At 45.9% G+C, this 100,812-nt stretch carries 79 protein-coding genes (1 of these 79 cut by a window edge); 30 read left to right on the forward strand and 49 right to left on the reverse strand.

Annotation, left to right across the window (positions count from 1 at the left end):
- From HQM11_08205 to HQM11_08230, 6 genes are all read left to right on the forward strand, one after another.
- Positions 1-1,054, forward strand: partial view of an LPS-assembly protein LptD gene (locus tag HQM11_08205; GenBank protein MBF0351001.1) — the final stretch only. It extends 1,637 nt beyond the left edge of the window; the window shows 1,054 of its 2,691 coding nt (coding positions 1,638-2,691); its start codon lies off the left edge, out of view; it ends in the stop codon at positions 1,052-1,054.
- A gap of 7 nt (positions 1,055-1,061) precedes the next feature.
- A complete protein-coding gene (locus tag HQM11_08210; protein ID MBF0351002.1) occupies positions 1,062-1,781 on the forward strand; it encodes a hypothetical protein in 720 nt (239 codons plus the stop codon).
- Between the two features lie 217 nt (positions 1,782-1,998).
- Complete coding sequence (locus tag HQM11_08215; GenBank protein MBF0351003.1) at positions 1,999-2,646, forward strand: TetR/AcrR family transcriptional regulator; 648 nt, start codon at positions 1,999-2,001, stop codon at positions 2,644-2,646.
- A 39-nt stretch (positions 2,647-2,685) separates the two neighbouring features.
- The gene (locus tag HQM11_08220; GenBank protein ID MBF0351004.1) at positions 2,686-4,263 is read left to right on the forward strand and encodes a GMC family oxidoreductase; all 1,578 of its coding nucleotides are present in this window, start codon (positions 2,686-2,688) and stop codon (positions 4,261-4,263) included.
- Between the two features lie 304 nt (positions 4,264-4,567).
- The gene (locus tag HQM11_08225) at positions 4,568-6,118 is read left to right on the forward strand and encodes a long-chain fatty acid--CoA ligase (protein MBF0351005.1); all 1,551 of its coding nucleotides are present in this window, start codon (positions 4,568-4,570) and stop codon (positions 6,116-6,118) included.
- Positions 6,119-6,147: 29 nt separating this feature from the next.
- The gene (locus HQM11_08230; GenBank protein MBF0351006.1) at positions 6,148-6,729 is read left to right on the forward strand and encodes a YceI family protein; all 582 of its coding nucleotides are present in this window, start codon (positions 6,148-6,150) and stop codon (positions 6,727-6,729) included.
- Between the two features lie 40 nt (positions 6,730-6,769).
- Here the strand turns inward: HQM11_08230 and HQM11_08235 are convergent, their stop codons facing one another.
- Positions 6,770-7,675: a response regulator gene (locus HQM11_08235; GenBank protein MBF0351007.1), complete on the reverse strand. Its 906-nt coding sequence runs from the start codon at positions 7,673-7,675 to the stop codon at positions 6,770-6,772.
- 15 nt (positions 7,676-7,690) lie between these two features.
- Positions 7,691-9,025 (reverse strand): cyclic nucleotide-binding domain-containing protein, encoded by a 1,335-nt coding sequence (locus HQM11_08240; GenBank protein MBF0351008.1) that lies wholly within the window; start codon positions 9,023-9,025, stop codon positions 7,691-7,693.
- Positions 9,026-9,216: 191 nt separating this feature from the next.
- Between HQM11_08240 and HQM11_08245 the strand changes: the two genes are divergently transcribed.
- Complete coding sequence (locus tag HQM11_08245; protein ID MBF0351009.1) at positions 9,217-10,086, forward strand: EamA family transporter; 870 nt, start codon at positions 9,217-9,219, stop codon at positions 10,084-10,086.
- Positions 10,087-10,138: 52 nt separating this feature from the next.
- Here the strand turns inward: HQM11_08245 and HQM11_08250 are convergent, their stop codons facing one another.
- From HQM11_08250 to HQM11_08305, 12 genes are all read right to left on the reverse strand, one after another.
- On the reverse strand, positions 10,139-10,732 hold the full coding sequence (locus HQM11_08250; GenBank protein ID MBF0351010.1) for an HD domain-containing protein: 594 nt from the start codon (positions 10,730-10,732) through the stop codon (positions 10,139-10,141).
- Between the two features lie 5 nt (positions 10,733-10,737).
- Positions 10,738-12,489, reverse strand: coding sequence for an FHA domain-containing protein (locus tag HQM11_08255; GenBank protein ID MBF0351011.1), 1,752 nt, complete (start codon positions 12,487-12,489; stop codon positions 10,738-10,740).
- Positions 12,489-13,337 carry a hypothetical protein gene (locus tag HQM11_08260; GenBank protein ID MBF0351012.1) on the reverse strand — a complete coding sequence of 283 codons (849 nt, stop codon included), beginning with the start codon at positions 13,335-13,337 and terminating at the stop codon, positions 12,489-12,491. Before HQM11_08260 ends, HQM11_08255 begins: the two co-directional genes overlap by 1 nt.
- A gap of 409 nt (positions 13,338-13,746) precedes the next feature.
- Positions 13,747-15,564 carry a cell division protein FtsZ gene (gene ftsZ, locus HQM11_08265; protein ID MBF0351013.1) on the reverse strand — a complete coding sequence of 606 codons (1,818 nt, stop codon included), beginning with the start codon at positions 15,562-15,564 and terminating at the stop codon, positions 13,747-13,749.
- A 137-nt stretch (positions 15,565-15,701) separates the two neighbouring features.
- Positions 15,702-16,940, reverse strand: coding sequence for a cell division protein FtsA (gene ftsA, locus HQM11_08270; GenBank protein ID MBF0351014.1), 1,239 nt, complete (start codon positions 16,938-16,940; stop codon positions 15,702-15,704).
- A gap of 154 nt (positions 16,941-17,094) precedes the next feature.
- The gene (locus HQM11_08275) at positions 17,095-17,400 is read right to left on the reverse strand and encodes a hypothetical protein (GenBank protein MBF0351015.1); all 306 of its coding nucleotides are present in this window, start codon (positions 17,398-17,400) and stop codon (positions 17,095-17,097) included.
- 61 nt (positions 17,401-17,461) lie between these two features.
- The gene (trkA, locus tag HQM11_08280) at positions 17,462-18,850 is read right to left on the reverse strand and encodes a Trk system potassium transporter TrkA (protein ID MBF0351016.1); all 1,389 of its coding nucleotides are present in this window, start codon (positions 18,848-18,850) and stop codon (positions 17,462-17,464) included.
- A 49-nt stretch (positions 18,851-18,899) separates the two neighbouring features.
- Positions 18,900-19,832, reverse strand: a complete 933-nt coding sequence (locus HQM11_08285; protein MBF0351017.1) for a MoxR family ATPase — start codon at positions 19,830-19,832, stop codon at positions 18,900-18,902.
- Position 19,833: 1 nt separating this feature from the next.
- Positions 19,834-21,066, reverse strand: coding sequence for a ribose-phosphate pyrophosphokinase (locus tag HQM11_08290; protein ID MBF0351018.1), 1,233 nt, complete (start codon positions 21,064-21,066; stop codon positions 19,834-19,836).
- An 18-nt stretch (positions 21,067-21,084) separates the two neighbouring features.
- Positions 21,085-21,708 (reverse strand): phosphoribosylglycinamide formyltransferase, encoded by a 624-nt coding sequence (locus HQM11_08295; GenBank protein MBF0351019.1) that lies wholly within the window; start codon positions 21,706-21,708, stop codon positions 21,085-21,087.
- Positions 21,705-23,474 (reverse strand): phosphoribosylamine--glycine ligase, encoded by a 1,770-nt coding sequence (gene purD / locus HQM11_08300; protein ID MBF0351020.1) that lies wholly within the window; start codon positions 23,472-23,474, stop codon positions 21,705-21,707. The genes HQM11_08295 and purD overlap by 4 nt, the downstream gene beginning before the upstream one ends.
- A gap of 120 nt (positions 23,475-23,594) precedes the next feature.
- Entirely contained in the window at positions 23,595-25,058 is a 1,464-nt protein-coding gene (locus HQM11_08305) for a DegQ family serine endoprotease (GenBank protein ID MBF0351021.1), read from the reverse strand.
- A gap of 401 nt (positions 25,059-25,459) precedes the next feature.
- Here HQM11_08305 and HQM11_08310 point away from each other — a divergent pair, with 401 nt between their 5' ends.
- Positions 25,460-25,828, forward strand: a complete 369-nt coding sequence (locus HQM11_08310) for a hypothetical protein (protein MBF0351022.1) — start codon at positions 25,460-25,462, stop codon at positions 25,826-25,828.
- 1 nt (position 25,829) lies between these two features.
- On the opposite strand, the gene apgM is transcribed toward HQM11_08310, so the two are convergent.
- The 13 genes from apgM to rsmD all read right to left on the reverse strand — a co-directional run bounded on the left by apgM (position 25,830) and on the right by rsmD (position 37,646).
- Positions 25,830-27,050, reverse strand: a complete 1,221-nt coding sequence (gene apgM / locus HQM11_08315; protein ID MBF0351023.1) for a 2,3-bisphosphoglycerate-independent phosphoglycerate mutase — start codon at positions 27,048-27,050, stop codon at positions 25,830-25,832.
- 8 nt (positions 27,051-27,058) lie between these two features.
- Positions 27,059-28,252 (reverse strand): hypothetical protein, encoded by a 1,194-nt coding sequence (locus tag HQM11_08320; protein ID MBF0351024.1) that lies wholly within the window; start codon positions 28,250-28,252, stop codon positions 27,059-27,061.
- 19 nt (positions 28,253-28,271) lie between these two features.
- Positions 28,272-29,600: an RIP metalloprotease RseP gene (rseP, locus tag HQM11_08325; GenBank protein MBF0351025.1), complete on the reverse strand. Its 1,329-nt coding sequence runs from the start codon at positions 29,598-29,600 to the stop codon at positions 28,272-28,274.
- A complete protein-coding gene (locus tag HQM11_08330) occupies positions 29,597-30,793 on the reverse strand; it encodes a 1-deoxy-D-xylulose-5-phosphate reductoisomerase (protein ID MBF0351026.1) in 1,197 nt (398 codons plus the stop codon). The genes rseP and HQM11_08330 overlap by 4 nt, the downstream gene beginning before the upstream one ends.
- A 60-nt stretch (positions 30,794-30,853) precedes the next feature.
- Positions 30,854-31,066 carry a type II toxin-antitoxin system HicA family toxin gene (locus tag HQM11_08335; GenBank protein ID MBF0351027.1) on the reverse strand — a complete coding sequence of 71 codons (213 nt, stop codon included), beginning with the start codon at positions 31,064-31,066 and terminating at the stop codon, positions 30,854-30,856.
- On the reverse strand, positions 31,063-31,272 hold the full coding sequence (locus tag HQM11_08340) for a type II toxin-antitoxin system HicB family antitoxin (protein MBF0351028.1): 210 nt from the start codon (positions 31,270-31,272) through the stop codon (positions 31,063-31,065). The genes HQM11_08335 and HQM11_08340 overlap by 4 nt, the downstream gene beginning before the upstream one ends.
- Before the next feature lie 114 nt (positions 31,273-31,386).
- Positions 31,387-31,596, reverse strand: a complete 210-nt coding sequence (locus tag HQM11_08345) for a type II toxin-antitoxin system HicB family antitoxin (GenBank protein ID MBF0351029.1) — start codon at positions 31,594-31,596, stop codon at positions 31,387-31,389.
- A 64-nt stretch (positions 31,597-31,660) separates the two neighbouring features.
- Positions 31,661-32,521, reverse strand: a complete 861-nt coding sequence (locus tag HQM11_08350) for a phosphatidate cytidylyltransferase (protein ID MBF0351030.1) — start codon at positions 32,519-32,521, stop codon at positions 31,661-31,663.
- A 71-nt stretch (positions 32,522-32,592) separates the two neighbouring features.
- Positions 32,593-33,321 (reverse strand): isoprenyl transferase, encoded by a 729-nt coding sequence (locus HQM11_08355; protein ID MBF0351031.1) that lies wholly within the window; start codon positions 33,319-33,321, stop codon positions 32,593-32,595.
- Positions 33,322-33,335: 14 nt separating this feature from the next.
- A complete protein-coding gene (gene nadC, locus HQM11_08360; GenBank protein ID MBF0351032.1) occupies positions 33,336-34,199 on the reverse strand; it encodes a carboxylating nicotinate-nucleotide diphosphorylase in 864 nt (287 codons plus the stop codon).
- Between the two features lie 27 nt (positions 34,200-34,226).
- Positions 34,227-35,774, reverse strand: a complete 1,548-nt coding sequence (gene nadB, locus HQM11_08365) for an L-aspartate oxidase (GenBank protein ID MBF0351033.1) — start codon at positions 35,772-35,774, stop codon at positions 34,227-34,229.
- 10 nt (positions 35,775-35,784) lie between these two features.
- Positions 35,785-36,948 carry a quinolinate synthase NadA gene (gene nadA, locus HQM11_08370; protein ID MBF0351034.1) on the reverse strand — a complete coding sequence of 388 codons (1,164 nt, stop codon included), beginning with the start codon at positions 36,946-36,948 and terminating at the stop codon, positions 35,785-35,787.
- 146 nt (positions 36,949-37,094) lie between these two features.
- Entirely contained in the window at positions 37,095-37,646 is a 552-nt protein-coding gene (gene rsmD, locus HQM11_08375; protein ID MBF0351035.1) for a 16S rRNA (guanine(966)-N(2))-methyltransferase RsmD, read from the reverse strand.
- 159 nt (positions 37,647-37,805) lie between these two features.
- Here rsmD and HQM11_08380 point away from each other — a divergent pair, with 159 nt between their 5' ends.
- The gene (locus tag HQM11_08380; GenBank protein ID MBF0351036.1) at positions 37,806-39,269 is read left to right on the forward strand and encodes a peptidase S41; all 1,464 of its coding nucleotides are present in this window, start codon (positions 37,806-37,808) and stop codon (positions 39,267-39,269) included.
- A gap of 7 nt (positions 39,270-39,276) precedes the next feature.
- On the opposite strand, the gene HQM11_08385 is transcribed toward HQM11_08380, so the two are convergent.
- The 5 genes from HQM11_08385 to rplM all read right to left on the reverse strand — a co-directional run bounded on the left by HQM11_08385 (position 39,277) and on the right by rplM (position 43,223).
- Positions 39,277-39,810 carry a YkgJ family cysteine cluster protein gene (locus HQM11_08385; GenBank protein ID MBF0351037.1) on the reverse strand — a complete coding sequence of 178 codons (534 nt, stop codon included), beginning with the start codon at positions 39,808-39,810 and terminating at the stop codon, positions 39,277-39,279.
- Positions 39,807-40,967 carry a bifunctional glutamate N-acetyltransferase/amino-acid acetyltransferase ArgJ gene (gene argJ / locus HQM11_08390; GenBank protein ID MBF0351038.1) on the reverse strand — a complete coding sequence of 387 codons (1,161 nt, stop codon included), beginning with the start codon at positions 40,965-40,967 and terminating at the stop codon, positions 39,807-39,809. Before argJ ends, HQM11_08385 begins: the two co-directional genes overlap by 4 nt.
- Positions 40,968-41,105: 138 nt before the next feature.
- Positions 41,106-42,152 carry an alpha/beta hydrolase gene (locus HQM11_08395; GenBank protein ID MBF0351039.1) on the reverse strand — a complete coding sequence of 349 codons (1,047 nt, stop codon included), beginning with the start codon at positions 42,150-42,152 and terminating at the stop codon, positions 41,106-41,108.
- Positions 42,153-42,371: 219 nt separating this feature from the next.
- Positions 42,372-42,764 (reverse strand): 30S ribosomal protein S9, encoded by a 393-nt coding sequence (gene rpsI, locus HQM11_08400; protein ID MBF0351040.1) that lies wholly within the window; start codon positions 42,762-42,764, stop codon positions 42,372-42,374.
- A 15-nt stretch (positions 42,765-42,779) separates the two neighbouring features.
- Positions 42,780-43,223 (reverse strand): 50S ribosomal protein L13, encoded by a 444-nt coding sequence (gene rplM / locus HQM11_08405; protein ID MBF0351041.1) that lies wholly within the window; start codon positions 43,221-43,223, stop codon positions 42,780-42,782.
- Positions 43,224-43,562: 339 nt separating this feature from the next.
- Between rplM and HQM11_08410 the strand changes: the two genes are divergently transcribed.
- From HQM11_08410 to rsgA, 5 genes are all read left to right on the forward strand, one after another.
- Positions 43,563-45,371: a GGDEF domain-containing protein gene (locus HQM11_08410; protein ID MBF0351042.1), complete on the forward strand. Its 1,809-nt coding sequence runs from the start codon at positions 43,563-43,565 to the stop codon at positions 45,369-45,371.
- A 25-nt stretch (positions 45,372-45,396) separates the two neighbouring features.
- Positions 45,397-46,056: a hypothetical protein gene (locus tag HQM11_08415; protein ID MBF0351043.1), complete on the forward strand. Its 660-nt coding sequence runs from the start codon at positions 45,397-45,399 to the stop codon at positions 46,054-46,056.
- A gap of 7 nt (positions 46,057-46,063) precedes the next feature.
- Positions 46,064-46,315 (forward strand): chorismate mutase, encoded by a 252-nt coding sequence (pheA, locus tag HQM11_08420; GenBank protein ID MBF0351044.1) that lies wholly within the window; start codon positions 46,064-46,066, stop codon positions 46,313-46,315.
- Between the two features lie 266 nt (positions 46,316-46,581).
- Positions 46,582-47,178 (forward strand): hypothetical protein, encoded by a 597-nt coding sequence (locus HQM11_08425; protein MBF0351045.1) that lies wholly within the window; start codon positions 46,582-46,584, stop codon positions 47,176-47,178.
- 158 nt (positions 47,179-47,336) lie between these two features.
- On the forward strand, positions 47,337-48,389 hold the full coding sequence (gene rsgA / locus HQM11_08430; protein MBF0351046.1) for a ribosome small subunit-dependent GTPase A: 1,053 nt from the start codon (positions 47,337-47,339) through the stop codon (positions 48,387-48,389).
- 149 nt (positions 48,390-48,538) lie between these two features.
- Here rsgA and HQM11_08435 read toward each other — a convergent pair whose 3' ends face one another.
- From HQM11_08435 to HQM11_08455, 5 genes are all read right to left on the reverse strand, one after another.
- Entirely contained in the window at positions 48,539-49,339 is an 801-nt protein-coding gene (locus HQM11_08435; GenBank protein ID MBF0351047.1) for an enoyl-CoA hydratase/isomerase family protein, read from the reverse strand.
- Between the two features lie 82 nt (positions 49,340-49,421).
- Positions 49,422-50,705 carry a hypothetical protein gene (locus tag HQM11_08440; protein ID MBF0351048.1) on the reverse strand — a complete coding sequence of 428 codons (1,284 nt, stop codon included), beginning with the start codon at positions 50,703-50,705 and terminating at the stop codon, positions 49,422-49,424.
- 193 nt (positions 50,706-50,898) lie between these two features.
- The gene (locus HQM11_08445) at positions 50,899-52,023 is read right to left on the reverse strand and encodes a hypothetical protein (GenBank protein ID MBF0351049.1); all 1,125 of its coding nucleotides are present in this window, start codon (positions 52,021-52,023) and stop codon (positions 50,899-50,901) included.
- A gap of 300 nt (positions 52,024-52,323) precedes the next feature.
- Positions 52,324-52,932, reverse strand: coding sequence for a hypothetical protein (locus HQM11_08450; GenBank protein MBF0351050.1), 609 nt, complete (start codon positions 52,930-52,932; stop codon positions 52,324-52,326).
- Positions 52,933-53,087: 155 nt separating this feature from the next.
- Positions 53,088-54,635, reverse strand: a complete 1,548-nt coding sequence (locus HQM11_08455) for a hypothetical protein (protein MBF0351051.1) — start codon at positions 54,633-54,635, stop codon at positions 53,088-53,090.
- A gap of 433 nt (positions 54,636-55,068) precedes the next feature.
- Here HQM11_08455 and HQM11_08460 point away from each other — a divergent pair, with 433 nt between their 5' ends.
- The gene (locus tag HQM11_08460) at positions 55,069-56,748 is read left to right on the forward strand and encodes an NAD-binding protein (GenBank protein MBF0351052.1); all 1,680 of its coding nucleotides are present in this window, start codon (positions 55,069-55,071) and stop codon (positions 56,746-56,748) included.
- Between the two features lie 28 nt (positions 56,749-56,776).
- Here the strand turns inward: HQM11_08460 and HQM11_08465 are convergent, their stop codons facing one another.
- Positions 56,777-57,829 carry a rod shape-determining protein gene (locus tag HQM11_08465; GenBank protein MBF0351053.1) on the reverse strand — a complete coding sequence of 351 codons (1,053 nt, stop codon included), beginning with the start codon at positions 57,827-57,829 and terminating at the stop codon, positions 56,777-56,779.
- Positions 57,830-58,105: 276 nt separating this feature from the next.
- Between HQM11_08465 and secA the strand changes: the two genes are divergently transcribed.
- Entirely contained in the window at positions 58,106-60,802 is a 2,697-nt protein-coding gene (gene secA / locus HQM11_08470; protein MBF0351054.1) for a preprotein translocase subunit SecA, read from the forward strand.
- Positions 60,803-60,811: 9 nt separating this feature from the next.
- Here the strand turns inward: secA and HQM11_08475 are convergent, their stop codons facing one another.
- Complete coding sequence (locus tag HQM11_08475) at positions 60,812-61,801, reverse strand: response regulator (GenBank protein ID MBF0351055.1); 990 nt, start codon at positions 61,799-61,801, stop codon at positions 60,812-60,814.
- 219 nt (positions 61,802-62,020) lie between these two features.
- Between HQM11_08475 and mpl the strand changes: the two genes are divergently transcribed.
- Together mpl and HQM11_08485 are read left to right on the forward strand one after the other, a co-directional pair.
- The gene (gene mpl / locus HQM11_08480; protein MBF0351056.1) at positions 62,021-63,430 is read left to right on the forward strand and encodes a UDP-N-acetylmuramate:L-alanyl-gamma-D-glutamyl-meso-diaminopimelate ligase; all 1,410 of its coding nucleotides are present in this window, start codon (positions 62,021-62,023) and stop codon (positions 63,428-63,430) included.
- A gap of 110 nt (positions 63,431-63,540) precedes the next feature.
- Positions 63,541-64,665: an N-acetylmuramoyl-L-alanine amidase gene (locus HQM11_08485; protein MBF0351057.1), complete on the forward strand. Its 1,125-nt coding sequence runs from the start codon at positions 63,541-63,543 to the stop codon at positions 64,663-64,665.
- On the opposite strand, the gene HQM11_08490 is transcribed toward HQM11_08485, so the two are convergent.
- The gene (locus HQM11_08490) at positions 64,660-68,184 is read right to left on the reverse strand and encodes a protein-PII uridylyltransferase (protein ID MBF0351058.1); all 3,525 of its coding nucleotides are present in this window, start codon (positions 68,182-68,184) and stop codon (positions 64,660-64,662) included. The genes HQM11_08485 and HQM11_08490 overlap by 6 nt on opposite strands.
- Positions 68,185-68,270: 86 nt before the next feature.
- On the opposite strand from HQM11_08490, the gene HQM11_08495 reads away from it, so the two are divergent.
- The 3 genes from HQM11_08495 to HQM11_08505 all read left to right on the forward strand — a co-directional run bounded on the left by HQM11_08495 (position 68,271) and on the right by HQM11_08505 (position 73,301).
- Positions 68,271-69,773 (forward strand): FliM/FliN family flagellar motor switch protein, encoded by a 1,503-nt coding sequence (locus HQM11_08495; GenBank protein MBF0351059.1) that lies wholly within the window; start codon positions 68,271-68,273, stop codon positions 69,771-69,773.
- 1 nt (position 69,774) lies between these two features.
- Complete coding sequence (locus tag HQM11_08500) at positions 69,775-70,734, forward strand: FliM/FliN family flagellar motor switch protein (protein MBF0351060.1); 960 nt, start codon at positions 69,775-69,777, stop codon at positions 70,732-70,734.
- Between the two features lie 179 nt (positions 70,735-70,913).
- Positions 70,914-73,301 (forward strand): bacteriohemerythrin, encoded by a 2,388-nt coding sequence (locus HQM11_08505; GenBank protein ID MBF0351061.1) that lies wholly within the window; start codon positions 70,914-70,916, stop codon positions 73,299-73,301.
- Positions 73,302-73,303: 2 nt separating this feature from the next.
- On the opposite strand, the gene alr is transcribed toward HQM11_08505, so the two are convergent.
- On the reverse strand, positions 73,304-74,440 hold the full coding sequence (gene alr / locus HQM11_08510) for an alanine racemase (protein MBF0351062.1): 1,137 nt from the start codon (positions 74,438-74,440) through the stop codon (positions 73,304-73,306).
- A 186-nt stretch (positions 74,441-74,626) separates the two neighbouring features.
- Positions 74,627-75,262 carry a hypothetical protein gene (locus HQM11_08515; protein ID MBF0351063.1) on the reverse strand — a complete coding sequence of 212 codons (636 nt, stop codon included), beginning with the start codon at positions 75,260-75,262 and terminating at the stop codon, positions 74,627-74,629.
- A 73-nt stretch (positions 75,263-75,335) separates the two neighbouring features.
- On the opposite strand from HQM11_08515, the gene HQM11_08520 reads away from it, so the two are divergent.
- The 3 genes from HQM11_08520 (at position 75,336) to HQM11_08530 (ending at position 79,995) form a co-directional block, all read left to right on the forward strand.
- Positions 75,336-77,516 (forward strand): transglycosylase SLT domain-containing protein, encoded by a 2,181-nt coding sequence (locus HQM11_08520; protein MBF0351064.1) that lies wholly within the window; start codon positions 75,336-75,338, stop codon positions 77,514-77,516.
- A gap of 6 nt (positions 77,517-77,522) precedes the next feature.
- Positions 77,523-78,521: a hypothetical protein gene (locus HQM11_08525; protein MBF0351065.1), complete on the forward strand. Its 999-nt coding sequence runs from the start codon at positions 77,523-77,525 to the stop codon at positions 78,519-78,521.
- A 298-nt stretch (positions 78,522-78,819) separates the two neighbouring features.
- Complete coding sequence (locus tag HQM11_08530) at positions 78,820-79,995, forward strand: hypothetical protein (GenBank protein MBF0351066.1); 1,176 nt, start codon at positions 78,820-78,822, stop codon at positions 79,993-79,995.
- Here the strand turns inward: HQM11_08530 and HQM11_08535 are convergent.
- From HQM11_08535 to HQM11_08545, 3 genes are all read right to left on the reverse strand, one after another.
- Positions 79,992-81,062 (reverse strand): hypothetical protein, encoded by a 1,071-nt coding sequence (locus tag HQM11_08535; GenBank protein MBF0351067.1) that lies wholly within the window; start codon positions 81,060-81,062, stop codon positions 79,992-79,994. The genes HQM11_08530 and HQM11_08535 overlap by 4 nt on opposite strands.
- 39 nt (positions 81,063-81,101) lie before the next feature.
- On the reverse strand, positions 81,102-82,292 hold the full coding sequence (locus tag HQM11_08540; protein MBF0351068.1) for a ferredoxin--NADP reductase: 1,191 nt from the start codon (positions 82,290-82,292) through the stop codon (positions 81,102-81,104).
- Positions 82,293-82,358: 66 nt separating this feature from the next.
- Positions 82,359-83,228 carry an alpha/beta hydrolase gene (locus tag HQM11_08545; GenBank protein ID MBF0351069.1) on the reverse strand — a complete coding sequence of 290 codons (870 nt, stop codon included), beginning with the start codon at positions 83,226-83,228 and terminating at the stop codon, positions 82,359-82,361.
- A 240-nt stretch (positions 83,229-83,468) separates the two neighbouring features.
- Here HQM11_08545 and HQM11_08550 point away from each other — a divergent pair, with 240 nt between their 5' ends.
- From HQM11_08550 to HQM11_08575, 6 genes are all read left to right on the forward strand, one after another.
- On the forward strand, positions 83,469-84,680 hold the full coding sequence (locus tag HQM11_08550; protein MBF0351070.1) for a ferritin-like domain-containing protein: 1,212 nt from the start codon (positions 83,469-83,471) through the stop codon (positions 84,678-84,680).
- A gap of 210 nt (positions 84,681-84,890) precedes the next feature.
- Positions 84,891-85,880 (forward strand): porphobilinogen synthase, encoded by a 990-nt coding sequence (gene hemB / locus HQM11_08555; protein ID MBF0351071.1) that lies wholly within the window; start codon positions 84,891-84,893, stop codon positions 85,878-85,880.
- On the forward strand, positions 85,877-87,220 hold the full coding sequence (locus HQM11_08560) for a dihydroorotase (GenBank protein ID MBF0351072.1): 1,344 nt from the start codon (positions 85,877-85,879) through the stop codon (positions 87,218-87,220). The genes hemB and HQM11_08560 overlap by 4 nt, the downstream gene beginning before the upstream one ends.
- Before the next feature lie 8 nt (positions 87,221-87,228).
- The gene (locus tag HQM11_08565; GenBank protein MBF0351073.1) at positions 87,229-88,173 is read left to right on the forward strand and encodes a bifunctional riboflavin kinase/FAD synthetase; all 945 of its coding nucleotides are present in this window, start codon (positions 87,229-87,231) and stop codon (positions 88,171-88,173) included.
- A 9-nt stretch (positions 88,174-88,182) separates the two neighbouring features.
- Positions 88,183-89,319 (forward strand): DNA photolyase, encoded by a 1,137-nt coding sequence (locus HQM11_08570; protein ID MBF0351074.1) that lies wholly within the window; start codon positions 88,183-88,185, stop codon positions 89,317-89,319.
- The gene (locus HQM11_08575) at positions 89,312-89,947 is read left to right on the forward strand and encodes an LON peptidase substrate-binding domain-containing protein (protein MBF0351075.1); all 636 of its coding nucleotides are present in this window, start codon (positions 89,312-89,314) and stop codon (positions 89,945-89,947) included. Before HQM11_08570 ends, HQM11_08575 begins: the two co-directional genes overlap by 8 nt.
- Positions 89,948-90,021: 74 nt before the next feature.
- Here the strand turns inward: HQM11_08575 and HQM11_08580 are convergent, their stop codons facing one another.
- From HQM11_08580 to HQM11_08595, 4 genes are all read right to left on the reverse strand, one after another.
- Complete coding sequence (locus HQM11_08580; GenBank protein ID MBF0351076.1) at positions 90,022-90,339, reverse strand: pyrimidine/purine nucleoside phosphorylase; 318 nt, start codon at positions 90,337-90,339, stop codon at positions 90,022-90,024.
- Between the two features lie 189 nt (positions 90,340-90,528).
- Complete coding sequence (locus HQM11_08585) at positions 90,529-99,243, reverse strand: Ig-like domain-containing protein (GenBank protein ID MBF0351077.1); 8,715 nt, start codon at positions 99,241-99,243, stop codon at positions 90,529-90,531.
- A gap of 666 nt (positions 99,244-99,909) precedes the next feature.
- Entirely contained in the window at positions 99,910-100,329 is a 420-nt protein-coding gene (locus tag HQM11_08590) for a PIN domain nuclease (GenBank protein ID MBF0351078.1), read from the reverse strand.
- Positions 100,326-100,520: a type II toxin-antitoxin system VapB family antitoxin gene (locus HQM11_08595; GenBank protein ID MBF0351079.1), complete on the reverse strand. Its 195-nt coding sequence runs from the start codon at positions 100,518-100,520 to the stop codon at positions 100,326-100,328. Before HQM11_08595 ends, HQM11_08590 begins: the two co-directional genes overlap by 4 nt.
- Positions 100,521-100,812 lie beyond the last annotated feature (292 nt).

Here is a 100,812-nt window from a genome sequence, read left to right on the forward strand (position 1 = left end):
CAGAATCATGTACACTCAGGTAGCGGATGTTCATCAGGAACAAAGCATTGCAGTCAGTTTTGACGGGGAGGATTCTGTCAAGTCACAGCAATTGATCACTTACCGTATTGAGAACGTGCTGTTGGCCAAAAAAAGACTGATCGAACGGGCCATCACCCTCAATGAATCCGGCTATCTTCAATTGCGAAAATTTAACCTGAAACCCCAGATGTTGCACCGCATCCGCCCCATGGTGGGACAGGAATTTTCCGCCGAAATTGAATTTCTGAATGAACTGGATCGTATTACTGACGGAGAACTCAGCGAGGCGCAAAAAGAAGAAATCCTGGCGGTTGCTCAGCGTGGAGTTTTAAGAAGTACCTTGCACAAAACCGGACGTGCCACCTATGAAAGTCCCAGTTGGGTTTTTGCGACATTCAGCCTGACTCAGCGCTATGATAAACTCAAGGACGATATTCATCAAACGTTTCGGGGGCCCGTTGAACTGAATTCCGAGACAGACCCCGGTGAACCATTGTTGCCCTTGATACTGGAATGGGGACTCAACCCGGGACCGGCGTTTTCATGGAATTTTATGTTGCGCTACCACCATCAGCTTTCCAGGATCATTGAATCCAAGGCTGATTTTCAAGTCAGCATTGATCGAAATACCTCCAATATCAATTTTCACAACAATGAAAGTACCTTCCGGACTCCTGATGGTTTTTTACATCAAAACACTTCCACTTTATCTTTCAATAATTCGTTTGCCGCCACCGATGAACTGAGCGTGGGGTTTTATGGGAAATTGAATCTGAGTGCGGATGATCGCAGTTTCGAACGCAGGCTTGTGGAGGATTCTTTTTCCACCACATATCGGTCCAATTGTTATGCACTGCAACTGAGTCTCAGGGAAAATGTGACTAAAGTTCAGGAGGAAGCTCCGGAAGGTGTGACACCAAAAGAACGGGAAGTCGTAGATCGCACTGTGTATTTTACTGTCACCTTTGGCCCCTCCGCTCTGCCAACAATACAGGCCAATGAAACGTATGTCCGTGAACATCCTCCCTTGTAAGCCTGCCATGAAACCTTTGAATCACACCTTAATACATCTGCTCCAGCTTGTCCTGTTTTTGAGCATTCTGCTTCCAGAACTCAGAGCGGAAACAGAATCGGCCACACCTGCGCAACCCGCACCCCCTCCCGGCATTGACATTCGAAGCCAGGAATCCAGAAAATATACCAGAGAACCTGATTTTCTCCATACGCACCTTGTTTCACGCTGGCGTGGAGGATATTTTGGAATTGGTTTGAGGCATCTCCAACTCCAGATCATGGATGACCTCGTCGAGGATAAAAATGTGGAATCCAATGGAGCGGCCTATAACATCGGCTTGCTCTGGGATGAAAGAATTTTTGAATATGCGCGGCATGTCTCGATTGTGGATCCCCGAAACGGTGTCGTTTTCAAAAACCGCTTTTTTGACCGGGTTGAAATCATCCAGAATAACTTCTGGTATATCTGGGCGCCACGAATTGCCACCTCATTATATTTTCATCTGGGAATGGGACTTCAGCTATCACAACTCCGTACTCTGGGTGACGGTATCTCTGAACTCTTTGAAGAAAATTCGCTGGTTGGTGGTGCGGGTTTTGCGTGGTTTCTAACAAACAGTCTGGTTGTACAATACCGTTTGAGTTATGGTTCCTATTCATCGGCACTTTCCGAACAGCAAAAAGAAATCTTTCTGAACAACTCCCTCATACAAACCTTGTATTGGGAATACTATTTTTCTCTCTGACACAAAAAATCCGCACGAATTCACCGAGGATCCTTCAGCGTAACGCTTGTTGATGTTGGCCGGCGATCAGGTCTTCAAACCAAAAAACTGAAAGGATTTCGCCCTGCGAAATTACACGTCAGTTCAACCCTGTGAGTTCTTTTTTATTGACAAATGACTCAGGGTCATTTACCGTTCAGGGTATCAACTGACCCCAAGTCATTTATCGGACAAAAGTATGAAGATTCAACATCGGGCTATTCAGGACGAACAAAAAATGGAGCGTCGTCAGGAGATTCTTTCTGCGGCACAGAAATTACTGGAAGACAATGGCCCCAATCTTCCAGCCGTACAGGACATAGCCACACAGGCTGGTATGGCTAAGGGGACGGTATATCTGTATTTCAAGACAAAGGAAGAAATATTTTTTTCATTGCTGGAAATACAAGTTCAAAAATGGCTGGACGAAATTGATAAAGTATTGGAGGGCGCACCCAATGAGGTCAGTGTGGATCAGGTTGTTTCCGTGCTGTATCAATATGTGTTGAACAGACCCTATGTGCTTCATCTGACCAATATATTTTATGGAGTCCTGCAACCAAAGATTTCCCCCAAAGCAGTTTCCCGTTATCAACGTAATATCGCAAAACGGGTCTACAAAGGTGGACGCTCCATTGAGCGTGTGTTTCCAACTCTGAAAAACGGACAAGGGTTTCATTTGCTACTCAGCAGTTATGCCTTGATGGTGGGGTTCTGGCAACTGGCTGAGCCTGTGTCTACGGCACTCCCCGCCGTTAAACTGGTCGGCATAGTGATTGATTTTAATTTTGAAAAAGATTTAAAAGAAGCACTGAGTCGCTTGTGGAAAGGGAGTTTAACCCCTTGATTTCACGCCAAACAATTAGGGATTAATATGAAGACATCTATGAAACAAGAACAGAAATATGATTATGACTATATCGTGATCGGCAGTGGTTTCGGTGGATCGGTTTCAGCATTGAGACTGGCTGAAAAAGGTTACAACGTGTTGGTGATTGAAAAAGGAAAATGGTACAAACCACTGGATTTCGCAAAAACCAACTGGGATCTGAAACGCTGGATGTGGATGCCGGCCGCCAGGTTTTATGGAATTTTCAAAATGAGCCTGTTTCAGCATGTTTCCATTCTTTCCGGGGTGGGCGTTGGCGGTGGTTCGCTGGTGTATGCCAATACGTTGCCTGTGCCAAAAGAGAAATTTTATAAAACCGGTGCCTGGGCTCATCTGGGGGACTGGGAAAAAGAATTAAAACCTTACTATGACCTGGCCTTGAAAATGCTGGGTGCCACGCCCAATCCGGAAATGCAGGTAGGCGATAAAGTTCTTGAGCGGATCGCGAAAGACATGGGGCGGGAAGCTCATTATGGCCCTACAAATGTTGCCGTATTTTTTGGAAAACCGGAGAAAACAGTGAAAGATCCCTATTTTGGTGGAGAAGGACCAGAACGGACAGGATGTAATTTTTGTGGCAGTTGCATGGTCGGTTGCCGGGTCGGCGCAAAAAACACCCTTGATAAAAATTATTTGTATCTGGCCCAGAAAAAAGGAGCCAAAATTCAGGCTGAAACGCAGGTGTATGATGTGGTGCCACTGGATGAAGCCGACGGATCCACTGGATACAAGGTTAAATGTGAAAACTCCATCAATTTATTAAAAAAGGATAAACAGGAATTCACCTGCAAAGGCGTTGTTTTTTCAGGTGGCGTTCTTGGAACCAATGAACTGCTACTGAAATTAAAAAAAACCTCCCTGCCACGCCTTTCTGAAAAGGTGGGACATGACATTCGTACCAATTCTGAAAGCCTGGTCACGGTCACCTCTACTGACAAAAACGCCACTTTTTCCAAAGGAGTGGCCATTGGTTCCATCCTGCATACCGATGATAACAGCCATGTCGAACCTGTCCGCTATGCTCCGGGCAATGGGTTCTGGCGGTTATTGCTCATCCCTATGGTTTATGAGAAAAATCCCTTGAAACGGTTTGGAAAACTGGGAATGGACTATCTTCGGCATCCGCTGAAAAATCTGAAAGTCATGTCTGTGAATGACTGGTCAAAACAAACACAGATCCTGCTGTTCATGCAGACCCTGGACAGCAAACTGAAGTTATCCCTGGCACCGTTTGGTCAGATGATGACTTCTCTGGTAGAAGGCCCCGCCCCGAGTTCCTTTATTCCCGAAGCGGAACAAATCGCGGGTAAATTTGCCAGTATTGTTAATGGAAAACCACAGGTCCTGTTCAACGAAACATTGTTGGGCATTCCCACGACCGCCCATATTTTGGGAGGAGCCATCAAGGGAAAAGACGCGGCAGAAGGTGTGGTTGATAAATATAACCGGGTCTTTGGTTATCAAAACATGATGGTTTGTGACGGTTCTATGGTTTCGGCCAATCCCGGAGTCAATCCATCCCTGACCATCACCGCCTTGTCGGAACATGCCATGAGTAAGATTCCGGCTAAATAACCAGATTTCTAATCTGGCGTAAATTCATGAATCGTACTGCTTATAAAATCAGTTCACGTATTCTAAACACAATCGAAAGTTCCCAATAGGAGAAATCATGATAAATCTTAAAGTTTTCAAAGATGAAACAACTCGTACTAAAGCGATCGAATGGGGTCTGGACAGATTAAAGCAATTATTCCCGGGCATTGATGTTGAAGAAAAACTGAAACAACCGCTGGGTGAATTGCTGGGACGTCCTTCAGTAAGAACCCCGAAACCACAGGCACCCGCAAAAGAAGTACCCAAACCAGCCACCAACAATATCCTGAATCTGGCCTCAATTCTTGACTCATCCGCCCGCGAGTTTCCCTTGCAGACCGCGCTTGTGCTGGGTGACAAAACCTTCAATTATGCCCAACTCAATGGTGCTGCCAATAAAATCGCAAACGGCTTGCTTCAGGCTGGAATCAAAAAAGGAGATCGAGTCGCGTTAACCTGCCCCAATCTTCCCTATTTTCCCATGGCGTATTACGGCATTTTGAAAGCCGGAGCAGTGGTGGTTCCCATCAATGTCCTGCTTAAAGACAAGGAAATTGAATATGTTTTAAAAGATTCTGAAGCCAAAGCCTATTTCTGCTTTTCCGGTACCCCTGAACTCCCGATGGGTGAATGGGGTTGGAAGGCCTTCAATAATGTCAAAACCTGTAACCATTTCATCTTGATGACTCCTGATCCTGCCGCAGCGTCACCTATTGAAGGTGCCACTACGTTGGGACAATTCATGAAAGATCCGTCACCTGTTGCGGAAACTGCTTCCACAGCGCCTCAAGACTCTGCTGTTATTCTTTACACATCAGGAACAACAGGAAATCCAAAGGGTGCCGAACTGAGTCATGTCAATCTCATGATGAATACCTTTGTCGCCAGAGATTTATTACAGACACCAAGAGGGGAAACACAATTGATTGTGTTACCAATGTTTCATTCCTTCGGACAGGTTGTCCAGATGAATACCGGAATCCTTTGCGCTCACAAACTGGTGCTGGTTCCAAGGTTTGAACCGGGAATGGTGCTGGAATTACTTGAAAAACAGGCAGTGAATATATTTTGTGGTGTTCCTACCATGTATTGGGCCTTGCTGAATCATCCACAGAAAGACGCAGTTCAGAAAGTCCGGGATGCCAAACACCTGCGGTTGTGTGCGTCAGGTGGCGCGGCGATTCCAGTGGAAATCATCAAGCAGTTTGAAGATTTTTTTGAGGTGCCCATTCTGGAAGGCTATGGTTTGTCAGAAACATCTCCAATTGCCACTTTCAATCACATGCATCACACACGCATTCCCGGTTCTGTCGGAACACCGGTCTGGGGCGTTGATGTCAAAATTGTGGATACTGAAGACAATGAAGTGCCCGCAGAAACGGTTGGAGAAATCGCGATTCGTGGGCACAATGTAATGAAAGGCTATCTCAATCGCCCCGAAGCCACTGCTGAAGTCATGAAAGGCGGCTGGTTTCATTCTGGGGATCTCGGAAAAAAAGACAAGGAAGGACATATTTATATTGTAGACCGCGTGAAAGACATGATCATTCGTGGTGGTTTCAATGTATATCCCCGTGAAATTGAGGAAGTCCTGATGACCAACCCGGGAATTTCACTGACTGCGGTGATTGGTGTGCCTGATCCTAAAATGGGTGAGGAGATCAAGGCCTTTATAGTCCTGAAAGAGGGTGCAAAATTGACTCCTAAAGAGATCATTGCATGGTCCAAGGAAAGCATGGCAGATTATAAATATCCCCGAATTGTGGAAATCTGCAAAACGCTGCCGATGACCGCCACAGGCAAGATTCTTAAAAAAGAATTGAAAACTCAATAACACCAACCAGATATCTGACAGGAATTCACATGACACAGAATTACAGAATTTCCAAAGACAGCAGCCAGATTCGTCTTCTGCTGTACAAAGAAGCAACACTCTTGTCGCCCTTGGCCCATAACCATGTGATGGTGATTACAGACCTTGACGGCATGATTCGTTATGATGCGCAAAATATTGGCAAATCCGGACTCAGTGTCACCATTCCTGTCTCAACATTTAATGTGGATTCAGAACAGTTCCGGCGCGAAGAAGGGCCAGATTTTGCCAGCAAAATTTCTGATCGGGATATAAAAAAAACGACGGAAATCATGCTGGATAAAGATATTCTTTACGCTAGAAAATTTCCGACCATGTCTCTGGATTCCCTGTCAGTATCCGGCCAACTTCCCCAACTTTCTGTCAAAACCAGTATTTGCATCAAGGGCAATGTCTGTGAAGTGATGTTGCCGGTCCATGTTGACATAGAAGCAAACCAGATGAAAATCGCTGGTGAGATCATGTTGAAGCAGACTGATTTCAAAATAAAACCCGTCAGTGTTTTGCTGGGAAGCATCAAGGTGCAGAATGAGTTTCAGGTAAAATTTAATATCGTTGCTGAGTTGGAATAAGACATCATCGTGGCACAGAAGTTATTGTTGGCGAGATCCATCAATCCTTCTGTGCGGCAATGACAAATGTGACTTCATTCCCCTTGTCATTATAACTCAATGATTTGCAATATATTTTTGACAGAATCAGTCCTCTTCCGTTTTCCCACAAAATTGCGTCCTCAGAGAATGCATCAGGAATCTGACGCCAGTCGAAACCGTTGCCTTCATCTGTAATGGTGAAGGTTGCTTCCATGGGGGTATATTCTAATCTAATGTGCACCTGTCGTTCAAGATACTGAGGATTTTGGGTTCTTTCTTTCACTAGCTTATCCCAGTTGCCTTCTGTTTGTGCTAATCGTTTTTCTTCTCCATTTATTTCCCAGTTACCATGTTCAATGGCGTTGGCTAGCAATTCATAAAATACCGTCTGGATGGATACGACCTGAGAGATGTAGTGTGAATTATAGAAATATTGTAATAGACACTGGCTGGTACTTGCCATCAAAGTGATATCACTCTGAAGATGCATTTCACAGCACAGATAATCCAGATTTTCATAATTGATACGAAGTGCTTTTTGTTCATGGATAAATCCGAATACTGAACGGAGTGTGTCTTCAATGACAGACAGGCTGGATGGTTTTCTGAAAAAAGTGGTTGCCCCACCACGCAGCGCTTCCAGAATGATACTTTCATCTCCATGAGCACTGGTCACAATGACCGGGATTCCTTTATTCTTGATACGTATTTTTTTTAACAATGTAAGGCCATCCATCACAGGCATTTTGACATCGGTAATCACCATATCCACAGCCTGATTTTCCATTAACTGGAGAGCAACTTTTCCGTTTTCCGCTTCGAGTATTTTCACAGGATAAGGACTGAGTGAATGTATCACACGGGATAACGTTTTGCAGATATTTGGTTCATCATCCACAATCAATGCGGTAATGATAAAAGACATGGAGAGCTCGCTATTTTATGTTGATGGCAGACTGATTTCGAAAGTGGTTCCTTGTTTTGGTTTGCTTTTGACAGTAATTTCACCGTGATGATGCTGGATAATATTATAGCTGATAGATAGTCCCAAACCGGTTCCTGTGCCAGCATCTTTGGTAGTAAAAAAAGGATCAAATATATGCTTTAGAATCTTTTCCGGAATGCCATGGCCATCGTCTGTTACGCTGATCAATACAGTTCCATGATTATTTGTTTTTTGCTTGAATTCAGTACTGATGGTTAGTTTCCCATGACCATTAGGCATTATTGCGTCATGGGCATTTGTGAAAAGATTGACAAATACCTGTTCTAACTGGTGACGATCCCCAGTGATTTGATGTGCTGGTTCCGCATAACTTTTTTCGAATTCAATATTTGCCAGACGAAACTGTTCTTTGAGCAAGATAAAACTCGAATCAATCACTTCCTCCACATACAGCGACTCAAAATGAGTTTCCTGTTTCCTTGAAAAATTACGCAAATGATTGATGATTTTCATCATTCGGTGAATCCCTTCAATGGTGAGTTGTAGCGTTTCATACGCCGTTTGCTGATTCAACTCAGTCCCATTGCGAAGTTCCAGTTCCACATTGGTCAGGATATACGAAAGAGGTTGATTCAGTTCATGAACAATCCCGGAGGCAAGCTCTCCAATGGAGGCCAGTTTTGCAGATTGAATCAACTGACTTTGAGCCTGCGTGAGTTCCTGATGTGCCAGCAAAAGTTTTTCATGGGATTGTTTCAACTCACGTTCGGTTTTTTGTTTTTCAATAATATCATGTTGCAGAATTTCGTTGTTTTTTTGAAGTTCTTCTTTGATTTTAGTGAGTTCCGCATTGGCCTCTTCAAAGTGTTTGGCCTTATGGGTCGTGATGGCCAGTTTTTCGGTAAGAATCATGGCAAAAACACGAAACAGCACATTTTTCAGGGGATCATCTGAAACCTGTGCATATTCACCAATGTCTTTGGCGCTAATGGAAAATAAATCTGTTGCGACCTCAGTTATCACTGTTGCTGCACAGGGTTTATGGCTGATGATGCTCATTTCTCCAAACACATCTCCCATGCGTTTCAGACTGAGAATATATTCATTGCTGGCGTAAACACCTACGCCACCCCGAATTAAGAAGTAGACATTGGAATTGACTTCACCTTCTTTCAAAATCACATCTCCTGGAGGATGTTTGGTAATTCGGGAGATGTTCGCAAGTTTTTGAAGAATGGGTCCCGGCAGAGGATTGAACAATCTGGAACTGCTTAAATATTCCGCGATTTCAATATTGTCCTCAAACAACTGTTCATCAAAATCAGACATAAAATTCCACCAATTCAAGAGTTACATATTCAGTAGTCTTTAATAGTTTTTTTTAATGAGGTCAATTTTTTATCAGATATTGTTTTATTTTGCGTCTCCCTGAAATTGCTGGCATCCTTATAAAAAATTTGGAGATTCTCTACATCCCAGTGTGATCGACACATCATTTTCCTGCCTTTTTGTTTCAGTTTATGCTCTGGCTTCCTCTCACATTGCTGACCGCACTCTGTGTTTCTCTGATGCAGGTATTTCAGAAACAGTTGCTGCATCAGGATCTGGATGAAATTCTGCTATTGTGGTGTGTGAATCTTGCGGCATGGCCGTTTATGTTGATGTCCTTGTTTTGGTTTGGCGTTCCGGGATGGAACATGGAAGCAACAGGAATACTGATGATTTCAGGCGTAATGAATCTGCTGGCAACTTTTTTATCACTCAAGGCTCTCAAGCTTTCGGATATTTCCCTGACAATCCCAATGCTGTCATTCACTCCAGCATTGATGCTGCTCACGTCCCCCCTGCTATTGGGTGAATTCCCACGCCCTCTGGGAATTGCAGGAATTGGTCTGATTGTTACAGGCTCCTATGTTCTTCATCTGAAAAACTGGTCCGATGGTTATCTTGCGCCAATCACTGCTGTATTTCATGAAAAAGGCACACGATTGATGTTGCTGGTCGCACTGATTCTTAGCGTTCTGGCGAACATTGACAAAATCGGTGTCCAACGAACATCAACCATCTCATGGGGTGTCGCGGTCAATACGTTTCTGGTGATTGCGCTCACACTGCTGGTGGTGCGAAAAAAAAAGTTTTCAACAGCGCTGATTCACTGGAAAAAATTGACGACCATTGGGTTGTTGTATGTGATTGCCTCATTTTCCGGTTTGATTGCCATTCAATTGACACTGGCCTCGTATATGATTGCGGTCAAACGCACAAGCATCCTCATGAGTGTCTTCTGGGGCTATCTTTTTTTCAATGAACCCCAAATCAAAAAAAGGTTTATAGCCGCAGTCATTATGGTTTCCGGCATCATCCTGATCGCTTTTCAGAGTCAGCGATAGCTCAAATTGAAAGCCAAATCATTGTTGCGCTTTTTGAGTTGAACAGGAACGTTTAGAAGGACGTTGGGCGTGAACGGTAGATGTCGTCCATGATCTGTTTCAGTGGGGGGAGTTCAAGAGCACTTTCGGCGGATTTCATAAATTCAGTCAGATCATTTCCTTCCAGCCATTCATAAACACAGGCCTGCAATCCCATTTCAAGACGGTCAATCTGCCTGATAAATTCTGCTTCAGGTGATTTACCTGACTCATATTCCTCCCACAACAGAATATATTTCTGTCCATTCGGAAGTTTTTCAAAGGTTTTTTTAATTGAAGCCAGTTCCAGTTGATATTTTTCAGATGAGAGAATTCCATCCACAGGAGTGATATCTCCTGCATGAATTTCACCCAGGTCATGAATCAATGCCAATGTGAGAACTTTTTCCAGATTGAGCGGAGTGGGGGACTGAGATGCCAGCAATAGTGCGATCAATGCAAGGCCAAAGGAATGTTCGGCAACGCTCTCACAGACTTCTTTCGGGATACCACGTTTGAGCCATCCCTGACGATAAAGCAGTTTGAGGCGGTTGATTTCAAAATAAAACTGAAGCCAGACTGAATCGTGTTGATGCGAATCCGGCTTTATATCGCTCTTGATCTGCATGGTTGTCATGCAGTGTCATTAGAGGCTTCTGCTTTTGGAGAATTGTTCAATCCAATCCTGAATTTAAATCGAAAAATCCCTATGGCAATTTCATCGCCATCTCTGAGGAAACGATGCTCAACACGGCGATTGTTGACTAGGGTTCCTTCCTGACTATGGCTTAGATTCTGAATTTTGTATTGGCCACCAATCCGGACTATTTTTGCATGTTTCAACGAGACGTCATTTCCTTTCAGGACCAGATCATTCATGTCAGAAGAACCAATAAAAATAACACTGCGGATGAGAAAATATTCATGCCGGTTGTTTTCACTGACAAGGGTAGGAATTCCTTTGCGTATGGGCCCCCTTGCCTTGCTTCGATACACAGGTAACGAAACTTCAACCGGTGCTTCTTCCGTGGATGTCATGGGAGAAACCGGATTTCGAAACAGCAGTGTCATCTCTCCAATATCCAGAATATCACCATCTTGAAGCAAGGTTCGATGAATTCTGCGTCTATTGATCAGCAAAGCATTCTTGTAATTTTTGTCTTCCAGCAAAAAGGTATTCTGCTGAGGAGACAGGTTGACTTTATTCAGATTTGCCGAAAGTCTTAAATTTGTCCGGGTATTGATTTCTGTAAGAAAATCCAGGGTATAAAGTTTCTGTTCCAGAGGAATCAGTTGATCATGTTCACCCGGTGTTAAAATTTGAAAGGTTGGTTGAAGATAATGATTCAGCTTGGATTGAACAATCCTGGTTCTGACAAAAACGCCCACAAACAAAAGCACCAGACCACTCAGGCTGATCACGATGGAAACAGGTGTCGGCGAAACCGGCCAGACCGGCGTTGCGTTCACTCTGGACTTCATCGAATAAATCTGTTCCTTGTGTTTGAGAATGATTTCCAGATCATGAGATTTGTTTCCAAGAAACCCGAGATGATACGACAGCACATATTCCCCTCTCAGTTTATTGATAATTTTATCCATCACGACTGGTAATTCGGAAATGGAGTTTATCGAAACAAACTGACCATTGGTGCTTTGACTCCAATTAAACAGCCATCCGTTTGCGGCATTTTCACCAAGAACAACATACAACGGAGTGATGTTATTGTCCTTTAGCAGGTCTCGCGATTTCTCCCACTGATTCATGAATTCCGGAGTCGGTGGATCTATATCTTCTGAAATGACAATCAACCATTGTCGACGATTGACTGCATGGGGAAAGGAAGGAATATTACTGAGCAGAAAGTCAATGAAAGACTCTCGTCGGGAGACCCCATAAGTTTTTTTTTGGAACTGGACATATAATTCTCCCCGGTCTTCATAAAAAGACGAGGGACCTGATTCAGCGCCATTGAAATTCAGGAGAAGTTTATCACCACTCAATTTTTTGGAAATGAGTAATCTGCTGGCTGAGTTAATAACCTGTCCCGTCGTATCATCACTCAGGTCCAGATTGATCAGGAGCGCCGTGTTGAGGTCAAATAACTGTTTGCGATAAACCATTTGACGAAAAGGAGCAAAGGTCCCGTTGATTTTTAAGGCGACACTCTCCTCATTAACCCCTTCCAAGGCCACACCCGTGTCATCGACAGCCTCCATAAACACATGGTGGAGACCTCCCGCATAACCATTGATCGAATCAACCGCAACAATTTGCGGTGTGGAAAAAAATGAAGAATCTGCGAATGTCCAGGGGACAACTCCGCAGACCAGGACGAGACCCAAAGCCACCCGTCCAATGGCCCGATTTAAAGAATCCATCATTATAACTCACAAAACTGCAGTAACGCTGTTCCAATTTTAACGATGTCTCCTCTTTTCATGGATTGCTGATTGACCAAACGATAATTGATAAGAACCTGTCCCCCGGTTTGAGCATTCTGAAGAATACATTGTTGTCCCTGTTTGATGATGCGTGAATGTTGTGAGCAAACCTCTGAATAGCCTGTCAGCACAATATCATTCGCATAATCATAACCAATTGAAAATTGATCTTTGTCCAGAAAAAACGCCACACCTTCCTGTTCTCCGTTGAGTACTTTCAAATACGCATTTGATAACAAGATCTCTACAATCGCCATAAAAAAAGGAACACATATCCCAATGACGACAATACCCAAAAAACTGCTAAGGTTTTCCAAAGGAATCAGGAGAAACCCTTCCAGAAAAATTCCGCCAAACAATCCACCCAATGCACCATTAAGCGTTTGCAAGAAGAAACGCCGGGTTAATGGACGTGAATAACCTGTAAATGAAGCGATACCAGTCGCCCACAGAGTCCAGGCAATCACGCGGACCACTGACGCAGAAACATAAAAAGCAAGGAGACTCTGAGCACATGTAAATGCGATCAGGGCAATCACTAGCCCCAGTATGCTTCCCAACAAAAGTTTGCGTCGGGCCAAAGACCAGTTCTGATTAAGAAACGCGTCTTTGGCATAGATAAAAGCGCCTAATCCGGCACCTGTAAAAATTCCCTGATACACAAATAAATCCAGAAATGGAAGAGGGTAGTCCAAATAGATATAGGCCAGCAATTGAAACAACAACCACCCGCAAATACCTGCTGTAGTGCCAATCAGGATTGTAGTCAAAATTCTTTGTGTCCGCATAAATCAATTTCAGGCGTTTCAGTTTCAACTCACAGTTTTTATCACAAAAACTGGAGCAAAATATCTTTTCAACAATTGTTGTCAGGCATCAGAAGATTAAAAAATACTCAACCATCGGATTTGATACTGCATTCAATGGTAACAACAATTCACAGAAAAAGAGCAGGATGTGATATTCATGTTGTGGCATCAACCACACATGAACCCAATGATTCAACTCCTGCCTGTATTGCGGGTTAACAAAACAGGATTCGCCGTTCTGTCAGGATAAATGCTGTTTGCAATATCGGGAGGATCTCAGGAGGGAATCCTTTGGAGCTGTGGAAAGAAAGATCGTCCTTCTCCATCTTTCCACAACAGGCAGTAGGTAAAAAATACTGCCCAAAACCACAAGTTATTTATAAAATGCTCAACTAGAAAGTTGGTTGCGCAACAACTTTCTAACGTAAGCCGGAATATCAAGATTATTCAGCAGTTTATGTGGATCCTGATTCTTCACAAAGGAGGGAATATCCCGTTCAAGTCCATATCCTCGGGTTGTAACAGGTTTCCACTGAGGAGCTTTTTCTTTGGAAGTCGCACTTTCCGGGACTTCTTTTTGAGACATTTGATAATGATCTGACATTGGTTCAGACTCAGAATCAACTGAATAAAATTTTTCTTCCGGAACGTCCGGGGCAACTGTTCTTTTTGTTTGATTCAGTTCAACTTTTTTATTCTGCTCTGTTGTTGATTTGGCAACGCCTGATTCTTGTGCCAGTTGACGCCCAATCTCACGAACAGTTGTCAATTTAACAGTATGAGTAGACATATCTTCTGGTTGAGGGCCATCTTCTTCATCCTTGACCATCATTACTGGAGGCTCAATTATTTTTTGTTCAGACTGCATGCCGGTTTGGATTGTTTTCTGCTGAACATTTGCAGTCAACTGAGGTGAGAACCCTTCTCGAGGAGATAATGTTGAATTCAAAGCCTCAGTGTTTTTTCCCAAAGGCGAAATAGCTGGTTGTTCTTTTTTTATTTGTTCCAGGGGCTGAAGCAAAGGATTTTTCAGCGTATTCATCACTGTGTCAGTTCTCGATAGCGAACCTTTTGCCTGAGTATCTGTCATTGGACCAGGCTGAATGGCTGATTTTGACGCGAATGACATTTCCTGTGATGGCACGCTTTGATGGCGTGCCGTTGAAACGGCTGGTGACCAGGATGAACCTCCGGGCAAGTTTACAGCAACTTTTTCTTTTACAGAAACATGAGGGGTCGCCGCAATATCCACAGGGCTATCCGGAAAACCGGTCGCAATAACAGTGATCATGATCTGATCCGAAAGATCAGGATTGATAGATGTTCCCCAGATAATTTCAGCATCTTCATGAGCTTGCTGTTGAATAAAAGAAGTCGCCTCATTGATTTCATGCAGAGAAAGATTTTCATTCCCTACCACATTGATGAGAATCCCTTGGGCACCTGTGATTTTACAGTGACTGAGCAGTGGGCTATGAATGGCTTTCTCAGCCGCTTTTTTCGCGCGATTTTCACCAGACGCAATGCCTGTTCCCATCACAGCTTTGCCTTTATTTTCCATAACCGTTCGAACATCAGCAAAATCCAGATTTACCACACCATTAGAGGTGATCAAATCTGAAATCCCCTGAATTCCCTGACGCAACACATCATCGGCCAGCCGGAAAGCTTCTTCCATGGAAGTTCGGTTGGTGATCATTCCCAAGAGGTTATCGTTAGGGATTACAATGAGTGTATCCACATACTTCTTCAATTCCTCAATTCCCTGTTCTGCGTTTTTTCTACGCTGAGGGCCTTCAAATTTAAAAGGCATTGTCACCACCCCAACGGTGAGTGCTTTCATTTCCCGTGCGATTTGTGCAACAACTGGAGCGGCCCCTGTTCCTGTTCCGCCACCCATTCCGGCTGTTACGAAGATCATATCCGCGCCTTCAGCATATTCTCTGATCTGGCCCATGCTTTCTTCTGCCGCTTTGTGACCTACGGCAGGTTTCGCACCGGCACCTAAGCCACTGGTACTGCCAGCCCCCAGTTGTAATTTAAAGTTCGCCTTTGATTTTTTCAGATCCTGCAGATCTGTATTAGCCGCTATAAAGTGCACTCCTGCGACTTTTGAATCAACCATGCGATTCACTGCGTTGCCGCCACCGCCACCGACGCCAAAGACCTTAATGACCGGGTCATCATTTTCAATTACTGGTTTCATATTTGCGAATCCAACCATAATCCCCTTTGTTATATTAAAGTTTCTTATTCTTTGATTGTTGAGAAAAAATTTGTTGATTATGTAACAAACTGTCTTTGTTTTATGCTGATATTCAAAAATAAATTGAAAATTTTTATCTAAAAGAATTCATGCAACCAGTCTTTCATTCTCCGGGAAACTTTATGAAACAAATTTGATTCATCACCGGAAAAACGTAATTTGCTCTGACTGTTCAGGCCATAACGCACAAGTCCCACGCTTGTGGCGTATTTGGGCGAGTAGATCAATTCCTGCAACTTGCCGATATGTTCAGGGAATCCAACACGAACCGGAAGATTCAGCACATCAGAGGCCAACTCATCCGCACCAGTCATGATGCAGGTACCACCAGTAATAACCACACCGGAAGCCATGACGCTTCTGTATTGTGATTTTTCTATTTCCTGGGCGATGAACTCAAAAATTTCCCTGAACCGATCTTCAATGATTTCTGCCAGAACAATTTTAGGAATAGTTCGGTTTTTTCTTCCACCGACCCCTGGCACTTCAATGAGTTCTTCGGGGGTCACCATGGATGTCATTGCGACACCATATTTATGTTTGAGTTCTTCAGCTTCAGCCAGAGGAGTTTTCAAACCAATGGCAATATCATGCGTGAGATGATTTCCACCCAATGCCAGAACAGCCGTATGAACAATGCTTCCCTCGGAATAAATTGTGATATCCGTAGTTCCTCCACCAATATCCACCAGAACCACGCCCACTTCCTGTTCATCAGAACTCAGGACGGCCTGACTTGATGCCAGTGGTTCCAGCACAATATCTTCAACATCTAGTCCTGCCTGGTTACAGCATTTGATAATATTCTGGGCTGAGGTCACAGAGCCTGTGACAATATGAACATTCACTTCCAGACGGGTTCCGGACATATTGAGCGGATTCTGCACTCCATCCTGATCGTCTACAATGAATTCCTGGGGGAGAATATGAAGAACTTCCCGATCATTGGGAATAAGGATCTGGGCGGCATCAATGACGCGCCGAATGTCTTCTTCGGTAATGGTCCGGTTATGATGGACGGTGACCATTCCATGGCTGTTTCGTCCTTTAATATGATGACCGGCAATTCCAGCATAAACGGAGGTTATTTGTTGTCCACACATCAACTCACATTCTTCCACAGCCTTTTTAATGGCCTGGACCGTTTTTTCAATGTTAACAACCACCCCTTTGCGCAAACCTTCGGATTTTGCGGTTCCAACGCCTATAACATTAAGGATATCCTTACTGTCAAGTTCAGCAGCAATGGCACAAATCTTTGTAGTTCCAATGTCCAGACCTACAACGATATTATTATTATTTTTACGTGATGGCATCCATGCTCCTCACAAAAAATATGGAAAAAAACAAACCTTAATAGGCCTATAGCATAAGAAGCTTTGATATAACAAGAAATTTTCTCAAAAATCATTGGTTTATTAACAAATTGCAAGTTGCATTTTTAAAGTGAATGGAATTTTGATATTCAAATCATCTTTGATAAGAACAAACACCCCCATCAATACGCTGGGTTTCACCTTGAGCACAGGGTGCTTTTCTGAGATCTGAGCGGCCACAATAGTATTCTCCATCAGGCAGTTTGGCCTGCATGGCAGGAATAGCGACTTGTTCCTTGCCGGGGCGAAAGGGCGTAATCTTTCCACCCTTGACAAAAAAACGGCGGGTACCACGCTGGACCACCTGCTTACACAAATGGATAACTTCATCGTTTTGTTCCGTCGGATACTGAAAGGCTACATCCGCTGCGCAACTGCTACAGAACAGTAGTATTGCCATGAGTAAGTTCAAAGCTGAATAATGGCTCATCTCCTGATTTTTTTCAAAATGTAACGGTCTTTCAATAAAACATTTTCTGTACTTCTTTCAGTGCCAACGATGTACAGACCATGATCACACGGTCGCCACTTTCGATTTGAGTGTCACTGGTCGCCAGATGCCACCGATCATTCCGGATAATACCACCCACCAGAACACCTTGCTCACCGAATGAAGAAAATTTACTGACGGGTTTTTTGGTAATGGCGGACTTGGCGGATGCTTCCAGTTCAACCACTTCCACATCCACACCATGAAGATGTGCCACTGATAAAAACTCACTGCGTCTGATGAATTTAAGAATTTCGTTGGCCGCTGAAATTTTGGCACTCAACGCGACATCCAGACCAATCGTTGCTGCCAGCACCAGATAGTCTTCCTTGTTCACCAGTGCGATGGTTTTACCCTGTGTGCCGCGAGGATCACGATTCTGTTTATTCATTAAATGCTTTGCCAAAAGACAGCTTACGATATTGGTTTCATTTTCACCGGTTGTCGCAATGAAGGATTCCATATCAAGCAGTCCTGCCATGATCAGTACATTGGCATCAGTTCCATCACCATTCAGAATTTGTGTGTTTTTCAACTCAGAGGCCAACAATTCTGCGCGATCCGCGTCTTTTTCGATAATTTTGATATCCACATTTTTTTGTAACAACTCCGCAACACGCCTTCCGACCATTCCACCACCAAGAATCATCATCCGATAGATATGACGCTGTTCAATGCCCATTTGGGACATGAATCTGGGCAGATTTTCTCCGTTGACCAGTATAAATACCTGATCATTGGGTAAGACCGTGTAGTCCGGAGGTGGAATCAACGATGTTATACCTCTTGCTATCACAATGATACGAAATGGCAGATCGGCATTTGATTTTTGAATTTCATCAATGGATTTGTGGATCAGTGGTGAGCCATCCCTGACTTTTAAGGCAAACACCTTGATTTGTCCATCGCCAATATCAATCACATCATTCCCCGCGGTACGCCGGATCAATCCTGAAATCTCCTGGGCAACAAGTTCTTCAGGGTGAATCATTAAATCCAGTTTCAAATCCTGTGTTGATAATAGAGAGTCTTTTTCACCAAAATCAAGGGACCGGACTCTGGCAATTTTCTTTGAAATACCAAAACGTTCAGCAATCAGTGAAGAAATCATGTTCAGCGAATCATTATCAGTCGCGGCAATGATCAGGTCCATTTTTTCTGCACGAGCCGCTTTCCAACATCCCAGATCCAGAGCGCTACCATGAATAATTCTCGCGTCAAGACTGTCACTGGCAGAGCGGATCAACGCCTGACTTTGCTCAATCGCAGTCACAGAATAGCCTTCATGAACCAGGCGTCTGGCGACATGCAAGCCGACACCACCTAACCCCAGTACCAATATATTTTTAATTGCGCTCATAGTTCCATTTTGTCAGTAAGTTCAACCATAACCCTGTCTTTTTCGCTATTTATATAGGGAACGGAACAGAGTCCAGAATTTCCAGCATCACAGGCTCTCCGTGCTCCTGTCTGGAAAATATTAACCGATGCTGATTGGCTGGAATGAAAGAATTTCTGATATCATCCGGTATGACATAGTCCCGCTGGAAGCATAGTGCCAATGCTTTGCACAACCGCATCCACATCAAGGCACCGCGTAAACTGATTCCCATCCTGATTTTTGAATGCGAGCGGGTGAGTTCTATCAATTGATGCATGTAGGTCACCAGTTCGTCAGACACAGAAACTTCATCCACACAAGGTCTAAGTCTCATCACATCCAGCGGTTGTATCGCATGCTCATGCTCCGGGATATCCCCGGCATGAAAGCTTGCTTTACGGAGGAGGTGTTTTTCCACCTTTGCAGGCGGATAGCCTAAAGACAATCTGACCAGAAAACGATCAAGTTGAGATTCAGGAAGAGGGTACGTTCCCGCGAAACTGACCGGATTTTGAGTTGCGATGATAATGAATGGCTGAGGAAGAGGATGGCGATGATTGCCTATATCCACAAAATCATCCGTCATGGCCTGTAGCAGAGCGGACTGTGTTTTGGGAGAGGCACGGTTTAATTCATCGGCCAGAATCAATTGACGAAAAATAGGTCCTGGCTGAAATTCAAACGATCCGGAATTTTTATGATAAATTTCTACACCCAGGATATCAGATGGCATCAAATCTGATGTGAACTGGATACGTTGGAACTGAAGTCCCAGGACCTGACTGAGCATGTAGGCAAAAGTCGTTTTACCAACACCGGGGATGTCTTCCAGCAGCACATGACCTCCGGCCAGAATAGACGCCACCGAATACCGGATCACAGGTGACGGACGTCCGAACCATGTTTCCAGTTGCAACTGGATTGTCTGAAGGCTCTGGAATGAGGCCGATGGAACAGGCATATCAGATCATCATTTCATATTGGGAAACCCTCGGGGAATGATGGACAGGGTTTTTCGATGAAATATCCGCATCATACCAGGAACCGGCCATCGGAACACTTGACAACCCATAATATTCATCAGGATCGTGATGGGGAGAACTCAAGCATTGAGAAATCGCGCTGGCGATCCATTTCTCGATTTTGAGCACAATGGTTTTTTTGCGTAACCGTCCCTGATCATCCCGGTTGAGAATATTTGGAATCGTGTTGGTGGTAATAAACTGGGTGAGTTTGGGATTGTTCAGATTTTCACGTCCTTCAGGCGAAATATAGGTATGAGTGCAGTAAAAAAAGATATTGGCAGGCCTTGATTTGGGATTGTCGCTCAACAGATTGATATTGGCCGCAATAGTCCCACCAGTTCGAACCATGTCATCCAGAATAAACACATCCCTGTCTTTCAGCAATTCCACATCATCAGCAATATTTAATTCCACTTCGCGCTGACCATGACGTGTTTTTTCAATAGTCACCTGCACTGAATTTTTCAGGCCTGTGTATTCTCTGACTTTCTTTACAAAGTCTTCAGCTCCACGGTCTGGTGCTACAAAACCAACATGTTCGCCAAAATTTCCGAGTCGAACCAATCCGGAGCGCAAAATATAATTAGCTACAAGCGCGGCAATATCCAGATTGATAAAACATCGTTGTGCGGGGTTGTTGGCGTTCCCTATGGTTTTTTCATAAATATGCCGCATTACCGCTGGTTTATGATTGTGGACGGTCATGACCAGATCCACCCCTGAGGTTTTCAGCAAATGGGCATATAATTCCGCGGAACAGGGTTGGCCGGTAAATTTTTTTCTGGACTCAAAATCAATGACCTGTGGATGATCCAGGGTGCGGGGCCCTCTGTCCTGTGCGGAATAAAACAAATCAGGTTCAACCAGTGCGACAAATTCAGCACCGTTTTCTTTGGCGGCATTGGCGATCAGACAATTGCGCATTGCCAGTTCATCACGACTGTAATGTGGCGAGGCGGTCGAGATGATATACACAGAAGTACCTCTCAGCCCATAACCCAGATTTTCTTCAGTGACGCCATCCAGAAGAAATCGTGGACAAAATTCCTTGTTGGCGAAAGTTTTGAGTGAGATCAGATCTGAAATATCAATGAACTGTCCCTGGCTGTGCGCAATACCTAAGGCGAATGAAGCGTCACTCACATTTGACACGAGAATTTGTTTATGCATAGGGTCCATTATGTTTTATTATCGGTGAAGAATTGGGGGCGTGATAATTTTTCTGCCTTCCACTTTCAATTCCTTATTGGCGATCCAGTGGATTGCCTGAGGTAGAATCTGATGCTCCTGTACCTGAATTCGCGCTTGCAGACTATCTTCTGTGTCATCAGAAAGCACAGGCACTGCGGCCTGAATGATCACAGGTCCGGTGTCAACCCCATCATCCACAAAAAATACCGAACAACCAGTGATTTTGACACCATATTCCAAGGCCTGTTTTGCCGCATGTACCCCAGGGAAAGACGGAACAAGTGCGGGATGTGTGTTGATGATTTTCATTTTCCATTGTGTCACAAACCATGGAGAAACCAGGCGCATGAAACCCGCAAGCACAATCAACTCCACACCATGGGCAACCAACACTTCATGCATGGCCTGATCAAATTTTTCACGGGATTCATATTGTTTGTGTGAAATATAAAAAGACGGGATGCCATGATTTTTTGCGCGTTCCAGGGCATAGGCGGATTCCTTGTTGGAAATCACCACCTCAATGGATATGGGGAGATTCCCTTTTTCCTGAGCGTTGATGATGGCTTGCAGATTCGTACCGCTACCTGAAACAAGAACTCCTACAGGAAAAGGTTTCATAACGTCTCCAACCCTGCGTCTTGATGTGCTTGCGCTACTTTCTGAGCCATTTCCAGACGGTATAATTTCATCCTGGCACGCAGGTCTGTATAGCGAATGGACAACATCTGAATGGCGCTCAACGCCGCATTGACGGAGCCATTGATTGCCATGGTGGAAACTGGAATGCCTGGAGGCATCTGGGCAATGGCCAGCAATGCGTCCATTCCCTGTAAGGATGAAAGGATCGGAACTCCGATCACCGGTCTGGTTGTTTCGGAGGCGGCAACACCAGGAAGATGCGCAGCCATGCCTGCCATGGCGATAAATACCTCCACTCCGGCTACTTCCGCTTTGTGCATAAATTCACGGGTTCTTTCCGGTGTACGGTGCGCGGAAGTCACACACAGGGAATATCCTACACCAAACTGGTCCAGCACAGCCGTGGCTTTTTTCGCTATTTCAAGATCGCTTTGACTGCCAATCATAATAGCCACACTTTTTGTCGCACGTCCGTCTTTGAAATGACACAGGCCTTTGAGTCCAATATCTCTCCGATAAACCATGCCATCCCAGTGTATGTTTCGTATCCTGTCATAGGCGGCGGCTACCGCGTTTTCGAGTGTATTGCCCATGCCGGTAACGCCGACAACACGCCCGCCATTGGTGCGATAGACAGGGCCATCCTTGACAGTGCCCGCATGAAACACCATCACATTTTCGGTATTGTCATCCAGTCCGGTGATGATTTTACCTTTGGGATAATTTTCAGGATATCCTTCCGATGCCAGGACAACACATGCTGTTGGCCGTGAATCCCACTCAGCCTGCGTTGTGGATAAATCGCCTCTGGCAGACGCCCTCAACAACGGAAATAAATCGCTCTTGAGGCGCATCATCAACGGTTGACATTCAGGATCGCCAAATCTGCAATTGTATTCAATCACTCTGGGCTGTCCGCCATCAATCATCAGTCCGATATACAACACCCCCTTGTAGGGATGGCCCTCTTCGGACATCCCTTTCAAAGTGGGTTCAACCACCTGTTTCAGAATCAGGTCTTCCACAGAAGCTGTCACTACAGGTGCCGGGGAGTATGCCCCCATACCGCCGGTATTCAGGCCTGTATCCAGTTCACCGATGCGTTTATGATCCTGTGCGGAAGGGCAGGTGATGTAATTTTTGCCGTCACTGATCACAAAATAAGAAGCTTCTTCACCTTTAAGGAATTCTTCGATCACAATACTGGAGCCCGCGTCGCCGAAGGCATGGAGTTCGAGAATATTATGGATCTGTTGACGAGCGTCTTCCTTTGTCTGACAAATCAGCACACCTTTTCCGGCCGCCAATCCATCGACTTTGATCACATAGGGGGGCTTGAGGGTTTCCAGAAATTGTTCCGCTGGCAAAACTTCCGTGAATTGCCGGTATGCCGCTGTCGGAATATGATGACGTTGCATGAAGTCTTTGGCAAACCCTTTGCTGCCTTCAAGTTGGGCTGAGGCCGCACTTGGTCCGAACGCCAGAAAGCCCTCGCGCTCTAAACGGTCAACCAGGCCTTCCACCAGATATACTTCTTGTCCAATGATGGTGAGATCAATGGATTCTTGCCGAACAAACGACACAATAGCATCATGGGAATGCAAGGTAACACGTTGTGCCAGGTCTTCCATTCCAGCGTTTCCCGGTGCAACAAATATTTTGGTCACGACCGAACTCTGGCTCAGTTTCCATACCAGCGCATGCTCGCGTCCACCACTACCGATAATCAAAACTTTATGGGTCATCTGTCACCTCTGGAATAATAAAATGAATGTAAGAAATGGTTTTTTCAGACAGGCAGGAATCACTGCTCGATTCTGGGGATCCAGCCTGACATAAAAACAACGTTACAATCACTAAATATTTTAATTGTTCTGGGGATTTAAAAAGACATATTGGGAATTTTGACGGTTTTGAACCAATAGCAATACGCCTCGGGATTTATCCAGACCACTCAATATTTTCTTGAATTCATCCACATTTTTGATGGCATACTGGTTTACTTCCAAAATCAACATACCGGGCCTGAGGCCTTTGGATTCTGCCTCTGAATCCACCTCAACACTGGAAATCACAACGGCCTCTTTGAGATCGTTATAGCCCAGGCGATCAGCCGCTTCATGTGTCAGGTTTTGCACACTCAATCCCAGAAGATTATCCTCTTTTGCCGGTTCAGGGACCTGCTCATTGCTGGCCGTCGGGTCGCTCGGACGTTCTCCCAGTTTCACAGAAAAAACCATTTCCTTTCCTTTCCTCAGGACTGTAATCTTAACGGTTGAGCTAACCTTGGCATTGGCAATTTCATTTCGGAGGTTATTGCTGTTGCTGATAGATTTCTGATTCAGTTTGATAATGACATCCCCTTTCTGAATTCCGCTGGTTTCTGCTGGCGTTCCGGGCATGATGCCGGTGATCAGTGAGCCTTCGGTGCCTGACAGACCGAACGCTTTGGCCAGTTCAGGTGTCAGATCCTGAATGCTGACTCCCAGCCAACCTCGCGAGACGGAACCAGACGCAATCAACTCTTCCATGATCCTTCGCGCCATGTTGATAGAAACGGCAAAACCAATTCCCTGATAGCCACCATTTCTACTGAAGATAGCGGTATTCACACCAATGATTTCACCGCTCAGATTTAACAGTGGTCCTCCGCTGTTTCCCGGATTGATGGCGGCATCGGTTTGAATGAAATCCTCATAATCGGTGATGCCGATATTGGAGCGCCCCTTGGCACTGACAATTCCGAAGGTCACAGTTTGTGTCAACCCAAAGGGATTCCCGATAGCAATCACAGACTCACCGACATCAATGTCATCGGAATTGCCCATTGGCAGGAAATCAGGGTTGGTCACATCAATTTTGACAACAGCGATGTCCGACAACGGGTCAGTCCCGATCAGTTTTGCTTCAAATTCCCGGCCATCATACAATTTAACCACGATTTTGTCAGCTTCGCCTACCACATGATGGTTCGTCAGGATGAAGCCATCCTTGTTAATGAGTGCGCCAGACCCCAAACCTTCCTGCTTAAACTGTCGCTCCTTTTGATTCCCATGAGGCTGCTTGCGAAATCCCGGTGGAAAAAACCGATCAAGGAACTCATCATTAAACTGGTCGAATGGATTGTTCAACTGCTGACCATCATGGCCTTTCACCATTTTTTCAACCTTGATATGAACCACTCCTTTCTGGAGTTTTTTGACCAGTTGAGCCCGTGTTTTTGATTCACGGATCAAGGGTTGCAGACTGTCTGCACTCTGGGCAAAAATACTATGAGACAAAAACCCAAACAGGCAAAACACGATTCCTGTCCATAGTGACCAACGCATTGTTTTCATACACACTCCTGAGTTATTCCAATCTTGAATATTGAAGAACGAACACCATTGAACGAAAGATCCACCCACCTGTTTTTAAGGTCCACATAAAACGGGAACCCTCCATAAACCACAAGTTTTTTGTATGCCGGAACGGCCTCCTGAGACCGTGTACTGTGACCGGTAATATTGGGAAAAAACTATATTTTTTGATGTTCTTTTTCAGAATGGCAAACATCATGCAAGATCAAATGGCAACGGTTCTATGGATTGGAACCAAAACCAATAACAAGTCAACCAATAAAAACGCAAGGAGTTCCGGAGCGTAACCCGAAACTCCTCATGCTATGTTTTTGGAGCATTTTGCTATCAGGTTGTATAAACTGAGTTTCAACAGTTCAGGGATAAATCTTATGAAAGTCACAACCAAAGCTACAGATCTGGTGCATGCGTTTTGTCAATTCGCATTCAACTGGACCTATGAAGATATCAACGCCATGTTTCAGCATAGCCCGTTGGGTGCCCAATACTGGGAAACCCGCTTTCAGGAAGTCAATTCAAGCCTGACCAACTTGTACATGGTGGCAGATACAGAACATCGTCTGATGATTATCAGCTTCATCGTCAATTACAAATATCCGGAAATTTTTAAAAAGAATGAACCCGTAGCGGTGAAATCCAGACCCGTTCCCAAATTGAGAAAGAAACGGAAATTGCCCTTGAATTCGACACTGAAACTGGTGATTGATAACACACGGAGCTTGAATCAACAGCAGGCCTGATTCACCGGCACAAATGTTTCAGTAAGTCCCACATTTGAAAATACCCCAAACTTCCCTGACGAGCGGACACTTCATCAAAGTGATGGATTTGGTCCGCTTCAATATGGGAGCCATAAAGCAACACTGGGACTGGACCTTCCATGTGGTGTCCTGTGATGCTGGAGGTGCTGTGATCGGTAGTGACCGCAATTCGTAAAGGCTCCTTCCATTCTGCCAGAAAATGGCCCAACCGCAGATCGAACTCTTCAATAAATTTCATTTTCCTCAAGGCATCCTGATTATGCGCGGCGATATCACATCCCTTGATGTGTAGAACCACCAGATCCCGTTTTCGAAGGACCTGAGTCGCATATTCAAATTTAAGAGCCAGATTGCTGTCAAGATTTGCGGTCATTTCCGGTGCGTGAAGAACATCCATCCCTGTCATTTTGCATAATCCGAAAATGGTACGATCACCCGTCACACACGCCGCGTTTAGTAATTGGTTATTTATGTGGATTGGTGGCAAGGATCGCATCATGCCGGCTTCTCTCGTCAAAATACCTGTCACGGGCACTTGTCCTTTTTGTTGGCGCAGAACATTGAGCGGATGATTTTTTAATATTTGCTCAGCTTTATCTTCAAACTGTCGCAGGAGTTGTGCAGTTCTCTGCGCCTTTGAATCGGCAGGATCGAGTGCGTGTGGAATTAGTTTTTTCTGGTAGGTTCGTTCTTCAATCGGATCGCTGCTCACAATTTTGTCTGAAAGTCCCTGCCCTCGGATAATCAGCGCAAACCGGTGTTCAGTTGCTGATCTGACAAATAGTTTTTCGTTCCTATCCAGTCGCATTTGATTCAGACTGTTAACAAGTTCCTCAACACCTTCACGGATACGGCCAGCCCGCCGATCAATAATAAAACCATTTTCGTCCACCGTGGCCCAGTTTCCACGCCATGCGACATCACCAGGTTCAAGCTCAAGATCGGTTCCCAAAGCCTCAACAATTCCGCGAGGAACGGGTTTTTCTCCAGGGGGATATCCTAAAATCCCGAGAGTGCAGGTTGCCGTAGTGTGAGGAAAATGTGGTGCTGTGGGATCCGCTATTCCGGACTGACCAAGGGTCGCAAGATAATCCAGGTTGGGTGTTTGAGCCGCCTGCAGGGGAGTTTGAGTGTTCAAGGCATCTATGGGTTCATCGGCCAAACCATCCAGAATGATCAATAACTTGGAAATAACACTCATGACAAAACCTATTTGGCGGTATTATTATTTTTTTCTTTGGAATCTTTGTGATGATGTGCCCTGATTTGTTTTTGCAGATTATCCATAACGGTTTGCACCAATTCATCAAGGGATGAGTCAAAATCGGTGTTATTGATGATATCAATGTCATACTGATTGGCCTGTGCGATAAAGTGATCATGAATCAACCGGATACTATGGAAATTTTCATCATAACGGGATGTTCTCTGGGATTGTTCATGACGATGAACAAAACGGGCACGATGATTGGGTTCATCCATCAGAGACAGGACAATCGGGATCTGATAGGTCTGTTTTTGGTATTTCTTCAACTGGAGCAATGACGGGAGCAGATGGACACCTTCGATCACCATGCTCATGTTTTCCTTGATGGCCCGTTCCACCACAGCATGCACTCCGGCGCAAACCCTGAATGATTGTAACGTATAGCCTGCCAGAACCTTGTCATCGCCTTCCAGCCAGAACCGTTCAAAATCACCGGCTTCAAAGGAGGAACTGTGTAGTGATGGGATGATCTGCTTGGTGAATACCATGCGCATGATCTGACGGATCGTGTCAGTGCCTGTCACTTTCATGATACCCAGACGTGAGGCTAGTTCCATTGCCAGCGTTGATTTGCCTGTACCGCCAGAGCCACCAAGATAAATGATGACTGGTTTGTCGAGTTTTTTCAGATTTCGCGACAATTCATACAACGACGCGAACTCCTTCCCCTTGATAGCGACAATTTTGTCATACAGTCGTTGATACACCTCCTCCAGTTTGATTTCCCAAACCCCATCCTGACGCAGTTCATTTTCTAGTTCCTGAGTCAATTGATAGGCTTGTGTTGGAGAGAATCCCGTGGCTGTGATGGGTTTGGACAACAATTCCCGTGAGAAGGGAAATGTCCCGTTTTCTGAGACAATATTGATGATGGTAGACGACACCACCATGGTGTTTTTCAGCGATTCCAGACAATTGTATCCATATTTTTTTTCAATTTCCTGATTGACGATGATATTCAGTTCAGCCGTCATGATTTCATCTTTTTTGGACAGGCGCTCCCGTATGGTTTGTGCCACTTTATAGGCTTTTTTGAAGGGAAGTCCGCGTTGTACCAGTGAGTGCGTCAGAATCCCTCGCATGAAAGGTTCTTTCACACCATTGGGCTTGATGACCATCAATCGGAATTTACTCATGGTAGAACAGGCTCAAAGGTTATTTAAGTTGAAGGATATCATGGTAGGTGATTACAATCATAAGTAGCATCAACAGCGACATTCCCACCATTTGTATCCGTTCCCGAAACACAGGATTCAGGGGGCCACCCTTGATTTTTTCAAGCAGCAGAAAAAAGATATGTCCGCCATCCAGCACGGGAATCGGGAATAAATTAAAAATACCCAATTGCAAACTGATCACGGCAACTAAAAAAAACAGATCAGTGATGCTGTTTCTTGCCGCATCTCCCAGAACCTGACCAATACGCACAGGGCCGCCTACGTCATTCATTGTTCCTTGTCCTGAAAACAGCTTGCCCATGAAGGAAAAAGTGGAGCGGGTCACAAACCACAAACGTTCGGACCCCATGATCACGCTGTCAATCGGACCATAAGACTGTCGTGTCATTTCAATCCCCATGCCCATAAGAAATCGCTGGTTGGCCGCATCATACAGTGGGATTACTTCGATCTTCATAATCGTTCCATTGCGATCCACTTCAACGGTTAAGGGACTGGGCTGGCTGTTATGATTCGTCTTTGCCTTGTCCGTTGAATTCTGCTCAGTCTGAATTGTTTCGGTGATCTGACTCCAGTCTTCAATGGCCTTTCCGTTGATCCGGATAATCCGGTCACCAAGCTGTAACCCTGCGGATTCCGCCTGTGAGTTTTCTGAGAAACTGCCAACCACCGGCTCAATATGAGGAGTCCATCCCGTTCCATCCCGTTCCATTTCCGCCAGACTGGTTTCCTTCAGGGGAACAAGGTATCCGTTGCGAGATACAACAAGCGTCAGCGTTGCTTCAGGCGATATTTCTCCCACCATGTCGTACAATTGCTGCCAGCTTTGTAGTTCTTTGCCGTTGGCCGAAACAATCTCATCACCTGGTTGCAGACCAATACGTTGAGCCAATCCCTGCTCAGAAACCTGGAATACTACAGGATATGAATTCAGATATTTGGGCACATTCACGCCAATCATGTAAACCAATGGCATGAATAAAAACGCGAATAACAGATTCATGGAGGGGCCAGCCACTAAAATGTAAAATCGCTGAAAAATGGATTTAGACGCATAATTTTCCGGGTCAGTCTCGTTTTCATCGTTCAGATTTTGTCCCCATAGCCTGACATACCCGCCAACCGGAATCCATGAAATGAGATATTCAGTTTCGCCAACTTTTTTTCCCCAGAGCTTTGGCGGAAAGCCAATGGAAAACTGTTCTACACGCACACCTGCGTGACGGGCGGCCGCATAATGTCCCAGTTCATGAATAAAAATCAAAAAGCCGAGTACCAGTAAAAAAACCGCGATGGTTGTGATCATTTCAATTTCTCCAAAACGAGATGTGCCTGATGCCGTCCCCAGGCATCAGCCTGAAGCGCGTCATCCACAGTGTTGATTTTCTTTAAAAACGCCGGGGCCTCCCGGTGATGATGTTGTTGTTCCAGTTGAACCATGACCTGTGACAAAACACGTGCGATATCGACAAAACGGATCTGTCGATCCAGAAGACGGGCGACCACTTCTTCATTGGCTCCATTGAGAATCGCCGGTGCGCCACCACCAAGCCGGGCCGCCTTGAAGGCCAGCGCCAGACAGGGAAATTTTTTTCCAGAAACCTGTTCAAACTGAAGTTTCGCGATTTGAGACAGATTCATTTTAGGAATTTTCAGCGGAAGCCGTTCAGGCCAGGAAAGGCAATAGGCAATCGGCACTCGCATGTCCGGAAGTCCCATCTGGGCAATGAACGACCCATCCTGATATTCAACCATTGAGTGAATAATGCTCTGGCGATGAATGATCACCTCAATCTTGTCCACCGACACGTCAAATAACCAGCGGGCTTCAATCACCTCCAGACCTTTGTTCATCATGCTGGCTGAATCAATCGTGATTTTTGAACCCATTTTCCAGTTGGGATGATTCAGTGCTTCTTCCAGCGTGATGTTTTCGAAGGTTTCCACCGGACGATCCCTGAACGGTCCCCCTGAAGCGGTGAGAATAATTTTTTCGATTTCTTGAGGATTATGCCCTGCCAACGCCTGAAAAACCGCATTATGTTCACTATCCACAGGCAGTATGCGGCTACCATGCTGTCGGGCTGTGGCCACCATGACATCTCCTGCAAGAACCATGGTTTCCTTGTTGGCCAGGGCCAGTGTTTTACCAACAGACAAAGCCGCATGGCTGGATTTCAAACCTGCGGCACCGACAATACCGGCAACGACCAGTTCCACTTCGGGTTCTGTTGCGATACGCTCAAGTCCATCCTGTCCCCAGAACACTTTCAGTTGAGGCTCTGGATACCGTTCCCTTAAACCGCGGGCCGCGGTTTCGGATCCAACGGACACGATACGCGGATGAAACTCCTCAATCTGATCAATCATTGTCTCGACCTGGTTCTGGCAGGATAAGCCAATGACCTTGAATCTATCGGGAAATTGCCGAACCACATCCAGGGTATTGACCCCAATGGAACCAGTAGATCCCAAAACAGCCAGATTTTTTTTTATCATGCTGCCAATACAGAGTTAGGGTTTAACATAAGGGAAGGTGTTTGTGAAACATTGGCAAAATCAAAGATCTTCAGGAGTTAATCCTGTGACTTTTGCCAATCGTGACAACATTTTCGGACCGATCTCTTCTTTATCATGGAACGCAAATACTGTGTCTTTCCACCCCTCACGGGTTAAAATTCGATGAGATCCCGATTGACGTTTGATCTTCCAACCTATGCGCTGAAGAGCGGCAAAAACTTGTTTTGATTTTGTGGTTTTCCACTGGTTCATAGGGCTATTGCCAGATCAATGTTGACATATTCCGATTGTGTTTCATCATGCTCAATTTGATCCGCAAGAACTCTTAAGGCTAAAGCCTGCACCTTTATGATAGCCTCCGGCCTGGTTTTTCCATAGCCCATTACCCCCGGCAAATCCACAACTTCAGCAATCCATCTGCCATCTTCTTCCTGTTCAATTTCAATAGAAAATTTCATTTGTTCCTTTTTCAGTCAATGACGATACCATACTGGTCTATACTTCATTTCTTTTATGATTGCGTTCATGAAAGTTTTATAAGTGACAGTGCTAACCCACATGCTCCATTCTCTTCATAGCGCAATCTGTTCCTCAAAATAATTTGTTCCAGCTTCGCTCAGTGCATCCTGTTTGTTCAATTCCAAAGCTTCCTGTAACGTGATTTTCAGACTTTTCATTAATTCATCACGGGTTTTTTCCTGACAGTTCACCCCTGGGACTTCCTCAATCCAACCAATCCACCAATTATCCACTGATTTAATAACTGCTGTGTAACTATTCATTCCTCTCCGCAATGTAATATTGGTTTGCACAATGACAATTTAATGATCCTGTTTACAGGATATATTAACCCACATGCTCCATGAGAATGACCAGATAATAGAACAGCGGAACGGTGGTCAGAAAACCATCCACCCGATCCAGCACACCGCCATGTCCGGGGAAAAGTGTGCCGGAATCCTTGACATGGCACACCCGTTTGATTTTGGATTCGACCAAATCGCCCATTTGGCCGACCACCGCAATCACAACAGCGATGACAGCGCCCTGCCACCAGTTCAGATGGGTCAGCACAAGAGCCGAATAAATCGCACCGATGAGGCCACTGCCAATCACACCGCAGGCACTGCCTTCAATCGTTTTTTTGGGACTGATAGATGGCGCAAGTGGGGTTTTGCCAATTGCTCTGCCTCCAAAATACGCAAAAGAATCACTGGCCCAGATGGTCAGTAAGAGCAGAAAAATCAGGGCGGTACCCTGTGGCAGATTTTTGAGGGGCGTGAGATAATTGAAACTCCATCCAATCCAGAGCACACCAAACAGATACAGCCCCATTTCCTGTAAATCAGCAATTTCATGACGGGGGGTGAACAGCAGTTGGAAGAACAGCACAGCCAGCACACTCAGTAGCAACATGGCATTGATTCCTGAAACACCTCCGAAAGTTCCGCCCAGGCCGATCAAAATGGTCAATCCCATGAGCACGGGAGCATTCAGATTTATTCCATTCCCGGCAAACATGTTTCGATATTCATGCATACCCACCAGGGCGAATGCCAGAACGACAAGTCCCAACACGGTTTGAGAGCCAAAAACCAGCAGGCCAATCACAGCCAATGCCGCGGGAATAGCTGTCATCACTCGGGTTTTTACATCTGATTTTGGTTTTTGAGGTTGTTCCAGATTGATTGTTTCGGTTTCTGACATGATTCCTTTTTTGTTGAAAACTGAGTTAGATGATTCTGAGGTTGATTGACTAATGGAGGACTTCCCTTTAGCTATACACCGCCCATCCTGCGCTGTCTATTCTGAAAATCAAGCAGGGCCTTGAAAAATTCCTCCTGGGTAAAATCAGGCCACAGGACATTGGTGAAATAAAACTCCGCATAGGCACTTTGCCACAATAGGAAATTGGAAATCCGGTATTCACCACTGGTACGGATAATCAGATCAGGGTCTGGCAAATCAGGTGTGTATAAATGCTGTTGAAGCATTGCGTCATCAATGGTTCCGATCTCAAACGGCTGTTTTGCGTAAGCACTCACAATAGACTGAACCGCCCTGATGATTTCCGCCCGACCGCCATAATTGACAGCGAGATTCAAAACAAGCCCTGTATTCCCCGCTGTGTTTTGCAGGGCACGGTCCAGCGGCGCATGAATAAATTCCGGCAATGCGGCCCGGTCGCCGATCAGGCGCAACTGAATGTTGTTAGTCAGCATGGTGTTGAGTTCTTTTTCCAGATATTCCGCCAGCAGATCCATTAAAATGGAAACTTCGGTCTGGGGACGTTTCCAGTTTTCCGTTGAAAACGCATAGAGCGTCAGGGCTTTGAGTCCAATCTCAGCAGAGGTTTCCACTGTGACTCGTACTGCCTTGACAGCACTGCGGTGTCCCTGAAATCGGGGCATGATTCGTTGTTGGGCCCAGCGACCATTACCATCCATGATGATTCCCACATGTCGGGGAAGAAGCTGTTTGTCAATGGATTGCCAAAGTGGATGCATATTCCAGTTTAATGTCAGTGTGAGGGTTCGTCTTCATAGTCCAGACTGATATCCAGGGCCAGTGCTGAATGGGTCAGTGCTCCCACCGATATTTGATCAACGCCTGTTGCCGCGATATCCGCAACCGTTTGCAGAGAAACTCCTCCAGACGCTTCGGTGATGGCACGTTTTTGAATTTTTTGTACAGCCTGTTTCAATTCTTCACAACTCATGTTGTCCAGCAGAATAATGTCTGCGCCTCCAGCCAGAGCGTCATCAATCTGTGATAACAGATCCACTTCCACTTCAATGCGCATGGTATGGGGGATGCTCGCACGAGCCTTCAGGATGGCATCCTTCAACGGAACTCCATGCTGTTTGAGCATAGCCAGATGATTGTCCTTGAGCATGACCGCGTCTGACAGATTGAATCTGTGATTGTGCCCCCCTCCTGACCGAATGGCATATTTTTCAAGATAGCGCAATCCCGGAGTGGTTTTGCGTGTATCGACAATATGTACGGTGGGTGATCCCTTACGGGCTTCCTGGACATAATTCCAGGTCAGTGTGGCAATGCCGCTGAGACGTTGCAGGAAATTCAGCGCTACCCGCTCTGCCTGAAGCAAGGCACAGGCATTTCCTGAGACAGACGCCAGCAAGGTTCCCGGAGGATTCCAGTTGCCATCTTTCTGAAACGCTATCCAGTGCGCATCAGGATCCAGCATCAGAAATGTGTCTCTGGCAATATCAAGTCCTGACACCACACCGGGCTTTTTCTGATGAATGACAAAGGATCCTGTCCAGGAAGGATCTATGGTGCTTTGTGTGGAAAAATCCTGCCATGAAATGTCTTCTTCAAGTGCAGTCTGGATCAAGCGGCGAACATATAATTGATGCATGGAAATCACCTGCCGGGGTTAGAAATATCAGGATGCCCAGTCGTAAATCATTTTGATGATGGGGGGGCGTCGAGGGGTATGTTGTTTGGGGAAATCTTCACGATAGTGGGCACCGCAACTTTCTTCTCTTTCAAGGGCGGCCTCCGCCATCAACTGTGCCATGAGTTGAAGCGTTTCAAGTTCGAATACCGCTTTCCCTGATGGTTCGGGATTGGGCAATGAAGCGTCATGCAAACAGTCACACACCATTTTGAGTGACTCAGCCCGTCTTGAAAGCCCCACCTTATCCCACATCATTTTTTTCAGATCAGGGAGTGAAATAAGGGTCGGGGTTTTTGAATAGCGGGGTTGAAGGTATCCGGATGGCTCAGATAAGGACTTTTGTCGCTGGTCTTTTTTCAAGGAACCCACCACTCTCATGGCGAAGACCGCGGCTTCGAGAAGCGAATTGCTGGCCAGTCGGTTAGCTCCATGCACGCCGGTTCTGGTTACCTCTCCACAGGCGTACAATCCGGGAACCGTGGTCCTGCCCCATAAATCGGTGTAGACTCCGCCCATCATGTAATGAGCCACAGGTGTCACAGGGATTTTTTGAACACGAATATCGATCCCGAAATGGAGACAGGTTTTGAAGATGGTAGGAAATCGTTTTTCCAGAGCAATGGTTTCCGCAATCTCTGTCGCATCAAGGAAAATCTGCTGTTTTTCCTGACTCATCTGCTGATAGATGACACGGGACACAACATCTCTGGGGGCCAGATCTCTGAGGGGATGAGCCTCACGCATGAAAGCGTTTCCCCTGGAGTTTCTCAAAACCGCGCCTTCACCACGCAGCGCTTCGGAGATTAGAAAATTAGGTCTGCCGGGAAGATTCAACGCCGTCGGATGGAATTGATAAAATTCAAGATCCATCAATTGTGCTCCACAGCAATAAGCCAGGATCACGCCATCCCCCGTCGCACCCTCCGGATTACTGGTATACTCAAACAAATGCCCGGCTCCACCGGTTGCAAGGACAACCTGGGACGTATGAAGTTCAGACATGTTGCGGGTCATCACATCATAATACAAAACCCCCTGAACACGTTCCCGGTTGCGGAGAATTCGTGTGACCAGAGTGTGTTCCCGTATTTCAATGTTAGGATGTTGCGCCACACTTTGCACAAGTCCACGCTGAATTTCAGCGCCAGTGGCATCACCACCGGCATGAAGGATGCGTTTTACACTATGGGAGCCTTCCATCCCCAACGCATAATTATTATCTTCATCCCTGTCAAACCGGATTCCCAGTTGCTCCAGTGTCTGAATGGCTTTGAAACTGGCTTTGGACAGCACCTGAACCGCCTGTTGGTCACAATGCCCACTCCCTGCGATCATCGTATCCCGAATATGCAGTTCCACAGAATCATCCTTGCCGCAGACTGCCGCGATTCCGCCTTGAGACCATTGCGTATTACTGTCAAAAATCGTGTTTTTTGTCAGCAGAATAACGGGCATGTGATCCGCTGCGAGTCGTGCGGACAACAAACCTGCGAGACCACTTCCAATCACGACCAGCGGAGTTTTTAGTTTCATAATTCACGGATCAGCTTAGTTCGAGCATGAGCTGAAGTGCTTTGCGGGCATATTCAGCCGTTTGATAGGGAACCTTGATTTGATTAACCACTTTTCCCTCAAGCAGATTATCCAGAACCCAGAGAACATTGGCGGGATGGGTACGATACATGGTTGAACAGGGGCAGACATTCGTATTCAGACACTCAATGTGCTTGCCTTCGCTGGAATAAAGTTCCTGATGCAATCGATTGACCATATTGATTTCAGTGCCGACGACCCAGGATGTTCCAGGGGCGGAATCGCGAATGACCTGAATGATTTTATTGGTGGACCCATGATAATCCGCGGCTCCAACTACGTCTTCAGCGCACTCTGGATGAACGATCACTTTCACAGCGGGATTACGGCGTCTTGCCGCATGGATCTGAGCCACATTGAACCGTGCATGGACGGAGCAGAAGCCATTCCATAACATGACTCTTGAATTTTGAATTTGTGCCTCTGTCAGTCCGCCCTGCGGTTTGTGGCGTTTCCAGAGTTGGATCTGTTCTTTGGCAATCCCCAGAGTGTTCGCGGTGTTTCGCCCTAAATGCTGATCAGGAAAAAACAGCACTTTTTTATTTTGTTCAAGAGCCCATGTCAGAATTTTATCAGCGTTGGATGAGGTACAGACGGTGCCGCCATGTGCTCCGCAAAAAGCTTTGAGCGCTGCGGAGGAATTGATGTAGGTCACTGGAATGAAACTATTTTCTCCACAGATTTCTTCAAGCGCATCCCAGCATTCTTCCACACTGTCAACATCGGCCATATCAGCCATGGAGCATCCTGCCGTGATATTGGGAAGAATGACGGATTGACCCTCCGTTGTAAGGATATCCGCACTTTCTGCCATGAAATGCACTCCACAGAAGATAATATATCGGGCTGTCTGGTTTGCCGCGATTTGGGCCAGATTCAGTGAGTCTCCGGCGGCATCGCCAAAACGAAACGTCTCATCCCGCTGATAGTGATGAGCCAGAACAAAGACCTCGTCGCCCAGCGCGGCTTTGGCTTCAAAGCCCCGCTGCCAGATTTCCTCCATGGACAGATGATAGTAATGGGATGGAATATCATCGCAAAGAAACACGGGAAATCCTTCATCAGGTGGGCAAACTCCGGAAATTGAGGTTTGTGATGTGACTTCTTGAAGCATGGTTCCTCATCAACTCGAAATATTGCGGTGACTCCATTAAGACGGACGATTATGCGTTTACAAAAACGCTAACAGAAATTTAACGAAAGATTTTAAAGCAGGAGATGGATGAAGGCAAGGCTTTTTCACCCCCCTTGGGAATGCCCTCATATTTTAGTTAAAAAATTCACTTTGACATGTCCATATCGTTTGGTTTTAATGATGTCAAATTCCTTGGGAATCCGATATTCAAGAACGTCCGGTGACTCAATTACAAGCATAGAGTCCTGATGCATGAAGCAGGACGCAAGTGCGGGTAATATCAAATCATATTCCCCCTGGAGATAAGGCGGATCCAGAAAAATAAGGAGTGGTTCATGGGGCAACTTGAATTGTCTCAAAAAGTTGATCGCTGTCAGATTGTAAAGCCGCGAACGTGATTCAAGTTTAAGCGCTGTGATATTAGCTGATAACACCTGATAGGCCGGCGGTTGTGATTCCACAAAAATTGACTGGGAAACACCATGGCTGAGAGCCTCACAACCAAGTGCACCACTACCCGCATAGAGATCCAGTGCGCAACATTCCGGAAAATCGATCATGTTTCTTAAAACATTGAACATCGCCGCCCTGATTTTGTTTGAGGTCGGTCGGACTTTGAGACCTTCAGGGACCTTGAGTTGTCTTCCTCTTAATTCACCGCTGATGATATTGATCATAACTTTTCCAAAAACTGATGACTGTTGTGAAGTACCGAATCGTGATTGCCATGATTCGGGCATTGTAAGTTTTCAAGAGTCGGTTAACTGTGGTCATCCTTCGCTGAAATTGTTGAACGATGATTGAAAAACCAAAATTTCAGGCATGACACAGGTTTTATGCATCACAGAACGTACCAGGCTTTTTTTTATCTTTGTGCTTTCCTGACAATTCAGGCCTTCAGCGCTTTTTCTCAGTCAGTGCCGGAAACCGCGTTTGAGTCAGCCATACAGTTCGGGATCAAAGCACCAACCATCATGAAGCCAGACCAGGTGTTCACAGATCTGAATGTTTTTGAACATATTCTCCGTGAAAGTTATGGTCATTTTGAGATTCAGCAGTCTCAAGGCCATGACTGGGAAAAAATATTCGCGAATCTGCGTGATCAATTGCTGAAGGCTGGCCAACCTGTTCTGGTTCACCATTTTCTGGAACAATTGATGCGTTCACTGGATTTCACCGGAGATCCGTTTTTGAGGGGTGAAATCCAGGTTTTGAACCGAAACTATGTGGAACAGATCAAGGCCCTTTCACGTCCGTTTTATGTTCCGCTCAGAATGGCTTCATATCAGGGGCGATTCCGGGCCATGCCCCATACTGAATGGCTTGCCATTGCCAATCAATGGCTGGTGGGGTGTAAGCCCAAAAATTTCCGCTATTTCCCTGTACTGCCTGATCGTGCGGGCGAATCCCTGTCGGTGTTCGGTGTTTTTTCAGAGTCAGCACCGGATTCCATTCATTGTATTTTTGTCAACGATCTCGACCGACCACGCGAAATCACCCTTTCCATGCAACCTCTGGATATTCAGAATCCACTCCCGGCCAATCTTCCTGTGTTTGAATGGAAAGATGGAGATATTCCCTATATTCGCTGGTATCGGGACAGTTCTCCCTATTCAGGAGACACGCGACAATTTTTGAAATTGGCTCAAAAACTTCAGAATTACCAGACCTTGATTGTGGATGTCCGGGGGAACGTCAGCGGCAGTTTCGGTTATATTGAAAAATGGCTCCAGCAAATAACCCGTAACAGTTGGAGCAATGTGATCATTCGGGAAAAACAGTCGGCACTGATTCTGCGCGGACTTCTCAATCGCCTGGACTGGCTCAGATACCAACAAAAGTTGCAAAATTTTCCGGAAGCTCCAGACCTGACACAGAAACAACAGCAAATTCAGGCTTTGATCGACCATTTGCGCGACACTCGGGTTGCCGTAAAATGGATTGAAACCAAATTTATTTTTCAAGGCAGTAAAGAGTCTCCACCGTGGAATAAAAACCTGATCATCATCGCCAATCAGCATTGTGGCTCAGGATGCCAGTTTCTGGCAGGATTGGCCAAACAGCAGGAGAACGCCTGGTTGATTGGCGGCAACACGGGTGTTTTTCCACGCACCCCCTTGTTGCCATTGTATCAGTTACCTCAATCAAAAATCCTGTTGACCATCAATCACACCCTGCATCTGGATCATGCCGGGCAATATGTTAAACCTTCCGGGCATGAGCCTGATTACTGGCTGGCTCCGCCGGATGATATGAATGAAATTTTTCGTTTTGCCCGTTCCTTACAAAAAACACCTTGAGGTGATGTTACTGTTGCTGAAACAGTGAACGCAGTGGCACTCTGCGCAGAGGAAAACCGTTAAGGGACACTTGCATAGAGGCCAGTTCCTGCTCAAACGGCCCCAATGTCCAGCAGTCTTCAGGATCCAACGTTTCTACAGGTTGTCCCGAATCATTCAACGGACAAATATCTCTAAACTCCGCCAGTTGGTCCTCGTCAATTTCATCAATCCAGCGTAGAGGCAGTCCCTGTGTTCGGCAAACATAAGGGCGGGATTCATAAATCCGGCAGGAACCATTTTCATCCAGGAAGCAGCATTTGCCCTGTTGATGTGGCGGTGTTTCAGACAAGAGGCAGGGGTATGTTTCACGGATATTCAGGGCTTCCACTTCAAAAACGGTCAACTCATCCTGACAGCATTCATGACATCCCTTCCGGCATTGCATCCGTTCAGCATGCATTTGTGCGATGGGTGCCACCAACTGGTCTACCCTGTCATAAAACTGTCGGATCAGTTGCGGAATTTTTGTTTGTAGTATCGATGTTCGATTATGGTTCATGTGGTGTAATAGGCATTTTCCTTGATGTAACCTTCTGTCAGATCACAACCCCAAACCACTTCAGCATACTCACCGGTCCCCAGTTCAATTTCAATAAAGATTTCGCTATTTTTCAGATATTCAGAAATTGCGGCTAGTGGCACAGTGTTCTGATTCAGGGAATGGGCGTCAATCCACATATTGCGCTCACGACCAAACAGGATACGCAGTTTGTCTATGGGGACTACATACTCAAAGACCTTGCCAATCGCCATGATGAATCGCCCCCAGTTGGGGTCAGCTCCATAAATGGCGGTTTTAACCAACGGTGAATTGATCACCGATTTGGCAATTTTTAGTGCTTGTTTAGGCGTTTCCGCTTTTGAAACACACAATTCAATCAGCTTTGTCGCCCCTTCTCCATCCCTGGCGATTTCCCTGGCCAGATACGTTGCCATTTCACAGAAGACCTGCTCAAATTTTTCCAGATCCACCTCTCCGGCTTTGCCATTGGCCAGGACGACGACAGTGTCACTGGTGGAGGTGTCACTATCAATGGAGATCCTGTTGAAGGAACGATTGACGGATCTGTGGAGAATCGAGGACAGCGTCTCAGACGGGATCTTTGCATCGGTTGCAAAGTAACTCAGCATGGTGGCCATGTTGGGTTCAATCATGCCGGCACCTTTGGCAAGGCCGACAATGGTTGCTTTTCCCACGGTGCGGCAAATCCATTTGGGGCGGGTGTCCGTGGTCATGATGGCTCTGGCAAATTGCTCAATATGCGTCGGAGAAGATCCAAGTGCGGATTTGACCCGGGGCAAGCCTTTGGTGATTTTTTCCATCGGCAACATTCGTCCGATCACACCCGTTGAAGAAGGCAGAACCAGTTTTTCTGAAATTCCAAGGGTTTCACCGGTCATCCGGCAGATCTCTCGAGAATCATCAATTCCTTTCTGTCCTGTTGCAACATTGGCATTTTTTGAATTCACAATCACGGCTTGAAGCGTTCCATTCATCAAATGCTCACGTCCCACGAGCACCGGCGCTCCCGGCATGGTGTTCCGGGTAAATACCCCTGCGGCATGACATGGAATCTCTGAAAAAATAACTCCCAAATCCAGTGTGGAATCCTTGATGCCAACATTCAGTCCGCACCATGAAAACCCCGGGACCATTTTCAATCCTGTATCACCCATAGCTCTGATTCCTTCCAACACAGAAATTATTGATCACTCGTCTTGCAACGCGGTTGTTACTTCCCACAAAACCCCGGCACATGCAAGCGATTGAACGAAACCCTCCGGAGTAAGTTTTTAGCTCAAATTATTATGAACTTGTATGGTGGCACGCAACTGAAGCAGGTACTGCCTGATCGCAGGAATAACCGCCTGAGTCACGGGCGAAGGCAGAGTATCAAATCCATGCTGTGTCAGCGGCAATCGCAGAAAAGTCGTGAACGACGCCTGTTTCTTGCGCAAATGATGATAAAAGCGTAGCGATTCTTCAATAGGAACCATTGAATCATTTGCGCCATGAATCAGTAAAAATGGAACAACGCCTTGCTCCAGACAGTAAACCGGAGAGGCTTTTTCAAATAGAATTCTGTTTTCTGACATGGAACATTGCATGACGATTTGCTCCAGATGTTGTGCCAGGGCTGGGTATGCGGTTTTTTTCGCAAAGGGTGCGATAAAATCATAAACACCATAAAAAGCGACACAACCTTGCAGGCTGGTGTTAACCGCTTCAAAACCCGGTTGGTACTCATCCCTATTGGGTGTCAATGCGCTTAAAGCGGCAAGGTGAGCGCCGGCAGATTCCCCAACGACAAAAATGGAAGAAGGATCGGCACCATATTCGGGGCCTTTCTCATGGATCCAGCGAATAGCGCGCTTGCAATCAATCAAATGCTCCGGAAAGGCAACTTCCGGACTCAACCGATAACTGATCGACACGCACAACCATCCCTGCGCGGCCATTTCCACCATCAGCGGAATCCCATGATGCCGACTTCCCATGCTCCAACCGCCACCATGAATCTGGAGCAGCACTGGCGCGTTGTTCAAAGAGGAAACTGGTTTATACAGATCCAGTTTCAGACAGACGGATTCATCTTCATAAAACACAATATCCAACAAACATGACACTTGCCTCTCAACCAGCAATTGGAGAGGGTTCCAGTAAGTCTGCCAATTCATGTGGGCGGATTTCATGGCAGTGATAGTCGATCCTGTATTTTCTGAAACAGGGAAAGTCTGTTCAACCTGAAGCAACAAGCTCTCCTGAAGTCTGAACAACAGGAACAATCTTGTCAGCAGTGCGGTTCCGCAGACAACATGAACTCCGATCAGGAAAATCACCAAGGGAGTCATCGATATAAAAAATGAGAACAGGGATATCACACCAAGATTTAAAATCAGTGTGTGAAACGTCAGGTCACCGGCAAGCCATCCTGAACAAAAAGAAAGGAAATTCTGTAAGCTGTTGTGTGGAGATTTAAAAGGAAAAAAGACATTGGCTGTAATAAGAATAACAGCCAATGTCCAGAAAAGGAGTAAACTTTCGGCCATGTCGCAGGATTAACGTTTTGAAAACTGAAAACGTTTGCGGGCACCGGCGAGACCATATTTTTTACGTTCCACTTCACGGGCATCCCGTGTCAGCATGGCGGCTTTTTTCAGCGGTGATCGTAGTTGTTCGCTCACTTGAAGCAACGCACGGGAAATGCCGTGTCGAATCGCGCCAGCCTGGCCAGAGCATCCACCACCTTGAACGGTAACATACACGTCAAAATTATTGGTGTTCTCTGTCAGAACCAAGGGTTGCTTGACCACCATTTTCAGTGTTTCCAGACCAAAATACTCATCCAGAGGTGTTTTGTTGATCACAAATTTTCCATTACCCGGACGCAGGTAAACCCGTGCGACAGAAGTTTTTCTCCGACCGGTACCATAAAATTGTATTTCTGACATACTGATCCTGCAAAATTAAATTTCAAAAGGTTTGGGGTTCTGTGCACTATGTGGATGTTCAGGCCCTGTGTATAATTTTAAGCGATGTAACGAATCACGATTGAGGATATTTTTTGACATCATCCCCTTGACTGCGTTATACACCAAAGCTGTTGGTTTTTTGTTGAGGAGTTCCGTGGCTTTGGCCTGTTTCAATCCTCCCGGATAACGGGTGTGATGATAATAAATTTTGTCACTCCATTTTTTTCCGGTCAGCACAATTTTGTCTGCATTGACTACAACCACAAAATCACCAGTGTCTACGTGGGGAGTGTAAATGACTTTGTGTTTTCCTCTTAACAGATTGGCGATGAGTGTGGAAAGCCGCCCCAATGTTTGGCCAGACGCGTCAATCACCCACCACTCACGAGGATATTTGCCTTCTTCAATGTCTTCTTTTCTGATGGATCTTGTTTTCATAAACTTGCCTTTATACCTCAAAAATGCCCCGAGACCGTCATTCAATCCGGGAGAAATGGATTGTGTTCTATTTGGATGGTACGGTTTCCTCTAAAATAAAACAGGCTGAATACTGGATCCAAAATAGTATTACAAGTCTTTTTTCATAAGGTTTTTTCAAACGAAGCTGAATAGACGGGAAAACAGGATGATTACTCCTGCCTGGAAAAAAATTATGCGGAATCTACAGATTTCCCCAAAAAAACTCTCGACATATTCTATCTGAACATTTTAGTAATAGGTAGCATGCAACTCAATCTGAGTTACCAGCCCAATCTATATTGTTGATTAATTGATCCTATGTCCGAAAACTCCGCAAACTCAATCAATCCGGGTGAAATCCTGAATCGAATGGATTATGGTGTAAATGTTGTGGACAGCCAGTTTAATGTGCTGTTCATGAATCTCGCCTCAAGAAAGAAATGGAATATCATTGATTTCAATCCGGCAACTTATAAGTGCCATAAACTGTTGTTTGGCAACGACACTCCTTGTTCCAACTGTCCCCTGCGTCAGATGGAACAGACCGGAGATCCCTCTGGCCAGATCGTCGGGGCACTCAACACCCCGGATTATCCCAACCACAGGGTAAAATATCATCGTATGGGCCATCAACGATTTGTACAAACCCTGACGGATATTACCAAAGAAACCGAACTGGTGCGTCAAGTCACGATTCAATCGAAGGAAACCCAGGCACAAAATATCATCCTCAAGCGGCAGCGGCAGCAGTTTGAAGACAATTCGGCATTTCTTGCTTCAGTATTCAATGCGATCCGGTCTGGATTTCTCATTCTGGACTCACCCACCACACTCAATGCCACATCCACCAACAAAGCGTTTATTGATTTTTTTCAGCCGGCCTCAGAAAAAGAAGTCCTTTCCAAAAAATGCTACCAGCTTTTTGGTTTTCAGCGCAGGTGTCCCGCATGTCCGATTGAACATATCAATGATCGCACTGATTTTTCAAGCATGCGTTACCATCAGAATGTGGCAGATTATACCCTGACTGAATTTTATTCTGTTTTGCCTGATGGAAAAATTCTTCTGACCTTTGAAGACAGTACCAAGCGGGTCCAACTCGTTCAACAGGTGAAAGAAGATAAAGAAATCATTGAACGTCAAAACCAGATTTTCAGGGCCTTGCTGGAAACCGGAACGGACATCCAGACAACCAAAGAACTGGATGAACTCTTCACGGTCACACTGAATCAACTCCAGAATCTGTTCTTTAATATCAATTTCGGGATTATTCTGAATGGTGAGCGCGCCAATATCATTGAAAGTGCGGTCTTTCAGGGATTCAGCGTCGAGGAACAGCTCACGATGGTGGAATACAATCTGCAACTTCTGGAACCCGGGATTTCTGAAATCGTGATTGAACAAGTGAAAGAACGTTATAAGGCGCAACCGGGAAATCAGGTTCATTCAGAAATGAATCATATTTCCATTTTGCCAGTCAAGGGACGAGATCGAAAGAATATTGGGAAACTACTGGTCAAAGGTCCAGAGCTTGACAAACACTCGCTTGAAATTATTACTATTTTTCTGGAACAATTGGCGGCTGTCGCAGAAAATAAACTGTTGACTAAACAACTTGAAAAAATGGCCAACACGGATCCGCTGACAGGTGCTTATAACCGAGGATTTTTTGGCAGGGAACTGGATTCGGCAATCCAGAATGCAAAACGTTTCTCTATTGCTTTTTCCATTTTGTTATTAGATGTTAATGGACTCAAACGAGTCAATGATGTCTTTGGCCATGAGGCCGGTGATGAAATGATCATCACTGTTGCCGCTCTGTTGCGTGAGGTGTGTCGCCGCACAGATATTGTTACCCGGCTTGGTGGTGATGAATTTGTTGTTTTGTGTCCATCCACTGACTTTGCCCAGGCACAGCGTTTGCTGGAACGCATCCGGGAACGTGAAGAGCGCACCACCATGGTTTGCACACATTCTGATGGAACCAAGGAAACAATACCCGTTCACATGAGCATTGGAACAGCATGTTCGGAAAGCGTGGTGCCGGAGGAAGTTCTGAAAGAAGCAGATACTTTGATGTATGCGGATAAAGAAGCCTATTATGCGAACAAGGCAAAATATCGTTAATTTCATGATGTGGACATAATTCAGTATGGCTGAAAAAAAGGCTGCGGGAAAAATTTTTATCGGACAAGTGTTGCAGATGGCGCAAAGTCTGGAAATGGGAGATTTTTCTCATGTTCTGCAACAGGAAGACGGGGCCATAGACGAATCTGCCGGAGAAGTGGCGGATATTTTCAATCAACACCTTCAGAATCTGAAGTTTCTGGGCCAGTATATTCCGGCAATCAAAACAGAAATTTCAAGGTTGATTGACGGGATTTATGATGTATTGCAAACCATTGAAAAAGCGTCGATCCGCGTGTTGGATAATACTGACGGTATTCTGGAACAACATGATATCATCGAGCAGGGAATCAAACAGCTCAAGCATAATCCGGCCATAGCCCGGGTGATAGGAAAACGACTGGACAACGTTCAAAACGCCCAGAACAAATCCCGCATGTTTGTGTTTGATTCCATTCAGGCTCAGGAATTTCAGGAATTGACCAAAAAACAGACTGAAATGATGGTGGGGTCCTTGCAGGAACTTCAGGAAAAACTGAACACCCTCCAATCCATTTTTTGTTTGCAGGGAGGAGAAGACGCGCCTCATCCTGAGGACAATCAAACATCCGCTGAAGATGGGGATGATTCAGGCAATACGATTCAGGATTCAGTGGATCAACTTCTGGCAGAATTCGGTTTGTAGGAGAAACATGAATCTTGATGAACTCAGACTCCGAATTGATGAACTGGATGAAACAATACTGCGGTTAGTCAATCAGCGTGCAGAATGCGTCAGGGAAATCGGTCAGATCAAACGCCAGTCCAATCAGGATGTGTTTGTGCCTGAACGTGAAAAACGCATCATGGAACGACTGATTAATCTCAACCAGGGGCCGCTTTCTGATCATGCTGTTCAGCATATTTTTCAGCAAATCATCGAAACGCTGAAAACACTTCAATAATTAAGCCACGTTGATTCATATGCTCAAGGGAATGAAGTTGACGATGACATTACGATGGTGGCTTTTGAGTATATTCAACCAGAAAACAAATTCATTCAGACTGAACAATCGAATTGAGACTGACCTGTGACACTGCGCTTTTTCCAATGTTTGTGCTTAATTCCAGGTTCATCTCTTTTCCACAGTTCAGTGGCATGTCACAGGCGCCCTCATTCGGGGCGTTATCCCCCTCAAAAAATGAAGCGAACCAGTAGAATGGATAATTTATGTCAAATGATGACTTAGCAGAAGATCGTGAAACTCGAATTGAAAATTTAGAGCGTAAGATTGAGGAATTAACAGGAGAGGCATTCGATTCATTCTGTTCAGAGGAGTGTTCTCCAGAACTTAAAGAGAAATTTTTGGAGTCTGTGCTTGCTTTTGAGGAAGGACAACATTCTCAATTGTTTGATACATTGATCAATGGCGGTTTGAGTTTACCCTCACCAGAAGAATTAAACGATGCTGACCTCATCAAAAAATTATGGGAAGTCATTCATGCTTTATCGTTGCTTGGAGTTTTTTTGTATCACACCGATCATCTGAATGATCGTGAACTTTATGAGCATTTGTGGCATGACACCTTACGAGAAGATGCCTTTATTCAACCTGGCAATCCAGATTATGCTTATCATCTCGACATCATTGGCAGTGGGAGTGAAGAAGACATTTTCATTCTTTTGAAATATTACGCAGACGAGGAAGAACGTAGAGAATGGGAGAGCGAGTTCTCTCAAGAGGATTTTCCAGCCCCTAAGAAAAAGCCTTATGATCGGGATTGCCATTTACCAAAACGAGAAAACTGGAGTGAAGGGCAGTGCTAAAATGAAAACTTGAAAAATGAAATAACAATCACATGCACGCAAGATTCAGGCAAGTTGGAAGTTCGTCTACTTAACCAAATTTGGTTCTGCCCCACAAGCCCCTGATGTTGGTCGTTCGGTATTTTCATCCTCTCACCTGAAGAAAAAAGGTAGTATTCTTGGATTTGAAAGAGCTTGGTTTTGATCACTGGTATAAAGATCAGGTTGGCATGGAATTTCCGCCAGAACATAGTCTTGCCCGTGTATCTGCCGTTGATCGCGGCCAGTACATCATTAGGAATGAAGAGGGAGAAATCTCCGCTGAACTTACAGGAAAATTTCTATACCTTGCGGAATCATCGGTTGATCTACCCTGTGTGGGAGATTGGGTTTGTGTACAATATCATGATGTTGGTTCATTTGCGGTGATCCACAATATCCTACCAAGAAAGTCTTTCTTACGTCGAAAGTGTTCTGGTAAAAATATCAATTTTCAAATGATTGCAGCCAATATCGATAGGGCTTTTATTATCCAATCTTGTGAGTTTGATTTTAATTTGAGCAGACTTGAACGATATTTGGTGATGGTCAATGAAGCCCGTATTGAGCTACTGCTGGTTTTGACCAAAGTAGATTTAGTAAATCCTGAACAATTAGAACAGATGGTTGCTAAAATTCAGCAGTATGGTGTTAAGAGTATAGCCATTAGTAATGTGACGGGTATTGGAATAGATCAAATCAGAGATACTATGGAGAAGGGAAAAACCTATTGTCTATTAGGTTCCTCAGGTGTCGGAAAAACTACGCTCCTTAATCATCTCATCGGAACAACTCCTCTAAAGACAACTCCGGTTAGTGGAACAGGAGAAGGTCGACACACGACAGTACGTCGTCAACTCCTGTTGCTCGAACAGGGTTCTCTAATGATTGATACACCGGGAATGCGTGAACTTGGAATCTTAGGGATGAATGAGGGGATTGATGAGAGCTTTTCAGACATCACTAAACTTACGACCTTTTGCAGATTCTCAAATTGTACCCATACAAATGAGCCTGGCTGTGCCTTGGTTAGAGCTATAGACCAAGGAGAACTGAGTCCAGAGCATTACTCCAACTATCTGAAAATTAAGAAAGAATCTGTTTTTAATGAAATGTCCTATATTGAAAAACGTAAAAAAGATAAAAAGTTTGGACAGTTTGTTAAAAATGTCCTGAAACACAAAAATAAATGAGCAATTGGGACACCGAACGAATAAAGATAGATTGTGCGAAGCCACAATCTGATCCGATTGTTGGACAAGCCCATTTGATGCATGGTGTTCTAACCTTATTTTTAGGGGGGCCAGTGTAAACACGATTAAGCCTCAAAATTCATCGGATATCATTCCCCATTAAATTGAGGTTTTCGTTTTTCAAGAAACGCACGGTATCCTTCCAGATAGTCCCGACTGCCAAAACAGCGGTCCATTGCGTCATGCACCTTGCGTTCATCATGTTCGTTGGGATTTTCCTTGAGATAATTGTCAATGGCTACTTTAGAGGCTCTAACGCTGAGCGGCGCGTTATGGGCAATGGTATTGGCATATTTTTCGGTGAAGGCCTGAAGTGAATCGGGCGTCACGCATTGTTGGATGAGGCCCATTCGCATGGCATCGGTTGCATCATAGACTCTGGCGGTGTAAAGCATTTCACGGGCAAATGCAGGCCCGACCACATCAACCACCCGTTTCACATTTTCATAGCCATAGGCAATACCGAGTTTGGCTGGTGGAATAGAAAATTTGCAGTCATCGGCGGCAATTCTCAAATCACAGCTCAGGGCAATGGCGCACCCGCCACCCATGCAGAATCCGCGGATCATGGCAATGATGGGTTTTTCTGATTCACGCAACGCCTGAAATGCCGCATAGGTTGTTTCTTCATAATGTTTGACCGCAGCCGCAGTGTTTCGGTTGGTTTCAAATTCAGAGATATCCGCTCCGGCAATAAAAGCCTCTTCCCCGGCTCCTCGCAGGACCAGGACACGAACGTCAGGGTCCTGATTGAAGTACGCAACGATTTCAGGAATGGTGCGCCACATATCGAGACTGACCGCATTTCGTCGTTCAGGTGTATTGAAGGTGATCCAGCCCAGAGGTCCTTGTTTGTGAGCCAGAAGTTTGTTATTGGCAAATTCTTTCATGACACGATCCTTGATTGATTATTGGTTTAGATAGTGATGGTATGATTTAAATCATGCTGAGGAAAAAACAACCGTTCGATTTTTAGTCGGACATCTCGTTCAGATCAAGTGAAAGTCCTTCACGGGAACACGCTTCCAGATAGCGGTTATATAATCCGCTCTGATCCTGCGACACAGGGAGTTTGCTGGCTGACAATGATTTTTGTCCAGTCAACAGCAGTTTTTTAGTCACTTCCCTGGGAATTTGCAGAACAGTGCGAAGCGTGTAGGCAAACAGGCAGGCTGAAGCATGTCCTGTCAGAATTTGACGCCGAATCTGAGGGGAAATGGTCTGTTTTCCGAGACATTTGAGGCTTTGTCCATACAATGCGAGGGTTTCCTTGAGATGATGATCAATCTGTTTTTTCCTGTCGGTTCCCTGTTCGGCTTCAAACACTTCCAGTCGTAGTTGTTCCATCCAGATCCGTGCCTGTAAAAAAAATGGAACAGGGCTTTGAGGCCGGAAAAACTCCATTTGTTTTGAAATTTTGAGCATTTCCTTGTGCAGGATTGAAACTTCAAGCAAGGTCAGCACCATGGCCATCAGCGAACGTTCAATTTTGTCGATGGACGCATCAGTCATCATTTCTTTTTTGTGCTCAAACATTTCTGAGAGAGCTTGGATGTTCAACGGTTGGATCAACTCAAACATGTGTGGCAACGATTGTTGATAGCGGATGATCTGATTGAGCAGGCGAAGATTGTCTTCAAAAATCTGATACACATCTTTGTAACGAGAGTCCTTGGTCTCATTCTTGTTTTTTTCCATGTGTCCCAGACCTGCTTTTTCCTGCTTCTGCTGAAAATATTTAACAAGATTTTTCTGATAGGTCCGATAGGCCGCAATGATCAGTTTGGTCATCATGGGGTCGCACATGCCACAACCGAGCGGAATCATGCTTTGCATCAAGACTTTTCGTGACTGGTCCACTTCCAGTTTTGCTCCGGCTTTGATGATGCTGGAAACCAGTGCGAGTCGGGCACTGTGCTGAAGCGGGTTCTGTTCCAGTTCCTTGACAAACTTCTGGTTTTTCTGGTTGGGGTTGTAGGGCAGAATTTCATAAGCAGATTTTCGGGCACGCGCATCATCAGTCGGAAGTTTTTCACGGGTTATCAGAATTTTCTGGAACAGGTTGGACGCCGAGTTCATCAGACCGGAACGGTGACCTTCAACTTCCTGGACACGAAGAAAAAATTCCTGATAATACAGGGAGCGTAAATCAGGAATGCACCCCGGATCAGTAGGATCAAAAATACTGTTCAGATAACTCCGAGTGCCTGGAGTTTTGCTGTTTTTCTGTTTGAGTGCGCCGGGATTCTGGGCCATGATGATTGTTTCCTGCCTTGTTTTTAGATAAGGAACATTCGAAAAATAACTTCCATAACTTTTTAAAAAACATTTCCTGCCGGACATGCGTAGAGACGCGCGTTTCGCACGTCTCTACAAACCTGGGCAAGATGCGGTGGTTAAATAAATTTGGTCAGTTATTCTTTTGTTGTTCCTAAGCGTCGTACCGTGGTTAGTTTTTATCTTCCCCCACATCCAGTGAAAACATTTTTTCAACCAGTTCCTTCATATTTTCCAGGGATTCACTCCATTCAAAGCTTTCCATTTGTGAATAGAGATCATCAAACATGCTCTTGACAGTTTCCATGAGAGCAATCTGTTTGCGGCGACGTTCGGCCTGAACCAGAAAAATTTCATAGTTCTGAATCACCGAAGTGAAAAAATCGAGTTCATCAAATACATCCGGTGATTCTGTGACAAAAAACAATTGTCGTTTCTTGCCCCAGAAACACCGTCGATCCTGATCACTGATAAACCATGTGTCCTGATTGTCTGCATGATTGGCCTGGTCAGCGCCAAGGAACAGCAGGTCTTTCAGTTTTTCAGTATATTTTTGATCCCCATACACCATTTCCAACGATGTGCTGGTTCCTGAAAAACTGACAATGAAGGGTCGATGCAGCACTTCCATGCTGTTGACGATGATGTCAAACAGTTGTTGGGCATTGCCATTGGAAACACGTTTGATCAGATCGGTAAAACTGCGTAGAACAACATTGTTGAAGGTTTTATGCAGACTCAACAACTCATTGATGGAAGCCGTCCTTCGGTGCATGGATGCGGCTTCTTCTTCGGAAAGCGGTTGTCGGGTTTTGTTTGAACTCTCTTTTTTGGCCTGAAGGAACAGGCGCAGAATATTTTTTTTGAGTGTGCTGCGATAACTGGTGTTAGGCTGATATTCAATCAGGGAAACATTGGGGTCCGTCGCTATTGTCTCCAGAATCTCTCTTCGCTGGGCGTCGGTGCGTGCCAAAATCAGAAATTTGCTCTGGGAAATATGTGTGGCAACAGGTTGGTTCCTGATAAAATCGAGAGTTTCCTGACATTGTGTGGCACTGATATCCCAGTCAAATACGATAATATGCGGTGTAAACATCAGACACGAACCAATCGCACCATCACCTGTATCCACATGAACAGTAAAGTTGCCTTCTTTCATGACCTCTGCCAGGCTTTTCTGGGTGTCCTTATGGTCATGAATCACCAGAATGACAAAATCTTCAGTAATCATTTGATGCTTCTGATTCTGGGTTGAGCCTACGGATTCCATTCTGGTAGTTTTGTTCAGATTCAACATAAATTTTCAGATTATCTAAAAAGGTTGCTGATTGAGTCTCACGTTTTCACAGTGCAATCACCCTGCATGACGGCCTCTGTTTCTGTCTATAACAAAACGAATGCGTTTGGGCTAGTATTTCATGGCTGATTTATTATGTCCTTCTGGAAAGAGAAAGGTAAAGACCAATGTTTGTTGTCTTCAAGGCAGAAAACACGACAGAAGAAGTCCCTCGTGGGAAGGCTACGGGATAGAACATGATAGACGTTGACGTCCATTCAAGATCAGAAGCGAAGCAGGCGGTTTATCCTGAAACATTTTTTAAGAGAGGTGTTTCATGGCCCGGTACAGTGAATCCACAATAAAAAATTCTCTGAATTCATCGGCTTCATTTTGCAAAAGAAGTTCCTCAAGCAATTCCGCTTTTTTCTCAGGATCCGCAAAATGCAGTTCACTGTTTTTGATCAGATGAAGCTGAATTCGGAGTTCACGACCATAAACGTCAGAGATTGGAGGGACATCACCATATAAACTGATCACTTCATCATATTCTGACAGGGTTTCATCATCCAGATTATCATCATGGGAGGAGAACAGAACATCACGGTTCAACTGATCCAGAATGAGATTCCTGATCATTTCAAGTTTGTATAAAGGCGGGATAAGTCCTGTTTTTCTGACATGCCGGAGCAATTCCATGTTTGCCAGGATATTCTGGATCAAAGCCTGATAGAATTTGGGAAAATCATCCTGACTCAGAACCGAGCGTGATAAGCCGCTGGTGATCACCTCAAACAAAGCCCGTTCTTTGGTTTTGCGACGGAGGTTGTAGGAGGCCTGCATATCAAAAATAAGATACATATCCTCAAAAATATTTTCCGTGATCTGGTTGACAATTGTGCGATCAATTCCATCCGGGTTGATTTTCACTCTCTTGTAGTTTGCCCTCATATGCCTCGCTTATCAGTCTTCATTTGCATGTCACCAGGTTGTCTATCGGATCTGTCTCTGGTTTAATTGACCATCTGGAGAAATCTTTCCAGTTAGAACTTAAAAATATTTTTTTTTACCAGAAAAAGGAACTGTCAGAAAGAATACATGACACGTCCCACGCCATGCAGGATCAACCCTTTTCTGGTTTCAGGCGTGGAAAAATCATCAAAAGTAAACGCCTTACCGGGGCGGATACCATTCAGTTCAAGATCAAACCGTAGTTTTTTGTCCATTGCCCAGGAAATGATATTGTCCCACTCCAGACCTATGTAGCGCACATAAGTCCCTTTGTCATTGAATACTGGCTGGTCCCGATTCATTTCATACAGACCCGCTTCATAAAAAATGGAGTCATCCTCAGACTTTACCTTATACCGCAGTCCCTGCATGGAAGTGTTGTTGATGGAGTGTCCCAACCCTGTGCCACCACGTAAATTCATTTCGGAGCCATTGAAATAAAACCGGTTTCCCTGATAGGCTCCAGGCATGATTTCATAATATCCATACAATGTTTTCAGATAATTTTTCCCCACATTGTCGGGATCTTTGTGTTCCTTGTCTCCACGGGCGTAAAGATTGAGGAACGTGAGTTTGTGGTTCCCGAGCCGGTAGCTGAATTCAAATTCTGACGACAGCGCATTGAAACTGTGTTTGGCCAGTTTGCGTTCATCCAGTGGACTTCCCTCTCCCAGATTGGCTGGAATCAGCCCGTATTGGTCTTGCAACAGGTGATAGCGGCGCAAGCCCTGAGTGGCATTGACATCAAAACTCAGATTGATCGAGGAGGTTTCCCATAAAATCCGCAAGCCGCCAAATTGCTGTTCAAACGCGTCATAATACATGATGCGATTATCCAGATCACGCACATAGATATCATTTTGTCCCGGGGTGGAAACTTCATCATCGGCAGGAATCGGGGCACGGGCCGTGAGGCCACCCATCGGAATATTTCTTTCAGTATAAATGATCCGGTAGATTTCAACATTGAACTTGTTCAACGGATTCCCTGCTTCATCCACATCATCAAATATCGGATAATCCAGTGAAAGAAAATAGAGCATGTCGGATGGATGTGGTGCCGTTTTCATGGCGCCGGCTTCATAGCACCATGTCCCTGCGGTGCATTGCTGGGAAACTCCGGACAGAATTCCGGAAAACACCTTGCCGCGTCGGTCACCGATATTGATGTAATGTTTACCCAGTTTCAGGATGCCGTGCGGATTGGAATTGTATTCCAGATAGGCCTGACGTGCCTGGATGTCTGTTTCCTGGGACTGCGGAGTTCGGTGGCTGTTTTCTGTTTTCAGATCAGAGTCATTAAAGGGATCCTGAACCGCCTGAAGTTCCAGATTGATGGAAATCATGCGGTGCATGACGGAGCGGATCCTTAACCGGATTTCCTGATCAATCACCGTTTCACCGGATTCATACCTGCTCTCAATCCCCGGAACATCGCTTCCAGTGCGGTAATTGGCCCTCAACCGGTAGTCGCCTGAAAGTTGAATCCCGGGAGAAAAGGCCCAACGGTCTTCTTTTTCTTCAATATCACCGCGTTCCAGAGGAATAAAATTGGACTGGGCCAGACAACCCATGGAGTATCCAAGTAAAATCAGTAATATTCCCCAAAAACGAAGTGGCATAATTGATGACTCAGGTATAATGATGAAATGAATAAACTCATGGAAAAAGCCTGCACGAAAGGAAACACGTTAAAGAGAAATGCCAGTCATATTCAAGCGTTTTCTCCCGGCCTTGCAACCATGGACAACCGATTGTAACAAGGCGCTCAATAAACGGGCACCTTTCAGAAGTTGTGACAAGTAGCTGACAGTTTGAATGTGCCATTCCGACAGCGCGAAATACGAGCAACGAGGGATCTTAAACCTGTGGTAAAAAAAGCATTCCTTCAGCGAGAGGGCAAACTGCAAACAGAAAAATGAAAGGTCCCCAATTCTGTTATATTTATTTCCGGCGATCGCCTTATCCCTTGATTGTTAATGTGTCCTGAAACTATATGAAGCATTTTTCTGAACCCGACTCACAATCCGCGCAGTCTCTTGAAGGAGGTGCTCCTTGCTGAAAATGGATGAATCCCGAAAACGTCTGTTGATGCTGATCCTTGCGTTTCCCATGCTGATTGTGATCAGTGGCAGTATTTATATGTATGGCATGCAAATCCTGGAGGGTGAAGAACGCAGTTTTCTTCAAAGCATGGAATGGGCTTCTGAAACCCTGACCACAACCGGCTATGGCCGTGATGCGATGTGGCGGCACCCATTGATGATTCTGTTTGTCATCCTGTTACAGGCCATGGGTATGTTTTGGGTGTCGTTGATTGTCCCCCTTTATTTGATTCCTTATCTTGAGGCGCGTTTCAACATCCGCCTCCCTGTAAAAGCCGACAGCAAACTTTCAGGGCATGTGGTCATTTTTCGTTATGGTTCGACAATGACACGTCTGCTGCTCGAATTGAAACAGGCCGGCATTCCTGAACTGGTGATTGAAAGTAATGACTCTCTGGCCAGAAAATTGTTTGATAGCGGAATATCCGTCATTTATGGAGAAATGGAAGACGGGATTCTGAACCATGTCAATCTGAACAACGCCCGTGCTCTCATCGCCAACGGATCGGATGAAGACAATGCCGGCTTCGTGCTGACGGCCAGACAATTGGGGTTCCAGAAAGAAATTTATACGTTTGCCGAAGATCCATACCACCGCCATCCACTCATGCTCGTGGGGAGTACAGCGGTGTTTTCGCCCTATCACATTCTGGCCGCGGCTATTGTCGTACAGGCCACCACCGAAATTGACGCCAGAATCCCTGACATCAGGAAAATCGCTCCTGGAAAACTGTTTCTGGCAAAAATCAGGATTCATCCCTCCTCCGCCTTGGCTTCAAAAACCATCAGGGAAGCCCGGATCAGCGCGGATTTCGGGGTCACCGTGCTGTCACAGTGGGTCAAGGGAAATCTGCTGATTCCTGTAGACACTCAAATGCGGCTGGAACCTCATGGGATTCTGGTAGCGACCGGCACCAAATCCGGGCTCGAAAAATTGCGTCATGCCCTGGGAACAACCCTGGCCTCCAGAAAGGATGGCCATTTCATCCTGATCGGCTATGGGCAGGTGGGAAAAAAAATCAAGGAGTTGCTGGAAGCCCTCAAAGAGACTGTCACCGTCATGGATGCTGAACACAAACCCGGAGTGGATTTTGTAGGCAATATTCTGGATACAAAAATGCTGGAAAGCCTGGAAATCGCTTCAGCCAAAGCCATCATTCTTGCGGTAAATTCTGATAGCGCGGCTCTTTTTGCGACGGTTGCCATCAAAGATTTGATGGAAGAAGTCACGGTCATCACCCGAGTGAATCACGATGAAAATCTGGAAAATTTGTATAGTGCCGGAGCTGATTTCGCGATATCTGTCAGTCATGTTTCCAGCCAGATCCTGTCCTATCATCTGCTGGGGGAGTCCGTAAACAACCAGAAAAATGATCCGCTCCTCAAAGCAGTCAAGGTCCCGGCGTTGCATGGCCAGAATTTTTACAGCATCAATATGCGTTCCAGCACGGGTTGTTCCCTGATTGCTCTGGAACGACACGCTTCAGAACAAATCATCCACATTCCACCGCTTCCCGATGATTTTTGTTTTCACAAAGAGGACATTTTGCATGTTTCAGGCAATGAGCGGGAACTACAGCAATTTTGTGAGATTTATCATGCAGTAGCGGTTGATATTCACACAGCATGAATGTTCAACCACTACACGTGACAGGGGATTAATCGAGTTCGATGGAGGAGAGTAATTCGATCTGATCCAGCACTTTGCCTGTGCCGAGGGCAACGCAGGTCAAGGGATCTTCAGCATGAAACACGGGCAGACCTACCTGCTGACGCAACAGGACATCCAGACCAGACAGCAGAGAACCACCACCGGCCAGAACGATGCCCTTGTCCACGATATCCGCGGCCAGTTCAGGAGGCGTGCGTTCCAGTGCGTTCCGAACGGTCTGCACAATCACTCCGCTGACATCGGACAGTGCTTCCCGGATTTCTTCTTCGCTCAACAACAGTGTTTTAGGAATTCCGGTCACCAGATCACGGCCCCGTACTTCCTGTGTTTTGGGTTCGCCAACCGGATAGGCGGAACCGATCTTGATCTTGATTTCTTCGGCACTCCGTTCGCCAATCAGCAGATTATATTTTTGTTTGACAAACTGCATGATGGTTTCATCCATCGCATCGCCGCCAACTCGTGCGGAATCACTGTAAACAATACCGGCAAGTGAAATCACAGCAACTTCGGTGGTGCCCCCGCCGATATCCACGATCATGTTTCCGCTGGCTTCTGTCACGGGCAATCCGGCGCCGATCGCCGCGGCCATCGGTTCTTCAATCAGAAAAACCTCTTTGGCGCCTGCGGATTCAGCCGCTTCACGGACAGCTCTCCGTTCCACCTGCGTGATGCCTGAAGGCACAGCGATGATGATCCGGGGTTTGAATTTCATGAGGGAAAATCGCTTTTGTGTCAGTTTGATGAAATATCTCAGCATTTCCTGTGTGATATCAAAATCGGAAATGACCCCATCTTTCATGGGGCGAATCGCAGTGATGCTGCCGGGAGTCCGGCCCAGCATCAATTTTGCTTCCTGACCAACGGCCAGAACCTTGTAACTGCCATGCTGGTCCCGTTGAACAGCAACAACAGAGGGCTCACGTATGACAATGCCATGCCCTCTCATGTAAACCAGCGTATTTGCTGTTCCCAGATCAATAGCCAGATCTTGTGAAAAATACTTGCTTAATGACGCAAACGCCACGGTGTTCTCCATAATAAATCAGTGTAAAATCAACATTCTGAGCTTTCAGAACGCAACCTCCGACACACTTTAGAGAACCGCTTGAATAGAACAAGTTTTTTCTATTTTCGGCCTCAGGAGCCTGTTGTCCACACCTCACAAGAGCGCGTCAGCGCTTCCACGTCGTCATTAAAATTTATCATGATTTCAGGGGTTGATGTATTGCGTCTTGGTCTGATTTGTCTTATGGTTTGCGCCTGCATGCCAACAGCGTTCAATTTTTGATCATAATTCCGTTCAGGACGACTCATGAACAGCCTATTAAAATTTTTTGGAAACACCAATAAAAAGACCTTGAAGCGTTACAAACCGCTTGTCGCCAAAATCAACGAACTGGAACCCGCAATGAAGCAGTTGAAGGCTGAGGATTTTGCGGAAAAAACCCGTGAATTCCGGACTCGACTGCAAAATGGTGAGTCCCTGGATGCCCTTCTGCCTGAAGCGTTTGCCCTGGTTCGGGAAGCGAGTCTGCGAATCATCGGAGAACGGCATTATGATGTGCAGTTGATCGGTGGCATTGCTCTGCATGAAGGAAATATCGCTGAAATGCAGACTGGCGAAGGAAAAACACTGGCTTCGACTTGTCCGGCCTATCTCAATGCCTTGCCGGGAAAAGGGGTTCATATCGTCACTCCGAATGATTATCTTGCGCGCCGTGACAGTCAATGGATGGGGAAAATATATGGTTTTCTGGGACTCACAGTGGGTTTGATTCAGCATGGGTATTCCGACCAGGAACGAAAAGACAATTACAACTGTGACATCACCTATGGAACCAACAACGAATTCGGTTTCGATTATTTGCGCGATAACATGAAATTTTCCAAAGAGGATTTCACCCAGCGCGGCTATCATTACGCGATTGTGGATGAGGTGGACAGCATTCTGGTGGATGAAGCCCGAACTCCATTGATTATCAGTGGTCCGACGGAGGACAACATTGATAAATATGGTCGCATCAATCGTCTGGTCTTTGGTTTGAAACGGGAGATTCACAAAGAAGAAGTTTCAAAACTTCTGCCAGAAGAAAACTATGACATCCATCCCGACTGGGAGGCGATGGAAGATCATGACGTTGTCCGTACCGGTGATTACTCCCTGGATGAAAAATCACGCAACACGAACCTGACCGAACACGGTGCTGAAAAAATTGAGCAACGGCTGAAAGCGGCGGGCATGCTTAAAATGGAAAGCAGTCTGTATGATTTTGAAAACATCGAAATTCTCCACCATGTGACCCAGGCTCTCAAAGCGCACTATGTGTTCCGCAAGGATGTGGATTATGTGGTACAGAACCGGCAAGTGGTGATTGTGGATGAGTTCACCGGAAGACTGATGCCGGGCCGAAGATTCAGCGACGGACTCCACCAGGCTCTGGAAGCCAAGGAAAGTGTCCCGGTAGAGCGTGAAAACCAGACGCTGGCCACCATCACCTTCCAGAATTATTTCCGTCTGTATGAAAAATTGGGCGGGATGACCGGAACCGCGGAAACAGAGAAAGAAGAATTTAAAAAAATCTATAACCTCGGGGTTGTGGTTATTCCAACCAACAGGCAGGTGGTTCGGATTGATAATCCTGATGTGATCTTTAAAACCGTAAAAGCTAAATATCTGGCTGTGGTGAACCATATCAAACAACTGTATGCCACCGGGCAGCCTGTGCTGGTGGGGACCGTCTCGATTGAAGTGTCTGAAACGCTGAGCCGTATGTTGCATCAGGCCAAAATTCCCCATGAAGTTCTCAATGCCAAGCATCATGAACGCGAAGCGGAAATCATTTCGCTTGCCGGGCATTTCAAGTCTGTGACCATTGCGACCAATATGGCCGGGCGCGGAACAGACATCAAACCCACCAAAGAAGCGCTTGAAGTCGGGGGCCTCTTTGTTCTTGGAACCGGACGCCATGACAGTCGGCGTATTGACAATCAGCTTCGTGGACGATCGGGTCGTCAGGGCGATCCCGGCGCCTCACAATTTTATCTGTCTCTGGAAGATGAGCTTTTAAGAATTTTTGGTGGAGAGCGAATCTCCAAAATGATGGACCGCCTGAACATTGATGAAAATGAGCCCATCGAACATGTGCTCATTTCCAAGGCCATTTCCAATGCCCAGAAAAAAGTGGAAGGTCATCACTTTGAAATACGGAAACATGTTTTGGAATATGATGATGTCATGAACCGACAGCGAGCGGTTATGTATGGACGGCGCAGGGATATTCTGGAAGCGGACATCAAAAGTGTGTTTCTGGATATGTCGGATGAAATCATTGAAGAATTCATGGAACTGTATTGCAGTCACAAATATTCCGATCAATGGGATGTCCAGGAATTCAACCAGCAATTCATCAGTGTGTTTGGCATGATCCCCAATGAACAATGGTATGAGGAATCTGTTGCGCGCGATCAATATCTGGATATTCTGGTTAAATACTCCGAAGAAGTCTTCAATAAAAAAGCCACCTATTTTCTGGAGGTGTTCCGCAATACAGCTCAAGAAGGACAAACCGAGGCTGATTTTCAATGGATGTCTGAGGACCTGACCCGGCATGTGATATTAAGGGTGCATGACAATTTATGGAAAGAACATTTGCTGGCGATGGATCATCTCCGTGAAGGGATCGGTTTGGTGGGATATGCTCAGAAAAAGCCACTGGATGAATACAAACGGCAGGGGTTTGAAATGTTCCGCGGGTTGATTCACCGGATCAATGTCGAAGCCATTCGCACGTTTTATCATCTCACGGTGAATCAAACCATTGTCGAACCGATAGCTCCCAAAGAGCCTGAAATGGTGTTGATGCATGGAAATCCCGAAGAAATAAAAGATACCAAGCCGGCAAACATACCTGTCAGGAAACTTGATGGGGTGGGACGGAATGAATTATGCCCCTGCGGAAGCGGGAAAAAGTTCAAGAAATGTCATGGCCAAATTGAGCAGAGTGCCTGACAATCATGGTTATGAGGGCTGGTCTTCAGAGTCGTCCTGTGTCTGTGGAGGCCATTCCTTGACCAGCACCACACAAGTCCCTCCTCCAGATGGAAACTCAAACTCTACCGAATCAAACGCAGTTCTCGCAATGGTAATTCCGCGGCCATGAGACATTAAAAAATAGGCTGCCTCATCTTCCATAGCAGGAATTTCTTTCAAACTGAAGCCTTTGCCTTGATCCAGAATTTTGAGCTTGAGGGCTTGTTCGGTCAGCAAAATTTGAACTGTCATATAACGATCTGAATACGGTCTGGTTTCCTGCCGTTCCTTGATGGTATCAAAAAATTTTTCTTCGCCATCTTCAAGGTCCCTCAGGTCAGAAGATACCTCAAAATTTCCATGCACCATTCCATTCATCATGATTTCATACACGCCAATGCACATGATTTCCCGTTTGTTTTCCGGAAAATAATAGGCCAGCAGTTGATGGCACAAGGGCAGAATCTGTTGAATTTTATTCAGATGAAATATCCGCTCTTTTTCCAGAGAACGGGTCAGGTTCCATTGCCGTAACTCATACTGGCTTTGTTGCCATGAAATTTCATCACGGTGCCTGTTGAGCTGGAGGCTCAGTTCAATCGTCCGTTCAGCCCGTTGCAAATCTTGTGGCGTAAATGGTTTGGTGAGGTAATCAATGGCACCTGCTTTCAAGGCCTCAAGAACATCAATGGTAGAGTTTTTTGCGGAGATCACTATGATCGGAATAAAATGTGTTTCAGGATTGTTTTTTAGCCGATAGATCAATTCCATGCCGTTCAATTCAGGCATCATCAGATCCGTGACAATCAAATCCGGTTTTGCTCCGGATCTGAGAGCGGTCAGGCATTCATAACCATCTGCGGATTCGATAAACGTAAATTTGAATTTACGAATCACACGCAGACCGATCCTCACCGTGTCACGCACTGAAGGTTGATCATCAACAATCATGATGGTTACATTTTTTCGTTCAGTCATAAGCCTTCCTGAATCATACAGGCAATTTATTGCATATGTCGCAGAGCCATTAACAAAACAGAAAAAAGAGGCATGGATAAGGGGGATTCTATCCACTCAGTTTTAATCTGATTTGAATTTTGTATTGTATCCTCATAGCACTTATATCAGGTTCATAACGTATCAAAGAGCGAAAAGGAAGTCCCATTTATAAAAAAACCTGTTTTTTAGAGTCAGCTTATGAAAACCCTGAATCAATCTCGTCATATTCATTTTTCCGGAATTTGTGGAACCGCAATGGCATCCCTAGCGGTTCTCCTCAAAAACCGGGGCATCCGCATTACGGGTTCGGACAACAATGTGTATCCGCCGATGAGCACTTTTCTGGAACAAAACAGCATCGCCATTTTTGACGGATATTCTGAAAAGAACTTTCCTGAAATACCAGACCTGGTGGTTCTTGGTAACGCGCTTTCCCGGGGCAATCCTGAAGTAGAATGGGTGATGGCCCAGAAAATTCCATACATTTCCATGGCAGAGTTGCTCAAACTGTATTTCATCCGTGGCAATACCTCACTGGTTGTGACAGGAACTCACGGCAAAACCACGACAACGTCCCTGTTGTCATGGGTGTTTGACGTCGCCGGCAAAGATCCTGGATTCATGGTGGGCGGAATTGTGGAGAATTTTGGCACAAGCTGCCGGGAAGGGTATGGTGGTTTTTTTATCACGGAGGGCGATGAATATGACACCGCGTTTTTTGACAAGCGCTCCAAATTTTTCCATTATCTGCCTGATTTGCTGATTCTCAACAACATCGAATTTGATCATGCCGATATTTTTGATTCGTTACAGGATATTCTGAAGGCCTTCAGATACCTGTTGCGACTGGTGCCTCAAAATGGGTTGATCGTGGCTAATGGCGACGATGCCAATGTGATGTCGGTCATTGAGCACGCGTTCACGCCGTGTGTGACTTTTGGGAAAAATCTAAATTGCATGGTTCAGATCAGGGACATCATGCCAGTCGCTTCCGGAACCACCTTCACCCTGCACTGGCGTGACCGGCAAGATTACGAATTTCAGATTCCGCTCATGGGGGAATATAATGTGTCCAATGCCACAGCGGTTGCGATTTCGGCGATTCATTACGGAATCACACCCGAGCAGATTCAGCGGGCATTTGATCTGTTCAGTGGAGTAAAACGCAGGCAGGAACTGCGAGGCATTGCCCGGGGCGTGCTTGTGTATGATGATTTCGCGCATCACCCGACAGCAATTCAGAAAACGATTCAGGCCATTCGGCAACGACATCCACGGCAACGGGTGTTCGCGGTGTTTGAACCGAGAAGCAATACCAGCGTTATCAACGTGCACCAGGCAGCGATGGTCAGTGCGTTTGAAGGCGCTCATGAAGCGATCATTGCCTTGCCGTATCGGTTCGACAAGATCCCCGTCGAAAAACGACTGGATATTCAGGCTGTAGAACAGCAAATGCGTGAGCGTGGACAAATGTGTAAAACCTTTGCCAGAACGGAAGACATTCTGGAGTATCTGGTGAGCACGGTACAAAGTGGCGATGTGGTATTGATCATGAGCAATGGTAAATTCGACAACATCCATCTCCGCTTGCTGGAAATGCTGGAATAATCTGGAAAACTGAAACTATGTTCCGTGTACTCTGTTACTGCGCAAAATCCCTGTTGCTTTTCATTATTATTGCATCACACAACCCGACCCGGCTTCTGGCCCGGGAGTCCATGAAACAGCAGTCCTTTTTTTATGGCCAGGGTGGACCCGCTATTGAAGCATCCCGCTGGATGTCCCCTGCGACGATTGTCACCACCCATTATTGGGCCACGGCCAATCGTATCAAGATTGTACTGAATACTTCCAGGGAAGTGCCCTATGTTTATGGATGGGACACCCACACACAACGCATGTATGTCGATTTTATTGATGTGGAATCTTTCACGCCACCTCAAGCCATGTTGCATGAAGAAAACGGAGTATTGAAGCAAATCCTGCTGGAACCGCTGAATCAGCGGATCACACGCTTGTGGATACAGCCCGCAAAACCCTTGATGCCCAAAATCACCGCTTATACGGTCGCCACCCGAAATACCATCACCATACGTCTGGAAGAAGAGGAAGTCCCGGTTGAACAAGCCGTCATCGCCCGGCCAACTCCGGCACAAACCATACGTCCTGTCACCATTATTATTGATCCGGGGCATGGAGGAAATGATCCCGGAGCGAGCGCGTTCGGAGTGAATGAAAAAGATATTGTGCTTCAGGTAGCAAAAAAGCTGTATCGTTTGCTCCTGAAAAATACCCCGCACAAGGTTTTCATGACACGTCAGGGAGATTCTTATGTTTCCAGAGAAAAACGAGCACAGTTTGCCCGTAATAAAAAAGGAGATCTGCTGATTTCACTGCACACCAATTCTCATACCGACCCGATGGTGCATGGGATTGAATTGTATTATCTGGAATCTGTGAGAGACCAGGCATCCATGAATGCGGCAATCAGGGAAAATGAAATGAGCGATCAGGAAATCCATCAACTGGCGGATGTTCTGCAAAATCTGTCTCTCCGCAAACACACCTCGTTATCCAACCAGCTTGCCAGGTCACTCCATGACAGACTGATGCAGGCCATCACCTCACGCTATGCCGAGTTCCCCCGGGATCTGGGGATCAAGGAAGCTCCCTTTTTGATTCTCATGCATTCCCGGATGCCTTCGGTGCTGATGGAACTGGCGTTCATCACCAATCCTGAAGAAAACCAGCGGCTCACCAACCGTGATTACCAGCAGGTGCTGGCAGAAGGAATGTTTCATGGCATCCAGGAATTTTTACTGAAAAGAACCAGTCGCCTATAAATTTTCCAACCGAATTTCAGTCGGATGCAGAAAGAATGATTTCAGCACTTCTTCAAAATCCGTTTCACGGATACGGTTAAAATCTTCCCGGGTAACATAAAAATAATCCGCCACCTGATGACCAATGGTGGTGATCAGGGACTGCTGGATATGAATGCCGGCATTGTCAAACGCTCGTGCCATTTTATAATAGACCAGAGGCGCGTCTTCCAAAGTGATTTTGACACGCATGAAATCCATGTCCTCACGCAGGTATTTCCCATTTACCTCCCGGACAATATAACTTTTCTGATCAGCCTCCAGAAACTCGAGGCGCAGTTTGGAATTGTAGATAAAATCAGAATTCAGTGTGATCAGTTGCGGGGGTTGCCCCTCCAGAATCCGTGCTTCCAGTTCTCTTGGAAAAATCAGATCATTGCTCCCCTGACTCGATACCTGAAAATAATAACAGAAGCCAACGGTTCCGTCGGCCATAACCAACTGATTCATTTTACCGGATTCAATATTGATTCTTCTCGCACTGAGGGCATACGCAACCCGACTGTGAATCTGTGGATAATCCCTGACATAAATCAACACACCGTTGATGCTTCCCCGGGCATTGGTCAAGACATTCACAATGATGGGTTTGTTCTTGAAATCCACAAAACTCAACATTTTATTGGCCAGCACATTCGGCGTTTCGCTCAGCAGAAACCGGTTGGGGAACGCCATGAAGAACCATTCAATCAAAGGCGTGAACGATTCGGTCAACTGGCGGATGGTTTCATCGGTCAGATACTGCCTGATGGTACGAATGAGTTTATCGGTGTATTCATCCGTGCCCTTGGCATCCAGCGAGCCTATTTTCAGATATTTCCACATGGAATGCAGATCGTTCTCAACACGCTGTAATTTTTGAAATTCACGACTGTTCACATTGGCCAGAGGTTGAAACAGCGTCACTTTCAAATCATTCTGCAGGCTGGCATTGATCAGCAGATCAATCCGGGTATCGGTTTCCAGATCCTGCTTTTTATTTCTGAGATAGAGCAGAATGGAGACCATCGGATCATCCATGCCACCAGCTTTCATTTCAGAATAAACACGATACATTTCCTCAAAAAAGTTTCTGAGGCTTTTGGTATCTTTTGCCGTCGTATCACTCACAGAACTGTAATCAGAAATATTGACCAGAAACAACAAAATCACCTGAATCAAATCACGGTTTGCCACCTCAAAAAAACGTTGAAGGGCCTGATCATAATACGCTGTGGTTTTGCTGAGTCGAACAACGGTCATGTGATGGGCAATCATGAGAGTGATCAGATTGAACAGTTGCTCATCGTCATAGCCCAGACGTTCCAGCGCATGAATCGCCAGGGATGTTCCGGAAATCTGATGTTTGGTTTTGGGCTCTATTTTTCCAACATCATGAAACAGCACACCCCATTTGAGAGCCAGAATGTGTTTGGGTTCCAGATAGTTGTATAATTCAGGATAGTTCTTTTTGAGATACATGAGTTCTTCCTGACAACGGTCCATTGCCTTCAGGGTGTGGACACAGACAGGATATTGATGATACGTCAGATTCCTCAACAAAAACCGCATCTGGTTCCATTCAGGAATAAATCGGCCCAGCAGTGTATTGGCATGACCAAACCCGTCATTGGGGTCACTGATCTCATGCATCACCCTGAGAGCTCTCGCGACATAGGGTGTCAGCATCAACTCGGTGAATTTTTCCCGGATCCGGCGACGATTCGACTGAATGGCTTCGGTTGTCAGTTTTTGCAGCACATCGGACAATTCATCCTTGATTTCCGGCGACAGATCATAATCCGAATTTCCCAGATAAATGAACAAATCCAGGATTGTGATTGGATTGTTGAAAATCAGTAATAAATGCACATGCGGCAACCCTTTGACCGCATGAATTTCTGTGACCAGTTTTTTCTGCAAATGCACTTCCACCTGAAATGTGGAGAACGTTCTGACAATGGTGCGGTCCAGCAAACGATCCAGAATCAACTGCGAAAGACTTTGAATGTTATACACCGCTTTCAGACGGAACCGGTCAAAATCATCCACACCGGGAAACCGTTTGCGTTTCAACAGGTATAATTTTTCCATATTGTCATTGATCGTGTTCTTCTGGATTTCCGAATAAATCCCCACATCCTCGGCTTCCTTGTCAAAGTAGAACTCTTTTGCGCCACCGATAAAGTTCCTCAGATCATACACAAGCTCTATGGCCTGACATAACTTGTAGACTTGTTTTGGCGAAAGAATCCGTTTTTCAATCAGAAGGACCATCAAATCCGCTGTCTGATTCGGAAAAGATCCAAACGTAGCTGACGCGATCCAGAGTGGAATCTGTATGGAACGCAAACCGCCAAAATCTTCCTTGATATTCATTTCCGTCAGGGTTGGGTGTGTGTGATTTTTGTATTCTGACAATTTTTTCAGAACATAGGGTTCATAGGATAAAATCTGGTAGAATTTCTGTTTCAACAGTTCAAACAGGGCCTTGCTTCCAATCAAAACACGACTTTCCAGAATGGAGGGAATGGTGTGAATGTTTTCTTCTTCGGTGTATTGCCGCAGGTCATCCTCAATCTCAAAATACTGATGCGCAGTGTCGACGCTGGCACTCCTCAACAAATGTTCCGTACGAATGATCAACTGCTGAAGAATCACCTTTTCCCCTTCATTCAGGGAGGCGGTGTTGAGACAATACCCGACATCCCGGTCTGACGAAAAACTCAATTCGCCCCGGCCGTAACCACCGCGGGCAAAGATCACCATGTTTTCCAGCACAAATTCGCGGTTGATCTTACATTTCTCAATCCAGGGCAATTTCTGGCTGAGTGACCTCAATGTTTTTTCGTGATTTTCAATATCCTGACTCAAATCGTTAAAAATCTGCTGATAATACTGCTTCATTTGCAGAATCTGTTTTTCAGACGCGTCAGGATCATCAAATTGCAGTTGTTTGGCAATCGCCGCCCGTTTTTCTATTTTTTCAGGCAGGGTTTTTTCCTTGTATTGCTGATCCCGCAACATTTCATTGTACTGCAATCTGCGGAGGCAGGGCAACTCATACATGGCATATCCCAGCGCGACTTCGATGATGGCGTCCACCAGGCTGGTGTTGAGCGCAAGAATTTCAAAGGAATTCCCTACACTCAGATTCAGAACCGCGATTTCCCTGGTTTGTCGCTGAAAATATGACGATACGCATTCAGAAAAAATATATTCCCGTTTTTCCATGTAATCGATATCTGTCAGATTCTCCAGATTCTCTTCCGCCAGAAAATCAACCAGTTGTTGCTGAATATCCCGGATATGCCTGTTTCTAAGTTCCCCCTGGTTCAGGGTATAAAATTGTCCCAGAAACGGATAGGTACCCACGGAAGAATATAAACGTTCCACAAAATTCCTTATAAGGGTTGAAGAAATACATATTTTTTCGATAGTTGGGTTATAAAAGTTAAAAATAAAAATTCCAAGTCCGGAAAAATGGACTGATTTTAGCATATGAGGCTTTGAAGCAAATTACCGGGGCTGAATGCCTTGCAAAACCACTGATTTAAAGACCTAAGTCACAACGGAAGGAATCCTGTATGGGTGATGAGGATTTAGAATTTAATTTTGACGACCTGGATCTCGGCGACGACAGCGATACATCTATCGGGGATTCGGACCTGGATCTGGATTTTGATTTTGACGCTGAAACACCTGCGAAACCTGAACCGCCGAAAACACTGGCGGCCAAAGCCGCCGCAGTAAAGTCAAAAGCTCCCGAGCCTCCTCCAGAGGATGAAATTGACCTGGATCTGGATAATCTCGATCTGGATAATCTGGATTTCGGCGATGAAACAGGCACAAGTGAAGACACTTTTGCGGAACCTGAGGACAATGCTGATACAGAAATGGATCTGGATATGTCCGATCTGGATCTTGACAGCTTTGATTCAGACACAACCGAAACCATGATGGAAGGTGAGGATGACCTTGCGGAAGAAACTTCTGCTGACGACCTCTTTGACGGAGACACTGGAGATTCAGAAGAGGAGCTTTCTCTGGATGACCTGGATTTCGAAGACTCAGCACAGGAAGAAACGCTGAGTGCCGATGACGACATGGGACTGGATGACAATCTGGACTTTCCTGAAGAAACCGGGTCAGAGGATACCGATGATGACATGGGACTGGATGACAGTATCTTTGATGAAGATTCGGCAGAATCCACAGAAATGGCCCTTGATGATGTTCAGGAGGAAGACACTTCAGGCGATGAAAGTTTGTTTGATGTGGATGGCAGTGTGGATGAACTGGACCAGGATCTTGGCCTTGAAACAGAAATTATTGGTGATCAGCAGGATTCCATGGAAGATGATCTCATGATGGAAGAACCTGAACTGGATGAAAATTTATTGGAGGTGGAACCTCCGGAAGAACCTATGGACGCACTGGAATTGTCGGACGAAATGGATATGGAGGATTCAATGAATACTGAGAGTGCTCTGTTGCTGGATGATGATCTGGGTATGCCCTCTGAAGATGACCTGCTCCTGGATGATGATCTGGGCGACATGTCTGATTCTCCTGAAACAGATTTGATGTTGGAAGACGATAGTGCTGAAGAGAATCTGACCTTTGAAGAGGAGGAACCACCACCCCCTCCGCCACCACCGCCAATAAAAAAACAGGCACCGTTGCCACCGCCACGGCCAACAGAAGACATGGACGAACTCATTGGGCAACAACCTATTGAAATTCCGCTGGAGCAAAAAAAACCGGTAGCCACAGGAAAACCGTCAACTCAATGGGATGAAAAACCTGAACCACGAAAAGCGTCTGAACAAGAACCGAAACCTGTCAAAGGACTCGGTGCGAAACTTCTGCTGGATGTGAATCATGAACTCATAGTCGAAGTTGGAAGAACCCAGCTCACCGGAGTTGAGATCACTGAAATCACTTATGGCAGTGTTGTGGAACTGGACAAAATAGCAGGTGATCCCGTGGATTTGATTCTTGACGGAAAGATTGTCGCTCATGGAGAAATGGTGCTCATCAACAAAGAAAAACTTGGCGTTCGTATCATAGGGATCAATCAGGATTGATATGTCTCACAAAATTGAAGAGGTTGAAGCTTACAGTCTGATCACATCCCACATAAAAACCGGAAGGTTTCAATGGCTGGATGTTGTCATGCAACGCTGGGCCGCACTGTTGGAAACCACACTGTTTGACGCACTGGGAGTGCTGGTGGAAGTGACCACAGAACCTGTGGAATGGAAACCTTTCGGGGAATTTTTTCAGGGACTGAAAGTTCAGCAGCCTATTTATATTTTTGATACCGATTATCATGGCACCGGCCTGATGCTGGTGAACAACAAGTTCGCTCACGCATGCCTGGCGGATCAGCCTAACCGTTTATTGCGGGATTTCCCAACCACCCTGCCAGAACTCACACCAACCACCCAGACCATACTTCAGGAACGGTTGATGCGTGTCTTGCAGGACTTTGAAAAAAGCTGGTCCGGTATTTCCGACATCACCATAAAACTCAAAAAAGTCACCACACATCCATTCCGGGCCAAGGTCATGCGTCCCTTTGAAAAATGTGTCATTGCACGACAAATGTTGCGAACACACGGCTTCACGGCTGATGTGGTGCTGTGCTTCCCCTATTATTCACTGGATCAGATACTTCAGAAACTGGATAATCGTAAAGTGCTTCCTCCAGAAACACTGGATCATTATTATTCAGAAATTGAAGAACATTTCAGCAATCTGATGCTTGAACTGGAATATGATGTGAAAGCCGAGTTAGGCTCTGTCGTCTGGGGGCCACAACATAAAAAAATTTCCATTGAAGTAGGAGATATACTGCCCATTCAATCCAAAGTTGGCAATGAACTGACTCTGCGAATCAATGGCATGCCGATGATGACAGGTGTTCTGGGAGAAACGGAAGACCATTATGCCGTACAAATCACGGGTGACTACGAAGAAAAGAAAGCCGCTTATCGTAAAAGAACCCGTGTTTTCAAGTCCTTCACACTTCCATCTGTCAAATAGTTGATGCCCCCCCCCTAAACATCTGGCCCACAGCGATCATTATTTGCTTTGAACTCTTTATTTTTTGCTGACAAACGACTATATACTCACAATGGTTAACAAGTGGAACACTTGATGTTGAACCCGTTTCAAGGATACACACGATCCTCATTGCAATCAAAAATATCACAAAAGGATTTATGCAAATCAAATTGAACCTGAAAAATTCATTAATACTGGGTTTGTCGCTCATTGTCATCGGCTTAATCTGGGGCACCCTTCTGACCAGAAATATTTTGTCAGAGGTGGGTCATGACGCGGAGGAACTGGAAACCAATATGAAACTCATGCTGAATGCCAGCGCCATGGTTGAATCAACCATCCAGGTACAACAATGGTTGACAGATGTTTCTCTCACGCTGGATGCGGAAGGCTTCAAGGATGCTGAGGCCGCCCGACAAAACTTCCTGGAAAACCTGACCGGTAGCCGGTCTTTTTTCGAAAAAAACAACGATAAGCAGGCCCTGGCTGAAATAGATTTGATGGAAGAACGCATGCAGTCTTATTTCAAAACCGGAACCAAAATGGCCCAAACTTATATGAAACAGGGACGAGAAGCGGGAAATCTCATCATGGAGGATTTTGACAAGACTGCGGAAGATCTCAACAATACCGTCAAAGCTTTCCAGAAAAAATACATTGAGCAATCAACGCTTGTGCTTGAACAACTCTACAACGACACACAGAAAGCACAGACCAAAACCACTGTCATCAACGTGATTATCCTCGCACTGAGTTTACTCGGCGGCTTCGGACTTTATTTGAAAGTGCTCATGCCTATTTTAATGTTGAGAGAGCGCATGGCGGATATCGCTGAAGGTGAAGGCGACCTGACACGCAGTATTGATATTAAATCCCATGATGAAATTGGTGATACCGCACACTGGTTCAATTTATTCCTGATGAAAATCCAGAAAGTTGTGCGTCTTATTGCCGAAACAATCCAACGACTCGTGGCAACCACGTCCACATTGACCCAAATCTCTGAGCAGATGTCCTTGAATCTTCAGAATGTTGACCGACAGACCACGCTCCTGGCAGGGTTGTCAGAAAATATCAACGGAAACATGATGACCGTCGCCTCCGCAACCGAACAATCCGCGGCCAATGTCAGGGTGGTGTCACAATCCATGGATCGACTTGGCGAAAGTGTTAAACAGGTTGCGGTATCTTCCGAAGAGGCTGATCGAAATATGGAAGACATCAAAACCAGCACAGATCAGACAGCCATTGACCTGGATAATCTCAAAGGTGCCGCAGAACAAATGTCTGGCGAATTATCTCATATCCGCAACAAAACGCAGGAAGCCATGATGATTTCGGAACGTGCCCATGAAAACGCACAGTCCACCTTGAAAACCATGGAAACGTTGGGACATACCGCCAGAAAAATTGACAAGGTTGTTAAACTGATTGACAGCATTGCGTCCCAAACCAACATGCTGGCACTGAATGCCACGATTGAAGCCGCAAGCGCCGGAGAAGCAGGCAAAGGATTCTCTGTGGTCGCCGCTGAAGTCAAGGCACTCGCACATCAAACCGCAGATGCCAATCAAGGCATTGGTCAACAAATTGACGAAATTCAAAAATACGCGCTGACAGCACTGGAGAACACCAAAGGGATCAATGAAGTGCTATCAGGCCTGATGCAGATCAGCCAGACCATTGACCAGTCAGTTGACTCCCAGACAGCATCCGCAACACAGATCTCTCAGGTCATTTCGACGATTTCACAGTCAGGAACCCGGATTGCCATGAATGTTCAGGAAGCTTCCAATGAATTAAAATCTATCAGCAAACGAGCGCTGGAAGTGATGCAGGAAACCAAGGAATGCAACACAGCCCTGAACGAAGTGGCCATCGGGGCACGTGACCTGGCTTCGTCCAATGCCATCATTTCGGATAGCCTCAAAAAAATGAATCAGAACATTCGTCTTGGAAGAGAAGCCGTAGAACAACTGGCGCCTGTGGCTCAGCAAAGCATGGAGAGTGTTTCATCCCTGATTGGCGTCGCCACCAATCTGCAGGAGTTGGTGAATGCGTTCAAATGGAATGCGGAGTCGTCAACGATGGATGTTTCGCATCTGCTCCCGGAAAAACACACACCTGTCACCTCAGAAAAATTTGTCCATTGGGATGACGTGTTTAAAACAGGCCTCGCTGAAGCCGATCGTCAGCATCAATTGCTGTTCGATATCGTCAACCAGATCAGGAACGGTGCCGAAAATGGCATAGACAGGGAAAGTCTTGGCAGTCTGATTGGAGGCCTGATTGATTACACAAAATTCCATTTTAAATTTGAAGAAGATCTCCTGAAAAAACAGGGCTATCCGGAATATGACAACCATAAACGTATTCACGATGGCTTTGCCAGAAAAGCACTGGAATACCAGCAACGATTTGAACGCGAACAAGCTGAAACCCTGTGTATTGAACTCACCAACCTGCTCAAGGACTGGCTGATCAACCATATCATGAAGGAAGACACCAAATATGGAACTTTTCTGAACTCAAAAGGGATTCGCTAAAACTATTCCCCGTTGTCGCCAACATAAACACGGGGGATACGTTCATTCAATCTGGTAAAAATTTCATAGGGAATGGTATCGCTCTGCACAGCGATCTGTTCCACTGAAATGTGTTCATCCCCCTGTGTCCCGATTAGCACCACTTCATCTTCATTCCAGGCAGAATTCCAGCCAATATCCACCATGAACTGATCCATACAAACCCGGCCAATGATCGGATATCGCTGTCCCCGGATCAACACATGTCCTTTACTGGACAAGGCACGTGGATAACCATCACCATAACCAATCGGAACGGTCACAACCCTTGTCATTTTTTCCGACGTCCAGGTGGCGCCATAACTCACGGAGGCCCCCGGAGGAATCACCTTGAAATACACGACTTGCGATTTCAGGGTGAGCACAGGACGCAAGCCCAGCACATCGTGCGACGCAGGATCAGGCAACGAGCCATAAAGTATAATTCCCGGACGCACCATATCCAGATGCGATTCCTTGAAGTGCAGAATCCCACCTGAATTTGCCAGGTGGCGCAACGGCATGGGTTCTCCCAGTTTTTCCAGGTGGCTGGTGATTTCCTGAAACCGTTCCATCTGAAGTTTTGTCATTGGAGACGCTGGATCATCCGCACAGGCCAAATGAGAAAATACGCCCTTGAAATGACAGTGCCTTGATTTTAACGCCGCTTCCAGCAAGGGTTTCGCATGATAGCTATGCACACCAATTCGTTCCATGCCGGTATCGACCTTGACATGAATCACCGCCTGCTTCTGTTTCCGTTCGCAGGCTTCTTCCACCTGTTTGAGTTTATCCAGGGAAGACACATTGATTTCCAGATCAAAATCGAGAAAATAATCCACCTGCTTGTGGCACATGCCCCCAAGCACCAGAATCGGACACCGGATTCCGGCCTGACGCAGTGCGATGCCTTCTTCAAGAAACGCCACCCCCAGTGCGTCAACTCCGCATTTATCCAGAAAATGGGCCACCGGAATCAGACCATGACCATAGGCATTGGCTTTGACAATGGCCATCACTTTCGTGTTGACGTGCTGACGGATTTTCAAAAAATTATGTTTAAGATGATCCAGATTGATTTCGGCCACAGTAGGTCGTTGAATAGCGCTGAACATGGTCATAACAATTTTCCTCACATTATTTAGTATGGTGTGATTTTCTGTTTTTGTCATTCCGTGCTTGACACGGAATCCAGGGGCGCAAGACGATGTGTGGCTACTGGATACCGGATCAAGTCCGGCATGACAAGTAGCTGAAATGACAATTCATATCATGATAAACCAACGCCCAAGCGTCTCTACTGAAATTCATTGAAGCTGACTGTAAAAACCAAACAACGCACTGCAAAACATTTCAAAATTTTCAAGATCATGATTTTCAGTAATTTGCTCCAGGGTTTGCATGAATTGATTCCAGTCATGAAATTGCTGAAATGCCGTATAAATTTTTATTCGAATCTGATGTTCCATGAACAGGGGCACCAGTTCATTCACAATCCATGGCAAACTGTAAGGATCGTCTTTCAGTCGTTTGAGCAGACTTTCAAAAAAGTGCTGGATATATTCCTGCGTTCTGGTCCCATCTTCCGCAAGCTTACGAGGAATGGAAAATACAGGCGGATGGCTCTTGTTTTCAGAGGACAAGGGCACGGAAGAGGGTTTGACTTTTCGCCGCTGATAAGGCGATGATCGGGTCGGATAAACCAGTTGATACTGTGGCGAATCCTGAAATTGCTTGAACAGAGCTCTTGCTTTTTCCGGAGCAAGAGTCAGAGGTTCCGGTTCAGGAACAAGAATCCTTGCAATAAACGGATTTTTTGTGTTTAAATAAACTTCATAGGTATCTTTTCCGAATTGATAAGGCAGTGGCGTAATCCCCTGAGGTTTACGTGGTTCCTGATTTATGAGGAGTGGTGGCGGTTTGTTTTTTTTTGTTTCACTCATAATGCTGTTTTCGTTTCAGACAATTTAAATCATTCAAAAAACACAGGTTCTGACCTGTGGAAACATTTGCCGTATGCTCAAATATTCATTTAGCTTCCCGTTGGCACTGTGGACCAAAATTGCCGGAGTCCTGACAGGATCCGTTTTATTTACCCTGTTGTGCTTAACTCAGGCCGTTGCTGAAACCATCTGGGACAACAATAGTTTTGTTCTCGATCAGAAATTTTGTCAGGAATTTTCCAGACAGGTAGAAGATCCCAAAGCGTTTTACACAGTTGACGATCAAAAACGTGTTCTGTTCATTCAAGGACATTGCCACATCCTGTCAGGAGCCTTTGAAGACGGAGAAAAAGCCTTTGCCGAAGGTCAAAAACTGGATGCTGAAAACAAGGATATCTGGCTCTATCAGCGCCTCAAAAACTATTTGGAAAGTCCTGCCCCTGAAAAAGCATTTCCGCTGGTGCGTCAATTGATTTCATTACCAGCCTATCCCGATTATGAATCGCGGTTACAACAGAATATCCGGAAAAATTTTAGAAACAGCGAATCCCTGGTTTTCCCATTGCTCCATGACATCATCCAAAAAACATCAAAGATATTTCAGGATCCGGTCATTATTGGTATTTATCTACGGGGTGCCAGACAACTGGAATATACGGTTTCTCCCAGAATGCTTCTGCTGCAATGGCAATATCCTGAAGACAGGGACACGGCGCTTCAAAGTGATCAAGCCATGTCCCAAATGATTCTGGATCAGCAAATTGTGCTCAATGCAACCAACTACTTCAATCGTTTTAATCATCTGGAAAATATCAACCAACATAAACTGCTCCTCCAGAGCATCCCTGAAAAACTCAGTGAATTTGAACCCCAGGACCGTGAGAAGCTTGGAAAAATCTATATACGAGCCCTGTATTCAGACCGTCAATACACCGAACTGCTGAAACAATTCAATGAGAATAATTTTGCTCAACAGTTTCAGCTTCCACTGGCCACCCAGGAATATTGGGTGGTTAAAATTTATCTGAACAGAAAACAGGTCCTTGAAGCGGAGCAATATGTTTTGAGCATCCGGGAACATTCTCCCAAATATTATCTGCTGCCGTCCCTTTATGAACGACTGGCGACCTATTTTTTGATTGTCAAAAACGATGTCAAGGCCATGGAATGGTATCAGAAACTGCTGACCGATTATCCAGGAAACAGTCTGAATGAAGTCGCATTGTGGGAATTAAGCTGGAACGAAATTCAAAAAAAACAGCATGCTCAGGCCGTGTCATGGATCAAAAACGCTCTCAAAAGCAAACTTTCCAGTCCGGAAGTGCATGCAAAATTTCTCTATTGGCAGGCAAAATCCGAACTGGCTGTTGGAAACAAAAAACAGGCAAAGTCTCTTTTTACCCAATTATCCAGGGATTTTCCCAACACCTATTACGGTATCAGACTGCAAAAAACAAAAGCACTCGCGCAACTGGTTCAGGCGCCCTCTTTTGAAACCCACCAATTGGGTGATTTAAAGTATGACAATCCCATCCCGCTGACACTGGAACGCCAACCATTGTTCAGTCGCATTGAATTTTTTCTGGATGTCCGGGAACTGGACCAGGGATGGTCTGAATTATCCAGACTGCTGAAAACTCACCCTAAAAATGACGTGATCTGGCATGGTGCTGAAATTCTGAAGCAGGCCGGAAATTTTTATGCGTTGCAAAAAGTTGTCGCCAATTATTATATGTGGGATCTCAAGGGATTGGCGATTCGTGACCAGCCGCTCTGGCAATTTGCCTATCCCCGACCTTATTGGACAACCGTCAAACATTTTTCCAATAAAGCAGGCATTGACCCTTACTGGGCCTTGGCTATTATGCGTGAAGAAAGCCATTTTCTGGAAACCGCGTTGTCATCCACTCAAGCCCGGGGACTCATGCAACTCATGCCCGATACGGCCCGTCACATTGCCAAAAAAGAAAAATTCCGGCTGAAAGATGAAGAAGATCTGTTCAATCCTGAAATCAATATCCGCCTGGGAACCACCTATCTGGGATGGCTCAAAAACCAGTTTGGCAACAACATCGTCCACACCGCCGCAGGCTACAATGGTGGTCCCAACAGTGTCAAACGATGGCTCAAAAGCTGGAATAAAACACCGGAAGACGAATTTGTTGAACAGATTCCGTATGGTGAAACCCAGAATTATGTCAAACGGGTCTTCACCACTTATCATTTATATCAAAAAATTTATCAGAACAATTGATGCGCAATGATGAAATTCACCCTGAATTTTAGAACTCCACAGCTTGTACCCGCCAATTGTCCGGATGATCATCTGAAGTTGGATCTCCAACAGCAACTGAAGCAACAAATGGTTGATGGTCAAGAGGCTCTCGACGCTGGCCTTGTGCTATTGCATGAAAAAAAAGCACCTGCCATCCTGACCGTTAAGGACTCCCTTCAGGAAATGTGCAAGGCTTTCATGCTGATTTTCAAGGAAGAATCCACGGCGGATTCATGGCTGAAACTTGCTGAAAAAGCAGGCTATTCAAAACAGGAAATCCGGTGTCTCAAAAACCTTCAGAATTTATCGGATGAAGCACCGCCCGTCTCGTTGGAACCCTGGATCTGGCAATATGTGAGTTTGTTCCAAAAATGGAAACGACAACTGAAACACCTGATCCGTAAAACGTTGGCAACCGATACCCAAATCCGGGAACGCCGTCAACAATTCTTAAAGAACGTCACTTTATTCAGAAACATTCTGATGGTCCTCCTTGTCATGGGCATTGAACTCACCTGGTCTTATCACCACAAGGCCCCGTCCAGAGTCTATGCAGAACAGGCACAATTTTATTGGCAATCCCCCGAACTGCCCTGGGCAGAAGCGAATTCCTTTCCATTTTCGTTCACTGTCAATGGAGAATTTCAGAAAATAAGGCAGGTGCTGAAAAATGAGGTTGCGGTAACACATTTCCGCTTTGATCCTGTGCCCGGGAAGGTCACTTTGATAGAACTCAAATCACTCGATCTGTTGGCCTCCTCAGATAATTCCATGATAAAATATGTGTTTGATCAAAACACAGAGTCCTGGCAGTGTGTTCATTGCACCATTGAAAAAACCGCTGACTCCTGGCTGATCTATGTGAACGAGGCCGACCCGTTTCTCACCAGCCCTGAATTTCCTTTACAGAAAATTCAGGTCATCGATATTCAGTTTCGGGTGCTTGACCGAATTTCCGCTAAAATATGGCTGGGACTCGAGTGACCCGCAGTTTTTCGGCATGGTTCATATATGGTAAATACCCTATCGAAGAGAGTTGCATCGGGTTACGTCCTGATGAAATTCCACGGTTTGTCACCTTCCCCGGGACGTAACCCGTGGCGACAGTTCCCTGTATTGTCCTGCCCGGTTTGCGCTACTCATTGGCGAAACGTTGACTATAGCCGAGGTCGGATATAGGTGCCATTCCTGATAAATTGTTATCTTGCTTGAGTTTCTTTATCCAGCTTTGTACAGTCCCCAAAAACATCCAATATCAATTGTTCCTGATTGGAGTACATTAATGCGCATAGTCAGTCTTTCCTTATTATTTATTCTTTGCATGGGACCATCCCTTTGGGCACAGCGCTCTGGAATGTTTCAGGGATACCATGATTTCGGTCTGGATTTCAGACTGGATCTGATCCGTCAGACAACAGACGGAGTGGAAGTCGTTCAGGAGGATCAGCAGATCGTTCAAGACACCGAACAGATCCTTCAGGAAACTCTGCAACTGGACACCAGCGTCAAATTCCAAATCGCGTTTGCCCGTCTGAACTTTCGGGGACAAATCAATGATGTGACCAAATACCGGATTCAACTGGCGTTCAATCAGTCCAATGATAGCGGTAGCAACATAGACAACACCAGCGACCTTGTTCAGTACTGGTATATCGATCGAAAAGCCTGGAACTTTTTTCTGGTGCGAGTTGGAAAGATCAAGGTTCTCGCCGGTGCGATTGAACAGCAGATGTACAACGAAATTGATCTGTATCATGCCTCTCGTACCCGTGAAAAACTGGATCATTATGCGGTTGGTGGCGATCTGACCTTCAGATTGTTTCAGCAAACCCTCAAAATTCAACTGGTCAACACTCCTCTGCGTCAACCCAATCAGGCCATCACCAGCGGCAACGTAGGATGGTTCGGAAGTTTTGGCGATGGGCTGGTTGAAACGGTTGTCACAGGAGGCGTGTTTCCCAGTGCGCAGACCCTGGTCGAAACGGGAGGGAGTGGGCCTGTGGTTCAGGAAGAAAGCGACGCTTTCAATCAATATCACAGCAGTGCCGGGGTGCGACTCAATTTTGATGTCTTTGAAGACCACCATCTCAAAATTGAAGCCGAGCAACTCCAATGGCTACAGGAAGCCTATTCCGTAACCTCACGCAATACTGTAGCCGGAACGACCATCAGCCAGACCAATTATGAAGAAACGAGCTGGAGTGGATTGATTCTGGGGATTCGGTATGAACTGCCCAAATACCACATGTTGCTGCGCTATTCTTCTGATCAGAATCTGGAAAACAAGCAGGAACTTCAGAAGGTGGTTCAATATACGGCCGGACTGGAATATTATCCGGACGCAAAAAAAGACACTTACCGGATTCACGCGATTTATACGGGGGAACGGGAAGACAATCAGGGTGGTAACAGAATCAACACCACCCTGTTCAATGTTGGCGCAACCGCCAGATTTTAAGGTCTGAAAACTTTTCCAAACTGGAGATCCCCGAAATTCCAGGTGGGATGGATCCCCGGAAATGCCCAGTATGCGGTCGCTTCAGAGGAGCATACCATATTGTAAAAATCAGGATTCCGCACAGATCTTCCTGCGATTTCACGCTCCTGAATCATCGAAATATATTGATCCAGCCCTCGTTCAAGGGTGTTGCCATTGAGAATCACTTCCACCCCGGTGGCTTCGGAATATCGCCGCAAGCCGGGAATTTTTGAAGCCAATGGCGCATAAGCGTCGGGTCCGACTCCGTTTTCACTGGTGACCATCAAACCTTCAGGAGTGTGAGCCACAATCGAATGGTTCCCTTCCGTATGCCCGGGCGTGTAAATCAGCGCCACGCCTTCACCCAACATCACATCGCCATCCAGCAAAATGATTCGCTCCGGATCAACCCCGTCAATCCCCTGAGGACAATACCAATCCGCCTGAGGTGGCAACAAGGCTTTGGTGGATTCCCACTCCTGGCGCATGACCAGCAGTTTCGCGTTGGGAAAATGCCCGGGATTTCCATGGGAGCCCAGCCATTTCCTGATATCCTGTGTGTGCAGATGGTCATAAGTGATGTAGTCCACCTGTTCCGGCGTGATTCCCACCTGAGCCAGACAATGTTCCACGGTTGAAATGGTGGGTGCGAGGAATTGTTGTCCCAGCGACTTGAGCGGTCCCATGGAATCCTGCAATCGTTTGAAAAAAGGGGTTTCCGCGTTTCCTTCCAGATCTGAAGGCGAGGCCAGCAAGGTTTTGATGCCCTCCGAGGTTTGGAACTGAAGGATAAACAAGCGGTTGAGAATATGAATAAATGGGGTCGGAACCAGACAGGCGCCACTGAAACCATAGCGGGAAGGATAAGGAACCCGAATCAGGCTACAAGACTTGTAATACACCACCGGATCTTCTGCCAGCATTTCTTTTCGAAACCCCTGACACGCCTCTTTCACACTCTTGAGACGAGCCTGGGGAGACGCGGATTCCCTTACGTTTTTAAAGTGTGGAATGGGACGGATGATAGTTGCGTTTTTTTGACTCATAATTCCTCAGATAAAATGGATCAATCATTGTTGAAGATGTCATCCTTCAATTTCAAGTTCACTGCCAGCATAGGTGATACATCCCAGAACATATCCTTTTTCACGCTCGGCTTTTGAGAGACAGTTGGGTTCAGGCATCATCGCATTGCCTTTGACAACCTTGACCTTGCAGGCACCGCAGCCACCCATCGTGCAACTGTAATGGAGCGGCGCACCAGCACGCAGACCAGCTTTCAGCAGGGTTTCGCCCACTTCCGGTAAAACATCAATCCCTGAATTTTTAAATTGAATGGAATGACTCTCTTGAGGCACCGCAAACGCTTTGTTTGACGGCGATGAAAATCGTTCAAGCTTTATGTCCTTTTCAGAGACTCCGGCTGTTTTGAGAGCCGTTTCCGCACCATCCATCATCGGACCGGGACCACAAATGAAATACTGGTGTTGAGTCGGATTCCTGACCAGTTCCAGAATTTTATTCCCTGTGAGCAAACCTGTTGACCCTTCAAAAGTTTTTGACGGTTTTTCCACCACATGCACCACACTGAATCGGGGCGCATATTGTTTGGCCAGTTGATCCAGACGTTTGCGAAAAATAATTTCCTTCAGAGATCGGTTCCCATACAGCAACATGATACGTGCGGACTCTGATTGTCTCAAAAGTGTTTCTGCCAGGCTCACCATCGGTGTGATGCCGGACCCGCCACCGATAAACACAAAAGAATTCCCTGTTTTTTCCAGTGAATCGAGTGTGAAAGAACCACTGGGTCCCATCACTTGAAGGACATCCCCCACCTTAACATTTTCATTCAGATAATTGGAAACCTTTCCACCTTCAACCCGTTTCACCGTCACGGCCACATGGTCATGATCCAGTGGGCAACTGGAAAAGGAATAAGCCCGACGGTATTCCTCGCCCTCAATATTCAGAATAAGGGTTAAAAACTGGCCGGGTTTATAGTCCGGAATTTTTCCATTCCGTGGTTTCATGATTATCGAAACAGCATTGTGAGTTTCCTGGCGGATTTCCAGAATTTCCATTGAATAAAGTTGCGGCAAAGCGGAAACTGCCACAGCACTGTTCTGATAACGTGACGCGCTTTGTTGAATACTGACCGCGGAGGCCACAGTCCTCGAATTTCTTCCGTGCGATGCGGCAGGGTTTTGGGTTGGGCTTTTCTCTCGTGTTAACTGATTAAACGCGAATCTTGCCATTGAACCGACGATTCCCATAGTGATCTCCTTATGAATCAGGTCTTTGCCTGAGTGGTGGATAATCCGGCTGAATGATGCCGTGTTTTACGAATGATTGTTGATGAACTGAAACAACAGTTGATTGACCTGAGCGGGTTGTTCCAGATGTAAAAAATGTCCGGCGTTCGGAACACGCGTTATCTGGAGACCTTGAGAAAAATCGTCAGAACGCATCATGTCATATAAACGTGAATCCATGCATCCATCACGTTCGCCTGTCAGTGCCAGTGTCGGAACATGAAGGGGAGCACCCAGCAGTTTCCAGGAACGCCGACTTTCTGACGAAAAGACCTCAAACAAGGCCCGGTAATAGCCCAATGCCGCGGCCTTGACACCGGGTTTTGAAAACGTATTTTTGATGGAGTGCATCATGCTCTCAGGGCATTTCCAGTCTGGTGACCAATCACGCCAAAGCTTCTCAATCAATGCCCAGTCATTGGCTTCAACCTTCATGTCCGCAATGACGCGCATCTGAAAAAACAGCATATACCAGGATTTTCGCAACTGAACGGGCAACAGACTCAAGGATTTGTAAAATCGACGCGGATGTGGAATCGCCAGTGTGGACAAAGACATAAATTTTTCCGGCGCCATGGCGCAAACCACATAGCTGATCACCGCCCCCCAGTCGTGTCCCACCAAATGAACTTTGTCTTCCCCCAATTCATCAATCCACTGGAGAACATCCCCGGCCACACTGCGTAGGTAGTAGGGTGCTTTGGTCTGGGATGAAGGCTCATACCCACGAAGCATGGGTGCGACAGCACGATATCCTCGGCCTGAAAAGAATTCGATCTGCTTCGAAAATGTCTGCTTTGTGTCAGGAAATCCATGCAGAAACAAAATGGTTTGTCCTGTGCCTTCCACGAGTGCTGAAAATTTCAAATCACCCGCTGATAACGTGATCTCGTTCATGAACCCTCCTTTGCCTGATTGAATCAATCGCTCAACTTCATCCGGGCCAGATTATAGGAAAATATTTTCAATTCTGTCAAATAAAAAATAGAGTAATTACTCAAAAACATCTTTACATGGCATTTTTTCTATCGTATAAGCGAATCATCGAAAGGGGGACAGAGAGTGTCTCTGAAAGATAAACCCCATGTCCTGAATTATGTAGGACTCCTGTATGCACATTCAAAAAAAGGAGAAGATATGATGTCAGATATCGTATTCAATTCATTGCCCTTAACCTTACGACATCGGGTTGCTTCCGTCATGGACGCGGTCAACATCGCCACGGAAGTCCGGAATCCCAAAGTTCTGTTAACCTTGCTCCCCTCAGCCACCCGTGGATTTTTGCTACAACAGGGAAAGCAGGAGGGCGAAATTCTGATGCAGGCCAACCATTCCGCTTCTTTCAATTTTTCTTACACTTCAGATTATCCTGAAATGTTTGATCTCTATTCACGAGCCAAGGAAAACCAGTGGAACGGTGCGACAGATCTTCCATGGAATGTGAATGTGGATCCTGAGAATCCTAATATTCCATTGCTTCCAGACAGTTTTCTTGCTCCGGAGCAACTGGTTGAAAAAAAAGTAAAACTGACCCCCAAAGAATATCAGAATCTGAAATACAGTGTTGTTTCCTGGATGCTCAGCCAGTTTCTGCATGGTGAGCAGGGGGCCTTGCTGGCAACCGCTCAAGTGACAGAATCAGTAAAATGGACCGACGGAAAATATTACGGAGCCACACAGGTCATGGACGAAGCACGGCATATTGAAGTGTTTCACCGCTATCTTTCAACCAAGCTCAACAAAATGTACACCATCAATGACAACCTGTTCACCATCATTGACGCACTCATGACGGATTCCCGCTGGGATATGAAATTTCTGGGAATGCAGATCATGGTGGAAGGTCTGGCGCTGGGAGCGTTTGGCACCATCTATAACCAGACTTCGGAACCACTGCTCAAGGAACTGCTCAAGTATGTGATACAGGACGAAGCCCGGCATGTGCATTACGGAGTGCTGGCCCTGAAAAAATATTATGAGGAACTGAGCGAAAAAGAACGGATTGAACGGGAAGACTGGGCCTTTGAAGTAGCACTGCTGATGCGCAACCGTTTTCTGGCGCATGAAGTGTATCAGGAATGGTTTGAAGGCACGATGTCCCGTGCTGACTGGAATGATATGGTGACCAGATCACCGGGAATGGCCAATTTCCGTTATGTCATGTACAGCCGTTTGATTCCCAACTTAAAATACATCGGACTCTTGTCCAAACGGGTTGAAAAACGTTACGAGGACATCGGCATGTTGAAATATGTGACCGGCAAAAACGCCAGTGAATTGTCCTTCAACGATATGATGAATGATCTTGACGCTCAAGCCGCAGAACGAGAATTGGCGAAAGCTTCCTGATTTTTCATTATCTGCTTTTCAGGCAGTCTTTGCGGGATTGATCGCATAGACTGCCGCCTCTGTTTCTTCCTCATTGATCTGCCTCCGCATTTTTTCTATGCACCAGGACCTGTGATAGTGTCTTGTATCTTCCCGGATTAGCTTTTAGAGTTCCGGATCTTTTCATCCTTGAAGTTTCATGTTTGATGTCAATTTCTCCGTGGAGACTCTATGCGTTTGACCCACCGCCCCCGACGATTGCGACGTTCTCCAGCAATCCGTTCCCTTGTGAGAGAAACTGTTCTTGCCCCACAGGATCTCATTTATCCCATGTTTGTCACAGAAGGAACCCGGATTCGTGATCCCATTCTGACCATGCCCGGTCAATTTCGATTGTCCCTTGACCAGATTATTCAGGAATGCCATGAACTGCTGGAACTCGGTGTGGGAGGTGTGAATCTGTTTGGTTACTCCACTGAAAAAGATGACCTTGCGACCAAAGCCCATGACCCGTATGGTTTGATCCAGCGAACGTTGCGTGAACTCAAAAAGGCATGCCCTGAAATGTGCGTTCAAACCGATATCGCACTGGACCCCTATACCTTTCACGGACACGACGGACTGGTGCGAGATGGCGAAATTGTGAATGATGAGACGATCGAAGTTTTGTGCAAAATGGCAGTGTCTCACGCTGAAGCCGGAGCCGATTGGGTTGCCCCGTCTGACATGATGGATGGTCGCGTTGGTGCCATCCGTGACGCACTCGATAATTACGGCTACAATCAGGTCGGAATTCTTGCCTATTCCGCCAAATACGCCTCCTGTTTCTATGGCCCCTTCCGGGGTGCGCTGGATTCCGCACCAAAATCCGGTGACAAAAAAACCTATCAGATGGACCCGGCCAATACGAGAGAAGCCCTGAAAGAAGTGGAACTCGACATTGCCGAAGGTGCGGATGTGGTGATGGTCAAACCGGCGCTGGCTTATCTGGATATCATTGCCAAAGTCAGGGAAACGTTTGATGTGCCGGTTGCCGCCTACAACGTTTCCGGGGAATATGCCATGATCATTGCCGCTTCAGAAAAAGGCTGGATCAACCGTGAACCTGCCATGATGGAAATGTTGTTATCCATCAAACGTGCTGGCGCGGACATGATTCTGACTTATTTTGCCAAAGACGCCGCCCAATGGCTTAAACAAAATTACGGGAGACTCTCATGAACGCAACAGTCACAATCCGCAATGCGAATGTCGTTCTGCCCGGAGGCGTAGTCCCAACAGATGTTCTGGTGGAGCATGGAAAAATTGCCGCACTCGGTCAGGGCCTTCAGCCCAAGGGCGAAATCATTGACGCGACCGGATTGACACTGCTCCCCGGAGTGATTGATCCCCAGGTTCATTTTCGTGAACCGGGACTGACCCACAAGGAAGATCTGCACACCGGTTCCAGAGCCGCCGCGGCTGGAGGCGTCACCAGTTTTCTGGACATGCCCAACAACAAACCCGCCATCACCACACGCCAGCTCATGGCAGAAAAAAAACAGAGTGCCGCCAAAAACTGTGTGGTCAACTATGGTTTTTTTATCGGAGCCACACCAGATAATCTGGAAGAACTGAACGCGGTGGAAAACGTGTGCGGAATCAAGATTTTCATGGGTTCTTCCACAGGCTCCCTCCTGGTGGACAAACGTGAGGATCTTGAGAAAATATTTGCGAATGGATCCAGACTCATCGCGGTGCATGCTGAAGATGAAGGCATCATGAATGACAACCGGGCACTCATGGGTGATGATCTGAAAGTTTCGATGCATCCACGCATCCGGGATGAAGCCGCCGCGCTGAAAGCGACCACCCTGGCCGTGGAACTTTCGCTCAAATATCAACGGCGCCTGCACATTCTGCATCTCACCACCGCTGAAGAAACTGAACTTTTGCGAAGACTGCCCGCAAACAATCGGATCTCCACCGAAGTTTGTCCCCAGCATTTTATTCTGACAGCACCAGACTGTTATCAGCGATTGGGAACGCTGGCCCAGATGAATCCGCCATTACGCACACAACGCCATGCCGACGCACTATGGCAGGGACTGAAAGACGGTGTGATCCACTGCATTGCCACCGACCATGCCCCGCACACGCTTGAAGAAAAAAATCAGCCTTATGGAACAGCGCCCTCGGGAATGCCCGGAGTTGAAACCTCGCTTCCGCTCATGCTCAATCGGGTCAATCAGGGGTTGTGCAACATTCAGGATGTCGCACGCTGGATGTGTGACGCACCAGCCCGGTTGTATGGAATGATTGGCAAAGGCAGAATCGAAGTGGGCTATGACGCTGATCTCGTGCTGGTGGATTTAGCCCTGAAAAAAACCGTCACCCGTGGTCAGTTGTTCACCAAAGTCGGCTGGTCCCCCTATGAAGGAATGTCCCTGCAAGGGTGGCCGGTGAGAACAATGGTTCATGGACAAACAGTGTTTCTGAATGGACAGATCCTGGAAGGCATCCGTGGGCAGGAACTGCGCTTTGATTCCAGCGCCGCAGAGTCGACCAACCAACGAAGATAGAGATAACTATGGAAATTGTACGCTTTCGTGACGATAGGACCCCAGACAAACCTGTCGTCGCAACCATCGGAAACTTTGACGGAATGCATCTAGGGCACCGGGCACTGGTGGACTCGGTGCTGAAAGAAGCGCAGATCCGTCAGGCGGTTGCCGCTCTGGTAACGTTTGATCCGCATCCACAGGAAGTGTTACAACCAGACAAAACCGTCAGCAAGATCTGCACACCTGAACATCGGGTGAAATTGTTTGAAGAAGCTGGACTGGATATTGTTCATATCATTCCCTTCACCAGAGAGTTTTCCTGTCTGTCGCCCGAAGAATTTGTCCAGCGTTTTCTGATGGAACATTTCAATCTGAAACAACTGGTCATCGGACACGATTTCCATTTCGGGAAAAACCGGGCCGGCAATGCGGAACGATTGAAACAAATTGGACAGGCACAGGGCTTTGATGTACAGAAGGTTTCCGCTATTGAAATCGGCGGGCAAACCGTCAGTAGCACTCTCATCCGGAAGTTGATCCAGGAAGGGCGCTTTAAGGAAATTCCGGAATATCTGGGGCGTTTTTTCAGCATCTATGGCCCCATCTCTCATGGAGATCACCGTGGCCGAACATTGGGACTGCCGACCGCTAACATTTATCCCAATACAAGTCTGGCCATTCCAAATGGAGTGTATGTCACCGAAATCCATTTTCCGAAAGATATTCGTTATGGCATCACCAACATTGGCGTCAAACCCACTTTCGGCAAAAATCAATTTTCTGTAGAAACCCTGATTTTTGAGTTTCAGCAAGAAATTTACGGCAATTTTATCGAAGTACGGCCCTTAAAATTTCTAAGGTCTGAAACCACTTTTCCCGATGCGGAAGCACTCCGCAAACAAATCCACCAGGACATGGAGCAGGCTCACGGATTTCTGGATCAACAAATTCCCGGCTGGCGCCGAACCTGAAGGAACCGCATGTATCAATACCTTCCAGAACGCATCATCATTGATCAGGCCGTGGAACATGAACCGCTGACTCAGGAAATCCTCCAACGATTTTCGAAGGTGCCGCAAGTGTTTGTGGAAAACTATGCATGGCATAAAGATGAACCGTCACAAGATCCTGAAGCAAACCACCTGACAAGGGGCAAAAAAACCCTGCATCTGAAATATTTTAAGGGCGATGCTTTCAAACTTTGTCCGGGTGTGACCAATGGTGCCGTTTGCTGTAATTATTTCACCATTGATTTTGTGGAAAACTGCCCGTTTGAATGCACCTATTGTATCCTCCAGGCTTTTTTGAACAAACCGGTCATCACCGTCCATGCGAATGTGGGAGATATTCTGGAACAAGTTCAAAATCATGTTCTGCAACATCCCCAACGTTTGTTCAGAGTTGGAACCGGCGAACATTCCGACAGCCTTGCGCTTGACCCGGCCCTCGGTCTGAACCGTCATCTGATCCGCTTTTTTGCCAAACTGCCCAATGCGGTTCTTGAACTCAAAACCAAATCAGACCATGTGGACCATTTGCTGGACTTGCCGCATGGTGGCAAAACGGTCATTGCATGGTCGATCAATCCTGAATACCTGGTCACCCATGAAGAATTCAAAACGGCCCGGTTGCATGAACGACTGCTTGCGGCCCAAAAAGCATCAGAAGCTGGTTATAAAATCGCATTTCATTTTGATCCGTTGATCCAGTATCCTGATTGGAAAAGTGGCTATGCGGAAGTGGTCCGGCTATTGACTCAAACCATTGAGCCACAACGCATCGCCTGGATCAGTCTGGGGAGTTTGAGATATCTGCCCAAACTCAAACAGGTCGTGGAAGAACGATTTCCCAACAGCCGGATTTTCCTGGGCGAATTTGTTCCTGTTGGCGATGGGAAAATGCGCTATCTCAAGCATATTCGACAAGAAATGTTTCACTTCATGGAAGATCAACTACGCCAATGGGCGCCTCAGGTTCCGCTCTACCTGTGTATGGAAAAAGCCTCTGTCTGGGAAAACTCAATGACGGCTCATCCTCATCATTCCGAGGAACTGGAACAGATGATTTCCAGTCAATTTCAACAAAATTTTTCTGAGGCAGGAGGCGCCAATGAATGAAGGGTATTCCACACAAATTCCTTTGTTTCCCTTGTATGGCACAATTCTTCTGCCAAAAACAATTTTGCCCCTGAATATTTTTGAACCCCGTTACAAACAAATGCTGGAACACGCACTGGAAAATGATTCCTTGCTTGGCTTGATTCAACCAGTAGAACCCGGTGGCATTCCTTTGTTTGAAACAGGCTGTCTGGGAAAAGTAGAATGGCGTAAAAAACTGCCCAATGGCAACTCCTTAATCCGATTGCATGGTTTGATCCGCTTCAGTGTGAAGCAGGAACTCACAGTCGAGACACTTTATCGCCAGGCAATTGTGGATTATTCGGCATTTTACAATGATCTGGAAGATGGTGAGACGATGGAGGACAGTGACGACACTGAGTTTTTTGAAGTGTTTGCGGCTTATGTTTTGCGCAAAAAGATTCAGATTGACTGGACAAAAATCAAATCCATTTCCCGGAAATACCTGATCAATCTATTGTGCATGAATCTGGACTTCATGGGCATTGAAAAACAGGCACTGCTTGAATCCCCCAATCTGATCTCCCGCCGCGAGGATTTGTTGTCATTGATGCGCATGGATCAGATCAATGAGTCTTCCGACATGACATCTCAAGCCCTGAATTGAACCACCCCTCGTCTATAATTCGAGGGGTGCAGTGCGACCTTGATGCTCCTCCTGTCAACACATCTTCGCAAACTCTAATCCGCAATAAAAGAACAGCAATAATCCGTAATTTTTTTGATTTTCAGTCCAAATTTGGATTTTGCGGGAACATCAAACGATTCTCCGCCCTTCACAGTTCGCCATCCAGATTCACCAGGTAGTGAAACCTCCAGATCTCCAGACATGATTTCCATGATTTCTTTAGCATCGGTATTGAATTCATATTCGCCCGGAAGCATGATGCCCAGAGTCTTTTTGGAACCGTCGGGAAACACGACAGAACGGCTGGTAACATTTCCATCAAAATAAATATTTGCTTTTTTAATGACAGTAACACTTTTGAATTCACTCATGAATACTCCTTCCTCAATCATTGTAATGGTTCATTGGATAGTCCCCTGAAATAAAGCGTGCTCAGAGAATTGAGTAGATAATTTTTTTGTTTGGAGAACTCAAGTTGGAGTTTATTTGAAGCGTTATGAGAGGTGAATCTATTTCAAAAAGGCAGGCGACAGCCCCGCAACAACAGGGCTGTTCAAAATTTAAGGATTGTAGGAGTAAACGCTATTTTGGCAATTAGCACCGTCAGACCCGCCAATATAAAATACTTTTCGGTCATCCAGCACCACAGCCACCCCCTGATCTCTTGCCGCAGGCAAATTTGCTTTGGGTATCCATGTTCCATCAAAGGCATACCATTCAAAGGCACTGGAACGAACCCCCGGAGCTGTGGAACCACCAACCATAAACAGTCGATTGAACATTTTCCCTGCGGATTGATATGCTCTGACATTTGGGCTTGATGAGGAAACACCCCAAGTATCCATCACCGGATTATACGTTCTGACACCATTGGAGTAGTTGCCTGCAAAGTCATCACCTCCAAAGATAAATATATTGTTTCCATCCACCGCAGATCCAGCATAGTAAGTACCTGTTGGAATCGCCATGAGAGCTGACCAGGTGTTCAAAACAGGATCGTATACATAACTGACTCCAGTTGGATAACCGCCAACAACATATATTTTATTGTTAAATACCTGTGCTGACATTCCGACCCTCGCATCAGGAATGTTGGCTTTTGTTTCCCATGCATAGGCATCCGGATTAAAAGCCTCCACAGAATTTGTTGGTGTACCGCCAGTGGTTTCGCCGCCAATCACATAAAGCTTGCCGCCAACCACCGCATGTGCCGCACCTTTGCGGGGTGTGGGCATATTATAGCCGGAAGACCATGTATCATACTCCGGATCGAAAATCTCCATGCTGTTCAGATAATAATTGGAAGCATCAACACCGCCAACCACATAAATCTGTCCGTCCAGAACACCTCCGGCAGGAGAGCATCTGGACTCACTCATTGTGGCTATGGTAGTCCATGTATTATTTCCCTGAGTTGTGAAAGTCAGGGTATATTGCCCGCCTAAAGAATTGCCCACAACATCACGGATTCCAGGATGCAATGTGATTGTATAAGCGGCACCAGCATCCAGTAAAGCTTCCGTAAAGAAATATACAGTGTATGTGGTCGCATCATAGGCAAAACGCCCGGGAACCATACTATTGTTGCTGTCTTTGGTAATCCGGAACGAGTTGCTGTTGATTGAATTCACGTCCAAATCTTCGTCAAACTCCACACTAATCATGCTGTCCACCGGCACATTGACAGCATTATCCATCGGGGCAGAGTTGACTATCGCAGGGATGTCATGATCTGAGTCGCTTCGATAATATTGATATACTTCCTCGTCTGACAGTGCCCGAGCACGGATCATCAAGGAACCCACCACACCATTGAAGAACAGTTCCGGAATACCGGAGGTGTTCTGTAAAGCACCGAGAATCAGGTTTGAGGATGGATTGACCGTTGTGTCAGCATTGATAAAGGAGGCGCTGGTTTCATGTACCCCATCGATATACAATGTCATTTCGATGACGTCGATGACAATATCAATTCTTGTCCATGTATTCAACGTGAGTACCGAATAACTCGTCATAGAATCCGGGGTTGCTGAGTCACTGTCACGGACACTCACAGTCAGATAACCACTGCTGTCAACAGACAAACTGTAGGAATCAAACATCGTGGAACCATCAAAATCGGATTTTGAAATAATGCCGGAAGAGCCTGTTCCCGGAAAAGAATCCGCTTTCAACCACATGCTGAGGGTAAGACTCCCTGTTCCCGGATTAAGCGAGGCATCATGAGGGAAACTGATATAGGAATCTGTGCCATTAAAACTGTAGGCATTGTTTGGATCGCCTCCAGGTCCTGTGGTTAAAGTAGCGTTGAACACCGTGCCATCCAGATGATTTTTTCCGTAATCATTCGCATCTCCCTTAAACCCATAGGCGGCAGTCAGTTGCAGGTCATCCGTTCCAATTCGAAGCACAATGCCATCGGACATTCCCTGATTGGTATTGCCCTCAAAGTCACCATCTGTATGTCCCGCAATGATTACTTCATTTTTGGGGCTCAAGGCCAATGCGCTTCCTGAATCGTCAACACTGGTTCCATTCTGAATCCCCCAGACGATTGAAGCGAAATAATCGGTATAATCATATCTTACCAGAAACAAATCATTATTTCCCATAGGAGTTCCTCCAAACAGAGAACCCTGTGTGAAACCTGTGATATACAAAGCATGGTTGGCTGGATCAATCGCAATATCATGAGCTTCATCCCATCCGGATTCGCCCAGCATGGTTGTCCATTTGTCCATTCCGTCAAAAGCATTGAATGCCATCACAAAGGCGTCATAGGATCCACTGTTGGAATTTCCGCCAATTGAACCATCTGTGTAACCCGTTACAAACACATTGTCATTATCTGCGGCCATGGCTGTCGCTGTATCGCTATACATGGAACCCATTTGCCGCATCCACCCTCTTCGGCCAAGGTGATCATACCGCACCACAAAGACATCGGTACCACCGGCATTGGAACCCCCAAGCGATCCGCCTGTATTTCCAGAAATCAGAACCATTCCTGTATGATCCAAAGCCACACCTGTGGCCAGATCAGAAGCTGAAGTTCCAATCTGCTCAGCCCACTGCAGATCAGTGGCACTATTGAACTTGAGGAGTACCGCATCGGTGTTTCCATAACTATTGTTTCCAGCCAAACTGCCGGAAGTGTACCCTGCCACATAAATGGAACCATCGGGATCGAGAGCAATGTCATAGGCTTCATCATCCCCAATGATGCCAATCTGTTTTGACCATTGACGGTTGCCATTCCAATCATATTTTACCAGAACGATATCGAGTCCGCCTTCGTAAGTATTGCCATCCAAACTGCCGCCTACGCTACCGACCACAAACACATCGCCTGCGGTATTGGTCGCAACCGCATAAGCGACATCTTCACCGCTGGTGCCAAAGGTGCGTGACCATAGTTTCGTTCCAGAAGAACTGTATTGCACAATAAACGCATCGCTCCCCCCTGCACCAGGCCCATCCAGATCACCGGTAGTCGAACCAACCACATACACGACACCATCCTGATCCATCGATACATCATGAACCTTTTCCTGGTAGGCGGTTCCGAACTGTTCAGGCCCGCCCCCGCAATTGGAAGTACAGGTACAATTGGAAGTACAGGTCCCACCACCAGAACCAAAATTAACCATAACCGGAGTATTGTGATCCGTCATATCCCCGATTCCAAGCTGACCCATTGTATTTGAGCCCCAACACCAGGCATTCTGGGCACCGTCCATCGCACAGGCATGATATTGACCAAGGCTCAATTGCATAATGTTATTAATTGTAAGAGCAGATGGAGAATTTTTATCGGTGTTTGTTCCAATACCCAACTGCCCTGAAGTTCCACTCCCCCAACATTGTACATTCCTGTCATAAAGATTTGCGCAGGTAAAATCAAAACCCGCATCAATCAACCGAACCGAAGGCAGGGACATCGTCGAGACAGGGACATTGCTGCTGGCGGCAGTCCCGTTCCCCAACTGGCCCAGAGTATTGTCACCCCAACAGCGGATTTCACCACTTCCTAACAGCGCACAGGAATGAATATCTCCAGCACTCACATGCATGGGTCCCTGCAGATTGGCAACCCATACAGGCAGTGGCTGATCAAGATTATTGCCATCACCCAATTGACCAGATCCTCCCTGGCCCCAACAGGCAACAGATTGATCGCTTGTCAGTGCACAGGTATGCGCTCCACCGGCACTGATTTCCACCACATCATTGATCCCCTGCACTGCGACAGGAGTGTTGCTGTCAATCAATGAATTATTACCTAATTGTCCGTGATGGTTACGTCCCCAACAGCGCACACTGCCATCATTCAGCACGGCACAGGCATGATCGTTTCCGGATGATACTTGAACAGCCGTCGAAATACCTGTCACTTGCACAGGCGACCATTGATCCAAGTTACCACCATCACCCAATTGTCCAAAATCATCTTTTCCCCAGCAAACAACGGTCCCATCTTTTTTGAGAGCACAGGTAAAATCGAAGCCAGAACTGACTTGGATCGTATCTGTTAATCCAATAACATTAACAGGTATGTTGGAACCGCCGATGTTCCCATTGCCAAGGTTTCCATTTGAACCGGATCCCCAGCATTTGATTTCCATGCCATCAGTTGCACATGTATGGGAAGCTCCTCCAGATATCTGAATCTGATCGTCATCACCGTTCGAGAGTGACACATCAACAGGATCAAAACCATTGTAAACCGGATCCGTTGACACAACCGGACCCAGAAAAACAGTGACATTTTGCGGACCATCCAGCAATTCATCATCCACTCCATAAAGATCAATGGTCTGTGGAGTATTCCAGTTGGCAGGAGTGAAGGTCACATAAGGATAAGTGATGACTTCTGTGGGATCACTGGTCTGTACCTCAATCGTAACATCCGCAATCGGTGCGCTGTTAAGAACAATCGTGAAATGTTCCTGCTTTGAACCACTTTCTGAAGTTCCTGTTCCACTCAGAGCACTCACGGTGACACCAACACTCTCGTCATCCTCATTGATCACCGTCACATCATCTGGTTCAATACCGATATAGGTTCCCACAGAGGCTGTGTTATCAAGAAAGATGGAAAAATTCTGATTTCCGTCCGCGATAGCGTCATCCACACCGGTCACAGTGACCATCTGAGGAGTGTTCCAGTTGCTGGTTAAAAAGGTCATGCCCGGCGGTGAAACCGTTCCTTCATCAATAGCGCTACTGGTGATTCCAATACTGATATTTCCAGCAGGTTGGCTTTGAAGCATGACAGTGAACGTCGCGGTTCCACCGGCTTCAGTGGTATTGCCGCTGATGGCACTGACAATGAATCCTGGAGTTTCGTTATCTGTTACGGTTGTTGTGACATCGACTGGGTCAATGCCATTATAATTGGCATCAGCGGAGGTTGCCTGTGACAGGGCAATTGTTACAGGTTGATTCCCATCCGCGACAATATCATCAACGCCTGTGATCGTAACACTTTGTGCGATATTCCATGTGGTTGCGCCAAAAGTAAGAGTGCCTGGAGTCACTGTCGCTTCCAGAAGATTACTGCTGGTGACCGTGAGGGTCACATCCGCGGTAGGCTGGCTGGTCAATTTAACCACAAAATTTCCGGTTCCTCCTGCTTCTGTCACATTGCCGATCAAGTCACTCACAACAAAACCAGCCGTTTCATTGTCCGTGTTGATCACGCTCACACCCGCAGGGGCCAAACCGTTGTAATTGGCATCTGTGGATACTGTTTTTGCCAGCGCAATGGTGTATGTCTGATTGCCATCAATGATGAAATCATCGACGCCAGTGACTGTTACTGTCTGATCCGCGTTCCAGTTCGCCGCGGTAAAAGTCAGTGTCGTGGTTGACAAAGATCCTTCCGTCGTATCAGAACTTGTGAGAGCCATTGACACATCAGCCGTTGGTTCACTGGTTAGCTTGACAGTGAATGTAGCGGTCCCACCAGCTTCCGTGGTATTGCCACTGATGGTACTGACAAGAACACCTGCCGTTTCATTATCCACATTGATGACATCCACATCTGGAGGATCAAGCAGATTATAGTCGTTATCGGCAGAAACAGCTTTATCCAAAACTATTTTATAAGGAATATTGCCATCAGCCAGATTATCATCCACGCCAGTGACCGTCACAATTTGAATAGCATTCCAGTTATCAACTGTGAATTTGAGCGATGCGGGCAATGCCGTCCCTTCAGTGAGATCAAAACTTTTTACAGCGATGACAACATCTGACACAGGTTGACTGGCAAGGCTAACCCCAAAAGTGGCGGTTCCACTGGCTTCAGTTGTACTCCCACTGACGGTGCCTACTAAAAACCCGGGAGTTTCGTCATCAATGTTGGTCACATTGACTGCAGTCGCAGGATTGCTGTTATAGTTAACATCTGTTGACACAGTGGGACCAACTTTGATCTGAAAAAGCTGATTCCCATCATGCAGAAAATCATTAATACCTTTGATGGTAACTGTTTGGGGGGCATTCCAGTTAGAAGCAGTGAATGTCAGCGACGAAGGCGAAACTGTTCCTTCTGAGATATCAAGACTTGCGATCGGAATAGTAACGTCTGCATAAGGTTCACTTTTCAATTCAATACTGAATGTTGCTGTTGCGCCACCTTCAGTCACTTTGCCACTGACAGCACTAACAGTCATGGCGCTTCCGCTCATCGAACTGACAATAAAGCCTGCAATTTCGTCATCCACATTGATAACAGCCACATCCTCTGGATCCAGAAGATTATAGTCCTTATCCCCAGAAACAGCTTTATCCAAAGCAATCGGATAATTGATGTTTCCATCAGCAATATAATCATTCACGCCAGTTACTGTCACCATCTGGATCGTGTCCCAGTTCGCTACGGTGAATTTGAGAGACGCAGGCAATGCTGTCCCTTCGGTCGTATCCATACTTTTTACAGCAACAACAACATCAGAATTAGGCTGACTCGCCAGACGAACACCAAAAGTAGCTGTTCCACCGATTTCAGTAGTGTTGCCACTAATTTTACCCACCAGGAATCCAGGTGTTTCATCATCAATATTTGTCACGTTGACGGTGGTAGCCGGATATCGATTATAGTTAGCATCCGTGGACACTGCGGAACCAACCCTGACCTGAAAAATCTGGTTCCCATCATGCAGAAAATCATTAGCGCCTGTGACCGTAACAGTCTGGGGAACATTCCAGTTAGAAGCAGTAAACTTCAAGGACGAGGGCGCAACAGTTCCTTCTGACGTATCAAAACTTACAACTGGAATGTCCACATCCGCTACAGGTGCACTTTTCAAAACCACCGTGAATGTGGTTGTGGAGCCGGTTTCTGTGACTTTGCCGCTGATTGTGCTCACCTCCATCCCCGCAGGGTTGCTCAATGCCGCTGTATTTGTAAATGCGACATTCGTACTTGCAATATCAGGAAGAAGCGAATCCTGCACCTTGGAAATAAGATTGGTCTGCGTCGTCTGAACCACTGAATTCATTGTGGCACTGTCGATACGTTTTGTCAGATCGCCTTTTTCCTGCAACTGCGCAACCAGATTGATGGTATTAGACATCTGATCCAAGGCCGCGGAATTTTTAAGCACATCCGATGCGCTGGCATTGCTGGTCTGCAGAGATTGAATGCTGGTGACCACGACACTGACGGTCTGGTTGGCAATGTCCTTGCTGTTATCAAACAAATCACCGGTACCGCTTTTGGCTTCACTGACCAGTTGTGTGAAAGAAGATGAATTTGGGTCAAAAGACTTGATAAAATCACAAATACTTTTCCCTACAGTTTTGGCGACAGCACTCGAAGAAATATTTCCTGGAACAGTCATATCGGCCAGTTGCTTTTCAATTAGATCGCCACTGACCTCCAGCATTTTCATGATTTCTTCAGGATTCTTGCCCGAAGCACTCATTTCAGTCATACACTCAGTCAGCGCATTTACCTGATCAGAAGTGAATTTTCCGGATGCTTTTGCCAAAAAAGAATTGCTGTCTGAAGACGCACTTTTACTGACCTGAACAATGGTATCAAGCTGTGCTCCTGAAACCTGAGAATCAACAGTGGTGGTATCCAGTGGTTTATCAAAAGAATCCAGGGGTCGGTTATAAATAGTATTTGTTTGTTTTTCGGCAGCGCGCATGAGTGTTTTTGTAACCACTTCCAGTTGATTTCCCTCAGTAAAATCATTATTGCTTTTCAGCAATTCGGCCGTCGACATCAAATTTTTTATTCCCACATCTAAAACCGCTACCGCCCTGTTTTTAGTTCTGTCATCATTGGTTCCAACCTGATTGGCGGCTTGTTGTGCCAAAAATGGAATCACATCCGCACTGGCATTGACAATCGCAACAGCCTTGTTTTGGGATTGACCGGTCAACCCTGCTGTGTTCTGCAGAGCGGATACAATTATCCCGGTTTGCAGGGTAACGCCACCAGTAGCAGAAGTTTCAAACAAAGCGGCCCCGGAGCTTGCAAACAACTTAAAGATCTCCTTAGATGGCATTTGACTGTTATTATTGGCATCTTTTGTGATTTCTTCAGTGAGACGGGCTACCATGGCCAGAGAGGACGCAACCTGAGCCGCATTGGCATTTTGGGTGGGATCTGATGTCAACTCAGTAACACTCAAACCGGTTTGTGTCTGAGTTTTTTTCTGTACATCTTCCAATGAACTGTCAGGTGACTGAATCAGATTAGACGCCATCAATGAAGTCACCGGTGTGACAGAAACCTGACTCTGATCAGGAACTGTTGTGACGTTAATATTTTCAGGGGGTGTGATGCTGACAACCGTATTGAGGGTCATCCCTGGTAAATCAGCATCGCCTTTGGATCCATCAGCACCAATATCAACACCATCAGCACTTTCAATAATCACAGAAACAGGATTCAACGAGTCAGGATCGCTACCCACAGCAAAATCAAAGGTGTAGGTCCCATCCTCATTCGTTACAGCCGTATAGGGATTTCCATTTGCATCCACCAGAATTTCACCCGTTTTAGGATTTCTGGCAATGAGTGTTGAGCCCGCGATAGGCCCATCCACCACTCGTCCGGCGGCACGTCCGGCAGTGATTCGTTCGAGCATCACACGCCCGGCGGTTATACGCTCCAGCATGACTCGATTACCACCGGGTGCCTCATCGCAACTCTCAAGCACCAGAAGTGACATTGCCATGAGGATCAAACTCACCCAAAGCGCGGACTTTGTTTTTCCGCTGATCCCTTTTTTCTGAAAATGTGGCATGTTCATAAAGCCTCCCTAAACCGCTGAGATGTGTGATAAAGATTATGGATATTCTATTTCAGGTGGTACTCAAAAAATAAGAGATGTGGGACTCCAAAACTCACATTGTTTCAGGACCCTTCCGTAAATAGATCTTTTTCAGACGACAAAAGTTCAACACTATGGCCTTTTTATAACAGAAATTTGGAGCATGCTCCATCCCTCAAGTCGATTATTTTAGTAACCTTAATAATATCAAATCTCAATACTCCTCCGCTTGTCAGCAATTAACCTTGAAATCCACTGATAGAACCTGTTTAATTCGTCCTCAACCAAACCAAGCATCCCGGGTTGTGAATCGTGTTGATTTAAACTGTATGGGCTACCAATTTAAGCCGATACAGTTAAGTACCCGATCAAAAGTTTTTTAAATTACTCTGGTTCCTGACGTCTCGTCGGGAACCGTTCCATAATGCATCTCTGGTGCCCTTCCACGGCTCCTTGGCAAACCACCGGAGGTGGGATTATGACACGGTGCCGAAAAAGAAAAGTGTACCATTTATTTCTTGGCAGGGCCTAAGGGGATTGCTGAACAAAAGAAAAACTTCCAACAAAACGCTGATCACCGAACTTTTTGGCCGAAAAACAGCACAAAATCGGGTTAGCGTGTCGTTGGACAGGAGAGACAGTTACTCACAATCTGGTAGAAAATAAGAAGTCAGAGGAAATGATTTTTAATCCGAGGTGATCAACCATTGGATCAAAATCATGATCATCGTGCAGTAATAGCAAGTTTTCTTGAATACAAAACGTACCAATAAGAACATCCACTGTTTTACGGATAGTAATGCCTTGTTTTCTCAATCGCCTATAATTTATGGCGCTTTGCAGGGCTAGATCATATCCCCCTATTGTGCGACAAGGAAGAACATCTAAATGAGACTTGGCCTTTTCAAAATCGCGGTCAAAGCGAAACCCCTGTAGAACTTCTGTCAAGATTAAATCACCCATCAGAAGAGGTACCGTCTGTAATAATTGATCTAACAGTTCAGTCTGCCAAGCTATTTTCCCATTGAAATAACTAATCCATACGGAGGCATCCACCAGAATCATGAATTTTCCTTTATCGATTCGGTATCAGCAACCCACTGAAGTTTACCTCGAAGTTTACGGATCTGTGCTTGTTTTTTTACTTGGATCAATAACCGCAGGCCTTCTTCAACAGTTGCTTTTTTAGTTTTGAGTTGGCTGAGTTCTATAGCTTCAGACAGTAATTGATCGTTAATGATAATATTAGTCCTCATTTGACCTCCTATTGTGTATAGTTTTTATTATTCGTACACACTAGGCCATAGAAAAGCAAGAGAACTCTATGCCAAAAACATAAGAGGCGGCGTAATACAAAGGGACGGGGGGTAGTTCAGCCCAACAAATCGCTGAGGCTGACGGCAACCAAAGCGCGCCCATCATGAAATTTTGCCACCTGTGCAGGTGTATTTTACGCAACCAGTTTAAACTCAAGGACATGATGCTTAAACCAGGTTGGATATTCCTGATTCTTTTTTAAGGCCGTCACCGAAGCCAAGGCCACACTCC

It is taken from the genome of SAR324 cluster bacterium (genome assembly GCA_015232315.1).
In the GTDB taxonomy this organism is placed as follows: Bacteria; SAR324; SAR324; order SAR324; family NAC60-12; genus JADFZZ01.

Bases quoted from the DNA above. Each gene is read 5' to 3' on its own strand.
- HQM11_08210 (MBF0351002.1), top strand. From the start codon at position 1,062: ATGAAACCTTTGAATCACACCTTAATACATCTGCTCCAGCTTGTCCTG.
- HQM11_08215 (MBF0351003.1), top strand. From the start codon at position 1,999: ATGAAGATTCAACATCGGGCTATTCAGGACGAACAAAAAATGGAGCGT.
- HQM11_08220 (MBF0351004.1), top strand. From the start codon at position 2,686: ATGAAACAAGAACAGAAATATGATTATGACTATATCGTGATCGGCAGT.
- HQM11_08230 (MBF0351006.1), top strand. From the start codon at position 6,148: ATGACACAGAATTACAGAATTTCCAAAGACAGCAGCCAGATTCGTCTT.
- HQM11_08235 (MBF0351007.1), bottom strand. From the start codon at position 7,675: ATGTCTTTTATCATTACCGCATTGATTGTGGATGATGAACCAAATATC.
- HQM11_08240 (MBF0351008.1), bottom strand. From the start codon at position 9,025: ATGTCTGATTTTGATGAACAGTTGTTTGAGGACAATATTGAAATCGCG.
- HQM11_08245 (MBF0351009.1), top strand. From the start codon at position 9,217: ATGCTCTGGCTTCCTCTCACATTGCTGACCGCACTCTGTGTTTCTCTG.
- HQM11_08250 (MBF0351010.1), bottom strand. From the start codon at position 10,732: ATGCAGATCAAGAGCGATATAAAGCCGGATTCGCATCAACACGATTCA.
- HQM11_08255 (MBF0351011.1), bottom strand. From the start codon at position 12,489: ATGATGGATTCTTTAAATCGGGCCATTGGACGGGTGGCTTTGGGTCTC.
- HQM11_08260 (MBF0351012.1), bottom strand. From the start codon at position 13,337: ATGCGGACACAAAGAATTTTGACTACAATCCTGATTGGCACTACAGCA.
- ftsZ (MBF0351013.1), bottom strand. From the start codon at position 15,564: ATGAAACCAGTAATTGAAAATGATGACCCGGTCATTAAGGTCTTTGGC.
- ftsA (MBF0351014.1), bottom strand. From the start codon at position 16,940: ATGCCATCACGTAAAAATAATAATAATATCGTTGTAGGTCTGGACATT.
- HQM11_08275 (MBF0351015.1), bottom strand. From the start codon at position 17,400: ATGGCAATACTACTGTTCTGTAGCAGTTGCGCAGCGGATGTAGCCTTT.
- trkA (MBF0351016.1), bottom strand. From the start codon at position 18,850: ATGAGCGCAATTAAAAATATATTGGTACTGGGGTTAGGTGGTGTCGGC.
- HQM11_08285 (MBF0351017.1), bottom strand. From the start codon at position 19,832: ATGCCTGTTCCATCGGCCTCATTCCAGAGCCTTCAGACAATCCAGTTG.
- HQM11_08290 (MBF0351018.1), bottom strand. From the start codon at position 21,066: ATGCATAAACAAATTCTCGTGTCAAATGTGAGTGACGCTTCATTCGCC.
- HQM11_08295 (MBF0351019.1), bottom strand. From the start codon at position 21,708: ATGAAACCTTTTCCTGTAGGAGTTCTTGTTTCAGGTAGCGGTACGAAT.
- purD (MBF0351020.1), bottom strand. From the start codon at position 23,474: ATGACCCATAAAGTTTTGATTATCGGTAGTGGTGGACGCGAGCATGCG.
- HQM11_08305 (MBF0351021.1), bottom strand. From the start codon at position 25,058: ATGCGTTGGTCACTATGGACAGGAATCGTGTTTTGCCTGTTTGGGTTT.
- HQM11_08310 (MBF0351022.1), top strand. From the start codon at position 25,460: ATGAAAGTCACAACCAAAGCTACAGATCTGGTGCATGCGTTTTGTCAA.
- apgM (MBF0351023.1), bottom strand. From the start codon at position 27,050: ATGAGTGTTATTTCCAAGTTATTGATCATTCTGGATGGTTTGGCCGAT.
- HQM11_08320 (MBF0351024.1), bottom strand. From the start codon at position 28,252: ATGAGTAAATTCCGATTGATGGTCATCAAGCCCAATGGTGTGAAAGAA.
- rseP (MBF0351025.1), bottom strand. From the start codon at position 29,600: ATGATCACAACCATCGCGGTTTTTTTACTGGTACTCGGCTTTTTGATT.
- HQM11_08330 (MBF0351026.1), bottom strand. From the start codon at position 30,793: ATGATAAAAAAAAATCTGGCTGTTTTGGGATCTACTGGTTCCATTGGG.
- HQM11_08335 (MBF0351027.1), bottom strand. From the start codon at position 31,066: ATGAACCAGTGGAAAACCACAAAATCAAAACAAGTTTTTGCCGCTCTT.
- HQM11_08340 (MBF0351028.1), bottom strand. From the start codon at position 31,272: ATGAAATTTTCTATTGAAATTGAACAGGAAGAAGATGGCAGATGGATT.
- HQM11_08345 (MBF0351029.1), bottom strand. From the start codon at position 31,596: ATGAATAGTTACACAGCAGTTATTAAATCAGTGGATAATTGGTGGATT.
- HQM11_08350 (MBF0351030.1), bottom strand. From the start codon at position 32,521: ATGTCAGAAACCGAAACAATCAATCTGGAACAACCTCAAAAACCAAAA.
- HQM11_08355 (MBF0351031.1), bottom strand. From the start codon at position 33,321: ATGCATCCACTTTGGCAATCCATTGACAAACAGCTTCTTCCCCGACAT.
- nadC (MBF0351032.1), bottom strand. From the start codon at position 34,199: ATGCATCAATTATATGTTCGCCGCTTGATCCAGACTGCACTTGAAGAA.
- nadB (MBF0351033.1), bottom strand. From the start codon at position 35,774: ATGAAACTAAAAACTCCGCTGGTCGTGATTGGAAGTGGTCTCGCAGGT.
- nadA (MBF0351034.1), bottom strand. From the start codon at position 36,948: ATGCTTCAAGAAGTCACATCACAAACCTCAATTTCCGGAGTTTGCCCA.
- rsmD (MBF0351035.1), bottom strand. From the start codon at position 37,646: ATGATCAATATCATCAGCGGTGAATTAAGAGGAAGACAACTCAAGGTC.
- HQM11_08380 (MBF0351036.1), top strand. From the start codon at position 37,806: ATGCATCACAGAACGTACCAGGCTTTTTTTTATCTTTGTGCTTTCCTG.
- HQM11_08385 (MBF0351037.1), bottom strand. From the start codon at position 39,810: ATGAACCATAATCGAACATCGATACTACAAACAAAAATTCCGCAACTG.
- argJ (MBF0351038.1), bottom strand. From the start codon at position 40,967: ATGGTCCCGGGGTTTTCATGGTGCGGACTGAATGTTGGCATCAAGGAT.
- rpsI (MBF0351040.1), bottom strand. From the start codon at position 42,764: ATGTCAGAAATACAATTTTATGGTACCGGTCGGAGAAAAACTTCTGTC.
- rplM (MBF0351041.1), bottom strand. From the start codon at position 43,223: ATGAAAACAAGATCCATCAGAAAAGAAGACATTGAAGAAGGCAAATAT.
- HQM11_08410 (MBF0351042.1), top strand. From the start codon at position 43,563: ATGTCCGAAAACTCCGCAAACTCAATCAATCCGGGTGAAATCCTGAAT.
- HQM11_08415 (MBF0351043.1), top strand. From the start codon at position 45,397: ATGGCTGAAAAAAAGGCTGCGGGAAAAATTTTTATCGGACAAGTGTTG.
- pheA (MBF0351044.1), top strand. From the start codon at position 46,064: ATGAATCTTGATGAACTCAGACTCCGAATTGATGAACTGGATGAAACA.
- HQM11_08425 (MBF0351045.1), top strand. From the start codon at position 46,582: ATGTCAAATGATGACTTAGCAGAAGATCGTGAAACTCGAATTGAAAAT.
- HQM11_08435 (MBF0351047.1), bottom strand. From the start codon at position 49,339: ATGAAAGAATTTGCCAATAACAAACTTCTGGCTCACAAACAAGGACCT.
- HQM11_08440 (MBF0351048.1), bottom strand. From the start codon at position 50,705: ATGGCCCAGAATCCCGGCGCACTCAAACAGAAAAACAGCAAAACTCCA.
- HQM11_08445 (MBF0351049.1), bottom strand. From the start codon at position 52,023: ATGTTGAATCTGAACAAAACTACCAGAATGGAATCCGTAGGCTCAACC.
- HQM11_08455 (MBF0351051.1), bottom strand. From the start codon at position 54,635: ATGCCACTTCGTTTTTGGGGAATATTACTGATTTTACTTGGATACTCC.
- HQM11_08465 (MBF0351053.1), bottom strand. From the start codon at position 57,829: ATGGAGAACACCGTGGCGTTTGCGTCATTAAGCAAGTATTTTTCACAA.
- secA (MBF0351054.1), top strand. From the start codon at position 58,106: ATGAACAGCCTATTAAAATTTTTTGGAAACACCAATAAAAAGACCTTG.
- HQM11_08475 (MBF0351055.1), bottom strand. From the start codon at position 61,801: ATGACTGAACGAAAAAATGTAACCATCATGATTGTTGATGATCAACCT.
- mpl (MBF0351056.1), top strand. From the start codon at position 62,021: ATGAAAACCCTGAATCAATCTCGTCATATTCATTTTTCCGGAATTTGT.
- HQM11_08485 (MBF0351057.1), top strand. From the start codon at position 63,541: ATGAAACAGCAGTCCTTTTTTTATGGCCAGGGTGGACCCGCTATTGAA.
- HQM11_08490 (MBF0351058.1), bottom strand. From the start codon at position 68,184: ATGCTAAAATCAGTCCATTTTTCCGGACTTGGAATTTTTATTTTTAAC.
- HQM11_08495 (MBF0351059.1), top strand. From the start codon at position 68,271: ATGGGTGATGAGGATTTAGAATTTAATTTTGACGACCTGGATCTCGGC.
- HQM11_08500 (MBF0351060.1), top strand. From the start codon at position 69,775: ATGTCTCACAAAATTGAAGAGGTTGAAGCTTACAGTCTGATCACATCC.
- HQM11_08505 (MBF0351061.1), top strand. From the start codon at position 70,914: ATGCAAATCAAATTGAACCTGAAAAATTCATTAATACTGGGTTTGTCG.
- alr (MBF0351062.1), bottom strand. From the start codon at position 74,440: ATGACCATGTTCAGCGCTATTCAACGACCTACTGTGGCCGAAATCAAT.
- HQM11_08515 (MBF0351063.1), bottom strand. From the start codon at position 75,262: ATGAGTGAAACAAAAAAAAACAAACCGCCACCACTCCTCATAAATCAG.
- HQM11_08520 (MBF0351064.1), top strand. From the start codon at position 75,336: ATGCTCAAATATTCATTTAGCTTCCCGTTGGCACTGTGGACCAAAATT.
- HQM11_08525 (MBF0351065.1), top strand. From the start codon at position 77,523: ATGATGAAATTCACCCTGAATTTTAGAACTCCACAGCTTGTACCCGCC.
- HQM11_08530 (MBF0351066.1), top strand. From the start codon at position 78,820: ATGCGCATAGTCAGTCTTTCCTTATTATTTATTCTTTGCATGGGACCA.
- HQM11_08535 (MBF0351067.1), bottom strand. From the start codon at position 81,062: ATGAGTCAAAAAAACGCAACTATCATCCGTCCCATTCCACACTTTAAA.
- HQM11_08540 (MBF0351068.1), bottom strand. From the start codon at position 82,292: ATGGGAATCGTCGGTTCAATGGCAAGATTCGCGTTTAATCAGTTAACA.
- HQM11_08545 (MBF0351069.1), bottom strand. From the start codon at position 83,228: ATGAACGAGATCACGTTATCAGCGGGTGATTTGAAATTTTCAGCACTC.
- HQM11_08550 (MBF0351070.1), top strand. From the start codon at position 83,469: ATGATGTCAGATATCGTATTCAATTCATTGCCCTTAACCTTACGACAT.
- hemB (MBF0351071.1), top strand. From the start codon at position 84,891: ATGCGTTTGACCCACCGCCCCCGACGATTGCGACGTTCTCCAGCAATC.
- HQM11_08560 (MBF0351072.1), top strand. From the start codon at position 85,877: ATGAACGCAACAGTCACAATCCGCAATGCGAATGTCGTTCTGCCCGGA.
- HQM11_08565 (MBF0351073.1), top strand. From the start codon at position 87,229: ATGGAAATTGTACGCTTTCGTGACGATAGGACCCCAGACAAACCTGTC.
- HQM11_08570 (MBF0351074.1), top strand. From the start codon at position 88,183: ATGTATCAATACCTTCCAGAACGCATCATCATTGATCAGGCCGTGGAA.
- HQM11_08575 (MBF0351075.1), top strand. From the start codon at position 89,312: ATGAATGAAGGGTATTCCACACAAATTCCTTTGTTTCCCTTGTATGGC.
- HQM11_08580 (MBF0351076.1), bottom strand. From the start codon at position 90,339: ATGAGTGAATTCAAAAGTGTTACTGTCATTAAAAAAGCAAATATTTAT.
- HQM11_08585 (MBF0351077.1), bottom strand. From the start codon at position 99,243: ATGAACATGCCACATTTTCAGAAAAAAGGGATCAGCGGAAAAACAAAG.
- HQM11_08590 (MBF0351078.1), bottom strand. From the start codon at position 100,329: ATGATTCTGGTGGATGCCTCCGTATGGATTAGTTATTTCAATGGGAAA.
- HQM11_08595 (MBF0351079.1), bottom strand. From the start codon at position 100,520: ATGAGGACTAATATTATCATTAACGATCAATTACTGTCTGAAGCTATA.